The sequence below is a fragment of the Photobacterium lutimaris genome (assembly GCF_003025555.1).
Lineage (GTDB): Bacteria > Pseudomonadota > Gammaproteobacteria > Enterobacterales > Vibrionaceae > Photobacterium > Photobacterium lutimaris.
Window position 1 is genome coordinate 173015 of the sequence record NZ_PYMH01000004.1, and the last position, 115343, is coordinate 288357.

Below are 115343 nucleotides of genomic sequence, written 5' to 3' on the forward strand. Positions count from 1 at the left end.
AACTGATAACTGCTCATCCTAACATCTTTTCATGCTTCCCTCGCGACAAAACCGTCAAGGCTTTACTGGTCGTATGATTTGCTCGAACAGGTTGGGTTGGTCGAAATGGCGGACACCGACAAAGGCAATAGCATGATGACCTAGCTGGCGCATCGCCCCCGCTGATGGAATGCCAAATGGCCATAGGTAAACGCTTTCCAAGCGTTCACTGCTTGGGAGTAAACCTCGTGGATTAAAGAGGCTAACCGTGTGGTGGTGGCCTGTGGGGAGCTGGCGCAATTGATCATAATCGAGGCGAGCAAGAGTTCGGGCTTGACGCTTGGCTTCTGCCTCAGCCTGCTTATTCCAGTCGATATGTCTAATCATATGCTCCCCCTGTGACAGGGTAACCGACCAGGATGATGCATGAGATGGGACGGCCCGCTTAAACAGCAAGGGCGTTTCGATATCGGGGTTTGCATTTTCGAAGCCAAAACGGTCAGTGAGGTTAAAAACCATGTGGTAACACCCGCAGTGATGAATGGAATCGAGCAGTAGCGGGCGGCCTTGATGATCGAGCGTTAGCCTCAGTAATACCCCGTCAAATTTTCCTGCGTAGGGATCGAATGATGATGTCGGCGTACGGTTAGCAAACCAAAGACTGTAGTTCAGTTGCAAATAGGTCTCACCATATAGTTGGGTATAGCTGTGATGCACGTAGAGTGCAGGCTTTGAGGGATCAACTGCGGGTTGTTGTTCATTCGCTAAATAATGCACAGTGCCAGGGATATCATCATCAGAGCCATGTTCTACATTTATCAACGGAGAATAATAGTGATAGAGCTGCGATATCTGGGCGTCGGTTAGCATGGGCCAGCCCAAGGTTGAGTGCTGTAGGGCATCATTGAACCATGTTTCAATATCTTGCGCGGGAAGTGATGTTTTTGGCAAGCGATAGCTGGTTGTGTGGATGGAGGTGTCACTAAATCCCAGCAATATTCGTTTTTTTTCTTTATCAATGGAGGACTGGGCAACTTGACGGCTTATCGGGTAAAGACCAAAAACACGTAGCCAAGGCTCGTAGCTATCAGGGATAGAGATTTTTTGCTCAATGAGACTTTCCCATACAAGATCATTGTGTTTTGCTTCAGCCGTGAGTTTATCTGCGCAATTATCCAGTACCTGCAGGTCGAATCGGTTAACAAGCAGATTATTGAATTCCGCTTGACGCTGGCGAGTGGCGAGTTGTGATGTGTAATCAAGCCACTGGCTGCGATCCCTGTCGGTGGTCACTTGCTCAAGTTGTGATTGGCTGAAACGGTCAAAGGCCAAGTAGGGGAATGCTTTGTGATTGAGTACCTGCCCATCATTGACCTGCTGTCGATTCACTTCTTTTTTGAACGCGCTTAGGTGGCTCAAGCAGCTTTGCAAGCTTTGAGAATACAGACTTGAGTTGAAAGAGGTACACGCACTCAACAATACGACCCATGTGACGACGAATAAGCGCATAACCACCTGAACAACATATTGAAAGTATTAAATTATAGATGCTTTATTGGCTTAGTGATGAGATAAAGCGAGAGGGGGAGCGGAACTTGTGAGGTGGGTTGAAGGTATTGTCAGTTTTTGCTGGAAATGGGGCTTGGTAATCGGCAATAAGAAAGCTGGAGTATTTGGCTCCAGCTTTTGGGGAGCTTTTCAGGTGCTACCGACTTAGCGACTTATTTCAGCTTGGCTATTAGCCTAATTGTTTGATGACATAATCCAGTGCGCCGGTAATTGCGGCGACCTGAGCATCATTGCACTGTTCTGGGGTTGCTCGCTCACTGTCTGGGTAGACTTCAGTGGTCGTTCCGTAAGTACAAGCAGTAATGCCGTTACACAGACTAAGTGCCTTAAGCGGGTAGTTGATCACACCTTCTTGCTGTACTGGGCTACCGATGATATTGCCATCGGCATCTGGTGGCGCAATATGAGTTACTTTGCGGACTGAATCGATGATCGCCTTCTGGAATTCTGGTTGTGGATTTTCGCTATCACCAACGGTGTAGAAGCCATCTGGTACACCGTCTTCAATGAAGAGTTTTCCGTCGCGGGCTTCACGAGCTGGGCGGAATTCCAATTCGTCAGTGTCTGTGGTTTCATGCAGATCGATATGGACCAGTACTTCGCCGCCAAGGCTGTCAACCATCGCCATTAAGCTAGCCGCTTCTTCGGATGGGCTGTCGGCATAGAAAGCACGGTTGGGGTCAACTGTATTAGGGTTCCAGCGGTTGATCACCTCATAACCCCAAGGGCTCACACAAGGTGCAACCACGATATTGAATTGTTCGCTGTATTGTGCGGCTTTGGCTTCAGCAAACGTGAGTGCACCATGTACACCACTGGTCTCGTAACCATGAACGCCACCAGTCACAAGCACAATCGGCTTATTGCTATCCCAGTGGCGAGTTTTGATGGCAAAGAGTGGATACTTTTCTTCATCGTAGCTAAGTGCACCGTATTGGGTGATGTCAAAATCGTTTTCAAGTGCGTTTATTTTTCTTACCACTTCTTCTTGATAAGAACGCTTAATGGTTGTTTGTGCCAGCCATTGTGCTTTTTCTTCATCACCCCAAGGTGTGCCCGGCGTGCCAATTGGGTAGTTATGTTCGCGTTTCATTCGATTGTCTTTTGTTGTGTGTGTTTGTCTTTATTCAAACAGAATAATTGACTGTGTAACCTGACGCAATCGTATTCAATTACCTGATATCTCCCTGTGATTGCGATTTTGTTAACGAATGTAATGCGGTGACAGGCAACTTCGTCATAAATTGTCATCAGTGTCTGAAAACACGATCAAGCTAACTTCATTATCATACGTTAAGTCTTTATGCTGTTTGGTAAATTGATGTCCTCGAGAGGAATAGTTCGTGAAGCTACATGATCCCCAATTATTGAAACAGGCCTGCTATGTGGCAGGTAACTGGGTGTCTGCAATTGATGATGCCTATACACCAGTGACAAACCCCTCTACAGGAGAACGGATTGCAACCGTTCCGAGCTTGGGCTGTGATGAGACGCTTGCAGCGATCCATGTTGCCGATAAGGTGCAGGGTGACTGGGCAGCACGAACAGCAAAAGAGCGCGCGACAGTTCTACGACGCTGGTATGACTTGATTGTCGAAAATACCCAAGATCTGGCGACGATCCTCACATTAGAACAGGGGAAACCGCTGGCTGAAGCAAAAGGCGAAATCACTTATGCCGCCAGTTTCGTTGAATGGTATGCAGAGGAAGCGAAGCGCTCATACGGCGAGTTAATTCCAAGCCATAAGCCGGACGCCAGGATATTGATATCCAAGCAACCTATCGGGGTGGTAGGGGCCATTACGCCTTGGAACTTCCCTGCGGCAATGATCACTCGCAAATGTGGGCCTGCCTTCGCAGCGGGATGTGCCGTGGTATTGAAACCGGCCCCGGATACCCCACTGACTGCACTGGCGTTGGCCGAGCTAGCAGAAAGGGCTGGGATCCCTGCCGGGTTGTTTAGTGTTATTACCGGAGATGCAGGCGCTATCGGTGGCGCATTGACCGAGAGTCCTATCGTCAAGAAAATCTCTTTCACTGGCTCTACCGGGGTTGGCAAGCTATTGATGGCGCAATCGGCTGATACAGTGAAAAAGTTGGCGCTGGAGCTGGGTGGTAATGCGCCGTTTATTGTTTGCGATGATGCTGATATTGATAAAGCCATTGCAGGGGTGATGGTCGCCAAATTCCGCAATGCCGGGCAAACCTGTATTTGCGCCAACCGTATCTATGTCCATGACAAGGTTTATGATGAATTTGCCGCGAAGCTGGTTGAGAAGGTCAAAGCGCTTAAAGTGGGAGATGGTTTTGAAGACGGTGCAAATCTTGGCCCGTTGATCAATGCTGCAGCGGTAGAAAAAGTACAAAGCCATATTGATGATGCGCTGGCGAAAGGTGCGACGCTTGCCTATGGTTTGCCTCAACCTGAAGGTACCCAATTCTTTCCGCCACAGGTATTGACTGAAATGGACGACTCCATGCTGATTGCTTCGGAAGAAACCTTTGGTCCTGTTGCGGCATTGTTCCGTTTCTCTGATGACGATGAAGTGATCCGCCGTGCTAATCATGTCAGCTCTGGGTTGGCATCATATGCCTATACTCGATCGCTGTCTCGAGCCTTTAAATTCAGTGAGTCACTGGAGTATGGCATGGTCGGGATCAACGAAGGATTGATCTCTACCGAAGTTGCACCTTTTGGAGGGGTAAAAGAGTCAGGGCTAGGCCGTGAAGGGGCAAGACAAGGGCTAGAGGATTTTCTAGAGATTAAATACACCTTAATGGGCGGCTTATAGTTGAGTTAACTCCGATTAGGTGTTTAACAATCCAAGAGAATTTCTTAAACTTGCATGCATGAAGAAACATTACTTTCCTGCTTGCATGAAAGTATGAATGGATAACAAGGCCCAGCCTGAGGAACAACCAATGACTAAAGCAAAAATCGGCATCGTGACCGTCAGTGACCGCGCTAGTGCAGGTATATACGAAGACATCTCTGGACAGGCGATTATCGATACACTGAACGACTACCTGACCTCGAAGTGGGAGCCAGTATACGAAGTCATTCCTGATGAGCAGGATGTGATTGAAGCGACGCTGATCAAGATGGCCGATGAGCAAGCCTGCAGCCTGATTGTAACCACAGGCGGTACCGGTCCAGCTAAGCGTGATGTGACTCCTGAAGCGACAGAAGCAGTATGTGATCGCATGATGCCGGGTTTTGGCGAGCTGATGCGCGCTGAGTCGTTGAAGTTCGTACCGACGGCTATCCTGTCACGCCAGACTGCCGGTCTGCGTGGTGATAGTCTGATTGTTAACCTGCCGGGTAAACCAAAATCGATTCGTGAATGTTTGGATGCCGTATTCCCAGCGATCCCTTACTGCATCGATTTGATGGAAGGCCCATACCTCGAGTGTAACGAAGCGGTGATGAAGCCTTTCCGACCAAAGAAAAAGTAATTAAAGCTGATTTCAACACTAGCCAATAAACTAAAACGTCGACGTAATGAGTCGGCGTTTTTGCATTGAATAATTTTCAGGGTATTAAACGATTACCCTCTCTATTCTTTTAGCCAAGCTATTAACTGGGGTTTTATTCGAAGGTTAATAGTGAGAACATTCGCGTTACTTCTCTTGCTTAAGTCTCAACACATGGCAAACAAGGGTGTTGAGGTGGTAACAATGCCTCTGGGGTGTATAACAAAAGCCGCCGTTGATGACTTTCCTTAATCCGATTTACGTAACTGGTAGTCCAATTTTTCGCATGAGTGATATTTTTTAATTCATTGTTTTTATTGGTTATAGCTCTTGTGTGTCACCCTGGGTGTTATACTCTGCCAGTTAAAAATTCAGCTATATATGCAACGTAAATGATTTGTGTGATAATTAACTGCAATGATAGTGATTTAGTTGGCGAGAGGGGGGGGACGTTTCGTGTTCTCTCCCAGTAACGCCTATTTCCTAGTCACTGACGTATACGGTAATTTATTTTTACTTTAGTTATTTTCCTTGATTTTGGAATTGTTTGTGAATATTGAAATCTGGGTCGCTTATTTCAGCGCGACGGTTATATACAGCCTAATACCTGGTTCAGGTACGATTAATTCAATCAACAATGGTATGGTATATGGTTTTCGAAAATCAGTGATATCGATTGTTGGCCTGCAACTTGGCCTTGCATTCTATATTATCCTCATCGGCATGGGGGTCGGTGTACTTGTTTCACAATCGGCTATCGCGTTTACGGTAATCAAGTGGGTTGGGGTCGCTTATCTGATCTGGCTTGGAATCCAAAAGTTCCGAGAAAATACGCCCACTAATCCAGTTGGTGTTCCATTAGAAATCTCTGAATGGAAATTGTTCAGCAAGGCAATTGTTGTGAATCTGAGTAATCCAAAAACAGTTATTTTCTTTGCCGCCCTGCTGCCGCAGTTTATTGATCCTGCAGGTTCACATAACCTTCAGATTATCCAGATGGGAGCAACGACTATCGCAGTCGATACTTGTGTGATGTTGCTCTATGTCATCTTAGCCGCCAAACTGTCCTACTACATCAGATCTCCAAGGATAGTAAAAAAGCTCAACCGCATTTTTGGCTCGATGTTTATCAGTTGCGGTGCTCTGTTGGCCGCAGCTAAGGCATAGATCAAAAAATTCCCTTAGCATGCCTAAGGGAATTTTGATTAAGGATAATTATCCACGTTTATTCTTTCGATTAAGCCTTGTTAGTAGCCAGCTTATCTTTGGAAGTGCCAATTCGTGAGAATAGGACGTATCCAAGTGATGCGACAAGGATTGAGTCTACAGAAGGGATACCGGTCAATGTGAACCAGCCATTGACGGTACAAAATCCTATAAATGACCCCGCGCCCCAAGCGACAAATGTGAGCGGCTTAATTGCAGGATCGTTTTCCAGACTTGCTTCGTCATAGCCTTTGCGGCGGTTGATAAAGTAGTCGGCAATATAGATCCCCGAAATTGGCGGGGTGGCAATACCCAGGAACAACAGGAATGGAATGAACCACGCCATGATATCCATGCTACCCACAACGGTAGCAAGAATACCGAGTGCCACTGTGATCTTCCATTTAGGGAATTGAGAGAACAGAGTCGAAACGACAAGCGTGCCTTGGAACATATTACCGGCATTACCTGTGATGCAGGCGAAAACCAACAAAATAGCAGCCGGCAGTGTTGTACCAATAACCGCCATTGCCGTTAGCAGTGAACCTTCGGAGGTTATGGACCCCGGTACCGCACCTACCAAGAACAATACTGGATAAGCTAAACCAAACGTCAGGATACCAGCGAGTATGGCGTGTTTACGGTTACGAACAAAGCTACCAAAATCTGGTGAGGTGGCGACCAGTACAATAATGGTACCCACTACAGAAGATACAGCTGCACCGAAACTCAAGTCGCTGAGTTTTTCTGCCACAGAGACTGAGCTGTTAAGTGCCAAGTACAAAATAACAAACATCAGCAGGGCAATGATAGGTACTGCAAACTTCGACACCTTACCCAGCGCCTCAAAACCAAAAGCAGTAGAGGCAACGAAAATGACACAACCAACTGCAACAATAACAGGAACTGGAAGATCAAGATTGAACTGGGTAGCAAGAAGATCGTGCACACTATGGCCAAACATATTGGCAGTAACGGCTATCCAGCCAAAGAGACTAATGGCCATGATTATATTGATGGCTGTAGCCCCTTTGCTGCCAAAGGAGTATTTCACGATACCATAGGTTGGCAAGCGTGCTTTCTCACCAATAGAGATGTTGATCACAGCGAGCACGGTCAAGATAATGCTACCCACTGCGATAACAGCTGCAGCAGTGCCTAATGTCATCTGGCTTCCAAGACTAGAGGAGGCCAGCAGTACCGGTGTAACAAGGATCCCGAGCAGGATCATTGCAATTTGGAAACCGGACGCAGTATTGGATAAATCCGTTTTATTTCTACTACTCATATGATTATGCCTTTCGTTCACGATTTAATTCGGTTTGAGATGTTCCATGGGCAATAACGTGATGGTTTGCAGCTGTTTTATTATTCTTCCAGCACGGTTTGGGTTTGAATATAGTTGCGCCAGCCACCGGTAGCTGTGATTTCACGTTGACCGTCAACCAGCCAAAGTTCGCCAAGAACACCTAATACTTCAGACCCATCGGCCAGTTTCACTTTGCCGATAGACAAACCAGCTGGTTCATTGCTAAGTACCGAAGCGAAGGCTTCCATTGGTAGCTCCCAAATTTCGAGGTCAACATTGTTGTTTGCTTCAATGGTGCGGATCATCGCAGGGTGGACATCATTGATCGACCACAGGCGATAGTGGCTGTCGGTTTGGTCTTCACGGATGAATTTACCGCCGACATTGGTGAGGTTTGGGTTAAGCTCAAGACCGCGCATTAACGTGCCGTTTACGGCTAAAAGGGTAGTGTTCGACATAAGGTGTACTCCGTTAAAAGTGGTCCGGTCATACCGGACCAAGTTGAATTAGTGGTTATTGCGAATCCAGGTGCCTGTCGTACCATCGATAGCTTGGATTAATGTACTGGCTTTGGTGATCACACCTGCACCTGCGGGGTTGCCGTCAAGAAAGTGCAGCAGGGCGTCGACTTTAGGCTTCATAGAGCCCTCTCCAAACTGCCCTTGTTCGCCAAGAGCTTTTGCATCGCTTGGCGTGAGCTTGTCCAGCCATTGCTGCTCGGGAGTGCCAAAGTTGATAGCGACTTTCTCGACGCCTGTCGGGATGATCAGCATGTCGGCCTGTAATTCTTTGGCAAGCAACGCGGAAGATACATCTTTGTCGATCACGGCTTCGACACCGATCAAGTCACCATTTTCATTGCGCTCAACCGGAATACCACCACCACCACCGGCAATGACCAATGAACCACAATCCAGTAAGGTTTTGATGCTATCGATTTCAATCACTTCTTGTGGGCTTGGGCTGGCAACACAGCGGCGCCAGCCACGGCCGGCATCTTCCATGATGTGCCAATTGAGCTCTGCTGCGTATTTTTCGGCAGTGGCTTTGTCCATAAATGAGCCAATGGGCTTGTTCGGTGTTTGGAACGCCGGATCTTGAGGATCAACCCGAGTTTGCGTCACAAGTGTTACCACTGGGCGAGTAAGCCCGCGGCGCTGTAATTCATTGTTTAATGCTTTCTGGAACATGTAGCCGATCGCGCCTTGGGTATCACCGACGGCATAGTCGACCGGTACCGGGTCAACTTCATGGGCAGCCAATTCTGAGCGACGAAGAATAAATCCGACTTGCGGGCCATTGCCGTGGGTTAGGACCAAATCCCAACCACGCTCGATTAAATCCACGAGGTAACCAACGTTATTGGTCACGGTTTGGTACTGAGCCTGAATAGAGCAATGTGCGTTATCGTCAATCAGGGCATTACCGCCAAAAGCGACAACGGCTAAGGGTTTCTTATTCATCTTGGGCTCCTAGCGGTAGTGTTGGGTAGCGAGTGAATGCAGTGCATCAACAAAGCATTGCATCGGTGCTGTGGTGATACCGGCACCAATCTGACCCACACCGGCTTGCTTGTGGGCGATACCGGTATTGATAATTGGCAGTACGGAATGATCAACCACCTTGCGGGCATCAATACCTGCAGCGGTTGGTGCAAAGTTAAGTGCAGGTAGGGTAAAGGCCGGATTGCCACCCAGCGTAATCGCTTGCATCGAGCGGCTGTTATTTGTTGCATCTGCTGGTGTACCACCGACAAATTTCACGATGGCTGGCGAGGACGCCATCGCAAAGCCACCCACACCGGCTGTCTCGGTAATAGCACTGTCGCCCAAATCAGCCGCTGCATCTTCAACGCCAAAACCTGGGAAGAAAAGCCCATTAACGGGGTTCGCCGGGGCTTGGAACCATGTGTTACCAGTGCCAGAAAGACGGATACCAAAATTGACACCGTTACGGGCCATAACGGTAACCATGGTGCTGCTCGGTACGTTTTCGGCGGCTTTAAGCATGCTCTTACAAGCAGCCATCGAGAGGTTCAGGAAGAAATGATCATTGGCAGTAATAAAGCCGACAGCACGCTGAATCTGTTCAGGGGGCTGTGAGGTTTTTAGTAGAGCCGGTACCAGTTGTTTTAGCAGTAAACCTGTTGCTGCCGCATTGCGGTTGTGGACTTCATCACCCATATGTAGCGCTTGGGCCATGATCGGCTTCAGTTCGATTGGACCTGACTGCGCCAGCATGGCTTTCATTGCCTGCGCAAGCTCAGTGCCCATCCATTCAAGGCGCTCAATAACGGCTTCGCTGTTGGCACCAAAACGTAATACTTTGCCAAGACCTTCGTTAAAGTTGCTATATACACGCTCATTATCATTCGCTGGATTTTCGACAACCCATAACGGCATAGAGCGGCTGATGATACCTGCCATTGGGCCAACGGCATCATAGTGGTGGCAAGGTTCAAATATAACTTCACCATCTAGGACTAATGCTTCAGCCTGCTCAAGGTTTTGTGCCCATTTCTCAAATAAAATGGCACCTAAAATCGCGCCCTGAACAGGACCGCACATGTCTTGCCAAGCAATCGGAGGACCTGCATGTAAAATCAGTTTCTTCTCTGAAAGTGCTGGTATTGCTTCACCTGCGAGCATGACATCAACGAGCAATGGCTGGGCGGCAAGATAACGCTGCATAGCTGTTTGGTTGGCCAGTTCAATTTCAGGTTGGTTCAGTAAATCAGCAAGGGCGAGGCCGCCATCACGATCGCCACCAGCTGGCGGTTGCCAGTTCATGGCAATGGCATCACCGCCGGCGCGCTCAATGTTAGTTGCAAAGCTCGCTAGACCGGCATTAAGGACTGTAAGCTTTTGAGAGAAAAGTGCTTTCATTGAAAATTACCTAGTTAGCCAAGTTGAGAGACAATATGAGCGGCGAGATGCGCAGCATCGGCATTACTGTCAGCCAGCAAGACACCGGCTTCTGCCAGTGAATGACGGATCAAGTCACGTGATTGAGGATCCTGTTCGGTGCCACAAACATGCGCAATAAAGACAGGAGGAGCGGCTTGCTCGCGGTGAACTTGGGCAATAATGGCAAGGAGTTCCGACAAAGGTTGTTCAGAGGCACCATAGCCTAAGACAACATCAAACAGCACCACAGCAGTATTCGGATCCTGGGCATCTTGAAGAATGCGCTGATTACGTAAACTTGGGTCGATCATTGGGTGAGGGCGACCTTGGGTAAAGTCGTCATCGCCAAGGTCAACAATAGTGTGCTGTTGACTGCTCCAGACATCATCAAGCAACTGATTACCCTTGCTTGGGGTATTTGAGTACGCGTTAAGTCCATACTGAGAAGCAATGATCTGGGCTTCAAAGCAGAAGGTACCGCCGGCAAACACCCCTCTTATATAACGTTGAGTGGCTGTGAGCTGGGTTTTGAATTTTTCGATCTGCTGTTCTGCTGCTTTTAGGCTGATTTGTGTCTGTGTTATAGCTTGTGGGATGTCTTGATTGCCTAGGATTGCAACTGCGACTTCAGCAGAGTGCGCTAATGAGTCAGCGAAATAAACACTCTCTACTGATGGCTCAGTGTGACTGGCACCGAGGAAATGCACGACAACGGGCTTATCGATTTTCGATGCGCTTGCAAGGATTGATTCAGCAATTGCTTCAGCTGGTGGCTTGGAGATCAATACGATAACTTGTGTTTCATCATCATCGGCAAGTGCCTGCAGGCCATGTAACATTGAAATGCCACCAACGTCCTGATGCAGATCATGGCCGCCCGTTCCCAAGGCTTGTGATACCCCTTCGCCAAGCTGATGAATGCGGCAGGTTGCTTCTTGCAAACCAGTACCAGAAGCCGCGACAACACCAATGGCACCACGGCGGACAACGTTGGCAAAACCAAGAGGAATACCATTAATAATGGCCGTACCACAGTCTGGACCCATGACCATTAATGCTTTTTGTTGCGCGAGTTGTTTGATACGTTTTTCATCATCGAGTGACACGTTGTCACTGAACATCATGACATTCAGGCCAAGTCTCAGCGCCTTCATCGCTTCTGCTGCCGCGTACTCTCCAGGCACGGAAATCAGGGCGAGGTTAGCGTCGGGGTGCTGTTCTAAACCAAGTGCAAAACTAGTGAGAGGTTGCGAGAACTGCTGGCCATCATTGTCTGTATCGGGCTTGGCTGTCAGCGCAGTTTGTGCGTGCTCAATGGCTTCATTACATGCATCTTCATCACCTCTAACCGCAATGACGAGATCGTTAGGCTTGGCCGTGATATTAGTACCAAAACCGGCATCAGCCATGCGGGATAAGTTTGCCTCTGTCCCCATAACAACCGAAGCTTCCTCGATGCCATCAATTTTATTAAGGCGGGCTGAAATCTGCATCAGGGAAACAGAATCCTGATAAAGATTTTCAAACGCTTTATATTTAATAACCATATAAATACCAGTCAGTTTAAACGTGTTAACTCAGTAATAATTTATTTATGCAGTACACAATGCCTGCAATCGTATCGGCACCGGAGCTTGAACCAATAAGTAGATTGGTTGTTATCGCGGTCTCAATTGTTAGCCTATCTGTCGCCGTAAATAAGTAATAAACCAGCCATTGCACTGGTTTTGAAAAATGCTGTGATAGTGCTAGCGTTAAATAATGTGCGCTGATATCCGTTGTCTTGCTAATATCTCTAGGCACTTGTATTTGAAAACGTTGATAGGTGGTGGCTGCATCAGGGTGTGCCTCTCTTACGTAAGATAATACGGCTAGTACTCCGAGCAGGAAATCATCACCTGATGGTGTTAGTCCTTTACCACGACCTATGTTTTCGACTAATTGTTCTGGTAAAGAGTAAATACAACGCGGTGTATTTAATCCTAGGTACTGTATATATTCAGAAATAGAGATAAATGGCTGTTTTTCTTTTTCAGAAATATATTCTGCGAATATTCTTTCTGCGATGAGAATGTTATGCCAAACTCTCTTTTTATTTATGAAAGGCAAAGGTGGTGCTTGCTGCCAATTGGTTGCAACGACAGTATTTATTGCCAATCTAGAAGGCGGCTTAAGGCGAATTATCTCCCCTCGCATAAATACGGTATCGCCCACGTTTACCATTGTGGTTAAGTCTTGTAGCGACCTAAAGTCACACTGATATGCAGTGGGGGTCGCTGGTAATGTGTCATCGAGTAGGGATACCCAAGGTGTCTCTTTTAGGTCTGTCTTTATATTCACTGACCGCCGAAAGACACTGTGTACCTTGCCATTGAATGGTTGAGTTGGGCAAAGGTATCCCTTAGTAAGCGCAAGGATCATTGCTGCAGCTTACTTTAGACCCTCGATAATATTTTCAGCGTTAGAGACCCAGCCGAAAATTGCACCCTGAGCTTTTATCATTTCAAGTGCATACTTCTGGAATTCTGGGAAATAAGAACCAACGCAGTCTTCTGGGATAATGCACTCATAACCACGGTCGTTTGCTTCACGTACTGTCGTGTTAACACAGACTTCAGTTGTCACGCCACAAACAATCAGGGTCTTGATATTGCGGTTTTGCAGAATCAGGTGAAGGTCGGTTTGATAGAAAGCCCCTTTACCGGGTTTATCGATAACAGGCTCGCCAGCGATAGGGTAGAGTTCTGGAATAATGTCATGGCCTTCTTCGCCACGAATAAGAATACGTCCTTTTGGACCCGTTTCACCAATAAACGTTTTGCCGCCACGAGTTAACTTCGCTGGTGGGCAATCACTAAGGTCGGCACGGTGACCTTCACGAGTATGAATAACCATCATTCCGGTATCGCGCGCTGCCTGAAGCACTTTTCCGCAAGGCTCAATGGCAGAGCGAACCAGAGAAACGTCATTACCTAGTGCTTCACCGAAACCACCAGGTTCAACAAAGTCACGTTGCATGTCAATGACGACTAAGGCTGTCGTTTCAGGTGTAAATTCTAGGGCAAAGGGTTCGGCATTAAATGTTCTAGTCATAGTTTAATAACCTTTAATTATTGGGTCAGGCTAACTCTTAGTGGTTAGCACAGAACTGATATTATCCAGCTGTGACTAATTAAAAAAGTGAGTAAATCAGACCTCTAAAATCAAAGATTTTGATGAGTCATGCATTGATGCGTGACTCATCACATTATTATGGTGTTCAATGGCTGTGACTGGGGACAAATCACAGTTTACTGGCTTACATCGAAAAAACTGATGTGTCGTTTCAGCTTTTTTACTGGGGTAAATGCTGGAAAATCAGAACTGGATCACGGGGAGTGAGCTCGCCGTTTTTAACGGCACCACAGACTGGTTTTTTCTGGCTGCATTAAATATTCGATACACCAGTTTAATACGGGGCTTTCACGGTTAGCATGCCAGGCATAAAATAGCTGTGTTGGCTGCTTATGTTCCACGATGGCTTTCTTAATGATCGTCCCTTGATCCAACAAGCTCTTAATGCGGTGGTGGGGGATATAGCCGATCCCGACACCACGCTCAACCATCTTTATCGCGGTTGTTAACTCTGGGGCGTAAATGATCTTCTGCCCTGTGAGTGACCAGGTATCTTGTGGTGAGATATGTTGTGATGTGTCTTTCACAACGATGGCAGGGTAATACCGTAACTGTTCTGCGGTTAATACTGTGATCTGGCTCGCCAGTGGATGCGATTGTGCAACGATGAAATCCCACTCAATGTCGCCAATGGAGTGGTAGACAATACCTTCCATCTTTGGTGCTGAGTGGGGGGCTCCAATGACAAGATCGGCTCGCCTATCATATAACGCATCCCAACAACCGTTATAAACTTCCGTTTTGATCGAAACTTGAGTCGAAGGAAATTGATGGTTTAGTTGTTCGATTAAATCAATGAGGCCATCACGATTAATAATATTATTAATTGCAATCGAAAATGATACATCAACCCCTGTGCTGATCATGGCTGTATTGCGAACCAATTCCTCGTAGGAGTCGAGCATCCACTGGCTTTGGTCGATAAAATATTGTCCCGCAGGTGTCAGCTTTACCTGCCGACCGGTTCGGTCAAATAATGAAAACCCAAGCTCCTCTTCCATTTTTTTTACGGTATAGCTAACGGCTGAAGGTACACGGTTGAGCCGCTCAGCGGCAACGGCAAAACTACCTGATTTAGCGATGACATGAATGGTTTTAAGCGCGTCTTTAGACAGAGGCATGCTGATTTCCGAAATAGCGAGGTTGATAAAATTATATGTTTTTGTCGATGACAATCAACATTTTGGAACCATTTACAAGCTCAGCTTCACAGCTTGATTTCAATGCCATTCAAAATAGTTTCGTCATTTCAACGTCTTCTTTAGACTGCTTTCCACACATATGTACCTCAATCATGCTGATAGCCTGTTGTTACAAATTGTAGAGGAGCTACTATTAACGTGAACATGCGAGGAGAAATCAAATGAAACTGAAAATAGCTCTTGCGGTATTGGCACTCGCGATCACTCCGGTTCATGCTGGCTGGGATGAAATTAAAGATGCCGCTTCAAAGCTTGGCGAAGAAGTCGGTAAAGGCTCTAAAGAAGCCTGGGATTCCGTGTCGGATTTCTCAAAGGAAACGTGGGATTCCATATCTGAATGGGGAGAGGATGCCTATAACACTGCCGGAGAGTGGACGGATGCTTCTGTCGAGAAAAGCAAAGAGTGGTTGGATGTCGCGGATGCCAAGCTGGATGAGATGCTAGAACCGGAAACCCCTGAGGAAGCCCGTCTCGCCTTGAATACCATGGCTGATACGGCCTTGGTGCGGTTATTCAACGAACAGCCTTCAGCCAAGCTTCTGTTCGATAGTGCTTATGGCTATGCCGTTTTCGATTCTCGCAAATTTTCTCTTATGCTTCATACCAACCAAGGCGCTGGTGTTGCCGTGAACCGCAAAACAGAAAAACATACTTATATGAAGATGTTTGGTGCAGGGCTTGCGGCTGGATTTGGCGGTAAGTTCTATCAGCAAGTTATCTTCTTTGAAGATCAACAAACCTTCGATGGATTTGTTACCGACGGTTGGGAAGCGACGTCAGAAGTGGGGGCTGTAGCCGGGACTGAGAGTGCCGAGTTGGCAGCCAAGTACAACGGCGGCATGGCCATTTATCAGATTGGTGAAAAAGGCCTGTTGCTCGATGCCAACATTTCCGGTTCAAAATACTGGATTGATACCGACCTGACCGAGTAGTGAGTGAAGACATTACCTATTTTAATGGGTCTGTGTGCAAAGGGTGAGGGGGCTTACCCTTTTACGGAGGTTAGTGATGAAAGGCTTTATTAGCGGGTTGCCAAAAGTTGAACTGCACCTGCACCTTGAAGGAACACTCGAGCCAGAGTTGATGTTCACTCTGGCCGAGCGAAATAACGTTATACTTCCCTATTCTTCTATTGAGTCTCTGAAAGCGGCTTATCAATTTCATGATCTCCAAGCTTTTCTTGATATCTATTATCAAGGTGCTTTAGTTCTCCAAACTGAGCAGGACTTCTATGATCTGACTTACGCCTACCTTAAACGTTGCAAGGAAGAGCACATTATTCACACCGAGGTATTTTTTGACCCGCAAATCCATACTCAAACAGGTACTCCGTTCGATACCGTCACTGGAGGGGTCACTCGTGCTTTGAAGGACGGAGAAGCCAATCTTGGCATCACTTCGGGTTTGATCATGTGTTTCCTGCGTGATTTATCCGAAGATGAGGCGATTGAAACGCTCAAGCAAGCAATTCTGTATAAAGACGACATTGTGGCGGTGGGGTTAGATTCGTCTGAGTCGGGTAATCCACCGGAAAAGTTTGAGCGTGTATTTGCGATGGCGAGGAATACGGGGTTTAAAACCGTTGCCCACGCTGGAGAGGAAGGATCCGCCGATTATATCTGGGGCGCGATCAATGCACTCAAGGTTGATCGTATCGACCATGGTGTGCGATGTAGCGATGATCCTAAGTTGGTTGACTACCTCGTTGAGCACCAACTTCCTTTAACCGTATGCCCACTGTCCAATGTGCAACTGAATGTGTTTGATGACATAGCGCATCACAACATTGTTGATTTGTTGAAGCAAGGTGTATTGGTAACGATTAATTCAGATGATCCCGCGTATTTTGGCGGTTATCTCAATGAGAATTACTTGGCGGTTGCTGAGGCTTTCGATTTGACTAAACAGGAAGTGGCAAGGTTCAGTGAAAATGCGATTAAGGCCAGCTTCTTGAGCGATGAGAAGAAACAGCTATTGCAGCAAAAATTGGAACATTACCTAGACATTCAGTTCCGTCCGATTATCTAAAAAAAACGCCTATCAAATCCATGATAGGCGAGCAATAAATCGTTTAAGGAACAACATATTTGAAGTGCAATAATCATACGTTCTGGGTAAAAACCGTGCAACGATCGATGGTGTAAAAGTTGTATGTTATTTTGTTAATTATCTTTTGGCTTAACTATTTACCGTTGGAAAATTTTTTAAATTTTTTATTCGTACACTAATTTTACTAATAACCATTGTTTTTCAATGGGTAAAGCCAATGAGATGTGAAAACGGAATCCGTTGTTATTGCCTTTCCTGGACAACCTCTTAATTAAAAAACGATTTTATGTTTTTTTGTAATGTTAATAACCAGCCTTTTCTGGGCTTGATTGTGTGAGCTTGGTCAACACCAATGTAATAGGATTGCATGAATTGCTGTCGAAGCGCTTCAGCTTGCTGGCTGCCGTTTGTCGTGAGTTGCTGGCTTATTTCAGTGGCTTGATCATTGGCATAGCTAAAATCAATGCCATTAAAGCCCTGACACAAAAACCAAGTCATACCTATGGCCTTCACTTCCATTTCATTCATGGTGTGGAACTTCTGGGCGTGCTCGTCTCCTACATGCTGCTGGAAGAGCGCATCCATTTCTGAGATTTTGCTCCGGGTCGCCTGAAACTCATCCAATATCTGCTGGAAAGATTGAGTGAATAAGCCAAGTGCGAGATCTTGCTGAAGCTTTTCTGCTTTTTGCTGGCAAACGCGAAGGAAAAAATCAGAGCGAAATTCAATGAACCCGTTGGCAAACGCTCGCTCGGCGTCACTAAATGGGAGTTGCTCAAAGCCAAACTCGTTTAATAGATGTTTTAATGGTTTCATACTGGGCTATCGGTAAACGTACGCTTTAAGCAGTATACGAAAATTAGAGCTCACTTTCTAAATCATTCACTTAGACTATAGAAATAAGATTCTAATCATAAGAGGGAAACGCTATGTCAGGCTTTTATGGGCTTTCTGCCAGTAAGATCAACGGTGATGTTGTTGATATGAGTGAGTTTGAAGGCAAGGTTGTACTGGTAGTGAATACGGCAAGCGAGTGTGGTTTTACGTCTCAGTACAAAGGGTTACAGATGTTGTTTGATAAGTATCAAGACCAAGGACTGATGATCCTCGGGTTTCCTTGTAATCAGTTTGGTGGTCAAGAACCGGGGGAGAATAACGAAATTGAACAAGTGTGCCAGCTAAACTATGGCGTCAGCTTTCCGATGTTTGAAAAAGTGGATGTGAATGGTCCAGATAGCCACGAAGTGTTCAAATACCTTACTAGCGCGCTGCCCGGGTTGATGGGTAAGAAAATCAAATGGAATTTTACCAAGTTCCTGGTGGGACGTGACGGCAAGCCGGTGAAGCGTTTTGCTCCAACCAAAACCCCTGAGGCGATAGAAAAAGATATTGTCCGCGCGCTTAATCGCTAGTCACTAAATAGTGTCAGCCCATATATGTGTATGGGTTAGCACTATTTGTAGGTTGCAACGACCATGCTAGAAGGTGCGGTACTACCAAGTTGACGGTTCTTGGTACAGGGTATAAAACAGGTCAATACTCTTGGGTTGCCTGAACTGGATCAGCTGATCGACTGTTAGCTGTTTTGCTTTTAAATGATAATCCCCATATATATCGATCAACTCCTCAATCGCTTTGTAGCGCCCACTTTGTTGTCCATGTTCAGTCAAGTAGTGCTTGAAAAATGCGAGTTGGACAGATGAATCATTAAAGCTACCTAAACTATCCTGCAGTACTTTAAGTTGGAGTACCTGCTGTTTGGTCTCTTTTAAGGATAAAATCGGCGTAAAATATTCAAGTAAATAACGAAATTTTTTACAGTCTATCCGTAACTGGTGGATGATAGCATCATCGCTATTGGCATCAATGTTGTGGCACTGGCTTTCTATCTGTTTGAAGTAATGCCATAAAAAACCATGCGCTGTGGTTTTGCATGCTAACTGTCCCTCGGCGGTGGGGTTGTCTCGCATGTTATCAAGCTGAGTAAGTACCTGCTTGCATGTAGACTTGTATTCTTCTGATTTCAGCCACTCTTTAAGGTATTTCAGAGACTTCCTGCGCTGGGATTGAATATCATCAAAGAAGCGGGTTAAGCCTTTGTGGTGTTGATGCTCCAGCAATGAAAAATACTGCTCCATATGTAGCAAGAAAACATCCAGATCACGCATCAAGTTGGTATGTTGCATGAGCTGTCTTAGGCTTTTTTTCAAAACCACTTTTTCCTGTCGATGGAATAGGGGGGTGAGTTGGTTGATAAGGGCACGAATTCTTCGCAGTGCCACTCGATATTGATGAATAAACTCTTCGTGATCATCTCGGATTATTCCCAGCTCGTGCCTTCTGGCATGTTCAAATTCGTTAACTAAAAAATGGTATGTAGGCAGGTAAATTTCTACTTCGGGTGAGAGTTGTACCACTGGGTTTTTCCGTTTTGGTAGCTTGAGCTGGTCCCGCTTTGTCACTGTCATATTATATTTACCCCCTCCATTAACTGTAGTGCGAAATTTTCCATTTTGGTGGTGAGACAAGGAAAATCTCACTGACAAATAACAAGAAAATGTCATTTATGATGCTTTGCTCATGCTCGGCAAAAAGTGAGTGCTTGAAACTGGCAATGAGAGTTTACGTCTGCGCTTTACATTTTCGCAACATTGTTTGCAGCACGAATTTCTCAACCTATAACCGAACTGCTAATTGTTTAGATAAGGTCTAGCGACCATGTTGATTTACGGCAGAAAGGATGATGAAGATGATTGAGAATCCACTCGGGACAGACGGCTTTGAGTTTGTGGAATATACCGCCCCAACGTCTGAAGGGATAGCAAACCTCAAACAACTCTTTCATGATATGGGGTTCGCTGAAGTCGCTAAGCATAAACACAAATCAGTATGGTTATACCGTCAAGGTGACGTCAATTTTATCATCAATGGAGAGCAGCACTCTCAGGCGGCGGGTTTTGCTGGTGTTCATGGTGCCAGTGTGAATGCAATGGCGTTCAGGGTCGCGGATTCCGCGCAAGCACTGAGGTATGCGGTTGATAAAGGCGCAACGGCTTGTCCGCCGCAGTCAGGGCCGATGGAGCTAAATATTCCAGCCATCTACGGAATTGGCGAGTCACTGATTTATTTGGTCGATCGATATGGCGATAGCAATATCTACGATATCGATTTTGATTTCTATCCCGACTACCAGGCTCGTATGCAAGATCGCGATGCGGGGTTGCTAGTGATTGATCACCTTACCCACAATGTGAAGCAGGGAAACATGGATTTATGGGCGAGTTTTTATGAGCGAATTGCCAATTTTAGGGAAATTAGACACTTTGATATCAAAGGTAAAATGACGGGATTACTATCGCGGGCGATGACGGCACCGTGTGGCAAGATCAGGATCCCGATCAACGAGTCTCGTGATGACAAGTCGCAAATTGCGGAGTACCTCAACCAATACAACGGGGAAGGGATCCAGCATATTGCCATGAGTACGGATGATATCTTCGGGACGGTATCCAAGCTGAAGTCGGGCGGTTTGATTTTCATGAATACTCCCGATACCTATTATGAAGGGATCAACAAGCGCGTACCGGGGCATCATGAAGATGTCGCCAAGCTCAGCGAATTGAAGATTCTGATTGATGGTGATGAGACAGGCATATTGCTACAGATCTTTACCGATACCGTTATAGGGCCTGTATTTTTTGAAATCATTCAGCGCAAAGGTAATGAAGGTTTTGGGGAAGGTAATTTTCAAGCGCTGTTTGAGTCTATCGAATTAGATCAGATCCGTCGTGGTGTGCTGACTCAAGATAATGAAAGCTAAATAGAAAACGCCCCTGATATGATTGAATCAGAGGCGTAGCCCGATTATTCAGGCAGCTTGTGGGCAATTCCAGCATGACAGTCAATGCATGTTAGGCCACGAGCTTCCATTGTCTGATGACGACGAGAGGCATTACGAGATTGATTCTCAAAATCCATTGTCGTTACGTCATGGCAATATCGACATTGCTTCGAGTCATTTTCTTTGAACTCATGGGTGACCCTCTCGGCTAAACGAGGGCGGTGTTCTGACTCAAAGTTTTCCAAGTTAATTTTCCCCGTTATCATGTGGATAATGTCCACACTGGCGCCAATTTTAAGGGCCATTTTAGGAAAAAACTCTTGTGGTACATGGCAGTCACTGCAAGTCGCGGCAACGACGCCCCTAGTATTGGTAAAGTGTGGTGAAGCTTCATACTCTTCCACAATCGTATCCATACCGACATGACAGCCATAACAAAAATCATTGTTATTGGTGTAAGTCATTCCATAATGAAAACCACCTAGTGCAATAGCTCCCAAGATAAAAGCCAGAAAGCCTCCGATTGGAATGCCTAGCAACCATTTCTTGCTTGGCTTACTCCATAAGGATTTCTTTTGTTGAGGGTTACTCAAGGTCATTCTCTCTATTATTGATAGCTAGCGTAGTATTCTACAACGGCTTTGATCTCGTCATCGCTCATGGCTTTTATTGCATCTACCATGCCCTTATCAGCGTCACGCTGGCCATTTTTGTATTCCATCATACTGGCTAGTAGGTAACCTTTTTTCTGTCCTGCAAGAATGGATGCTTCATCAAACGGGTCACTTCCACCGTCTGCGTGGCAGCGAGCACAACTCTTGTCGTGAAGCTCTTTACCCATGGCGGCTAGATCGGCATCGAATGGCTGCTGAGCACGGACAAAAGGTAGTTCAGCATAGTGAGCGGCTAGAGCTTCAATTTGATCTTCACTTAGTGACTCGACAATATTAGCCATGTCATCGGATTGGCTTGTATCGCCATGAACATAGTTCACGGTTTTGGCAGGTCTGCCATCTAAATACTGCAGCATTTGATCGCTGAGGTTCCACTCTGGAATACCAGAAATCGTAGGAATATCTGTTTGAGAACTGACCCCATCAGCACCGTGACAAGACTCACAGCTCTGGATCAGTTCATCTGAAAGAGCGTGGGCGTTAAATGTAATAAAACTAGAAGATAGAGCAATGAACAAAGCTGTTTTTTTTGTTTTAGTTAAAAAAGACATACAAGCAAACTCCGCAGCAACAATTATTTTCAAAATTATTATATTCTAATGGGAAAAGTGTGGTTATGATAAATTGTAAATAATCATTAAGGGTTAGTTCGATTTAAGTTGTTTATTTTGTAGTGACTTTATTTTGCTATTAATATATTGATTTTATATGTTTTAACTCATTATTAATATATGTGGTTATATTGCGGTGAAATACATAAATATAGCTATCTTATTGATTTTTAAGGTGTATTAAAAATACTGGTTAAGATGGTGATTATTTTAAGCTGTTGTTTTTATGATGTTTTAGTGGGTTTTTCGGTAAATCCTAATCTTTGGGGTAAAAGTCGCAAAATCCGTGCTTGACAGATTTTATTATAATTGTTAGAGAGGTGGTGGTTAGAGTAAATACTTGAACGAATAAACGTTTAGGGGTGTTGGTTTATATTTTAAAATTTGTGGTGGATGTAACTAAGATCAATTTTTCGAATTTGGCATTGTAATGTTTCATCTACAAGGTATGTCTTGGGGCGTAATGATACATTCTGCATATAGGTAATCGCTTATTAGTTGTTGTGATGATCCTTCTATGTGTGTTGTGTTGACTGTAAGCTTAACTTTGGCCTTGTTGTTGGATTGTTCGCCGTGTGTCGATATAGAGATCGGTATCATTGCTACTTGGATATGGATATCAGCACCCATTAGTCCAATAAGAATAAATCCTCATCAAGGATCAGAAGATGAAGATACTAAAAGCAGTGTGGGTTGTATTGCTATGTGGCTTGCTTGCAGCATGTAATACAGACAAAAAAGATCAAAATACGCCGCCACCGATACAAGGTGACTTTACGGTCAATGTCAGCACTCCAAAGCTGAAGACTCTAGAAACCGGTGAGACGAAACTGGTCGTCGACTTTACTGTCTATGACGGGTTTGGCCAGCCGTACCAGTTCGATTTGAATAAAGATTTCAGAATCGCAGTGCTAAAGGCAATGCCTCAGCGCAGTAGCAGTGGCCGCGATGGCAACAGCTACTGGAAAAGCTTCCATCACTCCAGTAGTTCAAATAGTAAAGCTGGCATGGAGAAGGTCACGGATGGGGTTCTGGAAGAGAAAGATGATGGATATTCATACACTTTCGCCATTCCGGATATTCTGAAAGTGGTTGAACCGCATCTTGATGACAGAGTTGAAGGAAGTGAATTTATTCCATGGGATGCCGACAAGCTGCACCGCATCGTGATGGCCTACGGCGAGCAGGGTGATGGCTTTACCCATGTCCATGAATGGGTGCCTGACCCATCCGCGGCAGTGGAGACGGTGTCGAGAAATATTATCGAGTATGAAAACTGTGAAAGTTGTCATATGGGTGAACCTCTCTATCACTCATCGGGCTATCGCGCGATTGATAACAATTTCGCGGTGTGTGCAGCCTGTCACAACGACAGTAACCCGGGTGCAGCACCTAGCCGCCGCCCGTTGTCGGCGATCGTGCACCAGAAACACGGAAACATCTTCGAAGTCGATCGCGATAAAGAGCCGGTTGTAGACGAAGAAGGCAACCCGGTTGTCGTTGGTAGCCCGTTCCCGCAGGATGCGCGTAACTGTACCACCTGTCACAACGAGGTGTCGGAGAAAACACCGGATGCCAACAACTGGTTCGAGCATCCGAGCCAGCAGACCTGTGAGACCTGCCACCTGTACCGTGACACCTCTTTGGAAGGAAGCCAATCTGGTAGTTCTGCCCACCCTGGTCGTCTAGGTACTGATTGGAGCAAATCAGGCTGTACCAGTTGCCACAAGCCGTATGAAAACGACGGTTCGGATGCTGCGCGCAGTGCACGCAGTGTTCACCTTGGACGTCTTGACAACCTAGAGATGGCGCGTGATTTAGTCGATGTTTCTATCGACGAAGCCAGCTTCTCTGCTTCGACTTACCATGTACGTGCTCGCGTCATGCTAGATGGTCGCGGTATCGAAGCGATGTCGGAACTGACGCCATTTATCAAGACTGGCAAGGCTTATTTGCTGATCAACTGGGATAATGGTCAGGGTGCGGAAATCGGTTATTCGTCACCACTGAACTTTGTTGCGCCTAATACCATTAACCTAGCTGGCAATGCATGTGAGGCTCAGGGTGATGGCTGGTTCAGTTGTAGCAAAACGTTCGGTGAAGACGACAAACAGCCTGAAGCCGGTTCTATCCTGACCGTTTCGGTAGCTGAGATGCCGCTGTGTGCCGATCGCCGTAGTGGTGAGCTGATGGAATGTGCTTCGTTTACTGATTTTGAAAACATCAATAACCGTGGCCTGATTGCAGCCAATACCACGACAGCTTCGTTTGACCAGAGTGGCTTTAACGATAATCACCAGTTTGTCTTTGGCGCTGAAAAGGAACTGTGTTCGACCTGTCACGAGGGCTTCACCATCCACCTTGAAAATCATGCTGCGACGGAGCTGTACCAATGTGCAAGCTGTCACAATGCTGAGCGTGTCTCTTGGTACGATGGGATCCCTGGCGATCTGAAATATCATGTTCACTCGTTCCATGCCTTTGGTTCGAAACGCGAAGGGGGTTCTGACTTCCCTGGGGCCCTGAACAACTGTGAGTCGTGCCACACCGCCGAGCAGTACCACCTGCCAAACCAGCAGAACGCCCGTCCGTCGGCGATCAATGCTGGCGGCGAAGCGAAGTACTTCAGCCCGGCGTTGGTGACTTGTGGTAGCTGTCACCTTGAGTCTGCCTTGGGCAAGGTAAACACCAGCACCCCGGCTCTCGGTGATAAAGCTATCAGCCACATGCTGCGTAATGGCGCCGTGTTTGCGGCAGATACGCCCGAAGAGGCAACCGGTACTGAGCAGTGTGCGTCGTGTCATGGCGTTGGTCAGGAAGCAGGTGTTGATCGTGTCCATAACATCTACGACTACCGTTAAGTGAGCTTATCCGGGGGCGTGCCCCCGGATAACTGTTCGAAAATAGGAAACTCTAATGAATACAACAATTCAGCGGTGGCTCGTAGCGGTGATGCTTGCGTTAGTGGGCATGGTTGCATCGGTGCATGCCGCAGATGTTGATCCTCGTGAAGAGATCGAGGCGGTGTTGGATAAGAAGTTCAGTGATGGCAAATATTCCCGCCAGGGGGCTGATGGCTGTATGCGTTGTCATGACGATCAGTCTGAAAAGCCTGCAACAGGGATTTTTGACAATATTCACGGAATGGCTGCCAACAAGCATGGGCCGATGAGCGACAGGCAATGTGAAGCTTGTCATGGTCCAGCAGACAACCACCCTCGAAACCCTCGCAGGGGTCAGATGCGCGAGCCGATGATCACATTCGGCCCGGATTCGCCAGTGTCATCGGAGAAGCAGAACAGTGTGTGTTTGTCTTGTCATACCGATTCAAGCCGATCGGCCTGGCACAGCAGCGAGCACGCGTTTGAAGATCTGTCTTGTTCGAGCTGTCACAAGGTTCACCAGAAGGATGATCCTATGATGACGCCGAAACTGCAGGTTGAGACCTGTACGTCGTGTCACTCGAAGACCAAATCGGATCTCCACAAGCGTACCAGCCACCCGATCCTAAACGGTGATATGCAGTGTTCGAGCTGTCACGATCCGCATCAGACGGTGAACGAGTACAGCCTGAACTTCTCGTCGATCAATGAAACCTGCTACGACTGCCATGCCGAAAAGCGTGGTCCGTTCTTGTGGGAGCATGAGCCGGTAACGGAAGACTGTACCTTGTGTCACAACCCGCATGGCTCGATCAACAGCGGGATGCTGGATAAGCGTCTTCCTCAGCTTTGTCAGGATTGTCACAAAGTGCCTCACGCCAATGTTGATATCCCTGAGAATGATTTGCGAGTGCGGGGCGGAAGCTGTATGAACTGTCATAACCAGGTTCACGGCTCCAACCACCCTCGCGGAAGCGCATTGAGATACTAAGGAGAGTGTCATGAAATTATCTCCATTATGGTTATCAATCACCGCGGCATTGGCTTTCCCTGCGCTGGCGCAGGGAGACTATGCCCTGCAGAATGCCGGTGAGGCCGATACCAGCCGTTGGCGTTGCAGCGATTGCAGTACTGATGGTCAGTGGACAGGAACCGTCGGTTTTGGCGCTGGTTACAGCGACAACGGCGGTTCAACCCGGTTTAACAATTGGGTACCGGCAAATACCGGTGAAGGCATGGTCGGCAGTTTCAATGCTGATCTCGAGCGGCATGATGATGATGGCTTCTACCAGAAGGTAAAAGTTGAGGACTTGGGGTTCGATCGCTTTCTTTTAGAGGGTGAAATTGGCCATTACGATGGACTTCGGGTACGCGGCAGTTACAGCGAAACACCGTATTACTGGAATAATTCAAGTCTTAGCGCTTACAGCGGAAGTAGTAATGTTCAGACTGCTGGTGACTTAAAGGTATTTGATAAGTCAATTACACGCAAGAAACTGGATATTGGGGTGAAATATACACCGCATACCCCATGGCGCCCTCATGCCGATATGATATTTGAGAAAAAAGAAGGAACGAAATCCTTCTATACCTCAACAATCCCTGGTGTGGGCAACGTACCGGGTTATGTACAAAAACCGATTGAGCATGAGACCTTGAATGCCAGTGCTGGACTGAGCTATTTGGAAGATCGCTGGATGGTGGATTTTGCTTACCGCACATCGATCTTTAGGAATGACTATACGGCTTTGTATTACGGGCCGAGTGGTGATCCTTACATGAACCAGTTCTCGCTTGAGCCGGATAATGAGTTCCATCAGCTTGCCCTGTCGGGCAATTATCGCTGGGACAGGCAGAGCCTAACCAGCCGTGTTATGTGGTCGCAAGCGACATCTGATGGTGGTCTGGATGCATTTCCTGATGCCCATAACAGAAAGAGCAAGTTCAAAGGACATGTCAACACGTGGCAGGCCGATGCTAATTATCTCAATCGCTTAAGCCGCAAAACAAGCTTGAAAGTGACGGCAGATTATCGTGAGCGTGATGATCGCTCTGATCTGGATGCGTTAGTTGGGGTGACTCGGAAAGAGTATGATCGTACCCAAAGCCGATTAGGTACCGCTGTCGATCACCGTTTCAGCCGATCATTGCGCATGAGTGCGGGTTATGACTACCGTTATGATAAGCGTGAATACGCCGATCGGGAAAGGACGGAAGATCACACGTTGTACCTGAGTGCTCGCTATCGTCCTGATGCTGATTGGAATGCGGGCGCTAAACTTTCCTATCAGACTCGGGATGGTTCAGATTGGCATAACTCCAACAGCAGCGATGTGAATCTTCGCCAGTATTACCTCGCTGATCGAGATCGTATCGAACTGCGCGGTAATGCCAATTACGATGTTACCGAGCATGTCCAGTTAACAGCCGAAGCATGGTATGGCGACGAGCAATACCCAGCACCGGATGTTGGGGTGAGTGAGGGGCAGGATTACGGCTATGATCTAGGCATCAATGTCTATCTTGAAAACGATACAACCGGCTATGCCTATTACAACCAGCAGTCGATCCGTTCAGAGCAGGAGCATGCCAATAGCAACGCACCTGACTGGGGGCGCTACTCAACCTCGATTGAGGATGATATTAAGACCGTTGGACTAGGCTTGAGTCGTGATAACTTGTTCTCTAAGAAGCTGGATATCGCTCTAGATTACAGTTACCACTATGGCAGGGGAAAAACGGATACGACAGGATCCGGTTACCGTTATCCGAATAACAGCTCTAAAGGCCACCGTGTTGAGCTGAAAGGTGACTATCGTCTTGATGAGAATCAGACCATTCGCGTAGATATGCGCTATGAGAATTTCTCTGAAGATGACTACTTGTTCAATGGTGAAACCGCTTATATGGGTGATGTTAATCAGAAATATGATGGTTATTTTGGGTTTGTAACCTGGGAATACCGTTACTGACAGGCACTCAAGCATGAAAAAAGACCGGCATAAGCCGGTCTTTTTTTTGTTAAAGGCCTATGTCCATCGATAGAAAATGCTGGGTACAACTGAAAGTGAGTTACAAAATGTAATCGTGGAATGAATTGAAGTCCGGAGATGCCCTTTATTCGGCTAAGGAATGTGATCTGGGTCGCTATAGGGTTCTGTCTAGTAGAGCTTAATTGCCGTTAGTGTGATCTATCTCACTAACTGATTGATATCTGCTCGTCTGGGTTTTGTGATCTAGGTGGTGAAATTTATATTGACAAATCTTTAGCTGCTGAATTGTAGCAAAGTTACATTGACGTTCTGCAATGTGGATCACGGAGAAAATCGTTTGAAGGGATGTTTCGGGGATATAGCTCACAAAAAACCCGTCATCAGTTCGGCTTGAAAATTCTGTGTTAGATTAATTGGGTACTAAGCAATTGGACGGTTTTGGCGAACCGTACCTAACACAAAATTCATAACTGAACATCAGACGGGGAATCGATATGATATCACCAGATGCAAAGATCAAGATACAAAATTTTGGTCGCTTCTTATCAAACATGGTGATGCCTAATATTGGCGCGTTCATCGCGTGGGGCTTCATTACAGCACTTTTCATTCCAACAGGTTGGTTTCCAAATGAAGAACTGGCTAAGTTGGTAGGTCCAATGATCACTTACTTATTGCCGTTGTTGATTGGTTATACCGGCGGTAAATTGGTTGGTGGTGAACGCGGTGCCGTAGTCGGTACCATCACAACAATCGGTGTGATTGTCGGTACCGATATCCCGATGTTCATGGGTGCCATGATGGTGGGTCCATTGGGGGGCTGGGCTATCAAGCGTTTTGATCGCTGGGTAGACGGCAAAGTGAAGAGTGGCTTCGAGATGTTGGTCAACAACTTCTCGGCCGGTATCGTTGGGATGCTATGTGCCATCCTTGCCTTCTACATGATTGGTCCATTCGTGAAGGTGCTGTCATCAGCATTGGCTGGTGGGGTTAACATGCTGGTGAGCGCAGGCCTGCTTCCTCTGACGTCTATTTTTGTCGAGCCAGCGAAAATCCTGTTCCTCAACAATGCGATTAACCACGGCATTTTCTCTCCTCTGGGTATCCAGCAGGCGAATGAAGTTGGCCAGTCAATCTTCTTCCTGATTGAAGCAAACCCAGGCCCAGGCCTTGGTATCCTGTTGGCATACATGGTATTTGGTCGCGGCACGGCAAAACAAACCGCAGGTGGTGCATCTATCATTCATTTCTTCGGTGGTATCCACGAGATTTACTTCCCATATATCCTGATGAATCCTCGTCTTATCCTTGCGGTAATTGCTGGCGGTATGGCGGGTGTATTTACCCTGACAGTATTTGATGCAGGTATTGTCTCTCCGGCTTCACCTGGTTCGATTTTCGCTATCTTGCTGATGACTCCTAAAGCATCATTTGTCGGTGTCATCCTTTCTGTTATCGCTGCCACATCTGTGTCTTTCTGTGTTGCTGCGCTACTGATGAAAACACAGAAAGTGACCGATGAAGAAGGTGACGAACTCGCGGAAGCAACCAGCAAGATGAAAGGTATGAAAGCCTCACCTAAAGGCTCTCCGGCAACCGTCCTAGCTGAATCGAGTTTTAACTTAGCCAATGTGCGCAACATCATCGTCGCTTGTGATGCCGGTATGGGATCCAGTGCGATGGGGGCCAGTCTTCTTCGCAAGAAAGTTCAGGAAGCGGGCCTAAATATCAGTGTAACCAACTGTGCTATCAACAGTTTGCCGCAAGAGGTGGATATCGTGATTACTCATAAAGATTTGACTGACCGTGCTCGTAAGCACGCCGCTAATGCCCAGCACCTTTCGCTAACTAACTTCCTTGATAGCCAGGTGTACAACGACCTAGTCACCAGTATTGTGGCTGCAAGTAGCCCTGAAGCTGCCAACGATGGCGAGTTAATCAACGTTTCTGTGCTAGCCGCTAACGATGATAGCTATGCTGAGCAACCTACTGAGATATTCCAGATTCAGGCTGAAAATATCCACCTTGGTTTGAAGGCGAACAGCAAAGAAGAGGCGATTCGCTACGCCGGTGAGCAATTAGTCAAACTGGGTTACGCACAAGAAGAATATGTTGATGCCATGTTCGAGCGAGAAAAACTGGTTCCGACTTATCTTGGCGAGTCCATTGCGGTACCTCACGGTACCGTTGAAGCCAAAGATAAGGTGATGAAGACAGGCATCATTATCTGCCAATACCAGGAAGGTGTGCAGTTTACAGAAGATGAGGGCGACGTAGCGAAATTGGTTATCGGCATTGCAGCCAAGAATGATGAACATATTCAGGTAATTACTACCATCACCAATGCACTTGATGATCCAGACGCGATTGAGCGCTTGACCACGACCTGTGATGTCAGCGAAGTGTTAGAAATACTCGCCGGCGAGAAAGCCGCTTAATCCACACAATCATTGAGTCACACCGAGGCCGGTGTTCCCCCTCCGGCCTCTCCCCCCCCCTTGTTGATACGTTAAAGGTGTTCAAGGTCAAAGGGGCATTTGGTAACAGTTAATTTGGTAGGAAATATTATGAAAGCAGTACATTTTGGTGCAGGTAATATCGGTCGTGGTTTCATTGGTAAATTACTGGCAGACGCCAATGTTGCCGTTACTTTCGCTGACGTTGATGAGCCGTTAGTCGACCAGCTAAGCCATGACCAGTCTTACAAAGTAAAAGTGGTCGGCAGTGAGTGTAAAATTGATACCGTTACACATGTTACAGCCGTTAATTCAACAAGCCAGGATGTGATTGACCAAATCATCAACACCGACATGGTTACCACCGCTGTTGGGCCTAACGTACTGGATATTATCGCAAAAACCATTGCCACTGGTCTGACGCAACGCTTCGATTCGGGTAATCGCAACTCGCTAAACGTCATTGCTTGTGAAAACATGGTTCGTGGTACGACTCATCTCAAAGAAGAGGTATACAAGCATCTAAACAGCCGTTACCACGCCCAAGCAGATGAACTGGTGGGCTTTGTTGACTCTGCGGTTGACCGCATTGTGCCGCCATCAGAAGCGGCGAATGATGACCCATTAGAAGTGACCGTCGAAAGCTTCAGCGAGTGGATTGTCGATAAGCAGCAGTTTAAAGGGGATATCCCGGCTATCGAAGGGATGGAAACCACTGATAACCTGATGGCGTTTGTTGAACGTAAGTTATTTACCTTGAACACAGGCCACATTGTGACGGCTTACCTTGGTGCGCTGAAAGGCCACGAGACTATTCGTGATGCGATTGAAGACAAGGAAGTGTATGACCAGGTGAAAGCAGCAATGCAGGAAAGTGGAGAAGTGCTGATCCGCCGTTACGGTTTCGACCGTGAACTGCACAACGCCTATATTGATAAGATTCTTAGCCGTTTTGCCAACCCATACCTGCGTGATGAAATTGATCGTGTTGGCCGTCAGCCAATCCGTAAGTTGGGGGCAAATGACCGTCTTATCAAGCCTCTTCTGGGTACCATGGAGTACGGTGTTGAAAATGGTACGCTGTTAAAAGGCATTGCCGCTGCATTTAAGTACACCAACGATACTGACCCACAGGCAATCGAACTGCAGACTTCGTTTAAACAAATTGGCTTGCGTCCGACACTGGCCAGATATACGGGCTTGGATGCCGAAGGCGAAGAAGCCAAACAGATTGAAGCACTTTACAACACGTTTTAAGTTATACAAATTCAAGGAGGTACAATCGTACCTCCTTCTCGCGTTACTGTTGTTATTAAATGAACAAGCTTGGGCGAGGAAATGGGGGAGAGGTCATGCATCTGGTGAAGCACAAATTTAGTATTGCTGATACGGTTATCGTTAATCACGGGATGATTGACCCTGATTTTGGTCAAGATATCTCTGGGTGGGTGGGTGCTGTCGAGGGCTGCTGTTTTGTCGAAGGCACTGGTTATATCTATAAAGTGCGTTGGAGCAAGGAAACGCTTAATGAAAGCCGTGTGTTAAGGGTTTCTTGCGAGGAACGAGGCATCGACTTTGAGACCATGCAACTATTCGAGAGCGAGCTATCCCTCCACTCTTCTGTTCGGGGCCAACGCTTTATCGATCAATGCTTGCATTTACCAAGGCGAAAGCGGGCTTGTTCATATGGGGACTTTTTGATTGGATGAGAATGAAGGGCTTGGACGTAGGTATGTGAACTTGAATATTGGTAATTGAAGCTAACGAAATCAATACTGTGATATATACCCAAGTGACTTTACATTATTGAACTCAGTCTATTGAAGTTACTTGGGTATAAGCAATTGTGTGGTGTCTCTCGACTTGGGTATAGTGGTTCAAGAAAGAAAAATGATGGGATGATTTATGCTTTCACCAACAACAAAAATAAAAATACATAGCTTCGGCCGCTTTCTTACCAATATGGTGCTGCCAAATATTGGAGCATTTATCGCTTGGGGCTTTTTAACGGCACTGTTTATACCAACGGGCTGGTGGCCTAACGAAACATTAGCCCAACTTGTTGAACCGATGATCATCTATTTACTCCCATTACTGATTGGTTATTCAGGGGGGAAGTTGATCGGTGGGGAGCGCGGCGCTGTTGTGGGGGCCGTGACAACAATGGGTGCCATTGTTGGTACTGATATTCCTATGTTTATGGGAGCGATGATCCTTGGGCCGATGGGCGGTTGGCTCATTAAAAAGTTTGATCAAGCGGTAGAAGGCAAGATCAAGAGTGGTTTTGAGATGCTGGTGAATAACTTTTCCTCCGGCATCATAGGAATGATGTGTGCCATCATTGCGTTCTTTATGATTGGCCCAGCAGTCAAAATTATTTCAGTCGCTTTGGCAACAGGCGTGAATGTCATGATCGATGCCGGCCTGTTACCTTTGACGTCTATCTTTGTCGAACCGGCCAAGGTCCTGTTTTTGAATAATGCTGTCAACCACGGCATTTTGTCACCACTGGGTGTACAGCAGGTACGCGAAGCTGGCGAGTCAATCTTCTTCTTGATTGAGGCCAACCCCGGACCTGGACTTGGTATCTTGTTGGCTTATATGGTGTTTGGCCAAGGAATGGCTAAACAAACGGCCGGTGGCGCAACCATTATTCACTTTCTCGGCGGGATCCATGAGATTTATTTTCCGTATATTCTGATGAAGCCTCGCCTTATTATTGCGGCGATCGCTGGTGGGATGACAGGGGTGTTTGTGCTGTCGTTCTTTGAAGCAGGGATGGTGTCTCCAGCTTCTCCCGGCTCAATTTTTGCCATTTTGTTGTTAACACCCAAGTCATCACTACTTGGTGTGGTACTGTCGATTGTTTCGGCTACGGTTGTTTCTTTCGTTGTTGCCGGGGTTTTATTGAAAATAGAACCGAATACGGAAGAGAAAAGTGAAAATACGCAAGAAAAGGCATCTTAATGTGAAATAGTGCCAATCGAGGTGATACAATCACTTTTATAACAACAGGTTAAGGAAGCTACGTGCTATCCTTTTGTTACAGAGATACATAATTTATGGCACATAGTGACCAAGAATCTGACATTTTAGAGCGTCTCAATGATGCCCCAACCGTACGAGGTTTTTTCATCACTTCAGTCGATGTGTTTGATGAAGCGGTTGAAAGCTTGATCCAACGGGTTTTCCGCAAAGATGACTTTGCGGTGAAATCTGTTGTTGAGCCGTTACTAAGCCAATCTGGCCCTTTAGGCGAACTTACTGTTCGGTTAAAGCTGCTATTTGGGTTAGGCGTGGTTGAAGACAATGTGTACCACGATATTGAAGCAATCATTAAACTGCGTGATTTTTTGAATAAAGAAGGTAAAGAGTATAGCTTCACAGAGCCAGCTATTCTCGAGTCCGTCAAGCAATTACATATGGTGAAAACCATGGGGGTTGTATTATTGGACGTAGCACCACCTGATGATGATACCGATATTGCTTTTTATCAGATGCAGCTTGCTCGCCAGGAGCAAGTGATTAAATCGGCAATGGCATTAGCCGTATCTGGCATTTGCGGTGAACTCGACAAAGATAGTCCTTTCTAATCTTCTGACGTTTTCCTTTTCATTTTGTACGCTATCAACATAGTGAAAGCCAAGATAAAGCTAAAGCGGGTTAGTTGTGGAAAAAGAAAACGTATAACCATCGCCGATATTGCCAAACTGGCAGGGGTTTCCAAAACAACCGCAAGTATGGTGCTTAATGGTCGGGCATCAACTTTTCGGATCAAAGACGAAACTCGCAAAGGGTCCTTGTTTCAATATCTCGAGAGTTGGAGCGTTTATGCCGAGGGGCTGATCAAGCGGCAAGTTGATGGGTTGGTAATTACTTCAAGCCACACCAATGACGCGTATTACCAAAATCTGAGTAAACAAATTCCGGTACTGCAACTTGACCGCCATATTGGCCAGTCCTCCCTTCCTATGGTGATCACCGACGCTGCAAAAGTGACTGCCAACATTAAGCTCTGACTCCAATCTTGAGGCGATATTGTTTTACTGCGAACGTGATAAAATTTCTTTTATATCAGTGATGTGAGAGGCGTTCGGTTCGTTGAGGTGATAAATGCCAACGATACCTGTTTGTGGCGCGGAGGTGCTGGGGAGTGGGACAATATCAAATTGCTCGAAGTAGTTCGCCATGCTTTTTGTATACGGCATGACGGCTTTGGAGGTTGTAAGTAAATCGAGACTGGCGCTGAGTGAATTGATTTCATATGTAATACGCTCACTGAGTTTTTTCCGCTCTTTTTCTTGTTGCTTGGGTTGCGGGTTTTCAATCAAGTGCTGATAGCTGTCTTGATCTGGCGTGACTTGCAATAGTGGGTACATATGACTGTTATCGCCTGGATTACCGCTAAGCAATAAGGGGTGAGAACGATGTACAAACTGCGCTTCTTGATCTTGCAGTATGGGGGTGAATTGTACGTTGCAGCGGCGGGAAAGGCCGTGAATTTCGTGCCCGATGAACAAGTCGATATGACCGTGTACCAACATGTCCATTAACTTGAGGTGATTACCAAACTCCAGTTGAATGGAAATACCAGGATGTTGCTCGCAATAGCGTTGTAATGCGGATTTGACAAAGACTTCCCACCAGGCGTCACCGGTACCCATTTTGATCTTTTCTGTTTTCCTTGCTTTCAGATCGGCGAGCTTATCCAGCATGGTATCGTGACGGCGACTCAATTCCTGTAATTGCTCATGGAGCAACTTACCGTACTCGGTGAGATCAACGCCTTTCGAACGGCGGGTGAAGAGGATGACATCTAAGTTTTTTTCCAGCTTTTTCATGTTGTTGGTGAGCGTCGGCTGGCTCAGGTTCAACTGTTCAGCAGCTGAACTGATGCTGCCATGTTCAGCAATGACGAGAAACTGGCGGTAGTGCTTGTCCATCGATAGAAACCTGTGAAAAATCTTTGCAAGCAGTCTCACACTTTTTGAAATCTATCACAAAGCGAAAGGGGACTAACTTGTGATCTCGGTCGTTAATTATCTTTGTGATATAGACAAAATCTATATCATTGAGGGGGGAGTGTATTTTCCATAACAAGGGGGGCGTCATAAAATATGGCCAAATACGTTACCATGACTTCTTATTGAGGGTTTGCCATGAATATTACGCCTAAGTGGTGGCACGATGCCGTTGTATACCAGATTTACCCACGCAGCTTCTGCGATAGCAACAATGACGGTATGGGAGATCTTCAGGGTATTATAAGCAAGCTGGATTACCTGAAAACCCTGGGTGTTAATGTCCTGTGGTTGTCGCCGGTGTACAAATCACCGATGGATGACAATGGCTATGATATTTCTGATTACCAAGATATCGCACCAGAATTTGGCACCATGGCCGATATGGATGAACTGCTTACTGAAGCGAAAAGACGCGACATCCGTATCATTATGGATTTGGTGGTCAACCATACTTCCGATGAACACCCTTGGTTTATCGAAGCGCGTAAATCAAAAGATAACCCTTACCGCGATTATTACGTTTGGCGCCAACCTGCAGAAGGGGGTGGGGTGCCGGATGAAATGGGCTCTGTATTTGGCGGAAGCGGCTGGGAGTTCGATGAGCAAACCGGCGAATACTTCCTACACATTTTCTCTAAGCGCCAGCCTGACTTGAACTGGGAAAACCCCAAGGTTCAAGAGGAAGTGCACAAGATGATGAATTGGTGGATTGATAAGGGGATCGGTGGTTTCCGCTTGGACGTTATTGATCTTATTGGTAAGGAAATTGATAAGAAAATAACGGGTAATGGCCCGCGCCTGCACCCGCTTATCCAGCAGATGAACCGAGCGACCTTCGGTGATAAGGATTTGCTGACCGTGGGTGAAACGTGGGATGCCACACCGGAGATTGCCAAACTGTATAGCGATCCTGCCCGTGAAGAGTTTTCGATGGTCTTCCAGTTTGAGCATATCAGCCTGACCTGGAAGCATGGTGATAAGTGGCAGCCGATTCCGCTTGATTTACCGACATTTAAGAAAGTGTTAACTAAGTGGCAGGTTGAACTGGCCGATGGAGGCTGGAACTCATTGTTCTGGAACAACCATGATCTTCCCCGTGTAGTGTCGAAATATGGCTGTGATGGACAGTACCGCGTGGAGTCGGCAAAAATGCTCGCAACGACTTTGCATATGATGAAAGGTACGCCTTACATTTACCAAGGTGAAGAGATCGGCATGACCAATGTCGCCTTTGATAGCATTGATGAATACCGTGATATCGAGACGCTGAATTTCTACAAAGAGCGAACGGAGAATGGGGTCGCACCGGAAACAATGCTGGCAGCGGTGCATGAAAACAGCCGTGATAACGGACGTACGCCAATGCAATGGAGCGACAGCGATAACGGCGGTTTCTCATCTGTCGAGCCGTGGATCAAGGCCAACCCAAACTTCCCAGAAGTGAATGTCAACGCTGCGCTAGACGACCAAAACTCAGTGTTCTACCACTACCAAAAACTGATTGAACTGCGTAAGTCCTTACCGGTTATTGTCTACGGCGAGTTTGAGCCAGTATTTGAAGATCACGACAAAGTCTTTGGCTATGTGCGTTCTGATGCAAACCAGCGCTTGTTTGTGCTCAATAACTTTACGGCAGAAGAAGTCACCTTGGCGTTGCCTGAGTATTTACAGGCAGAGCGAGTCGAGTGTGTCATTGCAAACTATGCACACCATCAAGTGTTATCAGCCACGATTACGCTCAAGCCGTATGAATCTTTTGCTGTACTGCTACCTGAAGGTCGCTAAATCCAGTTAACTGCGGTTAATTGTCTTACTACTGCTAGGCTTGGCTCTATTTCATTACTGAAATAGAGCCCTTTTTTTAGGGAGAAAATGCAAAATTATGCATTATCAAATTCAAGGTGATCAGGTTCTATTCACTCTCTCGAGCACTTATGGGAAATTATATTTAAAAGGCACGTTTACTAACTGGAAGCTCGATGAAGGTTTTCGTTTTGAACGGTGTGGCAATGAATATCAATTGAAAAAAAACGTAAATGAAGTGAATAAAATCGGCAACTCAGGTTTTATTGAATACGTTATTTGGAGCGAGGAAGCACAGGCTGCTGTTGAAATAGATAACGTTCAGGATGGTTACTGCTTTAATAACCAAAGCAATGGTGGGCTTAACCATTTATTGTTTCTTGAAAAGCCTTCTGAGTGTCAATTAAAAGAGATATCGGAGGCATCCAAGCATTCTTTTTTTATAAAAAACCAAAAAACACATTTTTCATCAGACTATCAACTCGCTAACTTTCGTTCGGTTGATGGTGGTGATTTAAAACCTGGCTGGCTTTACCGGTCTTATCACCCTGTGACCCCGTCTAGGGCTAATCATTCAGTATTAAAAGTGATTGAGCCTGTCAGACAGGCAACAGCGATGGCACTCACCGAGCAACACCGGATTAGCAGTGTTATCAATTTATCAGACAGTGAAGAAGTGCTAGCTCGGTCTATGCCTTCGGCCCCTGAAAGCTATTATCAACGCTGCTGGCAAAAGGGTAACGTACACAGCGTCCCTATGGCCTACGAGACCGTATATTTCATGTCAGACAGAAATGAGGCGCTAAACGATGATGAGCTGGGTTTTGAAGATGGTATTCGGCGTCTGATAGCGGTTGTTGCCAGACACTCGGGGCCATATTTAGTCCACTGCCGGCTGGGATCAGACAGAACGGGCGTCACTTGTGCGTTTCTTCAGCTATTGATGGGGGCCTCGAAACAGGAAATTGCCGACAACTATCTCAAAACTAATCAGCTTGGCATTGGTGAGTACCGAAGCTTTAGGTTGCTGGAGAGGGCGTTACAAGCTGCGATTGGTAAGGATTGTTTTTCTAATGGGGATGAGAAAGTGAAAGCCTATTTGAAGCGCCTGAATATACCTGAAGAGTTAATGACGCAAGCAAAAGCAAACCTGTCTGGGAAAATGTGTTAATCAATCAGCCCGAACTAATATTTATTAGAGCGGGCTGGTTGGTGTTGCTACAGCGCTCTAGTCGCGATTCAAAATCGTCAGTGACTGTGCGCCTTGCATATACGTTGTTTGCACTTGGTGAGATCCAAGTGTTGCCTCAGACGTATCGCAAATCACGTGCCATTTGCTGCCTTCCGGTAGACGGTAGCGGGTAGGGACTGTAGAACTGTTGATCAAGAACAATAGCTCTTTGCCGGAATCAAACAAGCCAAGATAGAGCGAGAAGGCTTCAAGACCTTGCCAGTCTTCAGCGTTCATGGGTTGCCCGTTAGAACGATTCCAATGGATACGGTGATGGCCCCTGTTATCGCCGCTGAAAGCACGAATGAACGGTGCCATATACGTCTTTCGTCGTTCCAACATGATAGCCAGCCACTGGCTGAACTCATCTTTGTCCTTGCTGGGTGTCCAATCTGCCCAACTGATCTCATTGTCCTGGCAATATGCATTGTTATTCCCCCCTTGAGTATGGGAGAGGGCATCGACCGCGAGGATATGAGGAATACCAAAGCTGAATAGCAAGGTTGTCATGAGGTTGCGCTTTTGACGTTCTCTGAGGCTTCGTACCGCGTAGTTAGCGGTTTCTCCTTCAACGCCTTGGTTGTTTGATCGGTTGTCACCATGCCCGTCTCGGTTGTTTTCACCGTTGGCATGATTATGCTTGTGGTTGTAGGACACCAGATCTTGAAGGGTAAAGCCGTCATGGTAGGAAACAAAGTTAACAGGGAGTTTGTCGGGCCATCTGCCGGCGCTGAATAGGTCTCGAGAGCCCATAATGCGGGTCGCAAACTCTTTGACGTTGTTTTCTTGGCATAGCCAATAACTTTTTACGGTGTCTCGGAATTTATCGTTACACTCGTTCCAGCCGCGTGGAAAGTACCCAAGCTGGTAGCCATCAGGTCCAATATCCCAGGGTTCGGCGATTAATTTCACGCGCTGTAGGACTGGGTCTTGCGCGATAGCCTTGAAGAAGGCGCTTTGCGTGTTAAAGCGATCGCCGTGCCGGCCCAAAGTGGTGGCTAAATCAAAACGGAAGCCATCAATCTGATAATGGGTCACCCAGTGGCGCAGTGTGTCCAGTACGATAGTTAAGCTTGGCTGGTAAGTCAGGTCAAAAGTGTTACCACAACCGGTGTGGTTCTTGTAGTTTTTGTGTGTGTCCAGCTGGTAATAGTTTTTATCTAGGCACTTGAAGTGGAACTTGGGGCCGCCTTCACCACCTTCGGCGGTATGGTTGAACACGATATCCATAATCACTTCAATACCGTGTCGGTGGAGCTCCCTGACCATGGTTTTCATTTCACTGACCGGATCGGCAGTCGCATAGCGTGGTTCAGGAGCCATAAAGCATAAACTGTTGTACCCCCAGTAGTTGACCTTGTCCATTTTTAGTAGGTGAGGTTCAGACATACAGGACGTGACCGGCAAGAGCTGAAGGCTTGTAACCCCTTGCTCTTTGAAGTAGCGAATCATCTCTGGCTGGCACAAGCCAAGGTAGGTGCCTTGGTACTTTTCTTCAATATTCGGGTGCTGCTGAGTAAATCCTTTAACGTGTGTTTCGAAAAGGATGGTTTCTTCAAAAGGTATTTTGGGGGGGCAAGTGTCATCCCAGTCAAAACTGTGATCGACGACAACCGACTTGGCAAAGTGCCAACTCCTATCGGCCGTAAAGGGTTCAATATAATAGGGGACTTTATTTAGCGCTTGGGAATAAGGGTCTAATATTAGGCGAGATTCATTTTTATCCTTAATTTGGTAACCGTATACCTGTCCCTTTTTAATTCCTTTTACAAAAACATAATGTATATCTAAGTGCTGGTTTTCTAAATCAATAGTGGTTTTTTTGTTGTTGTAATCAAATAAAACCAATTGGATCTCTTTGTTATCCGGGCAATGAATAGAAAAATTACAACCTTGATCACATAATGTAGCCCCTAGCGGAAATGGTTGAGCCAATTTAGCGAACATCCTGTACATCTCTTTGCTAATTTTACATATCTATAGTGCTATTTAAGCGAGAAAATTCTGTCAGTCAAGGAAAGTTTTTTTTTCAAAAAAAATTAAATAAATTTGAGTTACCAATAATTTCAATAATAGTAATTAAAAGTGACTGGCTTCGTGTTTTTATGGCTTGAACTGTAATTTTCTTTCAGTTTTACGCCTAACCTTCGTGAGGCTTATCACGGAAAGCCTCTCACCCCCACTTCCTACGCCCCTCTCCTCCTCCCTCCTCCTCCCTGTTTCGGGAGGATGTCGAAAACTGTATCAAGACTGAATATGAGTCCCGAAAGATTGCTAGATAGCCATCACAATAAAAATATAAGTAAGGGACACTCCTATGAAACACAAGTTAGTACCTGTAGCAGCGGCATTACTTACCGCGCTAGCTTCACACAACGTAGCCGCTGAATCTGCCACTGATATCATCTCTGATGGTTGGGAAGTACATGGATACGCATCTATGAACTACCGCATGGTTGAAGGTGAAACAGTCGATACAGAGTATGGTAAGCCAGATTACAAAACTGCTGGTACACACGGACAGAGTACAAACCAAGTTGAATTTGTAATCAAGAAGCGTACAGAACACCAAAACGGTGTTTGGTCTGATTTCGTAGTACGTTCAGAGTACGGTAACGGTAACTCATATGCTTACTCATCTCCTGGTAGCCAAAAGCAAGAACACCATGACGGTCAGTTTGAAATTAAAGAAACCTTTGTTGAAATTGGTGGTATTTCTTTCTTGGGTGAAGACACATCAGTATGGGGTGGTCAGCGCTTCCTAAACCGTTCTGCGGGTATTCTTTCTGGTGAGTTCTGGAAGCAGTCTTCAGGTGTTGGTGCCGGTGTGCAAACTAAGCTTGGCGGCAATACGGCGGGTCTCGCAGTCGTTTCAGCCGATGCTGATGGTACGATCAACGATGTTGAAAAAGATGAAGATGGCAATCGAATTGATCGCAATACACTAACTTCTGTAGATTTGTACTACTACGGTGTTCAGGCACTTGGCGGTAGCTTTGACTTTGACTTGAAGTTTATGTCACAAGCTAACAGTGATGATGACGGTATCGGCGCGTCTATTACCTATAACCGTGACTACTACGGCCTAGACGGTTGGACACAAACGGCTGTTGCTTACGGTACAGGTATTGCGCAAAACCGTGGTGTGAACTTTGGTAGCTGGTCAGGCGGTAATGATAATGCAGAGTCAATTTTCTTTACATCTTACGGCGTACTAAACATTTCTGATAATTGGCAGATGGGCTCGGAAGTAACCTATATCGCTGCGCTGGATGAATTGTGGGGTGCTGAAGATCTTGAGCGCATGTTAATTGCTGTTCGTCCGTCTTACAAAGTTAACGACAACCTACGTCTTGAAATGACTGCTTCATACGGTTATGAAAACGGTAAAGATGGTTACTGGGGACGTAGTGGTGATGATGTTAAGAGCGAAATCTATAACGTTGAGCTAGCTGCTCCAATCACAGTTAACGCTGATTACTTTGGCCGCCCACAGATCAAACCATACGTAAGCCACATCATGGCTGATGATCGTGCGAGTGCGAAACAGATTGGTATCCGTAATGGTGACAGTGAAACGGTTATCGGTGTTCACACTGAAATCTGGTTCTAAATCACGTTTTTATCAAGGCAGCCCTCGGGCTGCCTTTTTAAGTTACATTGGCTATATACCTATTGGCTTTTTAAAGTAGATTAGTGAAAGCAAATAGATATATACCCACCCTGCTGTATGGGTGTAGGAGATAGAATGAAAATAATGAAACTAACATTAGCGGCACTGCTGACGGCTTCACTGGTTGGTTGTGCAAGCACCCCAACGACAGAAAATGTGAAAGACGTTACGATTTCTCAACCTGCTTGTTGTAATGCTTACAGTGAATTTTCGTGGGTCCCAATGAGTGGAAATAGCATTGATTTTGCTGTTGATGAGCATTCACAAATAGGTGATTTTCCCGAAGGAAAAAGCTACTTTGCGGGTTTTGTACTGCCAGAAAATATTGAACGTTTGCGTATCGACCTAAAAAGTTGGATGCGCACATCTGGTGTGTTTGCACCAAAAGTACTTTTGCTCAGTCCGACTTTCCAAGTCGTTGAGTCTTATGAGTTGACCGATTTTGCATTTAAACCGTCGTCATTATTCCAGTTTAATAGTTACCACAAGCGCTTTGAGATGAGCCAAACGGCAACGCCATATATGGTGGTGTATTCTCCGCTTGAATACCGCGAAGGACAAATTGAAGTGCCACACCCTGAGCGCATCCGTGCTGAAGAACTTGGCCTGGCTCGCCCGATGGTGACTGATCCGGTTATCCAACATCAGAAATTCGGCTCACTTGAGCTAGATCTTAAACCTGTCGCGCTACGTTCATACCGAGCAACGGCAGCCCCTAAATCAGCGGTGGCACCGACGACGACAACTGCGGCACCTGTAGTGGCAACAACAGTCGCTGCAGCGAGTATTGCGGCTCCGTCTGCGCCGAAGATGCTACCGGAGAGTGAGGCTTTCTATAACAGCCAGATCAAAGCGGCTGTAGAGAGCAATGATATGCAAAAAGCCCTGACCTTGATGGAAGAAGCCAAACGAGCAGGTTCAAGCACGGCGGAAGCGACGTTCCTCGAGTTGATTAAAAAGTAAGGGGATAAAATTTAAACAATACCTACTAGAACAAGGTGTTTTTCGAATCCTCGCCTTGCAGAAAATTGGGTATGTCGGGTAGGCGATCGTCTGCCCGTTCTTCTATTTGCTTATATTGAGTTATTTTCATGACAGATTCTACGCATTCATTCGTTGCTAAAAAGCGCGCGACTAAGCAAAACAAAGAAGTGGTATATCAGGTGTTCACCCGTTTGTTCGGCAATACCAATACCACCAACAAACCTTGGGGTACGCTAGAGGAAAACGGTGTTGGCAAGTTTGCCGATTTTACCGATAAGGCACTCAGTGAAGTTAAAGCGCTGGGTGTGACCCACATTTGGTATACCGGGGTACCGCATCATGCTTTGGTGCGAGATTACACTGAGTATGGTATCGAAAACGATCATCCAAGTGTGGTAAAAGGCCGGGCAGGCTCACCTTATGCCGTCAAGGATTACTACAATGTCAATCCCGATTTAGCCATTGACCCGGCCAACCGACTTGATGAATTCAAGGCGTTAATTGAGCGTTCGCATAAACATGGCCTGAAAGTCATTATTGATATCGTTCCTAATCATGTAGCAAGGCGCTATCAAAGCCTGACTAATCCGGAAGGCGTTGAAGATTTCGGTGCATCTGATGACACCAGTGTGGCTTATCACAAAGATAATAACTTCTACTATATTCCGGGAGAGGCATTCTCGGTTCCAGACGCACAGGATGGTTACTTACCTCTTGGTGGTGAACCCCATTCATTGATGACTAAGCCGTTTGAAGAAGTACCCGCCAAATGGACCGGTAATGGGTCAAGGTTGGCGAAGCCTGAGTTCGATGACTGGTATGAAACCGTTAAGGTGAATTACGGTATCCGTCCTGATGGCAGCAAAGATTTTAATGAACTGCCTGCAGGCTATGATCAGCAAGACCACGCCGCGCATTTTGCCTTTTGGCAAGATAAAGAGGTGCCAAATTCATGGATCAAGTTCCGTGATATCGCGTTGTATTGGCTGGCGATGGGGGTCGATGGTTTCCGCTATGACATGGCGGAAATGGTACCGGTTGAGTTCTGGAGTTTTATGAACTCCTCAATCAAACAAGTTAACCCTGATGCTTTCTTGATGGCTGAAGTGTACCAGCCGGATTTGTACCGTGATTACATCCATCTAGGCAAAATGGATTACCTCTATGACAAGGTTGATCTGTACGATGCGTTGAAATTAATCATGCAGGGCAAGGGCTCTACCGATGCGATTGTTGAGGTTCAAGAGCAACTGATGGATATTGAACATCATATGCTTCACTTCTTGGATAATCATGATGAGCAGCGTGTTGCCAGTCCGGAATTTGCAAGTGATGCTAACAAGGGTAAACCTGCCATGTTGGTATCAACGTTACTGAGCACATCACCGACCATGCTTTATTTTGGTCAGGAAGTTGGTGAAGCTGGGGTTGAAGATGCAGGCTTTGGCTTAGCATCTCGTACTACCATTTTTGATTATTTCGGTGTACCTACCCACCAACGCTGGATGAATTGCGGCGAATTTGACGGCGGGCTGCTAACGGAAGAGGAGCGCGGGCTGCGTGATTTCTACCAGCGCTTGATGAACTTTTCTTTGACTAGTTCTGCATTGATGGAGGAGTACCAGGAACTCCATTCTCATAACCGTCAGCATGGCGTAGGGTATGATGACCAGCTGTTTGCTTTCAGTCGTTTTGATGACAGCGAGAAGTTAGTGATACTGGCCAATTTTGCGGAAAAGGCAAAAGGTAGAGTGACGTTGTCACTGCCGGTGGCATTAATTGATCAATGGCAGCTTACAGATGGTGAGTATGCTTTGGTTGAACAGCTCTATGCTAAGACTGATGCCGTGCTGGTGGTAGAAAATGGGCTGGGGAGTCTCCAACTTGATGTGCGAGCGCTTGACTGCTTGGTGTTGTCGTTAGTCGCGGAGTAATCACAACCCGTTGCTCGTTACACATCTCGGAAGAAGCCACAGCAATGTGGCTTTTTTATTGGAACGTTACTATGCGAAACAACTATAAATAGATGTAGATCACAAAAATAGTTAATATTTGGTAACATCAATTTTTATAATAATTTCAATTTGTCAGCAAACATTATCTTCTAAGCAATAGTGCGCATGGTACAATTTGAGTTACCAAGTTGTTATTCATCCGTGTTATTGGGAGAAGTCTATTGAGTACAGAATTAATCATGCTAGGGATGTCGGCCTTGATTGCTATCGGGATCCTTCTTCATCAACCATCAAAAACATTGGGCTTGCCTTCACTACTGATATTCATCGGTGTCGGCTTATTGTTTGGTAATGGTGAATTTAATTTTGTTTATGACGATTTGGCGTTAACCTCATTTATCGGCTCTTTGGCCCTGAATGTGATTGTTTTTGTCGGGGGCTTGAATACCTCAAAAAGCAGTATCAAGGTGGCCTACAAAGAAGGTGGGGTACTTTCTAGTGTCGGGGTGTTATTTACCACAGTCATTTTCGGTGGGTTGCTGTACTTCATCACTGATTTTAATATCATCACATGTTTGCTGTTCGCGGCGGTTGTCTCTTCAACTGATGCCGCTGCTGTATTCTCTATCCTTGAATCAAAGAAACTCAAACTTAAAGAATCAACCGATACCATTTTGGAGTTTGAATCGGCAACCAATGACCCCGTAGCCTTGCTACTGGTGGCTATTCTCACCGAAATGTTGGTGAATACTGACCAGCAGATAAGCGGTCTTAGCATAGGAATAGAGCTTGTACAGCAAATCATTGTTGGTTTAGGTGCGGGTTACCTTATTGGTTGGTGTTGCGTTTGGTTGCTTAACAAAATCAAGCTTGAGGAGTATGGTCTGATCCCTGTGTTTATCCTTGCCAGCTTCTTTATCGCGGCATACGGTAGCGATCTTCTGGGTGGGAATATTCTTGTATCTTCTTATGTGGCAGGTGTCTTTATTGGTAATGAACTTAAGCGAGGGCGAGAGGTTAGTAAGCACTTCTTTCACAGCTTATCGTGGCTTGCTCAGGCGTTAATGTTTATTATTCTCGGTTTACAATTTTTCCCGAAAGAGTTATTCGCCGATATGTGGGCAGCAATTATACCGGCGTTCGCGCTGATATTCATTGCTAGACCTCTGGCGGTTTTCCTGAGCTACCTGCCATTTAGAAGGGTGTCGTTTAAGAAGAGATTGTTTATCTCAGCAATTGGTCTTAAAGGTGCCACTCCGATTGTGTTCGCCCTGATCCCGGCCTCTGCTGGCGTTCCAGGTTCACAAGAGATGATCCATATGGTGTTCTTTATTGTGTTGATTTCTGTTGTGCTGCAGGGATGGGCTATCGATCCTCTATCGAACAAATTGGGGTTGGTGGATAAATAACCGGCACGCGCTTTTAACCCAGTACAGCTGCATGTTTGTTTTTCCTGTAGCTGTATTGGGTATATCGACAACATCGCCAATCGGCCAGCCTATTATTCTCATGCCATGAACTCCCCGTCCTTCCTTTATTTATCTTCATATCACTTCCAGAGCAAGGTGTACCGGTTTAGATCACGATAGTTGCCGGTGGTTCAGTACGATTTAGTCAACAAAGTCGTGGTGGGTCGGAAACTTGATTTATTTTTATGGTTTCTTCTGACAGCGCTGTTGCATAAACAGTAGCCTAGAGCTAATTGACTGCTGTTGAGAGTCACTGATGAAGACCCCGAATTCAAATAGAAGCACTTTGCCCTTGAACTGAACGCAATTCAGGATCAATACGATAAAGCCGCTGGAGTATTTTGATTTGAGAGAGCCACCAACAGGCCTGAAAATGTAAAGGATAAAGGGTCGCCGCCGTGCGGGATTGGTGCTGACAGGCAGTGAAAGCAAGGATGTTAACCTAAATAAGGAAAGTTGATGAGTATTAAAAAACCGTGGTTAGGGTTCGTGATTGCGTCAGTATTAGCAGGATGTAATTCGGGATCAGACTCGGACGCTGATCCGGCGGTATCTTTGGTATATCGTGCTGACAATGACACAATTATCGAGCAGGGCGAAGTGACGCTTACGTGGAAGGCGGAGAATGCCCGTGCTTGTGTGGCAAGCGGGGCTTGGGAGGGAGAGAAGCCTACTTCCGGTACCCAGACTATTTCTGTTATTGATAAAGGTACCCATAAATTTGAGCTGACTTGCCGGTCTAACAGTTCCGAAGCCAAGGAGAGCATTGAGGTTGGCGCTTACGCGTATGAAGATGTCGAAAGCTTGGTCATGGATAATGCCGCACCGCTTTCGCATATTGTCCAATCGCTATCAACCCCTCCACAATCTGAAACTGTCATCCAAGTTGATGGGTCGGCAGTGCAGTCGCTTGACTACAACAATGGAACGTTGAGTTTTATTTCGCCCAATGACAGCGGTGAGGACCAGACATTGCGCTTTCAGGTGGGCAGTGACAAAACCGCGATTTACCGCGTCGATGTTCGTTCTAGCATGGCACCACTTGTAGAAAAAGTGGCGGGTTACCTTGTTGATGATGATGGTAATGAGACCCCCATTGCGATAGCGCTTGATCTCATCCCGTCAGGCTTTGACAGCGGGTATATTTACCCTGTCAATTCGGCGACCAGCCTGTTTAGCTTTTCGGTAGTCAACGCTGTCGGGCAGTTGCAGACGGTTGATCCCAAATACCTGCATATGATGTTGGATAGCGGAAGCGATGTGTACAATGTGACAGAGTACTTTGCTATCGACGGCGGTACGATTACTTTGCTGGCCAGCAAGAAACCAGATTTTGATGCGCTGCTCGGAGATGGTCAGCAGATATTATCGATAAGTGGCTTCAATGATAACGATGAGTCTTTCGATAGCTTGGTTAAATTTTATCCCGGTACCAATTCACTAAAAGGCGAGGTAACCCTCAACGGCCAAGCAGTCGCTTTACCTTCGACGGCAAGGCTGGTGCTGAGCTCCTTCACCCATAATATCAACATGGAAACCACTGTCAGCGATTCGGGTACGTATGAGTTTCCGTCAATCCCTACTGATTCCTACCAGTTACGTATTGTTGATACCGGCGAGCCGCCGCTTAAGGGGATTGCGTTATTTGCCGTAGATGTTGCGGGAAGTATTGTCGAGGTCGAGCTAGTGGCTAATAACGGCGGTATAGCGTCGAAGGCGGCTTTAGTTAGTGGGGAGCAAGCATATTCCCGAGTTACCGCTACGAACCAGCCATATATCCCTCATCCACGCTCAGCAGTACCGCACCAGCAAACGGTCAAGCCTCGTTCAGTTGAAGCGGAAGATTCAAGTCAAATACTGATTGACGATCAGGTGGTAGCGGGTACGCAGAATGTTACTGTCAGCAGAACACATAGTTTCAATGTCCCGGCTGAGATCACCGCGTTCAATGTTGTTGTCGATGTCTCCACTAACGAGTATCCGGTTTACACAACGAATCCTGATAATATTTATAACGACACTTGGGCATTCACCTGGTCTTGCGGCAATAACAATCAGTCAATGAGCGGGAAAGTGAATAATACGCACTCGACCCGGGGGACGATGATCAAGACCTCGACCATTGAAAAATCGGGGGCAATGGAGTGTGACTATACGATTGCGACCGCAAATATCGGAGACAGCCAAGTTCCGACTTACGTGACCATTATGTTTGTCGCCGAATCGTCCGAAATTGCGGTAAAAACCTTTCGCCATGTGAAAGGCCTGACGCGCAGCGGCAATCGCCATGTGCTAAGTGTGCCGACGGCAACGGATAGTTATGAGGATGTGCCAATCGCAGCCAGAATCGAGTATACCCCAGCCGATGCGGTGATCGACAAAGCATCGTCGAAACTGACGGTCGGCAATCAAACCGTTGTGCTGTTCGATAACCATGATTTCAAGCAAGTCTCGCCAGGCGTACTTGAAACCGTCTTCGAGATGCCGATTGTTGATGGCGCACTGGTCAGCGATGCTAATACCAGTATTTCGATTGCGTTGACCACCAGTTCTGGTCTGTCATCGGTACCTGTTGACCTTTCTTTTGCTAACAACTCTTCATTGATTACGCCTATTTTTGAAACGACACATGTTCATGATACGCCGCTTTCACGTCGCTATGGCTACCGTGATGCGAGTAAAGGTGGGGATGGTTGGGGACAGGCTGCTGTTCTGACACACCTCAATGCTAATTCGGTGCTCGGCGAGACGATGTTTAATGATATTTCTGGCCAGCATGGACGCAATATCGGTCATAAATCGCACAAGCACGGCACAGATGTGGACGCTTACTATCTTGATGAAAACGGTGCGTTTGTAACCGCCATGCGTGGTAATAACTACGGAAAATACATCAAAGCAGCCTTTGATTCTGCGGCCAGTGAAGTCAGTAAAGGGGAGTTGGATGGCCCTAATGTCGTGAAAGTGCGTGATTGGGTTACAATTAACCGAACTTATGCTGAGGACTTGGTTAATACCTTGGCAGTAAAAGGGGTGTACGTTGGCAACAAAAAATGGTTTCAGGATGCGCTGCTGTATTCCAAGTTGCCGGGTGGCCAAAGCATTCCGTCCGGCAGTCATGACGCTAATGGCTCCATTCCATTGGCACCGTGGAGCAAGCCATCAACAATCATACCGATGGCTGGAGGCCATGAAGGGCACCTTCATTTGATATTCTAACGACGAAACGCAATGTACATATACAGGCAGCCAATATCCGATTGGTTGCCTGTTTTTTTTTAGAATTAATGCTATTCAAGGGGGGATATGTATCCGTATCCGTTTGGGTGTGTCTGCGACGTATCCCCTGATGTGTTATTGGTCACTTCGCAATATCTACAAAATGTGTTCAATTTCACAGACTTGAATTAGGGTTTGGGGGGCGTAGGCCGGGGGAGGATGCTCATCTCGTGTGGGAGGAGGAAAATGCTCGGGTCGAATAAAAATAATTTGGAAATATCTATGAAACGTGTGATGAAATCCTTCGCTCTGTGCTCTCTGACTGCTGCGCTTGCTTTTCCTATGGCTGCCTCTGCGATGCAGGAAGGTGAAATTCTTATTTGGATTAATGGCGACAAAGGCTATGAAGGTTTAGCTGAAGTCGGTCGCCAATTTGAAGAAGATACCGGGGTAAAAGTAAATGTTCAGTACCCGGACTCACTGGAAGCTAAATTCCAGCAAGTTGCGCCTACAGGTGGCGGTCCTGACATTATCTTCTGGGCCCATGACCGTTTCGGTGGCTATGCAAAATCGGGCCTTCTGACAGAAATTAAGCCATCTGCTGAATTTAAAAACAAGCTAGTTGATTTCAGCTGGGATGCCGTAACTTATGACGGCAAGCTGGTGGGTTACCCTGTCGCACTAGAATCACCTTCGCTTATTTACAACAAAGATTTACTGCCTGAGCCACCAACAACGTGGGAAGAGCTGTACGATATCGAAAAACAAATGGCGGCTAAAGGCAAGAAAGCCATTATGTGGGACGTGAAGAACGCATACTTTACTTGGCCGATGATCTCAGCGAACGGTGGTTACGCGTTCAAGAAAACAGAAACGGGCTTTGATGGTAAGCAAATTGGTCTAAACAACGAAGCGGGTGTTGCTGGCCTGAGCTTCTTGGTTGACCTATCGAATAAAGGGGTTGTCTCGGCAGATATGGATTATGCCGTTTCTGAGTCTGAATTTAACAAGGGCAATGTGGCGATGACCATCAATGGCCCATGGTCTTGGGCTAACCTTGAGAAATCCAATATCAACTATGGCGTTGCGGTATTCCCAACACTGAATGGTGGTAAATCAAACCCATTCGTTGGTGTGCTCAGTGCGGGTATCAACGCGGCAAGCCCTAACACTGACCTAGCGGTTGAGTTCCTAGAAAATTACCTGATCACAGATGAAGGCTTGGCGAAGGTTAACAATGACAAGCCGTTGGGTGCTGTGACGTTGAAATCTTTCCAGCAAGCACTGTCTAAAGATAGCCGCATTGCGGCGACAATGACTAATGCGGAAAACGGCGAAATCATGCCAAATATCCCTGAAATGACCGCTTACTGGTTTGCTGAAGGTGCCGCTATCGAGAACGCCCTTCTTGGTCGCCAAACTGTCCAAGAAGCATTAGATACTGCGGCTTCGCAGATCCGCTAACACGCCTTAGATATGTCTAGATAAACAATAGGCATCAATATTATGCGCAGCTCTTGTTGGAGAGTCTGCGCATTTTTGTAATGAACGATTACCCAAGGATTACACGTGAGCACAATTGAACAAGCACCTTTTCACGAGCCGTTATATGTCAAAGGGACGTTTAATGGGTGGGGTGACGACACGCCAATGACGTATATTGGTGACGGCTGTTATCAGGCTGTCGTTTGTTTTTCTGCTGATCTTCATAATTTTAAGATTTCTGATCAGCAGGGGAGCGAAGTACTTAGTTTTGCTGCCGATAAATATAAAGCGGTTGCCTGCGAGTTAGAACAGTTTCTGCCGCTGATCCCGGCCAAAGGGATTGGTAATGATCTTACCTTCATGGCGCCAGAGACTGGCTTATACACAATTTCAGTAAACGTGTCAGATGAAAGCGTGGAAATGGTGATTGAAGCCGGTGGCGAAAATCTTGATAGCGAGCCAAATCGCGAACTGTTCAGTGCCTCGTTTGCAGTGATGGCAGGTCAGGGGCAAGTGGCTGGTAAGGGAAATAAAGTCCTGGATCCAGAACCGTTGTTCAATGAACTGGCGATCAGGGTTGAGCAAAGTGCTCCTTTTGTGTTTGGCGATAATATTGATGGCTATTTCGATGGTGTCACCCATGGGTATGTGGCCGCCGGTAAGTACCGCCATAAACAAGGTTGGTACCTAGGCGCGACGGCATCCTTTGTCGATGGTGTACTCAATGATAAAACCTCGGCGACTGAAGCGCGTATCTATCCGTACGGTGTTACTCATGCCTTCAGCAATGACTCTGGTAACAATATTGAAGAAACTTTCATGCTGTTTTCGGGGCAGCAAAGCCGCCAGCGCAGTGCCGCAATAACGGTACGCGCGGATAAGCCCGCTACGCTGACAATAGCCCCTCAGCTAAATTTGGCGATGGATAGTTCTTCAGTGACGGCATTTGAGGGTGGGGTGGTGTACTCACTCGCGCAAGAGTTGCGCCAGCCGGGCACGCCATCGTTTATAGCCCTTTGTGCTAATCAGGCGTTCAGTTTTAAAGAAACCACATTTGGCGAAACGCCAGATCTGAAAGACAAACTTCACCTGAGTGGTCACCATGTTAAACCATTATTGACCTCGACTGAGCTACACACAGAGATGACTGTGTACTTGGCTTTTGCCGAAAGTGAAGATGAGGCAATATCACAGGCAAAAGCGCTAGTTGATAATGATGGAGTGAGCATTCACCTGCAGCAGGTGTATGACATGCTGACCCATTCTTATGTTTGGACATCTGATAGGGAATACAACCGTGCCTTGATGTGGGCGAAAGCGTCGGGGAAAGTGTTCGTCTCAACGGAATTTGGTAAAGGAATATGGGCTGGTCTGCCTTGGTTTAAAGACTGTTGGGGGCGAGACTCTTTTATTGCGGCGCCGGGGATCACCTTGGTCAATGGCGACTTTGAAGATGCCAAGACCATCATTGATAATTTCGCCTCAATGCAATTGAATAATGAAAGCAGCGTTAATTTTGGCCGTATCCCTAACCGTGTTACCAGCTTAACCAATATAATTTATAACACCACAGACGGCACGCCGTGGATGGTACGGGAAATCTGGGATTATCTGCGCTATAGCGGCGACAGAGACTACGCCGCGGCGATCTACCCTGTGGTTCAAACCTATATTGCGGGTATTGAAAAGCACTATCTTGATGAGCATGGGCTCATGACTCACCGCGATCCTGATACCTGGATGGATGCCAAACTGGAAGGTAAACTGCCTTGGTCTGCCCGTGGTACTCGCGCCAATGATATCCAGGCTTTGTGGTATACCAGCTTATTGGTGGCAGTAGAGTTGGCGAAGCTAACCGGTGATGAGCAGGGTCGTGGGCATTACAATCAAATGGCCGAGCAGGTAAGGGAGAGCTTCCAAAGACTATTCTGGGATCATAAACAGCAAAAGTTAGCGGATCGCCTTTATAGTGATGATCAGCGTGATTTGCAGGTTCGATCTAACCAGTTGATGACAGTAACGGTACCGTTTGATAATGGTTTGCTGGAAAAAGGTATTGGTGCCAAGGTGGTGAAAAATGCCGTGAGCGAATTGCTGTTCCCGTGGGGGATCACGTCATTGTCGCAGTATGATCCTATTTTCCATCCATACCATGCCAACCGTGACGAATACCACAAAGATGCAGCCTATCATAACGGTACCATTTGGGGGTGGAATGCGGGTTTTACTGTTTCAAGCCTGATCGCATACGGCTATGCCGATTTTGCTTATCAGCTAACCAAGAACCTGTCTGAGCAGATTTTGTATTTGGGCCACCGTGGCGCAATGAGTGAAAACCTTGATGCGTTTTTGAATGTTCAAGGCGGCCTGACCACGACGGGAACCTATGCTCAGGCATGGTCGGTGTCAGAGTTTACGCGTAATGGTTACCAGGACTACATCGGTTTTAAGCCTGAATTACTATCAGGCAAGATCGTGTTGGCACCTTGTTTACCGTCTGCATGGCAGCAGTTCGATGCCGAGCTTCGTTTTGGCGAGTCTAATGCGCTGCTAGTTAGTTACCAGCAAAATGAACACGGTCAGCAATGTTTTGAATTGCAGTATCAGGCACATTGTCCTGTGCAACTTGAGCTGCATTTGATGTCAGAAGACCAAGCGAAGTATCAACTCTTGATTAATGCTGATGAGTTACCCGCTCAGATCAACTTTGATCCGGTTAGCACAGAGGTTACCGTGAATGGTCAGCGTCGTGATCTTGAGCCTTTCCAGCCGAGCTTTGCGTCAGTCATGGGTGATCTTCGTTTTACCAAGCCGGATCTTTCATTGGTCTTTCCCGTATTGCAAGGTCAGCATGTGCTGCAGCAGCAAGTTGAGCATGCCGATCTAGCGCTGGCAACAGATTAACAGTATTGGGCTATCGGGTATTTAGTTAGTCCGTGCTCAAAAGGCTAAAATGAAAAGCGCTGCGTTTGCAGCGCTTTTTGTTTGGTCGTCGGTTAGTTCGGTGGCTAAAGGAGCAGCACGATTTTCAGTCGGATTCCATATAGGTACGCCCTTCAAGGGAGTAGGGCTCATTGTCATCGTATAGGTTTCGCTGCCCTCTAAGCTTTTGCATCTTGGCCTCAAGTGCTTTTGCTTCTTGATAATTGCCCTCTTGATAAGCTAAGTGAAGGCGTTGCTCGATATCTTCGATCCTATCATGGCTGCTCATGTTATGATCCTCCATTTGAAGCTATACCCACTCAGGTAAGTGGTACAACCAACTTGCCGTTTCATTTTCAGTGTAGGAGCGGATCCTCTCCCGTTCCACCCAATACTGAGCTTGAAGGCTTTTGGATCAATGAATGTGCAATTTTTCTATCATTGCGCTAAAGCGACGTGCCCAAGCGGTTTCACTGTGGATACCCCCGTTATCGACCACAAAATGACACTGCAGCTGTGCGGATTTGTGGTTAAGCCTATTGGCAAACTCAACCGCTAAATCGTGGTATAGGGCAGGGAAGGAACTTATCGAATGGTCACTGGTTTCATTGGTTCCGATGTCCATATAAATCGCTATAGGCTGATTAATATAGGTTTCTTCAATGAACGATTTCATTTCATTTGGGGCAAACCAGAAGGCCGGTGAGAAAACGCCGGCTTTGGAGAAGGCATCTGGGTATTTCAATGCTGTATAGAGGCTGATAAAGCCGCCCATCGAGCTACCGGCAACAGTCGTGGACTCTCGCTCAGGCTGAGTTCGGTAATGGGTATCAATATAAGGCTTGAGGGTCTGGATGATAAAATCACAATAGGCGTCCCCTTCGCCGCCTTGCGGCTCTTTGCCTTGCTCCCAATCAGCAAGTGCAGCCGGAGGGTTGAAAGACCAAGGTGAATACTCATCGCGGCGTCCTAGATGGTCTCTTTGCTGGCTACAATCTACAGCGACAACGATGTGGCCGCTGGTTCTTCCTTGGCGCTGTAGCGCGTCCAGCTGTTCTGCTGCCTGCCAACTGGCGCCAGAAATACACAATTCGGGTTCAAACACATTCTGGCCATCATGCATGTAAATGACAGGGTAGTGCTGAGCGCTGGTATCGTAATCGAATGGCAGGTAAACACGTACGTTGCGGTGACGGTTTAGTTGAGGCATCCGCATATTTTTATGGACTATCATCCGATCTGGGTCATAGTTTTTCTTGAGTGGGTCAAGAGGCATAGTCATAGCTACTCCATCGGCAAGCCATAAAAAAAGCGCTGTTGGTTTAATCAACAGCGCTTGTTTTGTTAAAAAAGAAAACGGGTTTTTTTATTCGCAAGGTTCTTTGTATAGGCGCTGACATGCTCTGCCATCGCTATGGAATAGGTGACAGCGGTGCGCTGGAATATCGACTTTGAATGAATCGCCAGCATCAACGTTGATGGTATCAGGGCGGCGATAGATGAAGTCTGCATCCATGTGCTCAAGGTGTAGGTAAGCTTGGGTCTCATAGCCAAGTTTTTCTACGACCTGTACTTTACCTTCAATCGTTGCGTCGCCTTCGCCTGCGGGTACTAAGTGCTCAGGGCGAACACCCAATGACATGCGCTCGCCTTTGGTCACGGTTGTACCATCAACAGGGATCCAGAATGCATTGCCGTCAGCCATTTGAACCATAACACGCTCAGCTTCGACTTGTTCGATGAATACACTCATGAAGTTCATCTTTGGTGAGCCGATGAAACCGGCAACAAAGCGGTTTTGCGGGTAGTGGTAAAGCTCTAGAGGCTTGCCAACCTGGGAGACATATCCACCATCAAGGACCACGATTTTCTGTGCCATGGTCATCGCTTCAACCTGATCGTGGGTGACGTAGATCATGGTACAACCGAGCTGCTTGTGCAGTTTGGCAATTTCGATACGCATTTGTACACGTAGCGCGGCATCAAGGTTAGAAAGCGGTTCATCCAGTAGGAAAACATTTGGCTGGGAAACTAAGGTACGACCGATTGCAACACGCTGGCGCTGACCACCAGAAAGGGCCTTTGGTTTTCGCTCAAGAAGATGGCCAAGCTGAAGGATATCTGCTGCGTGGTCAACACGGCGTTTGGTTTCGTCTTTGTCGGCTTTAGCTAGCTTCATGCCGAAAGACATGTTGTCGAACAGATTAAGGTGAGGGTAAAGTGCATAAGACTGGAAGACCATGCCCACGCCACGTTCTGACGGAGGTACGTCATTCATGTGCTCTTCGCCGATGTACAAATCACCAGAAGTAATGTCTTCTAGGCCAGCGATACAACGTAGAAGTGTTGACTTACCACAGCCTGATGGACCTACGAAGACAACGAATTCACCCTCTGCAATATCGAGATCAACGTTCTTGGAAATCAGGTTATCTCCATATGCTTTACATACATTTCGTAAAGTAACACTCGTCATCGAGCCTATTCCTCTAAGTTGTTGTTGCCAGCAAGGCCTCATCTTATTCGCGCGTGACCTTGCGGGTAAAGAATTTTTCAGCGTAATTGAAGAAAAACTGGGTAGAACGCCATTCATTAAGGGAATAGGCGTCTACCCTGACCAAATCCAAATTATCTACTTCCCCAAGAAATAAAATGGTGCTGTCGTCTTTAAAAAGAGTGGTTAGTGCAAAAGTGCATTACCTAACAAAAAGAACAGTGTCTTCAACTACCCAGTGGGTATGGTTGTATTCTTGCTGAGGATAAGCGTGAAAACATCCTCCTTATCAATAAATAAAAAGGGGGATGAGGGGGGGAGGAGTGTTTGGATCACACTTTGTCATTGTAAGGGCTGAAGGTATCTTTTATTCCCAGTAGTATGTGCGCTGTATCACAATCAAACGTCGTTATTAGATCTGCATCACTAAGCGAAACGACGGAGATCACGCTTTTCACACTTAGGGGGTGGGGGCGTAGGACACAGGATGATGCCGAGTGCTTGATACTGTTGGAAGATACAGACTGAAATTTGTATTGCAGAGTTGCTTGTGCAATACAGCCAATAACAATCATGAAGGATGTTAATAATGAAGAAAGTCCTCAGCACAGTCGCATTATGTACCCTTGCTGCTCTTGGTTCTGTCTCTGCACATGCAGCGATTGAAGAAGGTCAACTTACCATTTGGATTAATGGTGACAAAGGTTACAACGGCTTGGCAGAAGTAGGTAAACAGTTCGAAGAAGACACTGGCGTAAAAGTTACTGTCGCTTTCCCTGATAACCTTGCAGAGCGTTTCCCGCAGGTAGCTGCAGCTGGCGATGGCCCTGATATCGTATTCTGGGCTCACGACCGCTTTGGTGGCTATGCAAAAGCTGGCCTACTTGCAGACATTAATCCCTCTCAAGCGATGAAAGATAAAATCATCGATTTTACTTGGGATGCGGTATCTTACGATGGTAAGTATGTCGGTTACCCTGTTGCTGTAGAAGCACTTTCTCTGATTTATAACAAGGATCTTGTGCCAAACCCACCTAAAAACTGGGAAGACATCGAAGCACTGGACAAGACGCTTCAGAAAGATGGTAAGAAAGCGATCATGTGGAACTTGAAAGAACCGTTCTTCACATGGCCAATCCTAACTGCTGACGGTGGTTATGCCTTCAAATTTACTGCGAACGGCTACGACGTGAAAGACGTAGGTGTAAATAACGCGGGTGCGAAATACGGCATGAACTTCATCAAGTCTTTGGTTGATAAGAAAGTTATCTCTCCAGATATGGACTACAGCATCTCTGAAGCCGAGTTTAACAAAGGCACTGTTGCGATGACAATCAATGGCCCATGGTCTTGGGGCAACATTGAGAAGTCTGGTATCAACTATGGTGTCACTCTACTACCTAAGCTAAATGGCAATCCGTCTAAACCTTTTGTAGGCGTTCTTACAGCAGGTATCAGCGCCGTTTCCCCTAACAAAGACTTAGCCGTTGAATTCATCGAAAACTACTTACTGACTAACGAAGGTCTGGCGAAAGTTGACGCTGATAAACCACTCGGTGCTGTTGCACTGAAATCTTTCCAGCAGAAGCTTGATAAAGATGCCCGTATTGCCGCGACAATGGACAACGCAATGAACGGTGAAATCATGCCAAACGTTCCACAAATGACTGCTTTCTGGTACGCACAAGGTAACGCCATTCAGAACGTTGTTGACGGTCGCCAGGGGGTTGATGATGCCCTAGACGCCGCTGCAGGTCACATTCTTAAGTAATACCTTTTACGGGGAGGGGTAACTCTCCCTATTTTTATTTGTCATTTTGTTAGCAAGGAGCTGAGATGCAGTCAGTTCAAGGTGCAGAACTTCTGGATTCACCTCAAGAAAGTTCGAAATTTAATTATCGTAAGTGGCTGAAATGGTCACTGCTAGGCATGATCGGTACGGTTAACGGTTATGCTACTGTCTTAATGTATGCTCAGGGTGAAATTCCCTTCGCACTTCTTACCGTTGTTCTCACAGCTCTTGCTCTTTATATTTTTGGTAGTAAGAAAACCTACGCACACCGTTATATCTACCCGGGTATTGCGGGGATGATTATTTTCGTTATCTTCCCATTGATTTATACGATTGGCTTAGCATTTACTAACTACAGTGCTTCCAACCAGTTATCTCTTGAGCGTGCTCAAACTGTGCTTCAGCAGCGTTCCTTCTTATCAGGTGAAAGCTACGGCTTTGACTTGTATAAGGTTGATAATGGTCATCAGCTCATCATTAAAGCCGATGGTGAACTACTAGCCTCTGATGTTTTTGATATTACGAATCCACCAGCAGAAGAGTTCATGCATCTGCGTCAGGTAGACGTGGTACAGGGTGAGAAAGAAATCATTCGTACTATCGTGCAAAACCGCTCAAACCTTAACAAGGTAGAGTTGGAGATGCCTAGCGGTGAACATATTCGCATGAGTGGCCTGCGTAAGTTTGCTGCTGAAATGGCCTTGTTCACCATGCAGGAAGACGGTGAATCGCTGTTCAATAACCAAACGAACCAGCTATTCAAGCCAAATTACGAGATTGGTTTCTACCAGCCGGTCGATGCCAATGGCGAGTTTGTAGAAAAGCCTATTTCTCCGGGATTCGTGGTTGGCGTTGGTGGTGCAAACTTCAAACGCGTGATGACCGATGATGGTATCAAAGAACCGTTCCTTGGCATCTTCGTCTGGACTGTTGTTTTTGCCTTTCTTGCTGTTGCTCTGACGCTGGCGTTGGGTATGATTCTGGCTGTTATCGTACAGTGGGAACCGTTGAAAGGGAGTGGCATCTACCGCGTACTGCTTATTCTTCCTTATGCAGTGCCATCGTTTATTTCGATTCTTATCTTCAAGGGTTTATTTAACCAGAGCTTTGGTGAGATAAACATGCTGCTTGAAGCCATGTTCGGCATCAAACCATCGTGGTTCTCTGACCCTGTTATGGCCCGAGTGATGGTTGTACTGGTTAACACCTGGCTTGGCTTCCCTTACATGATGATCCTATGTATGGGCCTGTTGAAGTCGATTCCTGAAGATTTGTATGAAGCATCGGCCATTGATGGTGCCGGTCCTATCCAGAACTTCTTCAATATTACTTTGCCAATGTTGATTAAACCGCTGACGCCGCTACTGATTGCCAGCTTCGCGTTTAACTTCAACAACTTTGTAATGATTCAGCTATTGACCTCAGGCGGTCCGAACATGGTCGGTACGTCAGAGCCTGCAGGTTACACGGATTTGCTAGTAAGTTATACCTACCGAATTGCATTCGAAGGTGGCGGTGGTCAAGACTTCGGTCTAGCCGGTGCAATCGCAACCATTATCTTCATCTTGGTAGGTGGTATGGCACTACTTAACCTGAAATTTACCAACACTAAGCTTGAGCAGGACTAAGGAGAGACGTCATGCCAATGGTTCAACCTAAGTCATTAAAATACCGGGTATGGGCAACACACATTGGATTGTGCTTGTTCCTGGCGGCAACGATTTTCCCGCTGCTGATGATTGTTGCAATCTCCCTGCGTGAAGGTAACTTCGCTGGTGGTGAGCTAATTCCAAGCAACCCAACGCTCGATCACTGGCGATTAGCCTTGGGCTTCTCGGTAACAAACAGCGATGGCAGCGTAACACCACCGCCATTCCCTGTACTACTATGGCTGTGGAACACGGTGAAAGTGGCAGGCATTACCTCGGTAATCATTGTTGCTCTGTCGACAACCAGTGCTTATGCGTTCGCCCGTATGCGCTTCAAAGGCAAGAGCACCATCTTGAAAGGGATGATGATCTTCCAGATGTTCCCTGCGGTACTTGCTCTGGTTGCTCTATACGCGTTGTTTGACCGTCTAGGCCAGTACATTCCATTCTTGGGTCTTAATACCCACGGTGGCCTGATTTTCTCTTACCTTGGCGGTATTGCACTACACGTATGGACAATTAAAGGTTACTTCGAAACGATTGATGGCTCGCTGGAAGAGGCGGCAGCACTGGATGGTGCCACACCGTGGCAGGCATTCCGTTTGGTATTGTTGCCACTATCTGTGCCGATCCTTGCTGTGGTATTTATCCTGTCATTCATCGGTGTAGTTACTGAAGTACCGGTAGCTTCACTGCTACTGACTGATGTCAACAACTATACACTGGCCGTTGGTATGCAGCAGTACCTGTACCCTCAGAACTATCTATGGGGTGACTTTGCGGCGGCGGCAGTGCTATCGGCCATTCCGATTACTACCGTGTTCCTGCTAGCCCAGAAGTTTTTGGTCGGCGGTTTGACTTCAGGCGGTGTGAAAGGGTAAGCCGTATACAGTTAAACGTGTTAATAATGAAAACCGGATGCCTTGGCATCCGGTTTTTTTGTGGGGGGATATCTGAATAATATACTTAGTCTCTATTGCCCTTGCGCTTCTCACCATTAAAAAACATGAAACCCAGTATTGGAAACGCCACGAAACTTTTACTTCAGGCAATACCTGCTACGCTTTTAAAGTTGGTTCACGTTGTAAATAAACCCTAACTCGTAGAGGCTTCTAATGAAAAGATTACTTGTTCTGATGATGCTTGTTTTCTCTAGCTTTGCTTTTGCCAACTCTTCCTCTGGTCACGGTGGTGGTAGTACGGTCTCAACGCCACAAATCATATGTATGTATGAAGGGAAGATACTGGGTGTAACCGCTATTCCTGCCTATGAGTGCACGAAGTTGAAAAAAGAAATGAAAGAAGGCTCGAATAAGTAAATATGCCTCATTTTTATAAAAGTGATCATCATGATGGTCACTTTTTTTGTCTATAAAGTAGAATAAACGAGTATTGTATCTGTATGTTTTAAGTTGTCTTTTAAGGCTTACGTTAACATAGTGATTATCAATCCACTCGAATAATTAAAATTTGAGCAAATGCTGATCTTTGAGCATGTCTACCATCTTTTGTGTTTTACATTTGAGTTTGGGCTGATAGAATCATTCTATTGGGGTATAAGAAATTACCCCGCGCAATAATAACAATATGCTTGTTTTCACTTAGCAAGCAGCTCCCGGGCTTAGTGCCTAACAATGGTTTGGCCGCCGATCTGTTAGGGGAAGCTAAGTTCCACTTTATATTGGCGTTGCTGCATAGCTGGACTTACCTTTGTTAAAGAGTAAGTTTGTTTGGTAACCAAAACCCGACAGTTCTGTTCGGGTTTTTTTTATATTTAGCTTTAGAGTTCTTTGAGGGAGACTAGCGTTGAACAACCTGATTTCTACCATTGGACTTGGCGCGGTATAAGGCCTTATCGGCTGCTTTCAAGACTGAGTGCGGATTATCAATATTGTGGTTACCTGACAGGCCGATACTCACTGTTATATTGGTGGAAATTGTTTGCGCGTCTTTTGTGGTTTCATTGTTCTGGTGGGCGAGAATTTTCAGAGGATAGGCAGAGATACCTTTTCTTATCTGTTCTAAAAGTCTCATGCAATCTGCCTGGGCCTTACCTTTAAAAATAATAGTGAATTCTTCACCGCCATATCGGTATACCTTAGCAAGGTTAGCCTCTTTGGCAATAATACTGGCGACTAGGCGTAAAACATCATCGCCTGTTTTATGACCATATGTATCATTAAATTTCTTAAAGTGGTCAATGTCGATCATTGCTATAGAGTATGTACCGCCAAGATACTTCATTTCGGTGTCTAATGAACGTCGTCCAGGAATCCCCGTTAATTGATCAATATACGCTAACTCGTGGCTACAGTTGATCAGATTAGTCAGCAATAAAAGAGAACAAACCGTGTAAGCAACACTTGATATCATAGGAAACTGAAAAAAGGTAAGTGTTATTGCTGAGAATAGGGTACTGATAAATAATGCATGATCATGAGGCTGGTTGCGTTTGAAAATTAACATAGCATGTAATGTTATCGAGGCGATAAACAGTAAAATGATAGCCACAGGTAGCCGTGATATTAAAGGAAATCCGATTAAGTATTTTTGCCAAACCATTGATAAGTCGAAAGCTGATAAATAGCTTATTGCAACAGACGAACAGATAAACTGAGCAAATATGATGAATAGAAACAATATACCCGATCGAGTCAGTAAGCGCCGTTCGGGAAGACGGTGAATGATTAACAAGTTCAACGGTAGCAGTAGTGATAACAGTGTATAAGTCAGTTTAGTGGATTGGATGGACAGCGGTGACTGAAGCCATGTTTGTATGATGTAGTAACTGAGCAGTAATATGATTGCAGCTAATGAAGTGCGCGATTGATTAAACAGTTCCCCTAAAAAAACGGCGACAGGGAAAAGGATGTAAGGGAGCGAGATGAGCAAAACTTCGCTTGTTGAAGACAACTGGGGTACGCGGTGTAATCCAGCAAGTAGAGCTAATGCTAATAGGATTGGCGATCCAAAACGGAAAAAAGCACTTCTGCTAAGGGGAATAGAAAATGGCTGCATTACTTAGTTTAGTTACCTTTACTCATGTTGTTATCAAAAATCACTGAACGAGAACAGCACTCATCTCTATATTGATAATTATATACTGCACTACATCAGTATGCATAAAAAGTCTATTATCAGTTAAGTTTATAGCACTGGTTTGTTAATGGTTTTTGATATTAGGTTGAAATTGAGAGGTTGGTATACTGTCTAAATTTTGACACTAGGCTTGGAGCAAGCCTAGTGTTTGTTCGATAAAAAGAAGGTCACTTAATGAAAGGAAAGAGTTTTCTTACTTCTTGTGGTGAGAGATTCTCCACTCGTTCGATATTACGCTCTGGAATTCCTTCAGGATCAGGGTAGTGCTTCAACACCTTTTCCATACTGGCTTCGCGGATAAGGTGAAAAACCGGGTAAGGCGAACGGTTGGTTAAGTTCTCTGCATCATTAGGTTCGGTACCGTGAAAGTAGTAATCAGGATGGAAACTAGCGACTTGGTAAGTGCCTTGATAGCCCATTTGGAATAGCAGCGCATCGAGAAGATCAAGGTATTGGTTATAATCTGCAAAGTCACGGAAAAGATTTGGCGTGACGACGAGGGTGGTCTCCAATTCTTCTACTGGCGTATTATCTAGCTTCTGCAGCTGCTGGTAGATCTCTTCAAGGAGCACCTCTTCATTTGATGCCTCAGATATGAAGATTTGAATTTGTTTATTGCGATTCGGCTTGGCGGCAAACGGGCACAGGTTAAGACCGATGACGACGTCTTCCAACCATTGTTTGACCTGCTGATGTACTTCTTCGTTTTTGTAATTTGGCATAGCTGACTTTTCATTGAGCCACTGAGCATGTGACTGGTGTAGTTAATGTAGTTATAAAGTGGAAATGGAAAAAAGGCCAGCAAGCGCTGGCCCTTTTATTTTGTCAAGATGGCTGATTAAGCTTCAGCAGACTCCGCAGGTGCTTTCTCAGCTTCTGGTGCCGGGAACTGTTTAACAGGCTTAGCAACAAGTTGGCGAGTCGAAGAGCGCACTTCTGCAATGTTTACTTCGAGCTGATCACCAAGTTGGTATTCTTTTACCTTGTCGATGTTCACGATACCGAGTTCACCGTTACACTCGATGCGTTCTTTGTTATCAAGGATCAATGGCGCAGGGATGAAAGCTGCAGCACCATTCTCCAGTAGACGAACACGCATACCTGCACGGTTGATGTCGAAAATCTCAGCAGTAAATACGGTTGCTTCTTTAACGGCATCTTTAAGCAGGCGAACATATAGCCAATCGGCAACATCACGCTCAGCCATGCGGTGGCTGCGGCGGTGAATCGCAATCTCTTCACCAACGCTGTCATCGGGTGTCTGGCTTGGCTCTTGACCTGAGATAACCGCTTTAAGCAGGCGGTGGTTGATCATGTCACCGTACTTACGGATTGGTGATGTCCACGTAGCGTAGACATCCAAGCCCATGGCATAGTGAGGAGCAGGCTTGTTGCCGACTTCACTGTATGCTTGGAACTTACGCAGGCGGTTGTCAAGATACGTACTCTCTTGATCATTTAGCCAGCGACGAAGTGCACTGAAGCCTTCTAATGTCAGTAGTTGTTCTTTTTCAAACGGAGCTTCGGCTTTGGTTAGAAAGTCCATCGCCGTATCAAGCTTCTCTGGATTGAAACCGTTGTGGTAGTTATAAACACCCATGCTGAATTTTTCTTTCAGCACACGACCCGCACAGATATTTGCAGTGATCATCGCTTCTTCGATCATGCGATTGGCTGTACGTCGAGGGTCGGTGTGAATCGCAACAACATCGTTATCTTCACTCAGCTCGAAACGGTAGTCCGGACGATCTGGGAATACAACAGCATTTGCCGCACGCCATTCACTGCGAGCAAGAGCAAAACCATGAAGCGCTTTAATTTGCTCTAGGATGGTTTCGGTTGGGTTCCAATTCTCACTGGTGCCGTTTTCAAGCAGATCCGAGACATTATCATAAGCCAAGCGGGCTTGAGACTTAATCCAAGCGGCGAAGAAGTGAATGTCGTCTTGGATAACACCGTCGTTATTAATGCTAACACGGCAGCAAAGCGTTGGACGTTTCTCATTTTCAAGCAAAGAGCAGAGCTCATCACTCAGTTCACGAGGAAGCATCGGGATATTTCTGCCTGGTAGGTAGATGGTGAAACCACGTTCACGGGCTTCTTTATCCATCTTATCACCAACATCTATATAAGAGGTTGGATCGGCAATGGCGATGGTGATTTCAAAACTGCCATCATCTTTGGCAACGGTGTAAATTGCATCGTCCATATCTTTGGTCGATTCACCGTCAATAGTAATGAAAGGAAGTCCGGTCAGATCTTCGCGCTCAAGGCCTTCTTCAAGCATTGACCAGCTATCTTGAGGTGCAGGTTCTGCTTTTGGAAGATCGTGACGAGCCAGTGTTACCCACCATGGCGCAATCTTATCATTGCTGTCGGTGATCTTTTCTTTGATTTCGCAGAAGAAAGTCTTGTTGTCACCAACCAGCGGGTGGCGTGTCATGTTGGCAACAACCCAGTCACCTTCTTTCAGTAACTCTGGGTTAAGGCCTTTAACAGGGCGAGCTTTAATGGCATCTTTCAGCTGCGGGTGATCGGGAATAACATGCAGGCGGTCGCGAATAAGCTTTACTCGTCCAATGAAGCGAGTAACGAATTGCTCAATCAGTTCCTGCGGTTCGGCAACTTCACGTTCCTTTTCCGTACGAATAACGGCCATAACACGATCACCGTGCATCACGTTTTTCATATAGTTAGGTGGAATGAAGTAGCTTTCCTTGTTGTCGACTTCAAGAAAACCAAAGCCACGGTCGGTTGCTTTGATGCTGCCTTCTTTCTTAGGAAGCGTTTCCTGAATTTGTTTTTTAAGCTGTGCTAGTAAAGGATTATCTTGAAACATTATGCCCGGTCTCAGGTTATTAACACGGACACTATAAAGTTTTCAGCCCATAAAACCAAGCTTCAACCCCGTACTGACACCGGATTATCATGTTTGTTTAAAGAGGTATATAAAGGAGGGGGAGGGTTTTGGGCTCCTTGCTGATCACGCTGAGGGGGTGTTGAAGGGTAATAAAGGAAGGATTGATAACAAAAGTGGGTTAATAATTAGCAATTTGAAGGTGTTTTAAATGAGGTGAGTATCTAATTTTCCTCGAAAATGGCTGACCTGTTGCACTTATTGTATAAATAATAGGTGCTTGAAGGTTAATTTGTGACAGTGCTCAATTTTTTCTGGCTTTTTATCTTGTAATGGCGCACAATGCGCGCCTCTAGTCGAGGCCCAAGCTTGTGGTTGCTGTTGCAGAACCGTTTATTAGCATTAGGGGCCCCGTTTTACGTTAGATCATTTATTGGGATCCCAATGCAAGAATCTGTTACAGAATTTCGTCAGTTAGAACTGGCCGACACACTACTATCCGCACTAGACTCAATGGGCTTCGTTGCGCCAACACCTATCCAGGCGGCGTCTATTCCTCTTCTACTTACTGGTGCTGATGCACTAGGTAAAGCACAAACTGGTACAGGTAAAACAGCGGCATTCTCTTTGCCTCTACTAAACAAGTTGGATCTTGGTCAGCATAAGCCTCAGGCTATTGTTATGGCTCCAACTCGTGAATTGGCAATTCAGGTTGCTGCTGAAATTAAAGTTCTAGGTCAAAACATCAAGGGCCTTAAAGTTCTTGAGATTTACGGTGGTGCATCTATCGTTGATCAAATGCGTGCACTGAAAAATGGTGCCCACATTGTTGTTGGTACTCCAGGTCGTGTTAAAGATCTTATCTCTCGTGACCGCCTGCACCTTGATGAAGTAAGTACGTTTGTACTTGATGAAGCCGATGAAATGCTAAAAATGGGCTTTGTTGATGACGTAACGTGGATCATGGAACAAGCTCCAGAGTCAGCTCAGCGCGTATTGTTCTCGGCAACTATGCCTCCAATCGTTAAGCAAATTGTTGACCGCTTCCTACGTAACCCAGAGCGTATTGACGTTGCTGGTGAAAACCGTACTGTTTCTCAGGTTGAGCAGCAGTTCTGGGTAGTTAAAGGCGTAGAGAAAGACGAAGCAATGATGCGTCTTCTTGAAACTGAAGAAACGGATGCATCTATCGTATTCGTTCGTACCCGTCAGGATACCGAGCGTCTAGCTGATTGGTTGTCTGCTCGTGGTTTCAAAGCTGCAGCACTGCACGGTGATATTCCTCAGTCACTGCGTGAGCGTACTGTTGATCACATCAAAAAAGGTGTTATCGATATCCTAGTTGCGACTGACGTTGTCGCTCGTGGTCTTGATGTTCCGCGTATCACTCACGTGTTTAACTACGACATCCCATTCGATGTTGAGTCATACATCCACCGTATTGGCCGTACTGGCCGTGCTGGACGTGAAGGTAAAGCGATCTTGTTGGTTCGTACCAACCAGATCCGCATGCTGCGTACAATCGAGCGTGTAACTAAGTCTCGTATGGAAGAAATCCAACTTCCAAACCGCGATCTTGTTGCTGCGTCTCGTCTGAACCGCCTAGGTCAGGAGCTAGAAGCTCAGAAAGAAGAATCTAGCCTAGAAGCGTTTGTTGAGCTTGTAGAGAAGCTACAAGAAACCATCGAGGTTGATGCTGCTACTCTAGCTGCGATGCTACTTAAGCGTCAGCAAGGTAACCGTCCTTTGTTCTACAAAGGCCCAGACCCGATGATCGCTGCTATCGAGCGTGAGAAGCAACGTCGTGAGCGTCGTGGTGGTGAGCGTGGTGAGCGTGGTGAACGTGGTGAGCGTGGCGAACGTCGAGAGCGTCGTACTTACAACAACGCTGACTGGGATACTTACCAGCTACAAGTTGGCCGTGAGCAAGGTGTTCAGGTTAAAGATATCGTTGGCGCTATCGCAAACGAACTAGGTCTGAGCAAAGAGTTCATTGGTGCGATTAAACTAGCTCCAGGTCACACTTATGTTCAGCTTCCTAAGAAAATGACAAGCGAAGTGGCTTCTCAGCTTAAGAAACTGCGCATTCGTCAGAATGAAGTAAAAGCTGTTGTTGTTGCTGACGATGTGCTACGTGAGCACCGTCGTGACGGTAACCGTGACGGCAACCGTGGTGGCTACCGTGGCAACCGTGATGGTAACCGCGATGGCAATCGTCCACGTCGTGACGGCGAGCGTCGTTTCGACCGCAACCGTGGTGGTGATAACCGTGGTAGTTACCGTGGTGAGCGTAACCATGGCGCACCTCAGCGTGACCGTAAGCCTCGCTTCGAAGATTAATCAACTCAGATTTAACCATCGAGTGTGATAAATGATAAATCCAGCCCTAAAGGGCTGGATTTTTTTATGTCTGCAATAAAATCCACGGCTTCTAATGACTTAGTTTTCAGTTTGTTAAGTCTGATTTTTAAGACAAATATAATTGTCCCTTGTGGCACACGCTCTATACTTTTCCAAATGGTTACTTATAGGGAATGTCGACATGTCACCAGAAGTCTCAACATGGTTAGCTCGGGATCCAGATCCTGGTACACGAGAAGAGTTGCAACAATTAGTCGATGCTAATTGCCAATCCGAACTGGCAGAGCGGTTTTCTTCTCGTCTCGCCTTCGGTACAGCCGGGCTGCGCGGTATTGTGGGTGCCGGGCCAAACCGGATGAATCGGTTGGTCATTCAAGAAACGGCTTTAGGGCTGGGAAAATATCTGCTTCAGGAAAATACCCAGTCAGCTTCAAAGGGGGTGGTGATTGGTTACGATGGCCGCCCTGATTCCCGTCAGTTCGCCCATGATGCAGCCTCAATGCTAGCGTCTTTGGGGATAAGGGTCTACCTGACTGAAAAAGAGGCTCCTACGCCTGTAGTTGCTTTTGGTGTGCGTCATCTCAATGCTGCTGCAGGTGTGGTTGTTACTGCTAGCCACAACCCACCAGCATACAATGGGTTCAAGGTGTACTGGGGCAATGGTGCGCAAATCATTCCCCCTCATGACTCGGGTATCGCCCAGCAGATAGATATTGCGGCGACTGACCCCTTGCCTGTGTACGCTATTGGTGATGCCGAACGGGCAGGTTTGTTGGTGTGGCTAAATGACGATTTCTACATGGCGTACCGAAAAGCACTTAATACTAGCGTGTTGCTTTCCAACCATAATGAACCTGAGGCGTTGAGTTTGGCCTATACGGCAATGCATGGTGTTGGGGCAGAGTTGGCCGAATTACTGTTGGCTGATGCAGGCTTCAGCAAGGTTTATAGTGTTGCTGCTCAACGTGAACCAGATGGCCGGTTTCCGACTGTGAATTTTCCCAACCCTGAAGAGCCGGGGGCGATGGACTTGGTGATCGCCGAAGCTGATAAACATCAAGCCATGTTGGCTTGCGCCAATGATCCCGATGCGGACCGGTTTGCTGTCGCCGTGCGGACAGAGGAGGGGGCATACCAAATGCTGACTGGCGATCAGGTCGGTGTGCTGTTAGGTCATTACTTATTGACCCATGCCGTGCCGACACAGAACTTGGTGGGTACAACCATTGTTTCTTCCACTTTGCTGGAGAAAATTGCTGAGTCGGTTGAAGCTTCATACTTTCAGACGCTAACTGGGTTTAAGTGGCTGACCAATGTTGCAATGGAGAAACAGACCGATGACAGTCAGTTCTTATTTGCCTATGAAGAAGCACTCGGTTACACCGTGGGTAATGTCGTATGGGATAAAGACGGATTGTCTGCGCTCGTTGCTTTTGCACAGTTAACAGCGGAACTTATCGCGAAAGGAAAAACGGTATGGGATCAGCTTGAATCAATTTATCGCGAGCATGGATTGTATATCAACGCTCAGCGCAGCATTGCCTTGCAGCAGGGTTCACCACCGATTGGTGACACACTCCGTGCAACGCCACCAACGCAAATTGCAGGGCGAGGTATTGCCATCACCGATGACCTGAAAGTATCTCAACGTTTCCATGCCGACGGAATGGTAGAGCCGATAGATTTGCCACCCAGTGATGTGTTGATTTATCACCTCGATGACGGTTCTCGGGTCGTGGTTAGGCCATCAGGGACCGAGCCTAAGCTCAAATGTTATTACGAGGTCGTTGAAGCAATGAGCCACGAAGATTGTTTCAACCATGTACAGGTGCGGGCCGAAGAGGCGATGAATGACTTGATCAGTAAGCATCAGGCATCGTTAGCGTAATACCAATCGACCCCAGCCAGAGAGCTGCTCTGGCTGGGGAAGAGTGTATATGGTGGGGCGTCGCGCTTACTTGGTACGCTTTTCGTTGAGCTCTGCATAGGTATGAAGCAAATCAGTCAGTGCTTTCATCCAGCCAAATGCGTCTTTTGGTGCGTTAACTAATACTTTTTCCACTTCTTCACAGTGCTGCTCAAGAGTAACCGCTTCTTCCAAGTTGAACGACATGGCGTAGAAGTGCCAAAGTACAAGGCGAGTCATACGTACCGTATTTTGTTTGGCATTGTCTGACTCTTCGAAAGCGGTGCTGACTTCGCCAAGAGCAATAGCCGTCATACGCAGCATGGCATCAAACTGAGCAGATTTCATGCGATCTTCGCTGTCAATCTCTTCCTGCTCAAAGGTAAAGATTTCTTGCATCGTCTCTTCAGGTACCATACGACCAAGTACACGCAAGCTGAATTCTTCTAATTCATGGCGTGGCATTGTCATCAGGCACTCTAGTTTATAATCGCGTTCCATTTTATCTCTGCTTGGCTATCAGTTGTGGGGCGCGTATTTTGCGTGATTTTGTCCGTAATTTCCAGCCAATAGGTGGGGTTAGGCTGTTTATGACGGTTCAGCTCGCTTCAAGGAGTAATGTGCTTTGACAAAGTACTGACAAAATAAAGTGAACCTTGCGGTATGGTCGGCGCGAATTTGCCACGAAAGCGACGTTATGACCAAGCACCAGAAGTCCAATGATCCTCAAATCAATGATCCTAAAGTCAATGAACTGAACAAGCCATCATCAGCATTTTCAGCGCCTGAAAACGTAAGCAAATCACGTCGCTCATACCGTAAATTGAAATTTTCCGTATTCGGCGTCTGTCTGCTTACCGCTGCTGGACTGGTAAAGATGGGGGTTGATATCAATGATGAAGTCACCGCAAAGTTCGAGGGGCAGCTGTGGCAATTACCTTCTGTTGTATATGCGCGTGAATTGGCGCTACAGCCTGGGGCTGTGATCCGCTATGACGATTTGATTAACGAACTGGAAGCGCTTAAATACCGCAAAGTCAGCAATCCCTCTCGCCCTGGGGACTATTCGACCAGCCGATTGAAGGTTGAGTTTATCCGCCGTCCTTTTGAATTTCGTGATGGTCAGCAAGATGCGCGGCATGTTGTTGTCAAATTTGACTATTCCAAAGTGAAATCGATCACCGAGGTTGATTCCAATCGAGAGCTTGGATATATCCGGGTCGAGCCTAAGTTGCTGGGTATGCTAGAAGCGAAGACAGATGAACAGCGCCTCTACCGCCCGAAAGATGAAATGCCAGAAGCCTTGATAGATGCTTTGATTGCTACAGAAGACCGTGATTTTTATCAACATGACGGCGTTTCTCCGACAGCGATTGCAAGGGCATTCATTGCTAACCTTAAGGCCGGACGGACCGTACAGGGTGGCAGTACCCTGACTCAGCAATTGGCCAAGAACATGTTTTTGACTAGTGAACGCAGTCTGTGGCGAAAAGCGCGTGAAGCCTATATGGCGCTGATCATTGACTATCGTTACAGCAAAGATCAAATTCTGGATGCCTATCTAAATCAAGTGTATTTGGCCCAAAGTGGCCGCGATGCGGTGCATGGCTTCGAGCTAGGCTCGCGCTTTTACTTTGGCTTGCCATTGTCAGAATTGCGGGTCGATCAGCAAGCGCTATTGGTCGGTTTGGTGAAAGGCCCATCATATTACAACCCATGGCGTTACCCTGATCGTACAAAGCGTCGCCGAGACTTGGTGTTGCAACTTATGTTCGAAAGCGGAGTTCTGGAACAAGAGGATTATCTTGTTGCAGTAGATAAGCCACTTGATATTCAAGAAAAAGGAACGATATCAAACCGCCAGCCTGCGTACTTTGGTCAGTTACAGCGCGAGTTGGCGGCAAAAGTAAAAAACTATCAGGCAGGACAGGGACTGAGGTTATTTACGACATTAGATCCTCGTTCTCAGGAGATGGCCGAGCAGTCTGTGCGTAAAGTGATCCCTCAGCTTGAGTCTAAAGCCGGCGATCAACTTGAAACGGCAGTAGTGATCGCTGACCGAGAGAGTGGGGAAATCCGTGCAATGGTGGGTGGATCCCGGCCTGGATACGATGGCTTCAACCGTGCCGTTGATGCCAAACGTCAGATTGGTTCTGTGGTAAAACCGGCGATATATTTGGCGGCGTTGGAGCGACCTAAACGCTTCTCTCTTTCAACAAGTCTTCAAGATCGGCCATTGACCCTAAAAGGTCAGAATGGGGAAAATTGGTCGCCACGAAATTATGATCGTCAGTATCGTGGTGAGGTGCCGCTCTATACTGCGTTGGCAAAGTCATACAACATCCCGACGGTGAATTTAGGAATGGCAGTAGGCTTGGATGAAGTGATAAATACGATGGAAAAACTCGGTATCGATAAAAATGAGGTACCAGCGTTACCGTCAATACTGCTTGGGGCGTTTACCTTGACACCAGTAGAAGTCACTCAAATGTACCAGACTATTGCCAGTGGTGGTCATCGGACAGAGTTATCTGCACTGGGTGCGGTGGTCGATAGTAAAGGTAATATACTTTATCAGTCGTTACCGATTTCGACTCAAACCGTTTCGCCACAAGCCTCGTGGTTAACGATGTATGGTTTGCAACGGGTGGTAAGTGAAGGTACCGGGCGGTATCTCAATCAAATTTTACCGTCTTCTCGTCTCGCAGGGAAAACCGGTACATCCGACAAAGGCCGTGACAGTTGGTATGTCGGTGTTGATGGGCGCGAGGTGGTGACCATCTGGATGGGAAGAGATGATAACAAGGCGGTAAAACTGACTGGCTCTTCGGGGCCGCTGCGTTTGTATGCGGATTATATCCAAAATCGTGACCCTGAACCTTTCGTTATGCGAGCGCCTGAGCAAATCACCGAGTTTGATTATTACCGTGATCAACGCGGCGTATTATCACAAAGCTGTGTGGGACAAACCCATCTTCCCGCTTGGGATCCTCAAGGGACACTTAAGCAAGGCTGTGTGAAAAAAGTTGAAAGCTTCTTAAAGCGTCTTTTTCAATTTAACTGATATGCTGGATTAAGAGCCTGTCACAATAAGATATTAACTCTAAGTATTATTAATAGCTTGGAGTTAATTGTCATTTCATTATTGCTTTGCAATAAGCAAAAAAGGCTGTGTTAATAAAACACCAATAATTAATATCTTTATTTTCAACCCACTAGCCGTTAATCACATTGGCTCATAAATTGTATTACTCATTGTTGAGATAATAAGGAGTAGGCAATGAGTATCATCGCAGGCATTTTTACTACCCGCTGGACACCAGAGCTCACAGCGGTAAAGCATAATATAGACAGACATATATCACGTGATCAGGGTGACGATCGCCATAGCTATTCCGACTCCCACCTATTTTTGAGCCAGATTGATTATCAGTGTTATGGCGAAGCAGCCAAGGCTGATGATGAAAAGGGGTTTGTCGTTGGGACTGGACACCCATTGTTATCTTCATCGATTAAAAGCGATATGGCGTCATTGCTCGAAAGCCCCAATATCGAGCAATCCTTGCTTGAGGCCGAGGGGACTTTCTGTGTATTTCTGTATCAGAAAAATAGTCCAAAGTTATCGATATATACCGATAGCCTAGCGATTCGGCCTTACTACTTTATGCAGTATCAGGGAGCGGTGATATTCAGTACCTGCTTGCGCTTGTTCCCTGAACTTGGCATTCCGCTCGAGAACAACCTAGAAGCGCTGACAGAAATAGCCACCTTGGGTTACCCATTAGCAAGCAAGACACCTTACAGTCAGGTGTTTGCCTCTCGACCTGGCGAATTGCTAGAAATTTCTGACTTGAATATGCTGGAAACGTCGTCTGTCGGTATTCAACGTAGACGTTATTTTAAATGGTCTGATGCCGATATCCCCTCCTGTTCACTTGAAGAAGGCATAGCGCGTTTAGATGCTGGTTTTAAACAGGCCACTGAGCGTTACCTTGGCTCGGATCATTCGACCGTCAGTACATTATCCGGAGGATTGGACTCACGGGTTATTGCTTCGGAGTTGCAGCGGCGGGGCGTCGAATTAGAATGCTTGAATTTTTCGCGCAGCAAGTCGCAAGACGCGAGTTATGGACAGCAGTTTGCAGCCTATCATCATATCCCGCTTCATAGTGTGCGGGTGACCGATACCCAAGAATTAACGGTTGAACAACGACTTGGTCAACACTGGCAGCCGGATAGCTTTGAATACTACGATAAATTAGCACGGCCACGCCTTTTCTGGTCAGGTAATGGTGGGAGTGTATGCGTCGGGCAAATATACACGGGTGAAGCCGTGATTGAAGCATGCCAGCAAGAGAACCTAGAATTGTTGGTTGACTGCTACCTAGAACAGCAGATGGCCTATATACCAAACCGTTTAATCAAGCAGGGAGCAATCCTTCAAGAGCGCCTCAGGGAAAATATCATTGATAGCTTCAAGGAGTATGCGCATTTGCCTTTAATAAAAGCCTATCAGTTATTTTTGTGGGAGAACGATCAACATCATCACTTAGCCCTGCCGTACGAAGAAATGGATCGTTTCCAGTTGGACTTTTGTTTGCCTTTTTACAGTAAATCCGTGCTCAAGGCGATGTTCGCGATGGAAACCCAATGGGCATTAAAGCACGGGGTATATATGGCGTGGTTGCAGCAGTGTTACCCCCAAGCCTTGATGACCCCCTGGCAAACCTATCCCGGTCATATTCCCTGTCCAATCGATGTTGAAAAACCCAAAGCCACACAATGGCAATTTTCTTTGCCAACAAAGACAAAAAACCAATTACTCCGAGAGGCCATAGCCACAGTGTTTAGCGAAAATGGAAATATATACAATCGCTCTGTGCTGGGCTTACAATTTACGCTGACGGCACTGCGGCTCTATGATTGCACCGCTGGACTGACAATGGTCAAACGAATGAACACCTATGTACTTAAGTAATTTGTGTATGCCCAAGTATTTGGGTCCGTAGGCTTTGACTTGGGTAATGAAGGGTTATCAGCTAGAATGCACCGCTTGTTGAAACGTTCGGAAAATATACATGCGACTACTGAAATCAACCGTGCATCCTGATTTACAACACCTGGAACCGTCTGAGCTCCAGCAACAGACGTTTCACCGTAAGGCGGCACGAGGTATCATTCTTAACGGTGAAAATATCTTAATGTTGTATACCGAACGTTACCATGACTATACCTTGCCCGGTGGCGGTATAGATGACGGCGAAGATGCCATTGAAGGTTTGATCCGTGAGCTGGAGGAAGAAACGGGAGCCCAGAACATACGGGATATCCGAGACTTTGGCATCTACGAAGAATACCGCCCTTGGCATAAACCAGACTTTGATATCATGCATATGCTCTCATACTGCTACGTTTGCACAATCGACGAGCAGCTTGGGGATACCAGGCTGGAAGATTATGAAGTGAAGAATGGCATGAAGCCGGTTTGGCTTAATATTTTTGATGCGATTGCCCATAATGAGCACACTATTGCTAACAGTGATAAAAAAGGCATGTCGATTGAGCGTGAAACCTTCTTGCTGAAAACGATTGCTAGTGAATTGCTGGGCAGGCAGGAAACCGGGATGTTACCACTAAAAGCGGCGAGCTAATCTGAGTCAAAACCCAAAATTAGGCAGTTAGGTGCCTCTGCAAATAGAACGGCCTTAACGGCCGTTTTTTTACGTCCAGAATTCGAGTTATCAATATTATTGAGCTTGCTATAACGGTAGTGTGTCTATTTGCGGCTAGACGTTAAAGTATATGATTGGTATCACAGTTATTCCTTTATGGAGAATAGTTTTCTATAGAGAAGTGTTTAGGGAGGATAAATGAGAAACTTTTTTTCTCTAGATAGCGGTACATTAACCTTATAAAGACAAGGGCTTATATATCCTCATTTTGCATTTAAATAAGCCTGATACCCTACAAGAGTCATGAAGGTGATGAACATGAAAAAGCATCTATGGAATGGTTTCATTGAGACTGTAAAACGTGAAGTTGTGCCAGCTCTTGGCTGTACCGAGCCCGTCTCTGTCGCATTGGCCGCTGCGATGGCAACACGTGAACTCAATAGTAATCCAACCCAAATAGAGGCCTTTGTTTCACCTAATTTGATGAAAAATGGTATGGGGGTCGCTGTACCGGGCACCGGAATGGTCGGTTTGCCAATTGCTGCTGCGGTGGGGGCATTGGCCGGCGATGCTGATGCCGGCCTAGAAGTATTGAAAAATATCACTCCGAAAGACGTAGCTTTAGCCAAAGTGATGCTCGAAAACAACGCGGTATCAGTAGGTGTTGCTGATGTCAGCAATATTTTGTTTGCCAAGGTGATTGTGAGTAATGGTACGGATACCGTAACGGTGATCATTGCCGATAGTCATACGCGGGTGATATCTATCGAGAAAAATGGTCACGCGGTGTTTATTGCGGATCCCCAAAATACCACTCAACCAATGGCTGGCAATAATATTTTCGAACAAGTTAAGGCCGAAGATATTTTTGAGTTTGCTCTTAACGCGCCGCTAGCTGATATTGATTTTATTTCGCAGGCATACTCGCTAAATGACGAGCTATCAAAAGAAGGTCTGACCGGTAAATACGGTTTACAAATTGGAGCGATCTTCCAGCGTAATGTCGATCGCGGCTTGTTGTCTGGTGGTTTGTTGACTGATATTTTGCGTCGCACATCAGCGGCTTCAGATGCCCGAATGGATGGCGCGATGAAACCGGCGATGAGTAACTCAGGCTCGGGGAATCAGGGGATTGCCGCAACTATGCCTGTTTTGGTAGTGGCGGAGCATATCAACGCCGATCATGAAACGGCAGTTCGTGCTCTAATGATGTCGCACCTGATGGCTATTTATATCAAGAGTTACCAGAACAAGTTATCGGCACTGTGTGGCGCAACAACAGCTTCGATGGGAGCAGTGGCCGGCATGACCTGGCTGCTTGGCGGTCAGTTCAGCCATATCACTAGTGCTATTTGCAGCATGATTGGCGATATCACGGGTATCATTTGTGATGGTGCCAAGGCCAGTTGTGCAATGAAGGTATCATCGTCTGCCAGTGCGGCTATCAAAGCGGCATTGATGGCACTGGATGGCATTCGCGTAACGGGCAATGAAGGTATTGTTGCGGATGATGTTGATGCCTCAATCCGCAATATGTCAACGTTGGCCAATGGCGCGATGACCCAAACGGATGTCCAGATTTTGGACATCATGGTACATAAATCATCGGCACATAAATAATTCTATTGAATTAATGGCTATGTACATCACCTGCATAGGAAAAGGGCACTTCGGTGCTCTTTTTTGTCACAATAATAGACTAGCTTTTGAAGATAGCCTGCGCTGCCGGAATGACTTCGGAAAAACTCGCCCCAGGCGTTAATGACTTCATTCGTGTGATGAAGTCTAAGCGTATCTTGGTGTATTGGTAGCGCGTTTTACAAACGAGCCATTCAGAGCGATCTGGGTGTACCTCAGTATTGATACATTGCCCTTCCACACGACTATCATCCCTGAGCTCAAGTAATACATCATAATGGGCATCACATGCTTGTTCGAGATAATTGTGCAGTGTGAAATCTATCGGTTGGTAACGATTTGTCATAACGCAGTCTCGGTATTAGGGGGAGCGTTTTTGCTTTGTCCCCTGTTGGGTGAAAGCTGAGTAAAGATTTCTTGGCCACCACATAAAAGCGTAGTCAAAAATGAGAATCTCGCTCAATACTGAAACAACCTGAAATAGTTTCGGTTCTTTGTGGATGGCGTGGGATAGGGAGAGAGGCCACAATGTCGTTGGCTGTGACCTCAGGGGGAAGAGTTATACTGCGATACTTACTGGCTGTAGGTACTGCTGCCATGCATCATGGTACAGCGATTTCGATGTCGCTCTTAGCTTTTTGATTTGAGCCATCTCAAATTCATTCTGAGGGCGGTTCTGGCTTAGTGCCGTTCGCTCGATATGCTGAATTTGTTCGTAAATTTTATGCTCTTCACCATTCTTAACGTCAGAAATAGCATCTAGGTGCAACTGAACTTCGGCAATTAGCTCGGAATCAGGCAGTTGAACCAGCAATTTCAAATCACGGTAACCAGAATCCGTTGGGGTCTTAAACCGATTTTTAACTGACACAATGGTTGCTTCTTTGCTAATGAGTTCAAAAGCATTAACCAGACCATGGATATCATCTGCAACCAGTGATGCTCGGGCCAAGTCGGTTATTTTGCTGGCATCTCCGTTGAGCTCAGTGGCAATTTTCTTTTCGGCCCGCTCTCTTGATTTCACATCAGGTAGCACGATATCAGTATTGGTCATCAAGCCGACTTCGTTCATCAGGTTGGCCAGCTCTTGCTGGGCTGAAGGAGCGATGTTGTATAAATCTTCGAAATGAGTATATGGCTGTTGAATATCAATCGCGCGCCAGCTCTCAATGCTATAAAGTCCGCTCAGGCTTTTTTGGAACGACTTTTTGCTGGCTTCAGAATGCTTTGGTGATATCTCATAATCATTTCCAGAGTAGTCTGCCATCAATGGTGCTGCCATCGCTGACCCACGGGTCAGAAAAAACAGAACAAAACACGTTCGAAGTACAGATTTAAAATGCATCAAACAACTCCTTTGCTGCCTGAACAATTCAGGCATCATACGTAAAAAGGTGTGTCTTCGCGGACAGGGCCTGCTAAGAAAAAGTGACGTATTTTTTGAGTTGCTAGCTACTCTATGCTTGCTAGGTTATCAAAGTTATCTGAACGCTGGATGAACTTGGAAAATACATTGGTAGGAGTTAACAGAAGCCTGACAAAATTACCGGTAATTGACTGAAATAAAAAGGGAAGCAAATTGCTTCCCTTAATATGAATATCTGCTAGCTTGCTATTGCTAGGGGGTCAGGTTGTAAGTATTGATGCCAGGCTTGTTGGTACAATTGCTGGGACTGTTGTCTTAACACTTTGATTCTTGCCACTTCAATGTCATTCAGCTGACGCAACTGTTGGCTAGCTTGGCGCTCAATGTGCTGAATAGTTTCATAGATGTCGTGCTCCGGGCCACTTTTGATTTCTGCAATGGTATCCAAGTGAAGCTGTACTTCGGCAATCAGGCCTGTTTGAGGAAGCTGTACCAGTAGTTTCAGATCGCGGTAACCAGAAGAGGCGGGTTGCTTGAATCGATTCTTGGTTTCGACAATGGTGCTTTCACGATTCAAATGGTTAAAGGCATCGACTAGCGAGGAAATGCTATTGGCGACCAGCGTACCACGGGCAAGGTCTGTCAGCATTTCTGGCCGGCCTTTGAGTTCGGTAGCAATCTTCTTCTCTGCGCGTTCGCGGGATTTTACACCAGGAATGATAGGCTTTGCTTCAGTGTGAAGGCTAACTTGAGTCAGCATCTGCTCGAGCTCTTTCTGGGCAGCATGAGCGTGCAGGTATAGTGTATCGAATTGGCTGTAAGGCTGGCTTAATGCTTCTTGTCGGAAGCTCGGTATTGAAAATAAACCGCTAAGGGAACGTTGGAAGTTATCCTTGGTGTCTTGTGTTGGGGATGGAAGTTTAAATTCCGAATCAGCTAATTGTGGTACAGCTGCATTGGCCACAGGGCCTCGTCCGAAAACACATAACAGAACGAAACACGTTCTGAATAAAGACTTCGCGATCATTGGATCTCCTTAGTATCACCGCTTCAACGTCAAGCGGTACATATAAGATATCTGGGCGAAGGCTGGGTTTTCAATATGAACGTAGTAGAAAGTCTGGGGGCAAAGTATCATCCTGTGACGTGCTTCCCAATCAGCATATTTACAGTGTGAGCTGGCCCATAAATAGGAATATCTCCTTTTATGTGTCTTATAAATTCAAAATGGTAGAATACGGCAGTGATGTTAATTAAGAGATAAATGATGCAACAAAATTTATTGATTATCTTTGCGGCAATTTGGCTCGCAATGGCTGCGGGTAGCTATATGTTGTTCCAAAAAGGTACGGATGTCGTAAGAAAACGCAAGCTGTGGCCGATATTCACCATTGTAAATAATGTAGTGATCGGTGCTGTGATTGTCTATGCGCAACCGCCATTACCTATGATGGTCGGGTTGTTGGTATTTATGGTGCCGTTAACATGGCTGACAATACGTTCAACCAAGTTTTGTGATGAATGTGGTAGCCCATCACGGTCGCCATTTTTTATGAAGCCACCCGAGAAGTGCTCTCATTGCCAAAAAAAACTGTAAGCTAAGCCCTGAAGGAGAACCGTCTTACGCACAAGCCTTTTCAGCCAAAGGTGCGGCGTCGAACTGAATACCTTGCCAGCCATATTTCATGAAGTGGCGGATGTTTTGGTGATCGGTCGCATCTGGGTGTTGCAGAACATCAATGCGGTAATAATCACCAAAGCAGGCAAGGGTTTCTGCTTCAGATAGTTGGTGGAGCTTGGCAAAGGCAAAAATGCGGCAGGATCCTTCATTGGTGGCAGCTTTATTGCAGAGGGTCTCGTTGCCTAAACCGTTGGTAAAAGCGGTAGGCTGATAGGTGTAATAATGCTCGATGATTGTCATTACTTCGGCAAAAGAAACGTTGTCAGGCTGGGATTTCAGTTTCTCTAATAGTGCTTCCATGGCAAATATCCTTTAAAGAAGGGGCGAAAGATATTGACCTCGCCCCAGAGTAACTGTTTGTAATCGCGCTGCTAGTTGTTACCGGACTTTTTTTGCTTGCTGCTTCAGTTCAAAGTCCAGCTCATCAGGGAACACCACTAGGCCATCTTCATCTTGATTTGGAAAAATAACGACAGCAAGTTCATCGTCTTCCAGTCCATGCGTCCAGCGGCTGTGCCATTTATTCAGGGAAATGGCTTCAGCTTTGCATTCTTCCCACTCACCGGTCGCCCAAGATTCGGCAAATTCTTTGTTTGGCCATACAGGTACACAGTCCTCATCATCGGTATTGAGCATGACGCAGCCGTGTTCATCCGTCAGAATCCAGATTTCGCGGTTGCTAACCGTTTCTTTCACCAAATACTTATAACGCTTCTCGGCATCATAACCTTGAATCTGTTGAATTTGGCTTGGTTCTAATGGCGTGGACATTCTTATTTTCCTGTTACACATAGTAGTAGCGTCATAGCATAGAGGAAAATTAGACTTTAGTCATGAAAATAGCCTTACCCGCAATGGGAAAGGCTATTAAATTCCGGCATTTCTAGGGGCGAGGGTTAGCGTAGGGTATATGGAACACGGACAGTCAGTTGGAAGTCTGGGGCATCCGCGGTCAAGCCAGCACTAACACCAACGTTCAAGGTCGTTTCGGGATTGATTGCGTAGTTGGCACCCATGGATATGGAGTCAAGTTGTAATAGTTTGGCATCAGAGGGGGTTGAACCATCGACTTTGGACTTCAAAATGGTTTTGTGGCTCAGTCCCAAGCTGAAAGAGAATTTAGGGTTAACAGCGAAGCCCATACCAGCGCTGAATCCAATGGTATCACCGAGGTCGATTTTATTACTGATAGACTCACCATCAATTTCTGAAGTGACATCATCTTCAATGTTCCAAATGTAACTGAGGTTGGCGTAGATGACAGCTGGGTCCATTGGCATGATCATGGTGACACTCGGCTCAATACTCGGAAAGCCTGAGCCTGTTGGGAGCTCTTCAAATCCAAATTGCGTATCAACTGGGACATCATAGGGCGACGTACCTGTCGTGGTTTTAAACCTGAGCCCTGCAATCCAGTACGGTGCGGTTTCCATATTAATTTGGTATTTAAAAGCAGCCTCTATATCGCCGATGTCATTGCTGCTAAAAGTGCGAGTTTCGGCAGAGTCACTGCCTGAGTTAACACTTCTTCGTGAGATGGAGTCATAACGATAAACCCACGGGATCCGGGCCTCTACCTCAAGACGGTTGGTGATGCCGTACCGTCCAGTAACACCAAAGGTCAGTGTTGTGCGATCGGTATCGTTAGCTTCTATTAATCCTACGATAAGAGAAGGAAGGACGGTATAGCCCACGACCGAGACTGTATTTGAAGAATTTTGTGTAAAAGACAAGCTGGTATCGAGCACGAATGACCCTTTAGGCGTCAATACACCGGGTAAGTCGGGATCAAGGAGATCACCAAAGGTCTGTACTCGCTTCGGCTTTGCTTTGGGTTCTGTAGAATTTGTAGCTTGCTCTGTTTCTGCTGCGACTGTTCCTGAAATCAAAGCAAGAAGCGCGATACAGCTTTTGTTATTGAAAATACTCACGAATTCCTCACTTAATACTCTTAGCTTACCCAAAAAATATGTTGTGGTTTCTGCTTATATATATGCAATAAAAAAAGCATATTGCTAGATAAGAAAATAATAGTAGACATGAGAATTTTATGGTAATTAAGAATCTTATTATTAGTATTATTTATGAGAATTTTTCGAAATTATCTCTTATCTAAGATAGTGGGTAAATGTAAATTATATGAGAAATAATTCCAATGTATAAGAAATAATAACAGTGTTTATTATTTGATTATCTATTCTAAGAGTTGAAAATGTGAGATTTGTTTTCATATTTTATACGTTATAAACGTTAGGAATTAAAAGGAAAAGTTCATAATAAAAAGCACAAAAAATTATTAAAAATAATACAGGAACTTCTTTGGCCAGCACTATAGTTAAGTTATCTCGCAAACACGGCGAGTGATTATAAGAAAATAACTACTAAATATATTTGGAGTATGACCATGCGTAAAACACATATCGCACTTTTAGTAGCAGTTGTTAGTTCACCACTTGCGCTAGCGAACGATTACCAGCAACCTTATAACCCTTATTACCCATCATATGATGACGGTAATGATAAAACAATTACTGATTCATTTAATCAAGACGTTGATAAAACTCTCACCCTAAGTACTGATAAAGATTATTCAATTACTGATTCATACAATGAAGATAACGACACTCTTAAAATGAAAGATGTTAATAACACTTACAGTAAAGAGTGGACTGATAACAGCATGAATGATTACAGTCAAGATATCGATATCAAGGAGTTGCAAACTTTCCATGTCGCTAAGTCAGAACTGCATGGCTACGTAACATATTCTGAAGTTGAGTATGGTGGTGCATGCTGTGAGAGCAGCTATGACCCATACGGTGGCTACGGTTACGGTTCACCATCCTCTTCTTCATTGAATGTGACTCATAGTAATGATATGTCGGGTGCATTCTCTGGAGCTTCAGGTATCAATATTGCGGGTCAAAATGCGGGTAATAACTCTTTGGTACAACAAAGTGCTAGCACTAATGCTGTATTGGCGGGTAATTAATACATACAAAACTGAGAGCTGCATTGCAGCTCTCAGGAGGATGTCATGAAATATTTAACACTGATAGTGGCTACACTTATAACCTTTAATGCAGCAGCTACTGATGAGTTGGATATTCTAGCAAGCTCTGAAATTTTGACTGAAGACTTCATGACCCACTCTCGTGGTGGTGAATATGAATTAGAAAGTGAAAGTCTCCAGGCTAGTTCAGAAATGTATGGCGATGTTACAGGTAATAGTGCGTATAATAATACTTCTGGTGACAATATACTCAACGGTGGTGCGTTAAGTAATTCATCTGGAGTTTATAATATCGTGCAAAACACCGGTAGTAATGTATTGATTCAAAATGCAACCGTGATAAACCTTACATTGAAGTAATTGTTAGTCTATCTTTGCTGATATTTATTTAGCAATAAAACCAAATTATATACCTTTGGTTTCGCAGGGCGTAACAAAAATGCTTCTGGTTTATAAAATAATTATGTGAGATTAGTCTTGACCAAACGGACTTGTAAAACTATTAAAAATACAAATTTGGAGTAAAATCATGCGTAAAAATAAAATTATGCTTTTAGCAGCACTAGTCGCATCACCTTTCGCGATGGCAAATGATTATGGTTATGGTGGCTATGACGATTTCGATGATGTCACTATCGAAGGAAGCTTCAACGAAACACTGACGTTGAATGCCGATGCAACAATCGAAAAAACCTACACAGAAGACTACGTTGGTAACGAAGACAACGATAAGTTAATCATGAAAAACGTGGGTAATTCTTATTATGCTGACCTAGAAGATAACTCAAAAAATGATTGGTCAGTAATTGAAAACGGTCATCATGAGTGGGAAGAGTTGATGGCAGAATCGATGATTGACGGTGCTGTAATGGGTAACACCGTGGCTTACGGAGGTGCATGTTGTCAAGGCAAAGGCACTGATGTGATTGTTGATCATTCGAACACAATGTATAACGGCTATACTGCGGCTTCTGGTATCAATATTGCTGGTCAGAACGTCGGTAACAACTCAATGGTACAACAAACTACAAGCACAAATGCAGCGCTTGTTGGCTCAGGTGGAGCTAGCCTACCGGGTGGTGGTGGCTCATACTAAAAATACGAGGGCCGAAAGGCCCTTTCTTGTTTTATTTTAGTTTAGGTAAAAGTATCGTTCATTGTATTGTTTGATAGGCGTTTGTGTATGAAAAAGTCAATTATCATGCTTATCAGCGTAATAGCATCAGCAAGCTCTTACGCACTTGACTATTTCCCCAGTAGGGGGGGATATAATGTGCAAGTTAAAAGTTACCAAGAGCAATTATTTGGGGATGTTTTTAGGCAGCAATATGACTTTAGCTGTGGGTCTGCGGCTGTAGCGTCACTGCTTACCTATCATTACGATATTGAATCACAGGAAAATACCATCTTCGAATTTATGTTCGAGCATGGAGATAAAGATCAGATCGAGAAGCAAGGGTTTTCAATGTTAGATATGAAAAATTACCTTGAATCTGTTGGTCTTGAAGCAAATGGCTATAATATACCTCTAGAAAAATTCCATGATTTACGTATCCCGGCAATTACTATCGTTAACTTTGATGGATATATGCACTTTGTTGTGATCAAAGGAATGAATGAAAAAAATGTAATTTTAGGCGACCCATCTAGAGGAACTTTACTTATTCCTATTGCTGATTTTAAACAAGTCTACAAGGGAACAGTTTTGTTGGTGAAAAATCGAGTCGAGTTGGGCCGGGGTAGTTTTATCACCGCAGATAATTATAATATATATAACTCATCTCCCTTGTCAGAGGCTGTTGTAAGAGACTCACTATCAACGTTTAGTATTACTCTGCCTGGTAGTAATGATTATTAGAGGCTAGTATGAAAAGGTTAACAAAGTTAATTGTTGCGTCGGCAATAGGGGGTTCGGCTCTTATTACCCATGCATCTATTGGTTTCCTTACTATTGATGATTTGGGTTTGACCACATTATCTAATGAAGAAATGTCTTCATTAAGGGGTGGTTTTGTCTCGGTCAACGATAATATTATTAATATTGGTCTGTCTGTTACGACAGAAATTAATGGTGAAACAGTATTGAATACCCATGTCGCTGACTTCACGATCAGTAATGGTATCCTGACGAGTCATGATAGTACTCGAACTTATGATTTCGATGACCCTCTAAAGGTTATTAGTGTGGGTGAAAATAATATTTTCAACATAGGTTCGACGCAAGATGCCATTGGCACTGTTGTTCAAAATTCTGTCGATAATACAGCAATTAAAGTTGAAACAGTGCTGGATATTGAGGCTGATATTGAGGGCTTCAATCGGCATAACTTATTCAACAACCGATTAGAGCATGCCATTTTACATAATGGATACTAAATCATTTGCATTAAAAAATTGACGTTTAGTACTTTTTTATCTTTAAAAGCATTGTTTTCTTAACAATGCTTTTTTTTATGCCTTGTGAAACTGTTGCTATCAAGGAAAAGTTCAATTTTAATTGTGTTTTTTTTTGGTAAATAACTTACTGATATTTATAACAATTAATGTGATTTTCTAATGGATGCTACTAGGTGGCGGCAATATCTTACATTTGACACTTATCAAAACACAAAAATATCTTCTATATTTTAATCACAAACACAATAAATATAAGTTGATAGAAGGTGACTTCGATGGTGACTCAAAGTCAAAATAAATCAATAGATGGTCGTTTAGTAGCTCTAGGATGTAACTACGAACCTTGGATTGCGCTTTTAGAACAATCTGGATGGAAAACCCACTGTTGTTATGATCTACGCACGGTTGATTCAATTTTGGAAGAATACAGCCCGTGTATATGTGTTGTTGATTTAAGTAATAATGATTTTAGCTTAAACAGCATTTCATTGAGGGCAAATAAAACCAAGCAAGTTAAATGGATAGCAATCATCAAGAAGGAACAGCTGAAAACAGATGCTATCTGCCAGTTTATAAATAACTTCTGTGTTGACTACTTTACAGTACCAATTCCAAGTAGCCATCTGCTGAGCACGATTGGACACCAGCTGGGTATGCTTGAGATTGAGTCAAGCTCATGGGTAGAGATCACTACCCAGCATGACATGGGCTTGTATGGTGAATCTAAATCCATCAAACAGCTACGTGATATGGTACGTCGTGTTGCAATGACCGAAGTGAACGTTTTCCTCACGGGGGAGAACGGAACGGGCAAAGAGCTGATTGCCAAGTCTATCCATAACCTCTCCAAGCGAAAGAACACTCCTTTTATTGCGTTAAACTGTGCGGCCTTGAGTCAGGATGACGATAACATGGCACTCCTTGATGGTAGTTATCGACAAGAAGACGGTACCCCATTTAATGGAACACTGATGTTGGATAATGTTGACGAATTGTCCAAAGAGCTACAAGAGTCCCTTTTAACGTATCTGCAGGCGCCTAGCTGCGACAGCTTAGAAGGGGAAGCGTCGGGGGATGTACGTATCATCGCCTCCACCAGTGCCGATTTAGAAGCTGCAGTGACCAATGGACAATTTAGCAAAGAACTCTTTTATCGTCTGAATGTGTTCCATATTAAAGTCCCAACATTGCGTGAGCGCGGTTCTGATATCTTCTTACTTGCCGAAACCTTTTTGACCAAATTCGCAAGAGAATACAGTACGATGGCTTCATCGTTCTCTGAAGATTCTAAGCAACTACTTTTGCGTTACAGCTGGCCAGGCAATGTACGTGAGCTCATTAATCAGGTGAAACGTGCGGCTTTGCTTGCTGAGGGAAATGAAGTGAAAGCTGAACACTTTGACTTACCAAGCAAATCCAACCTCAAACAAAGCCTGCGCAATATCAAAGACGAAGCCGAAAAAGATGTGTTGGTGGCAGTGCTAGAGACCCATCGAGGACAAGTGGCTTCGGCAGCAAAAGATCTTGGTGTTTCAAGAGCGACCATGTACCGATTGCTTAATAAGCATAATATTGTGCCCGACGTTCGCCATTATAATAATGGATATGCAAGAGAGTGAATTTAGAATGCTTATTGCAAAAGGTCCCGAAAGGGGCCTTTTTTTATGGGTATTCAAGGTGTGAGGTTGGTTCCATTAAGGAATACTTTGTACTCATTTACTATCAACTATGACACATGACAGAGATCAAAATACGCTACAGCTTTGAATGTTGCCGTTAAAAAATGCTATTAAGTGATACTCTCAGCAAGGTAAAAATGCAATAATTCGAAGCGTGAATTAAATAATGCATGGTAGTTAATAATAAAAGGGAAATGATGCTACGTTTATCTTTGCGGCAGAAGCTTGCGGTATCCGCAAGTATTGCCATAATCCTTGGTGGCACTTTGGTCACTGTTCTCTCCTTTGTCTCTTCACTTAACCGTTTGGATGAAGATCTTAATACCCGTCTACGTGGTGTTGCTTCGGCCTATAATGACTATGTTACTGATTGGATAGATTCGAAAGCTATGGCGCTCTCGGCGTTTCCGCAAGATATCGAGGCAAAAGATATCCCAACTCACCTACAGCAAGTTAAATACTCTGCAGGGTTCGACAATGTCTTTTTGGCCTTTTCCGACGGTACTCAAGTTAATGCCAACCAGGTGTTATTACCACTAGGCAATAATGATCCTCGCCAATGGCACTGGTATCAAAATGCCATTGGACAAAATGGCAAGGTAACGATTGAAAACCCAACAGTTGCTGCCGCGACAGGGGCGAGCGTGGTGTCTATGGGTAAGGCGGTTAATGTCCTAGGTAACCAAGCAGTATTGGGTGCGGATGTAGAAATACTAAATATTATTAAGCAGCTCAATAATGTTGTATTGCCGGGGTCGGGTTATATGTTTCTTGCCGATAAGCAAGGTACTATTTTTGCTCATGCGGATATTTCACTGCTGAGTAAACCGACCAACTTCAAAGATAGTGATTTAACTAGCCAGTTGCTGTCTCGTTTGGCAAATGGTCGCCATGTTGAGCGCGTCGTGGTCAATGGGACTGACAGTTACTTATATGTTGCCCCTATTGCAGGTAAGTCGCTTCAATCCGTCATTGTCATTGATGCTCAATCAGTATTGGAGCCGCTATACAGTACCTTATATGAACAATTGTTCATGACTTTACTCGTGGTTGTCGTCTGTGCCTTCTTGTTTAACTTACTGTGTATGTATTTGTTCAAGCCATTACAGCAAGTCTCTTCAGCGTTGGAGGTGATTGCGCAAGGTGGCGGCGATCTGACCCAGCGAATTAATATCGATACTGAAGATGAGGTCGGTGAACTGGCAAGAAGCTTCAACCAATTTGTTGCTAGCCTTCAGATGCTTATTGGCCATGTTCGTAAACAGGGTGCAGAACTGGGAGAAAGCGCATCACAAAGCGAGTTTCTTGCCGATAAACAAGCATCTGAGTTACAGCGTCAGCAAGACGAGATCACCATGGTTGCTACGGCCGTTACGGAGATGGCCTCAGCGACACAAGAGATTGCATCTCATGCTGAGCAAACCGCACGAGCGGCACAAGATTCAACCTCTCATACTAACAGCGGGCGTGAACTGGTTATCCAAAGTCGTCATTCGATTTCTAATCTCGCTAATGAGGTCACTGAAGCATCGTCGGTAATTGGCCAGTTGAATGAGCATGCCCAAGGGATTAACAGCATTTTGTCTACCATTCAGGGGATTGCTGAGCAGACAAATCTACTGGCGTTGAATGCTGCAATTGAAGCGGCCCGTGCCGGTGAGCAAGGCCGAGGGTTCGCGGTTGTGGCCGATGAAGTACGTGTATTGTCTCAGCGCACCCATACCTCTACAGAAGAAATCCAAAGCATGATCGCTACCTTGCAGCAGATCACCACCAAAGCTGTAGAGTTGATGCAAACTAGCTCTAAGCTGGCCCAATGTACGGTGAACGACGCCGATGAAGCGACTGTGGCGTTAGAGCAAATCAACACCTCAGTTGCGATGATCAGTGATATGGCGACCCAAATTGCAACAGCGGCGGAAGAGCAGACCCACGTGACGGATGAGATCACTCAAAATACTACCATCATCAAAGATGTCAGTGATCAGTTAACCGATGATGCCCACCAAGCTCGTCAACAAGCTGAGAGCCTAAGCCAGCAGGCGACAAGTTTGAACGATAAGGTATCCACTTTCATTGTGTAGTGGTTAACTTATTTCAGCCCTAGTCGCTTTGCCAAGCGGTGAAGGTTACCTGAGTCTAGCCCCAGCTCTCTGGCTGTTGCAGCCCAGTTTTGATTGTTTCGTTGATAACAATGGTCAATAAACTGGTATTGAAAGTGGTTTATTGCTTCTTTAAGCCCAATATTGGTTTCGACTGATATTGGGCTTTTATCATTCTCATGATGTGAAGGAGAGGCTTCTGGAAGTGCTCCTTTCGAAAGGGTCTCTTTAAATCGTGCCTGGGGGGGACTCATGAGCTCAAAGTGGTGCGGTTGCAGTTCGATGAACGCTAAGTTCATCGATTCAGCACGGGCAACAACAGATGCACGGTTGATAGCATGCTCCAACTCGCGGACATTACCCGGCCACGTATAAGCAGAGAGTTGCGCCACCGCCGTACTACTCAGCCGCATTGACTTGATTCCCAGCTTGCCTTTGCTGCGCTCAATAAAAAAACCAGCCAGCAAAATGATATCGTTGCCCCGCTCCCTTAGTGGCGGGGCCATGATAGGAAAGACACTCAAACGATGGTAAAGATCGGCTCTAAACTTACCTTCTTTGACTTCTTCATGAAGTTGACGGTTCGTCGCAGCGATAATGCGGGTGTTGACTTTCAATACACTATCGTCACCGACCCGTTGTAAATCGCCATATTGCAATACCCTTAGCAGCTTCGCCTGCAGGGATAGGGGTAACTCACCGACTTCGTCAAGAAACAGTGTGCCGCCATCCGCCATTTCGAATTTACCTTTACGATCACTGATTGCGCCAGTAAAAGCCCCTTTCACATGGCCGAACAGCTCACTCTCGGCGACGGATTCTGGCAGCGCAGCGCAGTTGAGGTAGACCAATGCTTGCTGGCTTCTATGGGACGATTGATGTATGGAGGCGGCTATGAGCTCCTTGCCGACGCCAGTTTCGCCTGTGACCAATACCGATAGATCCGTTGCGGCTACGGCTTGAATGTGGCTTCTCAGATCATCCATCACTTTCGATTTACCAATCATCTCAACCTTTCCAGACTGGGCTGATTTGTTTGCTTGGATAGCGGCTTGCCCATGGGGCTCAGGCATGTTTACCGCTTGGCTTTCTAGCTGCTCCATCAGCAAGGCTGTATGTAAGCTCGCAGCAGCAAGGGCACTGATAATGCGTAGCTCTTCGTCGCTAAACCTGTCGAACTGGTGGGGGTTAAACCCATCTATGGTCAGGGCACCGATCAACGTTTCATCGGCAATCAGAGGCAAGCCAATACAGGCATGAACATGGAGGTTACCTTGGTGGCTGGGAATAAGCCCGTCATACGGATCGGGCAGATCACTGTCGTGCGGGAAGCGGACGATATCTCCAGCTCTGGCAATCGCTTCAAGACGGGGATGTTCGTTGATATTAAATTGCCGCCCCAGTACATCTTCATATAGTCCATTGATCGCAAGCGGGGAGAAATGCTGGTCACGAAAAGCAAGCAGGGCCGACGAATCACAACCAAAAAGCGATTTGATGACAGAGAGCAGGCGTTCGAATCGGTCTTGGCTGGAAATCCCCTGGGTAAGATCCAAAGCGAGTTGAGTGAGTTCTTTAGGCGTATTTTTCATCATCATGTTTTTGGTTGATTTAGAGGGTGTCATTATGACACTTTACTGTGCTTATGACAGTGTTGTTTTATTGTCAAATTGACAGTTTTTATTTGATCTTTAGCATAAGTCCATATATTTCAACTAGATGAAAAGTTGGCACGGTCAGTGCAATATCTTGATCAGATTTCGGGTGGCATGTAGCACCCACAATAAAAAGATAAGGTATCAAGATGACAATTCATGTTAAAAACAACATTCACTGGGTAGGCCAACGCGACTGGGAAGTTCAAGACTTCCACGGTACAGAATATAAAATGACCAAAGGAACAAGTTATAACAGCTATCTTATCCGTGAAGAAAAAACAGTACTGATTGATACCGTTGACCATCGCTTCAGCCAGCAGTTTATCCAAAACCTAGAGATGGAAATTGATCTCGAATCAATCGATTTTATTGTGATCAACCATGCCGAAGAAGATCATTCCGGTGCTCTTTCTGATTTGATGGCGCGTATTCCTAATACACCGATCTACTGTACCGAAAATGCCGTTGATTCCATTGTCGGTCACCATCATCACCCAGAGTGGAATTTCCAAATAGTAAAGACCGGCGAGACATTGGATATTGGTAATGGTAAGCAACTTATCTTTATTGAAGCGCCAATGCTGCATTGGCCAGATAGTATGATGACCTATCTGACCGGTGATGCGGTGCTGTTCAGTAACGATGCATTCGGTCAGCATTACTGTGATGAGCGCCTGTTCAATGATGACGTTGATCAAAATGAATTGATGGAGCAGTGCCTGCGTTATTACTCCAACATACTTACCCCGTTTAGCAACCTAGTAACGGCAAAAATTCATGAAGTACTGAGCTTCAATGTACCGGTCGATATGATTGCGACCTCACACGGTATTGTTTGGCGAGATAATCCCACTCAAATTATCCACCAATACCTGGAGTGGGCGGATAACTATCAGGAAGATCGCATCACTATTTTTTACGACACTATGTCGAACAATACGCGAATGATGGCTGATGCGATTGCACAAGGGATTCACGATGTTGATCCGGGCGTAGCGGTGAAAGTCTTTAACGTTTCCCGTCAGGACAAAAATGAAATTTTAGCCAACGTGTTCCGTTCAAAAGGGGTGCTGGTTGGCTCATCAACGATGAATAACGTAATGATGCCAAAAGTCGCAGGCATGCTGGAAGAAATCACAGGGCTTCGCTTTAAAAACAAAAAAGCGGGGGCCTTTGGCAGCTATGGCTGGAATGGCGGTGCGGTTGACCGAATTCACTCACGCCTGACCGATGCCGGCTTTGAAACAACATTAGGTCTCAAAACCAAATGGAAGCCAGACGGCAAAGCGATGCGTGAATGTCGTGAGCATGGTCGTATGATTGCGAAGCAATGGGCACTGAAGACCTTGCCCGCAACAGACACTCCTGCCCCCGTTGAGATGTCAGAGTCCGACAGTACAAGGCCAGCGACGGTAGAGTCAGTCGTAATCCGTGAGGCTCAACCGCTAAACGATAGCCAAAGAATGGTGTGTACGGTGTGTAACTGGGTATACGACCCAGCCATCGGCGAAGCGAACCAAGGGATCGAGGTCGGTACGTGTTGGTCTGATGTACCAGAGAGCTTTTTATGTCCTGAGTGCGGGCTTGGTAAAGATGTATTTGAACCAGTGAAAGGGGCGTAGATGATGGCACAGCCACTTGTGATTATTGGTAGCGGATTTGCTGCATACCAATTGGTAAAAGCTATCCGCCGTCAGGATAAGACGATTCCTATCCATGTATTTACGTCAGACGCAGGGCATGATTATAACAAGCCGGATCTCAGTCATGCCTGTTCGAAAAAGCAGACGGCAAGTGATCTGATCCGTATGAACAGCACCGATTTTACGGCGGAATACCAAGTGGATCTGCATGCCTACTGCCATGTTGAAGCCATTAATACCGCGCAAAAGCGCATAGTGGTAGATGGACAGCAATACGCATATGGAAAGCTGGTTCTAGCAACAGGAGCCAGTGCGTTTATTCCCCCTATGAGGGGGGATGGTGTAGACAGAGTACTGACACTCAATAGCCTATCTGAATATACCGATGCCCAAAATATATTGCAGCAAGCCAAACATATTGCGGTGATCGGAGGTGGCTTGATTGGTACTGAGCTGGCGATGGACTTTGCTAGCAGCGGTAAAACCGTGTCGGTGATTGACCCTTGCCAGACGTTGATGGCTAATCAGCTACCGGAGTACATTGCGTTAAAACTTGAACGGGTAATGGCCTTACAAAAAGCCAATTTCTACCTCTCTGACAAGGTCGACCAACTGGCGAAACTGCCACATGGTGCTATTGATGTCGAGCTGGCTTCTGGCCAGCGCATAGAGGTTGATGCGGTAGTCTCAGCGGCAGGTTTGAAACCTAATACCCAACTGGCAGTAAACGCGGGTATTCGGGTTGGAAAAGGGATTGTCGTTAATGACCAGCTAGCAACTTCTGCGGCTGATGTGTATGCGCTAGGGGATTGCGCAGAGATCAACGGAAAGGTGCTTGCGTATCTGCAACCGGCGTTATTAAGTGCTAATGCACTTGCCAAAACAATACTGGGGCAACCAACAGCATTGGTATTACCGGCAATGATGGTGAAAGTTAAAACCCCTGACTTCCCTATTCAGCTTGCGGGGCAGACCGTGCTTGCTGGTGGCAATGAAGAGCTAAGCTGGCAAATTGATGCGAATAAGCTGGGAAGCACGGTGCGGACCCGTAATGAACAAGGGCAGTTGACTGGCTATGTGGTTACTCAGCAGCACTTGCCTAATGCATTTGCGTTGTTGAAAGAATTAAACCATTAATAAATTCAGAATTGAATTGGAGGTCATCATGAGCCATCAACGTATTCCTGCACATTGGACAGTACAGCGTTCAACGCCTTTCTTTACCAAGGAAACGGTACCAGCGGCATTGCTCAGTCACCATAATACTGCTGCCGGGGTATTTGGTCAGCTGTGTGTCATGGAAGGGACGGTCACTTATTTTGGCTTTGCTGACAGTGAAGCGACAGAGCCAGAGGTTAAGGTCGTCATTAATGCCGGGCAATTTGCGACGAGTCCGCCTCAATATTGGCATCGCATTGAAATGAGTGATGACGCTCAGTTCAATATTAATTTCTGGTCGGATGCGGACAAGAAAGGGCAGGCCCTGTTCCATACTAAAGATCCAGAGTAACAGTAACCATCAGGTCAACATGCCCTAAACACAACAGCCCGGTCATTGCCGGGCTGTTTTTTGGTCAACGTTTGGACAGTTAGATCCTATCAGCCCTCTAAGCTATTTATATATTGTTGCACCTTCCGTGACATCGTCACTTTTTGTGCCTGTTCGATGAAACTCGCTTCGATAGCGTTTAGGCTAAATTGGGCGATCTGTTGTTGAGTTAGTTGATGGGCATCGGCAACCGCAACAAAGTTATCGGTCATATAGCCGCCGAAGTATGCGGGATCGTCAGAGTTGATAGTCACGCACAACCCCGTCTCAAGCAGATCGACAATGTTGTGCTGTCCCATGTGCTCAAAGACTTTTAGTTTGGTATTGGAGAGTGGGCAAACGGTCAGTGGCATCCTACTTTCGGCCAGTTGTTTGACTAATTCTGCGTTTTCTACACAGCGTACCCCATGATCAATTCGGCTGACTCCGAGTAGGTCAATAGCATCGAGTATATTTTGTGCTGGTCCTTCCTCGCCAGCATGGGCAACAGTGAGGAATCCTGCCTTTTTCGCAGCCTGGAACACCCGGGCAAATTTTTCGGGCGGGTGACCTAACTCAGATGAGTCTAGCCCTACCGCGACGATTCGGTCTCTATAGGGCATTGCTTGCGCTAAGGTTTCAAAAGCGGCGTCTTCATCCAAGTGGCGAAGGAAGCACATTATCACCTGGCTGGAGATATCAAGTTGGGTGCGAGCTTGCTCTAGTGCCCGTGTAATACCGTCAATCACCGTTTTGAAGGCAATGCCACGCTCGGTATGGGTTTGAGGGTCAAAGAAGATTTCCGTATGAATGACATTATCTGCCTTGCAGCGAAGCAGGTAGGCCCAGGTTAGGTCGAAAAAATCCTGTTCGGTGATAAGGACGTTGGCACCTTGATAATAGATGTCTAAAAAGGATTGCAAATTATGGAATTGATAGGCATCCCGTACTGCTTGAGGCGAAGAATACGGAATGGCAACTTTGTTGCGTTGTGCTAACTCGAACATTAATTCAGGCTCTAGGGTGCCTTCAATGTGCAAGTGCAGCTCTACTTTTGGAAGTCCTTTAATAAAATTTTTCATATCAAGCCCTTATTATAATTCTATACAAGCTTTACAGATGTAGGCGTATTGATTGTGTGTCTAAAGGTGCTTAACTCTTCGTAATCAGAATTTTACGGATTCTGGTAGAAACCCCATACCGTATTTATGGGGTTATACGAAGCCGCTTGCTTATGACTTTCAGTGTAGTAACGAAAATCAGTGGAGTGCAAGCAAACGTTTTGATGATCACTGTATAGCGACGTCAGTGACGCAACGGTTAGTGATCCAAGACAGTGACCTTGCTGTCTTTCTCTGCGCTTCTTCCTGGTAAATCATCACTAACCTTTTCGAACACGTTTGTTTAACTGAGCGTTATCGCGTTAACCAACCTTCAATGTTTTCTCGCTTCGGCACGCTGCCTTTATGTACCACAACATCGTCAATAACAACGGCAGGGGTAGACATTACCCCGAAGGCCATGATGACGGCCATATCTTCAATTTTTTCTAATTCGAAGGCAATGCCATGCTGTTGAAAGATATCTTGAATGAGCTCGGCAGTTACTTTGCAGTTCTTGCAACCAGAGCCGAGTACTTTTACGTTTTTCATGGTTTGATCCTTTAGTTTGATTGAATGGGTTACATGACAGGAAAGGTGGCATTCAATACCCAGCCAACGAGGGTAAATGCGACCAACAAAACGGCAAATAATGTGGCGAGCAAACGCCATTGCATCACTTGCTTAAGCAAGATGAATTCAGGGAAACTGGCTGCAACTGTACTCATGCAAAAAGCCAAAGCCGTACCGATGGGAAGTCCATTGGTGATCAGGCCTTCCATAACGGGAATCACCCCGGTCGCATTGGAATAGAGAGGAATACCAAGTAACACGGCTGCAGGCACAGACCACCATTGACCGGCTCCCAAATAAGACGCTATCCAACCTTCGGGGACAAAGCCGTGTAGGGCGGCACCTAAGCCAACACCGATGATGACCCACTTCCACACCCGACCGAAAATGGTGGCGACTTCTGCTTTGGCAAAAGTATGCCGTTCAGCCAAGCTCAGGGAAGCTGCAGTGGCTTGTGGGATGGGATTGTCATCTTGCTTAACCTGTACTTTTCCCTGTATTGCCTTTCCTTGTTGCTTCTTACCTTGAATTAAGGCATTGGCGGCAAAAGGCTGAAGCCAGCGTTCGGCCTTGATGGCATCAAGGAAGATCCCCCCTAGGATCCCGACAGATATCCCAAGTGCAATATAGAGCAGGGTGAATTTCCAGCCGAGAAGGCTGACCAGCAACAGAACTGCAACCTCATTGATTAAGGGAGAAGTGATGAGGAATGCCATGGTGATCCCCAGCGGGATCCCGGCGGAAGTGAATCCCAGGAAAACCGGGATGCTGGAGCACGAGCAGAATGGGGTGATAGCACCAAACAGAGAACCTAGCGAGTAGCCTAACGCTCGGTGTTTGCCTGCCAGATAGTCTCTCACCCGCTCGACATTGAGCGAGGCGCGGATTAAAGCAATGCCGTAAATCATCACAAGCAATAACGCGAATATCTTTAATGTGTCATCGATGAAGAAGTGCAGAGCGCCTGCTAATTGGGTTTCGGGGGATAACCCAAGTACAGAGTAAACCACCCAAGAGGCGATATCGGTGAAAACGTGGAACATACTTTGTCCTTATCAAAATGACTCACTGCATATAAAGACGAAGTAAGGCTGAAAAGGATTCGAAATAAGTTAGGAAATTGACAATAGAGGTGAGTGAGAAGAAGGGGGGGCCCCTAAAAATCGGCTTATTTACCACCGTACGTGGTTTTTTCACTAAGCTTTTAATTAATCTCTAGCGAGCCAGAGCCAATGATGAGAAATAAGCTGAAAGTGGTCGTCACCGGTGGTCCAGGAGGGGGCAAAACCACCGCCTTGGATCTTTTTCGTCGAGAGCTCGGTGATCAAATCGCCGTTGTCCCGGAGGCTGCTACCGTACTTTTTTCCGGCGGCGTTACGCGCTCAGACGACATAGCCGTCATAAAAACAATACAGAAAACGATTTTCCAGTTGCAGAAAAATCTGGAAGATATCAATAAAGCACATTTTCCAGATAGGTTGCTCGTGTGCGATCGGGGGTCACTTGATGGTTTAGCCTATTGGCCGGGGACGGAAAGTGATTTTTTCAACGAGGTTAACTCGACCTTCGAAGAGGAGATCGCCCGCTATGATGCTGTTATCTTTTTTGAATCAGCGGGGGCCAAAGGGCGTGATATCAGTAGCAATAATCCGGTGAGAAATGAATCCTCAGAACAAGCCGCTCAACTCGATATTGCCTTACAAAAAATTTGGTCCCAGCACCCCAATTTTTACTTTGTTGGCAGTTCCGAATCCTTTGTCAGAAAGATCATGTTTGGAATAATGACGATAGAGAATGTGATAAACCAATATCAAAGGGAATAGCGCCTCAATCCTAGATCTGCTCTACCTCTTGAGGTGATTTAACAGGTGCGGAAAAAGCCAGCCCTGTAGCGTCCTACAAGGCTGGCTTATTGTGCTTACTTGACCTCTGTCATATCACTCGGCTTCCAGCTGCCGTCATACCATGGTTCAAGCGGACCGTACATACGTAAGATGGCAAACCAACCTTTTTCTGGTACGGTTTGAATCCAGTTTGCTTCTTTATCTTTTGGTGCCGTAGGGCCGAAGTACAGCTCAACGGAACCATCTGGGTTTTCAATCATTTCGTCACGCTTGTCGTTCTTGCTTGGGAACGGCTGGCTGGTTTGCAATTGTGAACGGGTTTGCGTGTCGTAAATAACCATGGACCAAAAATCTTTGGCAGGTACATTTGCAGGGATGGTCAACATGTAGTTCTTCCCGCCATCGAAGAATTGCCCTTGTTCGGTTTTATCGATCATCGCGTATTGTGAGCCTTTACCAATCATCTTCAATGCCATTGCCGGTGTATTTACTGTGGCCATATAGAAGAAGTAAGTTCTAGCATCAAGGTTGCGTCCTCCATTGCCTTCATTAATCAACCATTGGTAATCGTTACCGATAAACGCTGTTTTCCACTGGCGGTCGTCCCAGATATACGCGTTTTCGGTACGAGGATTGAACATTAACGCTCGAGCAGTGGCATTGCCTAGCGCTGCACCGTCCTTAAGGATTTTTTGCATTCGTTCATCCGGTGCGAATGGCTTATCTTTTTGGATACCCATGGTTGCTATCAAGCCCCGTAATTCTGGATCGATAAACTCAATCGGTTCCTTATCGATAACCATTTTAATTTCATCGTAGAAATGCTCATTGTTGGCATGAATGGTATTGAACGATTTTCCGCTGCCTGAGATAAATGTCATTTTGGGTTGATCATCTTTCTTTGATAACGGATAAATTTTCAATCCAGAGTGGTATGCGTTCACTGCAGCATCCGTTTTGCCATCTTTCAAAAAACCACGGGCGATGAACCAATTCACGTAGCTGGTTGATGACGAGACATGATAGCCCTCAGGTACTTCGCCGTCGTAATGCGGAGGAAGGATCAAGTATGTACCACCTTCACCCTTGTCAGGCCCCACCACCCCCATATCGGTTACAAAGCGAAAGAAGGCATCGTTAACCGTTGTTGGCCCCATGCCCGGTGGAATTTCGACTACCGTTGGGCCATCTCGCTCAAGATCCAAAAAGGCAGACGCGTAAACCGTATCAGTATTGCCAGTGAGGAACAGCGGGTTAGAGTCCATCAAGTTATCAAAGAGCATGACTTGATTCGATTGAGTTATTCCCATCTTCTCATGGCCAATCCTTAGTGCTTCTAGCGATGCCATCGGAATCGCATTCAAAAACACCTCTGTAGCGCGCATGGTGTCAAGGTTGTTGTAGAGGAGATTCATGGTGTCCTCACTGGGCACTCCATCTTTGAAGCTCAGTGTACCAATGCTGGTTTCCACTTTATCTGGCGTCATAATGCCGGATGGAATGTCAGTGTTATAAGCGCCGTTTGTTGCAAGGACTGATGATGAAACAAGTAAACCAGTTAGCAAAGAGACACGTTTAAGTTGAGCCTTTAACATAAGAATTTCCTGCGTTATTAGTTGCGACACATTCACTTTATATTAAGTTAGATATCAATTTTGATTTCTGCGAGACTCAAAAATGCAATTGCGTTTTTAATGCAATAAAACTTACACGGACTTCATTGCGCGACTATAATGTCCATTCTGCTACTTCGTAGGGCTTAAATACGCTAAGATGCACGCCAATATTTTTGCTAGAGCCTTTATTACCCAATGACTACTGCCAAAACGCCAGCCAGCTTTTCGGAACTTGCCCTCATTCAACCTTTGTTAGCTCGACTAACAGAGCTGGAGTATCACCAGCCGACACCTATTCAAGCGCAAGTTATCCCAAGTGTGTTAGCTGGGCGTGACCTAATTGCAGGCGCAAATACGGGGTCGGGCAAAACGGCGGCGTTTGCACTGCCAATGTTGCAGGATCTCTTTACGCAAAAAAACAAAGAGAACCCTAAGGGTAGCCAAGGTAACTATGTCACTGGACTTATCTTAGTACCAACGCGTGAACTGGCTAAACAGGTTGCTGACAGTGTTAAGTCATACGCTGTGCACTTTAACGGTGCTATTAAAACAGTGGCTGTTTTTGGTGGCGTATCTGCGAATACTCAAATGCTGGCACTACGTGGTGGCACCGATATTTTGGTTGCCACGCCAGGTCGATTACTCGATTTAATGTCAAGTAATGCGATTAAGCTCGATAAGGTCAAGACCTTAGTGCTTGATGAAGCTGATCGAATGCTGAGCCTTGGCTTTACTGAAGAGCTATCTGAATTGTTGGGTCAATTACCAAAACAAAAGCAGACGCTATTGTTCTCAGCGACATTTCCTGAGCAAGTACAAACGTTAACACAGGAACTGCTTAATGACCCTGTTGAAATTCAGCTACAAAGTGATGATGCCAGCACCGTTGTACAGCGTGTTTTTAACGTCAATAAAGGCGAAAAAACAGCGGTACTAGCGCATTTGATCAAGCAGCATCAATGGCGACAAGCGCTTGTTTTCGTCAATGCCAAGAACAGCTGTGAGCACCTAGCCGATAAACTGTATAAACGTGGTATTGAAGCCGAAGTTTTTCACGGTGATAAAGGGCAGGGCTACCGTACCCGAATTCTGGAAGCATTTAAGTCAGGTGAGATTGATGTGTTGATTGCAACGGATATCGCGGCCCGAGGTTTAGATATCGAAAAGTTGCCGGTAGTGATTAACTTTGATCTACCAAGAAGCCCATCAGACTACATGCACCGTATTGGCCGAAGTGGCCGTGCTGGTGAAGTTGGTCTCGCTCTGTCATTGATTGATTATGAAGATTTTCATCATTTCAAAGTTATCGAGAAGAAGAATAAGATCCGCCTTGAACGTGAACAGGTGGAAGGGTTTGAACTTGATGAAACCATTACCCAAGAGATGTTAGAGGCCAATAAGCCGATGGCAAAACCGGAAGGTACGGGTAAGAAAAAGCGTAAGAAGAAAGGTCTTGGCAACGCTGATGTTTGGTTGAGAAATTCATAACCAAACAAGCAACCGATGGTATACCCAAGCACCTAAAAGTGGCTTGGGTTGTCATTGGCAGACAACACTTATCGATGATAAGCGTTTAATCAGAAATTTTCTGAGCACGAAGGAAGAGAGAATGAGTGGAACCAATCGAGCCGATATTCACCCTGGGTTAGCAGTAAAAATTGTTCTTAAAAAAGATCAGCGTAGCGGAACATTAACCTCTGGTATTGTAAAAGATCTTTTAACTAAATCGCCAAATCACCCTCACGGAATTAAAGTGCGTTTAGAAAGTGGTGATGTTGGCCGGGTGAAAGTGATCGGCTAATTACAGTCAATAAAAACGGGCTACCGATGTTGCCCGCTTTGCCATTCATAACCGCCGTAATACAGCCTGAGCCATTTTGATAAAACGAGATAGGTGAAGCCATTGAATGAATATATCAGCATCTGGTGAAGGCTCACTATCGGGCGTTAACAAGCGCCATAAGTTTCAGTTTCTCCACTAAGAAATCAAGAAACACTCGAATATGGGGCTTGGGGTACTGAGTGCTTTTATATATAGCAAAAATCTCACCACTTCCTTGCTCACTGTGTGTCGCAGTCCAATGAGGTAACAATTTAACTAACTGTTGATTCTCGAGGTAGGGATTCAACATCCAATCTGATAACAAGAGCACGCCACTTCCTTGCAATGCTGCATATAGCAAAGGGGAGCCGCCTTTCGAGATCAAATTTCCCGTTACCGATACCTTTTTATTCACTTGCTTCTTGCTGAAATACCAATAGTTTCTTTGGCGTTCATGGCTGATTAGCAAACAATTGTGATGTTGCAAATCTTCTGGTTTTTTAATGGGGCTATGCTGTTGTATGTAGGACGGAGTGGCAACCAGTGACGTGTAATTGGTGAGCAAGTGACGCGCTTTAAGTCGGCTGTCTTGCGGTGTGCCAATACGGATAGCAATGTCAATGTTTTCACTATTTAAATCAACCACATTGTTGTCCAGCTCTAGCTCAATTTGTATCTTGGGATATAGTTCAAGAAACGCCGGAATTAATGATGTGAGGTACAAATTACCAAAGCTTTCGAAAACAGAAATACGCAAAACACCTTCAGGAATACCATGATTCCCTCGCATTTCAGCTAACAATTTATTGGTATCTTGCAAGATCTTGGCGGACTCTTGGTGAAAATATTGACCTTCTTCAGTCAGGATCAGCTGCCGAGTACTGCGTTTAAAAAGCGTCGTTTTGAGTCTGTTTTCAAGGCTATCCACATTTCTCGCCACGGAAGAGGGAGCCATATTGAGTGCTTTGCCCGCTTGAGAGAAACTTCCGGATTCCACCACTTGCTCAAATACTTTAATTAACTCTAACATGCTCTACCTTTGCACTATATGCAAAACTGATTCAGGTTTGTCATATATTCTGCTCCTCAATCGAATGATGCACAATGCCCCCATCGCAATAAGGCGGTGTTCATTAATTAGATTGAGGATACAAAAATGGCAAAACGTATAGATATTGCTCAAGTCCAACCGGCAGCTTTAACTGCAATGCTATCTATTGAGGGCTACCTATCTAAAGTTGAATTGTCTGGCGAGTTAAAAGAAATCATGAAGATACGAGCATCTATAGTCAATAAGTGTGCTTACTGTATCCAAATGCATACTGCCGAAGCATTGAAGATTGGTATCGATCAGCAAAAACTGTTTGCTCTCTCTGCATGGGAAGAGTCTCCGTTGTTTGATCAGACTGAAAGAGCACTGCTAAAACTAACGGACGAAATGACGCTGATCGCAAATGCTGGAGTCTCTGACATGACTTATCAGCAATGCCTTGAGTTACTCGGAGAAGAGTTGCTTGCACAAGCGATGATGCAGGTGATTATGATTAATGCGTGGAATCGATTTGCGCTTGCAACTAAAATGACTCATGAATAAAAGTTAGGCTTAGAAAGAATCAATCTTTCGCTAACTCCCTTCTCTCGGTGTAAAACAACACACATGCTGGTCCGCATCCAACATCACTTTGCAGGAGGAAACCAGTTGTTGCCTGAGTTTTCCACGAGCACGTAATAGGCGGGATTTTACGGCGGGGAGGGTCAAGCCGTTTTGGTTTGCGTACTCTTGTTGTGGCATCTTTTGGATGTCACAAGCTCTCAATACGTGGCTATCTTGCTCTGGCAGCTCTGATAAGACGCGGGTGAGGCATTGGGTGAGGGTGTCGATAACTGCCTCGGAATCGTTTTCCTGCTCGATATCTTGCTCTAACTGGACTGGATGCCTTTTTCGGCTGTGGTCGATAAGCAGATTGTTTGCGACACGGTATAGCCAAGCGCGGGGATTTTCAATGTAGCAAAACGCATGATCTTTGATCATTGCCCGGATAAACACTTCCTGAAGCAGATCTTCTGCCAAGGGTTCATCCTTCGCTTTGGCTTTTAGCCAGTGACCAAGAGCCTGGGCATGTTCCGACCAGGCTGACATCAAGCAAGGTCGAGCTGTGTGAGTACTTGTGTTTATCGTCATCGTTTTTCCGGTGGTGCACGTTGGCTTAACGAGTGTATCTTAATCTTATCGGTATTGCCGGTAACTCATGTTGCAGAAAATGCACGCTTGAACTTGGTTTTTACCGAGCGCCAATGTGTGGTTGGTGTCGTGGGCGATTTATCAAGCAGATACTGGTAATCTTCCGGTGTTGGGACGATTTCGCCACCGTGAGCAAGCAATAAGCTTTTGGGTGATAACGCGATGATCTTATTGATTGATTGCCGATATCGCTTGGGGTAAAAGACGGGGAAGGGGGGAATATAGCGTCCTTTCACTCGTACCATCAAATCTGCGATATAAACTTGACCAGAGTTTGGGTGGTAGAGCGATAAGTCACGGTCAGTATGCCCTTGTGTTGATAAGGCATGCCATTCGGGAAAGCCGGGTAAACGTTCTTGGTCATCCAACAAGTAATCGGGTTTTAACTTTGCGTCATACCATAAATTCTGGCGTGTTTTTTTCATTCTTCTAGCAACCCAATTGGCGAGCAGCAAATCCGTCCAGTGCATGAGCGCGCCATCAAGGCCCTGATACCATTGCCCTTTTACATTGGCTGCAGCGATGTAGCACCCTGTCAGTTTACGTAGTCGATGGGCGGCACCGGCATGATCAGGGTGCATGTGGGTGACGACGACCAGCTTGAGATCTTTCACTGGTCGATTAAGCTTGTCTGAAATGAAATTGAGCAGGATAGGGATGTCAGCGCGGCAGCAACCATCAAGTAACAGCAGGCCATAGCGGTATTCGACCAGATATATCGATTGGATGTAGCCATCTATTTGGTGCAGTTTCATCTTGATATCCCTATATGGATGAAAAGCGAGACTATCTTTCTGTTATCAAATCATTATTTAACAACTCATCAGACCAATCAAGCAGGAAATGACTTACCCTGCTCATAGGGCTGAAGCAAGGGGGGGGGAGGGCATCATGCGAAAAGGATATACCGTGTAGAAGAAAAAGGCCCAGCAGGCCTGTTATGAGTGGTCGAGCAATTAACCTGCTGGGCAAAAATTACATTTCCCAATCACCTCCAAGCGCTTTATTCAAGCCAACGACCATATTCGCGGTTTGCAGGCGAGCGGCGACTTCTCGGTCACGCATCGCATGCTGTTGCCGCTGGGCGTCAAGTACGGTGAGGTAATCTATCAAGCCTGCTCTATAGAGCGAGATAGCTTTACCAACCGCAGTGTCTGTTTCCGATTTTGCCTCGGAAATAAGGGCTTGATACTGCTGGCTGTTACCATAGCCATTGAGTAAAGTTTCCACTTCTCCAATAGCACTGTTCACTGCATGTTGGTATGACAGAGCGCTGGCTTCAAAGCGTGATTCCTGAAGCTTGATCATGGCGTCGGTACGGCCGCCGTCGAAGATGTTCCAACTGACGCCAATACTGGCTAACCATGTTGATGAGTTACTGTTGAACAAGTCATCAAAATCGTTCGCCAATACACCCGGCGAACCCGTTAGGTAAAATTTCGGATATTGATTGGCGACGGCAGCGGCTAATTCAGCGTTCTGGGCCGCCATTTCCCGCTCTGCGATTTGCAGATCAGGTCTTCTTTGCAGAAGATCTGAGGGGAGACCCGTAGGTATCACCCCGTTAAACGCAGGTAATGGTGAGATCGCATTGAGTCTGCTCTGCATTGCACTTGGTGACTCGCCCAGTAGGATCGCCAAGCGCTGTTGGTGGGCATTTTCAGCCGTTTCCAATTGGGGGATCACCGCTTTTGTCGCGGCAAGCATGGCCTTTGCCCTTGCAACATCCAGTTGTGACCCATACCCGCTGCGATGGACTTTTTCGACCAATTCCAGTGTCTGTTGCTGATCGTTAACCAGATCGAGTGCGATTGCTTTGCGTTCTTGCGCTCCCCGGTATTGGAGGTAGTTGTGGATCACATCACTGGTGATCAAGGTTGTTAGTCCCTGTCGCATGATTTCTGCTTGCTCGGCACGAATAGAGGCTGCCTTGGCCTGGTTGTCGATTCGGCCAAATAAATCCAGCTCCCAAGCTATGGTCATTCCAGCATGAAAGGCACTCTGATCACTGTCGATAAGTGCAGTGCCCAATGGGTTATTGGATGAGACTGCAGCACCAAGCAAAGGGTCATTGTCACTGATGCCATACGAGGTGTAGCCTGCTCCCAAGTTAACGGTTGGTACTTTGAAAGACTCGACAATCCGGTTGAAAGCTTGTGCCGATTTAATCCGCTCAGAAGCCACTTTCAGAGGAATACTCTGATTTTGGGCGTCCTCAATCAATTGGTTTAGCATCGGGTCATCAAACTGAGACCACCAATGAGCATTAGTTAGTTGACCTTCTAGGTTATGCCCTGAATGAACCCCCTCAACCGATTGATTCAAGAAGGTTTCCGTTAGCGCATTACTCGGCTGCTTGTAGTCAGGTGCAGACGCACAGCCGGTTAATATCAGGGCGACGGCTAATGCAGATAGTTTAGGCATTTTCATTAGGCAGCTCCTTGGTAACCGTGGCATCGTTGGCGTGTTGTTTTAAATCGGCTCGATAAAATAGGCGATATAGCGCTGGCATCACAAACAGAGACAACACGGTTGCTGCCGCCAAACCACCGATAATAGTTGCTGCCATTTGGTCGAACAACCGATCTGACATCAGAGGGATCATGCCAAGGGCAGTTGTTAGTGCGCCCATGGAAATAGCCATGGTGCGGTTTAACGTCGCCTCCTCAATCGCTTCTTCCAAGCCTTTGCCATTTTTTCTTTCCAGCTCGATTTGATCCATCAGGACGATACCGTTTTTAATGATCATCCCCGATAGGGCTATCGCACCTATCAACGCCATAAAGCCGAAGGGCTTGTCAGCCATTACCAAGAACCAGCTTGCACCTGTCGCAGCAAGTGGCACCGTGGTCAGAATGATGATGGGTTGCTTAAAGCCGTTGAACAGCGCAACGAGGATGATCACCATGATAAGTAGGGCTTTGGGTAACTGTTTTAAGGTATCGGTAATCGCTCGCTCTTCATCGTAATATTCACCGCCCCACTCAAAGTGGTAGCCATACGGCAGTTCGATAGCCTCAATCTCAGCCGCCAGTTGTTTACGTACACCCGAGGTTGTCATCCCGTCAACAGCGGCCTGTACGGTGATCGCCGGAACACGGTTTCGACGCCAAATCATGCTTTCTTCATCCTTGAGTTCGAAGGTGTCGACCACTTGTCCTAGCGGGACAGAATGCATGCCCATCAGCGAGCGTACCGGCAGTGTTTCTAGCGAGTTGATGTCAGCATCTGCGCTACGTATCTTGATCGGGATCAGTTCATCACCCTGGTGTAGCTGAGCTAACGTTACCCCCTCAGTAGCACGCTGGATAGCCAGGGCAACATCAGTGCGATTGATCCCTGCACGACGTGCTTGCTCTTGATTAAGTTGCGGCACAATCACTTTGCTTTTTTGACGCCAATCGTCACGTACATACTTGGTATTCGGGTGGGCCTGCATAATGGCTTGGGCTTGTTGTGAAAGAGCATGCAGTACGTCAGGATCAGGACCGATAAACCTAGCTTCTATGCTGAATTTGTCCTTGGTGGCAAGTTTGAGTGCTCGGAAGCGAGGTTCAGCATGCGGAAACTGCTGGTTCAACCATTGATCGCCACGGCGTTCTAGCGTCGCAATGCTGTCATAATCATGGGTATTGATCAGGATTTGGCCATAGCTCGAATCGTACGGCTCTGGCTCGACAGTGACAGAGAATCTTGGCGCACTGGCACCGACAAAGGTGGTAAAGTCTTTCACTTCTGGTTGATCGCGTAGCCAATCTTCAATTCGCTCCATATCTGCAGATGTCTGTTCGATCTGTGCGCCGTTAGGCAGCCAGTAATCGAGGAACACGATAGGGCGGTCAGAGGTCGGCATGAAATTGACCGCGATATGGGGCACAACAAAGGCAGTGATACCGAGTAGTGGCACCAATAGGCTTAGCCCTTTAAGTGGGTGGCGCACCGTGTAGTGAACCGCTTTTCGGTACAGCGAAGGCTTAGTATTTTGCTGCAGCTCTTTATCTTGCTGGGCTAGCCCTTCTTTCGGTTTGATCCACGCCCAGCACATCAAGGGGGTTATCGTCATTGCGATGAGCCAAGATAGCAACAGCGATGCACACATAACCCAGAATACCGAACTGGCAAACTCAGCCGAGTCGGTTGTGGAAAACATCACGGGACTTGCGCCCATCACTGCGATAAATGTGGCGGCAAGTAACGGAACGGCGGTTTCCTGGACGGTTTGTTTGGCCGCTTTAAGGCGATCCATGCCTTTGTTCATCTTGGCGATGATCATGTCGGTCACGACAATAGCATTATCAACTAGCATACCCAGTGCAAGAATAAAGGTACCTAACGAAACCCGTTGAAGATCGATGGCGTCTATTTTCATGTAGATCAGGGTCAGCAGGATAGTCAGCATTAAACTGCTGCCAACGATGACGGCACTTTTCAGTCCCATAAACAGCCATAAGATTGCCACCACGATCAGTACACTTTCGATAAGGTTGGATACGAAGTTATTGATCGATTTCTGTACTTCTTCCGGTTGGAAGGCGACGGTGTTTATCTCAATGCCGATTGGCAGGGTTTGCTGGAATTCATCGATAACCTGATTGAGCTGATCACCGAGTGATACCACATTAATGCCGGAGTTCGGGCTGACTGCCAGTGTGATGGCATCAATGCCATTAAAGCGGCTTTCTGATAACGCCGGAGTTTGGTAGCCCATTGAAACAGTTGCAATATCACCAAGGCGGATCAAACCGGTTCCCAAATCGCCTAAACCGCCTTTGAGCATCAAGTTTCTAATATCATCCAGATTGGTAAATTCACTGCCTTGGTCAATACGAATACGCTCGATCCCGGCTTTGAATTTGCCGGCATCGTAAATCATGTTCTGGCTAGCAAGTTGGTTGATCACTTGCGCGGAAGAGAGACCATAATCGGCCAGGCGCTCATCAGGTAAGTCGATATTCACCACTTGGTTACGGACACCGTGCAGCTCAATCTTCTTAATGCCATCAACCGCTTTCAGGCGACGTTGAAGCTCTTTTGCATACAGACGAAGCTCACTGGGCTCGACTCCCTCGCCGGTTATCGCAAACAGCATGCCGTAAACTTCGGAGAACTCATCTTGCACGATACTGATTTGGGCTGTGGGCGGTAAGCTGAGTTTTACATCATTCACCTTACGGCGAAGTAAGTCCCATTGCTGCGGGAGATCTTTGGAGTTGGTTGCCTCCTGAAGATCAACAAAAATCATCGAGCTTCCTGGGCGGGACAAGGAGCGAAGCTTCCAAAGGCTTTCCATTTCTTGAAGCTTGGTTTCGACCTTATCTGTGACTTGTTGTTCAACCTCCTGCGCGGATGCACCGGGATAAAGAGTGACAACAACGGCGCTTTTGACCGTGAATGTAGGGTCTTCAAGCTTACCCAGCTTGAAATAGGAAGTGATACCGGCAATGACACACAACACACTAAAGAATACGATAAATGTGCGTTGTCGAATTGCAAATTCTGCAAGGTTCATCATTGTCACCTATCGCGTTTCGTGCTTTGACAGCATGGATTTTGACTGGCCTGGCGTTGAAGCGAGCAGTACATCTTGGTGGATGTGCTGCGGGGTGACGAGTGTTGTCGTAAGCAGCTTACCGACAGGTTGATCCGGTCGAAGGTAATGTACGCCAGCGGTAATAATTTTGTCACCGGCTCCAAGATCGCCGGTCACGCAGGCTTGGTCTGTTTGGAGGGATTCAATATTCACCGCTTTCGGGAATGTTCTTCCGTCCTCGATAGTAAATACAGTATGCGTTGCACCGATTTGAATAATGGCTGAGTAAGGGATGCAATACTGGCCTTCACCTTGTTCAAACGCGACATTTAACTGGATGGCTTTCCCTGGCAGAGCATCAGTTATCATCGTTAATGCACTTTGATCCAGCTGATAGGTGATCTGATAGGTTTGCTTAATCGGATCGGGCAGGGTGTTAACCTCTTTTAGCGTGGCTGGGATAATGTCGGTATTGCCATACCATGAAACAGTACCAGAAGGTTGCTCTCTGAATTGGTTGATCAGGCTTTCCGGTATATCAACAACGGCTTGTAGATGACTTGGCTGGTGGAGGGTCAATACCGGTAACCCCGGTGCTGCCTGCTCAAATTGTTCACTGAAACGCTTACCGACAACGCCATCAAACGGGGCGGTTAATTGGGTATAGGCGAGCGCATCGTTGGCTTTCTGGAGGTTTTGCTCTACCACCTTGACCATCGCTTGGCTTCGCTTGTAACCAGATACAGCCCGGTCAAGATTGACGGCTGCGATGGCATTGTCGTTGGTCGCTTGTTTTACCCGTTTTAGTTCAATATCGGCGAGGGTGTTGGCTGCTTTTGCTTCATCTAACCGAGCTTCCAGTTCGAGTACTGCAACTTGGTAATCGTGAGGATCAAGCCTGGCGATAACTTGACCTTGTTTTACTTGCTCTCCGGTTTTTACCATTACCTCTGTAATAGTGCCCGGCACCTTAAAGGCTAGGTTAGCGGTATCAATTGCTTCTAATACCCCTGAAAACTGTCGGGTATTGAATTGATGTTGGCTACCGAGTTCTATGACCTGTACCGGGCGCGGCGGCTTATCATTTGCATAGGTTGTCGTGTCACTACAGCCGTTCAGCATAAGCATGGCAACTGGTGCCAACACAAGGGGAGTTATTTTTTTCATATTCCAATCCACTCAAAAATAGCTGTTTTGTTTAAAGCGGTGCTATTTTAAGTTTTAAGTGGGGAGGAATAATCAGGCTATGCTGTGAAACACTGTCATAAAATACGTGACAATATAGACTGTTACGCCCTTGCTAATTTGAATTGTCACGGAATTTTTATACAAAAAGTGCGACAATCAAAAGACTTTGGGCAAGTGTTCGAGTAGGTGATCAATCAGAACCCGTGTTGCTCGGCTGACCCCCATTCGGTCGGGGTAAACGAGCCAAACATCTTCGGATTGTGACTGGCAGTCAGGTAAAATCCGTATTAATTCCCCAGACTCCATCGCATTCAACGCGAGTAGCAAGGGCAAAAAGCTGATCCCTTGGCCTGCAATCATTGAGCGCCGAATATAACCGGTGTTATTGCTGGTGAGGATAGGTTTAACGTTGAGGGTTGAGTCTGTAAACTGCCAAGTGTTCTCGATTCTCCCATCGGGTCTGCGATAACAAATACAACGGTGCTCGGCGAGTTCATCAATACTTTTGGGTTCACCGTGTTGCTTGATGTATTCAGGACTAGCCAATAAAAAACGGTGAATAGAAGTAATATGCCTTGCGACTAGGCTGGAATCTTGTAACTGTCCAACATGAAAGCTGAGATCAAGACCTTGCTCATAGAGGTCTTGGTAGCCATTGGTGCTGAAGCGGACATCCAGTTCGATGTCTGGATATTGCAGTTGAAACTGATTGAGAATGGGTTGAAGCACTTCTTCACTGTCGGGGAGCGCACCGATTTTTACTTTCCCGGTGGGTTTATTGTCGAGTTGGTACATGGCCTCCTGTGCTTTTTCTAAGCCCTGAACCACTTTTAACAACTCATGATAGAGTACTTCACCATGTTGGGTAAGGCGTATTTTGCGGGTGGTACGGAAAAATAGCTGAGCATTGAGGTGTTTTTCCAACTCACCGATCCGGCGACTAACGTTTGCACGGGGTAAATCGAGAGCATTGGCTGCAGCAGAGAAGCTACCGAGCTCTACCACAGTGGTAAAGAGTTTTAGGTCGTCCAAACGCATACATATCACTTATAGAGATTATTCACTGTTTACAGTGTAAATGGTGAACGAATGCGAATAAATGATTTATGTCATAGCAAAAGAGCCAAGTGAAGTCGTGGCAAGGCTGATTGTACGTGGCTTAATCAATGCCTTGCCATGTGTGAGGTATGCCCGAGGGTGATTACTGGAATGAGCTGGCGAGATACCACAGATAAGTACTGAAGATGAGCAAGAGTATCCCCCCGCCCACACGGCTGACTTGATAGCTAGCTGTAGTAGTAGCGCAGCGCTTATTTGTTAGTGCAAACATGAATATCCCACCCAGCACGGCTGTAAGGAGTGCCATCGCAGGCAAGTCTCTGGTCAAAATTTGCCGAGGCAGTGTCAAACCCTCGCCCATAAGGGCAGGGAAGGCGATGACACCTAACAGGTTAAAAATATTTGAGCCAATAACGGTTGCAAAAGCGATGTCATGCATCCCCCGCTTCACTGCAGCAAGAGCGGCCGCCAGCTCAGGTAAGCTAGTGCCAAATGCAATGACGGTTAAGCCAATCGTTAGTTCGCTAATACCCGCGATGACTGCCAATTTAACAGCGCCCCAGACCATGAGTTTGGATGACGCGAGTAGGATAATAAGCATGACAAGAGATTCAAAAGCCGCACGGGATTTTGAAATGTTGAGGAAATCGAGCTCTTCAGGCTCTGATTGCTCATGCCTTGCAGAATAGGCGAGATACAGGCAATACGCCAGCAGGCCAGAAAGGAGGATAACACCTTCGAGAGTGGCTAGCTTTCCATTTACCATGAGCAGGCATGACAGCACCATTGCAATTGCCAGAATGGGGAACTCGCGCCGGATAAAACGTGAATGGACAATTAATGGCTTAAAAAGAATGCATACCGATAGCACTAGGCCAATATTGATAATATTTGAGCCTAGTCCATTGCCTACTGCTAGCTCGCCTGCGCCATTGAGAGCGGCGGTCGCTGAGACTAATAGCTCCGGAGCGGAAGTGCCAAAGGCGACAACGGTCATACCGATAAAAACGATAGAAATATTACAGTGCTTGGCATAGGTAGCGGATGATGCAATAAGCCTATCGGCACTAAAGGACAAGAGTGCAAAGCCGATAGTTAATGCAGAAAGTGCAATAAGAAAAGTGTTCATTGGTCTTACTAAAGGCGAGGGCTATAAAAAACACGAACAACCCCACACCTAGCCCTCGCATTTGGTGCGTGATTGTCCGAGTCTCGCTGGGCTACCTGAAATATCGGTAACTGGTTATGCCATGGCATGTGGCCAAATATGTTGACATAACCTTTTGCATCGAATGCAAAATAGCTACTCCCTCAAACAGGGGCGTATTATACGTAACGCTTTCAGTCTGGCTATAGGTTGCCGTTAAAAGAACTGTAAGTATTCGTAACGGCAGCAAGGGGGCAAGCTTGCACCGATTGAGATCGAATTAGTGCTTGTTGTGATTCATTTCCACTTCTTTCATACCCTCTGGTATATACGTTGCCTCTTCGACTTTTACATCGATTTCAACCGAACCTGCATTTTTGAAGGTAAGGGTCAGCGAGAAGCTTTCACCCAGTTGCGGTACTTCTTTTAGGTTAAAGAACATAATGTGATAACCACCTGGTTTAAGAGCTTGTAAATCATGGGCAGGGATATCGATTATTTCTACTTCACGCATTTTCATCATGCCGTCTTCATGCATATGGGCGTGGAGCTCGGTTTTCTCTGCAATAGGTGAAGAAGCACTGAGTAGTTCATCATTATTATTGCTGTGATTCATCACATTGAAAAAAGCCGCTGCAACTTGTGAGGTTGGTGGGACTTGCTTTGACCATGGTTGGTCAATCTGTAAATCACCAACGTTGTATTCATGGGCATAGGCTGAACTGGTCAGAGCGAATAGGCTGCCGAGTAAAATGCTTTTTATTGTTTTCATTACGTTCTCCATGTGGCTTCATGCCTGTAAAAATACTATTCAATATGGATTATTTAAGTCATCGTTATTTCATAAATAGAATGGCATAGAGTGCTTAGGCGCGATGAGGTATAGCCTGTTATTACCTGATTGATGCCGAGGTTGATAAATGAAGGTGGAATCGTGGTCGGCATGAATCGACAATTAGTCTTGTTATGATGCAAGAATAGTAGCAGGCAAGAACAAGCATGTAATTGAGTTTGTTGATTTTATGTGTTTTTTTTGATCTCAATGTGCCAGCTCGATAGTGGCGGCGTTGATTTTGATTCAGTGATTAGCGGGGCGGTCGGGTTTTCGCTTGATACTTTCTCATAATGGCTTTTTCGACTTCGACGAGGATAAAAACACTGGAGGCAACGACGATAATTTGTGGCCAGGCACTCATCTCGATTGCATAGGTGCCGAACAGTGTTTGCATTACAGGAAGGTAGGTAAAGCCAAGCTGGAAAACGCTGAGAGCAGCGATAGCCAGAAGAACATAGCGGTTTCCCACAATGTCTTGACGGCGGCAAATAGGGGCCAGAATAAAGCGGGAATTAAAGAGGTAGAATACTTCAAACATGACAAGGGTATTCACTGCAATAGTTCGAGCGCGTTCAATATCAGAATGATGGGTCAGTTCCCATTGGAAAAGTCCCAGTGTGCCGCCCATGATTATCACGGATACAAAGGCCACTCGCCAAATAAGGTGGTTATTGAGCAGGGGTTGGCTAGGAGGGTGGGGAAGGCGTTGCATAAGACTCGGCTCCTTGGGCTCAAAAGCGAGTGACAGTGCCAATGTCACGGCAGTGATCATATTTACCCATAGGATTTGTACTGGAGTTAAGGGTAACTGCGGAAAGCCAAGTAAGACAGCGGTGAGAATGATGAGGGCTTCACCGCCATTGGTCGGCAGGATGAATAGGATTGCTTTTCGTAAATTGTCGTAAACAGCCCGTCCCTCTTCGACTGCGGCGGTGATAGTAGCAAAGTTGTCGTCGGCCAATACCATCTCAGACGCTTCTTTTGCTGCCTCTGTACCATTTTTACCCATAGCGGTGCCAATATCAGACCGCTTTAGTGCTGGTGCATCATTAACGCCATCTCCGGTCATGGCGACGATGTGGTTATGTTGTTGTAGTATTTTGATTAGACGCATTTTGTGTTTGGGGTTAACCCGGGCATAAATATCGATTCGGTTGACAAGCTCGAACAGTTCTTCATTACTGAGTTGGTCCATTTGATGGCCGGTAAGGGTTTCTTGGGCATTTGAGAGCCCTATCTGGCGGGCAACGGCTCGAGCCGTTAGTGCATGATCACCTGTGATCATTTTAACTCGAATGCCGGCTTCATTGCAGATATGTACGGATTCAATCGCTTCTTCGCGCGGTGGGTCAATCAACCCAAACAACCCCAACATGATGAATTGATCACCTATATCACCGAAAGTCAGTTCAACTTGATCTTTTTGCGCTGTACGGTAAGCGATCGCTAATAGTCGTTGGCCATTTTGTGCCTGTTGCTCGATCATCGCGAGCCAATAGTCCGGTTGTAGCGATGCAGGACCGGAAGTGGTGAGTTGCTGGTGACACATCTCCAGAATACGCTCTGGTGCTCCTTTGAGGAAAATAAAGGCCTGTCCATCATGGCTATGATGTAACGTTGCCATAAAGCGGTGCTCAGATTCGAAGGGGATCAAATCAGTGCGTGGATATTGATTTTTTACACCGGCTGCATCAAGTCCGATCTTAGTACCTGCGACTAATAAGGCACCTTCCAAAGGGTCCCCATGGATGTGCCATTCGTG

The 115343-nt window shown here is 46.0% G+C and carries 93 protein-coding genes, 1 pseudogene and 2 riboswitches (1 of these 96 cut by a window edge); of the genes and pseudogenes, 50 read left to right on the forward strand and 44 right to left on the reverse strand.

Annotated features, from left to right (window positions below; genetic code table 11):
• Nucleotides 1-54: 54 nt before the first annotated feature.
• Entirely contained in the window at nucleotides 55-1488 is a 1434-nt protein-coding gene (locus C9I99_RS11245) for a hypothetical protein (protein WP_107348978.1), read from the reverse strand.
• 229 nt (nucleotides 1489-1717) lie between these two features.
• On the reverse strand, nucleotides 1718-2641 hold the full coding sequence (locus C9I99_RS11250) for a M14 family metallopeptidase (protein WP_107348979.1): 924 nt from the start codon (nucleotides 2639-2641) through the stop codon (nucleotides 1718-1720).
• A 250-nt stretch (nucleotides 2642-2891) separates the two neighbouring features.
• Here C9I99_RS11250 and C9I99_RS11255 point away from each other — a divergent pair, with 250 nt between their 5' ends.
• From C9I99_RS11255 to rhtB, 3 genes are all read left to right on the forward strand, one after another.
• Nucleotides 2892-4340, forward strand: a complete 1449-nt coding sequence (locus C9I99_RS11255; protein WP_107348980.1) for an NAD-dependent succinate-semialdehyde dehydrogenase — start codon at nucleotides 2892-2894, stop codon at nucleotides 4338-4340.
• Between the two features lie 130 nt (nucleotides 4341-4470).
• Nucleotides 4471-5004 (forward strand): molybdopterin adenylyltransferase, encoded by a 534-nt coding sequence (gene mog, locus C9I99_RS11260; protein WP_107349120.1) that lies wholly within the window; start codon nucleotides 4471-4473, stop codon nucleotides 5002-5004.
• 567 nt (nucleotides 5005-5571) lie between these two features.
• Entirely contained in the window at nucleotides 5572-6189 is a 618-nt protein-coding gene (gene rhtB / locus C9I99_RS11265; RefSeq protein ID WP_107348981.1) for a homoserine/homoserine lactone efflux protein, read from the forward strand.
• 70 nt (nucleotides 6190-6259) lie between these two features.
• Here rhtB and C9I99_RS11270 read toward each other — a convergent pair whose 3' ends face one another.
• The 8 genes from C9I99_RS11270 to C9I99_RS11305 all read right to left on the reverse strand — a co-directional run bounded on the left by C9I99_RS11270 (nucleotide 6260) and on the right by C9I99_RS11305 (nucleotide 14738).
• Complete coding sequence (locus tag C9I99_RS11270; protein WP_107348982.1) at nucleotides 6260-7516, reverse strand: cytosine permease; 1257 nt, start codon at nucleotides 7514-7516, stop codon at nucleotides 6260-6262.
• An 80-nt stretch (nucleotides 7517-7596) separates the two neighbouring features.
• The gene (locus C9I99_RS11275; RefSeq protein ID WP_107348983.1) at nucleotides 7597-7995 is read right to left on the reverse strand and encodes an allophanate hydrolase-related protein; all 399 of its coding nucleotides are present in this window, start codon (nucleotides 7993-7995) and stop codon (nucleotides 7597-7599) included.
• Between the two features lie 48 nt (nucleotides 7996-8043).
• Nucleotides 8044-9000, reverse strand: coding sequence for a carbamate kinase (locus C9I99_RS11280; RefSeq protein ID WP_107348984.1), 957 nt, complete (start codon nucleotides 8998-9000; stop codon nucleotides 8044-8046).
• Nucleotides 9001-9009: 9 nt separating this feature from the next.
• Nucleotides 9010-10422, reverse strand: coding sequence for a YlbE family protein (locus C9I99_RS11285; protein ID WP_107348985.1), 1413 nt, complete (start codon nucleotides 10420-10422; stop codon nucleotides 9010-9012).
• Between the two features lie 14 nt (nucleotides 10423-10436).
• Nucleotides 10437-11990, reverse strand: a complete 1554-nt coding sequence (fdrA, locus tag C9I99_RS11290; protein ID WP_107348986.1) for an acyl-CoA synthetase FdrA — start codon at nucleotides 11988-11990, stop codon at nucleotides 10437-10439.
• 25 nt (nucleotides 11991-12015) lie between these two features.
• Nucleotides 12016-12657, reverse strand: a complete 642-nt coding sequence (locus C9I99_RS11295; protein WP_166645409.1) for an oxamate carbamoyltransferase subunit AllH family protein — start codon at nucleotides 12655-12657, stop codon at nucleotides 12016-12018.
• 216 nt (nucleotides 12658-12873) lie between these two features.
• Nucleotides 12874-13536 (reverse strand): cysteine hydrolase family protein, encoded by a 663-nt coding sequence (locus C9I99_RS11300; RefSeq protein WP_107348988.1) that lies wholly within the window; start codon nucleotides 13534-13536, stop codon nucleotides 12874-12876.
• Between the two features lie 299 nt (nucleotides 13537-13835).
• Nucleotides 13836-14738, reverse strand: a complete 903-nt coding sequence (locus tag C9I99_RS11305; protein WP_107348989.1) for a LysR substrate-binding domain-containing protein — start codon at nucleotides 14736-14738, stop codon at nucleotides 13836-13838.
• 242 nt (nucleotides 14739-14980) lie between these two features.
• On the opposite strand from C9I99_RS11305, the gene befA reads away from it, so the two are divergent.
• The gene (befA, locus tag C9I99_RS11310; RefSeq protein ID WP_107348990.1) at nucleotides 14981-15751 is read left to right on the forward strand and encodes a beta cell expansion factor BefA; all 771 of its coding nucleotides are present in this window, start codon (nucleotides 14981-14983) and stop codon (nucleotides 15749-15751) included.
• A gap of 76 nt (nucleotides 15752-15827) precedes the next feature.
• On the forward strand, nucleotides 15828-16847 hold the full coding sequence (locus C9I99_RS11315) for an adenosine deaminase (RefSeq protein WP_107348991.1): 1020 nt from the start codon (nucleotides 15828-15830) through the stop codon (nucleotides 16845-16847).
• A gap of 288 nt (nucleotides 16848-17135) precedes the next feature.
• On the opposite strand, the gene C9I99_RS11320 is transcribed toward C9I99_RS11315, so the two are convergent.
• A complete protein-coding gene (locus C9I99_RS11320) occupies nucleotides 17136-17684 on the reverse strand; it encodes a hypothetical protein (protein WP_107348992.1) in 549 nt (182 codons plus the stop codon).
• Between the two features lie 113 nt (nucleotides 17685-17797).
• Between C9I99_RS11320 and C9I99_RS11325 the strand changes: the two genes are divergently transcribed.
• The gene (locus C9I99_RS11325) at nucleotides 17798-18280 is read left to right on the forward strand and encodes a glutathione peroxidase (protein ID WP_107348993.1); all 483 of its coding nucleotides are present in this window, start codon (nucleotides 17798-17800) and stop codon (nucleotides 18278-18280) included.
• Between the two features lie 81 nt (nucleotides 18281-18361).
• Here the strand turns inward: C9I99_RS11325 and C9I99_RS11330 are convergent, their stop codons facing one another.
• Nucleotides 18362-19336 (reverse strand): CHAD domain-containing protein, encoded by a 975-nt coding sequence (locus tag C9I99_RS11330; RefSeq protein ID WP_166645410.1) that lies wholly within the window; start codon nucleotides 19334-19336, stop codon nucleotides 18362-18364.
• A 275-nt stretch (nucleotides 19337-19611) separates the two neighbouring features.
• Here C9I99_RS11330 and hppD point away from each other — a divergent pair, with 275 nt between their 5' ends.
• Nucleotides 19612-20688, forward strand: a complete 1077-nt coding sequence (hppD, locus tag C9I99_RS11335; protein WP_420849229.1) for a 4-hydroxyphenylpyruvate dioxygenase — start codon at nucleotides 19612-19614, stop codon at nucleotides 20686-20688.
• A gap of 44 nt (nucleotides 20689-20732) precedes the next feature.
• Here the strand turns inward: hppD and C9I99_RS11340 are convergent, their stop codons facing one another.
• Together C9I99_RS11340 and C9I99_RS11345 are read right to left on the reverse strand one after the other, a co-directional pair.
• Entirely contained in the window at nucleotides 20733-21302 is a 570-nt protein-coding gene (locus C9I99_RS11340) for a NapC/NirT family cytochrome c (protein ID WP_243734424.1), read from the reverse strand.
• 14 nt (nucleotides 21303-21316) lie between these two features.
• Nucleotides 21317-21934, reverse strand: coding sequence for a c-type cytochrome (locus C9I99_RS11345; protein ID WP_107348997.1), 618 nt, complete (start codon nucleotides 21932-21934; stop codon nucleotides 21317-21319).
• Nucleotides 21935-22662: 728 nt separating this feature from the next.
• On the opposite strand from C9I99_RS11345, the gene C9I99_RS11350 reads away from it, so the two are divergent.
• From C9I99_RS11350 to C9I99_RS11390, 9 genes and pseudogenes are all read left to right on the forward strand, one after another.
• The gene (locus tag C9I99_RS11350; protein WP_107348998.1) at nucleotides 22663-24855 is read left to right on the forward strand and encodes an OmcA/MtrC family decaheme c-type cytochrome; all 2193 of its coding nucleotides are present in this window, start codon (nucleotides 22663-22665) and stop codon (nucleotides 24853-24855) included.
• A 55-nt stretch (nucleotides 24856-24910) separates the two neighbouring features.
• Nucleotides 24911-25867, forward strand: a complete 957-nt coding sequence (locus C9I99_RS11355; RefSeq protein ID WP_107348999.1) for a DmsE family decaheme c-type cytochrome — start codon at nucleotides 24911-24913, stop codon at nucleotides 25865-25867.
• A 10-nt stretch (nucleotides 25868-25877) separates the two neighbouring features.
• Nucleotides 25878-27848, forward strand: a complete 1971-nt coding sequence (locus C9I99_RS11360; RefSeq protein ID WP_107349000.1) for an MtrB/PioB family decaheme-associated outer membrane protein — start codon at nucleotides 25878-25880, stop codon at nucleotides 27846-27848.
• Nucleotides 27849-28363: 515 nt separating this feature from the next.
• A complete protein-coding gene (locus C9I99_RS11365; protein ID WP_107349001.1) occupies nucleotides 28364-30307 on the forward strand; it encodes a PTS mannitol transporter subunit IICBA in 1944 nt (647 codons plus the stop codon).
• 129 nt (nucleotides 30308-30436) lie between these two features.
• Nucleotides 30437-31582, forward strand: a complete 1146-nt coding sequence (locus C9I99_RS11370) for a mannitol-1-phosphate 5-dehydrogenase (RefSeq protein ID WP_166645411.1) — start codon at nucleotides 30437-30439, stop codon at nucleotides 31580-31582.
• A gap of 95 nt (nucleotides 31583-31677) precedes the next feature.
• On the forward strand, nucleotides 31678-32034 hold the full coding sequence (locus C9I99_RS11375; protein ID WP_107349002.1) for a hypothetical protein: 357 nt from the start codon (nucleotides 31678-31680) through the stop codon (nucleotides 32032-32034).
• Between the two features lie 196 nt (nucleotides 32035-32230).
• Nucleotides 32231-33289: pseudogene (locus C9I99_RS11380) on the forward strand (PTS mannitol transporter subunit IICBA); the annotation flags it as partial.
• Nucleotides 33290-33387: 98 nt separating this feature from the next.
• Complete coding sequence (locus C9I99_RS11385; protein WP_107349004.1) at nucleotides 33388-33918, forward strand: MltR family transcriptional regulator; 531 nt, start codon at nucleotides 33388-33390, stop codon at nucleotides 33916-33918.
• A gap of 42 nt (nucleotides 33919-33960) precedes the next feature.
• A complete protein-coding gene (locus C9I99_RS11390) occupies nucleotides 33961-34344 on the forward strand; it encodes a LacI family DNA-binding transcriptional regulator (RefSeq protein WP_166645412.1) in 384 nt (127 codons plus the stop codon).
• Between the two features lie 24 nt (nucleotides 34345-34368).
• Here the strand turns inward: C9I99_RS11390 and C9I99_RS11395 are convergent, their stop codons facing one another.
• Entirely contained in the window at nucleotides 34369-35268 is a 900-nt protein-coding gene (locus C9I99_RS11395) for a LysR family transcriptional regulator (RefSeq protein WP_107349006.1), read from the reverse strand.
• 216 nt (nucleotides 35269-35484) lie between these two features.
• Between C9I99_RS11395 and C9I99_RS11400 the strand changes: the two genes are divergently transcribed.
• Complete coding sequence (locus C9I99_RS11400) at nucleotides 35485-37134, forward strand: glycoside hydrolase family 13 protein (protein WP_208113379.1); 1650 nt, start codon at nucleotides 35485-35487, stop codon at nucleotides 37132-37134.
• A 97-nt stretch (nucleotides 37135-37231) separates the two neighbouring features.
• Nucleotides 37232-38323, forward strand: a complete 1092-nt coding sequence (locus C9I99_RS11405) for a tyrosine-protein phosphatase (RefSeq protein ID WP_243734426.1) — start codon at nucleotides 37232-37234, stop codon at nucleotides 38321-38323.
• 57 nt (nucleotides 38324-38380) lie between these two features.
• On the opposite strand, the gene glgX is transcribed toward C9I99_RS11405, so the two are convergent.
• Nucleotides 38381-40330: a glycogen debranching protein GlgX gene (gene glgX, locus C9I99_RS11410; protein WP_107349008.1), complete on the reverse strand. Its 1950-nt coding sequence runs from the start codon at nucleotides 40328-40330 to the stop codon at nucleotides 38381-38383.
• 370 nt (nucleotides 40331-40700) lie between these two features.
• On the opposite strand from glgX, the gene C9I99_RS11415 reads away from it, so the two are divergent.
• From C9I99_RS11415 to C9I99_RS11445, 7 genes are all read left to right on the forward strand, one after another.
• Nucleotides 40701-41996: a carbohydrate porin gene (locus C9I99_RS11415; protein WP_107349009.1), complete on the forward strand. Its 1296-nt coding sequence runs from the start codon at nucleotides 40701-40703 to the stop codon at nucleotides 41994-41996.
• 135 nt (nucleotides 41997-42131) lie between these two features.
• Entirely contained in the window at nucleotides 42132-43019 is an 888-nt protein-coding gene (locus C9I99_RS11420; RefSeq protein WP_107349010.1) for a MalM family protein, read from the forward strand.
• A 128-nt stretch (nucleotides 43020-43147) separates the two neighbouring features.
• Nucleotides 43148-44974 (forward strand): alpha-amylase family protein, encoded by a 1827-nt coding sequence (locus C9I99_RS11425; protein WP_107349011.1) that lies wholly within the window; start codon nucleotides 43148-43150, stop codon nucleotides 44972-44974.
• 242 nt (nucleotides 44975-45216) lie between these two features.
• Nucleotides 45217-46404 (forward strand): potassium/proton antiporter, encoded by a 1188-nt coding sequence (locus C9I99_RS11430; RefSeq protein WP_107349012.1) that lies wholly within the window; start codon nucleotides 45217-45219, stop codon nucleotides 46402-46404.
• A 519-nt stretch (nucleotides 46405-46923) separates the two neighbouring features.
• Nucleotides 46924-49683 (forward strand): hypothetical protein, encoded by a 2760-nt coding sequence (locus C9I99_RS11435; RefSeq protein ID WP_107349013.1) that lies wholly within the window; start codon nucleotides 46924-46926, stop codon nucleotides 49681-49683.
• A gap of 282 nt (nucleotides 49684-49965) precedes the next feature.
• On the forward strand, nucleotides 49966-51147 hold the full coding sequence (gene malE / locus C9I99_RS11440) for a maltose/maltodextrin ABC transporter substrate-binding protein MalE (RefSeq protein WP_107349014.1): 1182 nt from the start codon (nucleotides 49966-49968) through the stop codon (nucleotides 51145-51147).
• 105 nt (nucleotides 51148-51252) lie between these two features.
• Nucleotides 51253-54072: an amylo-alpha-1,6-glucosidase gene (locus C9I99_RS11445; protein WP_107349015.1), complete on the forward strand. Its 2820-nt coding sequence runs from the start codon at nucleotides 51253-51255 to the stop codon at nucleotides 54070-54072.
• A gap of 124 nt (nucleotides 54073-54196) precedes the next feature.
• On the opposite strand, the gene C9I99_RS11450 is transcribed toward C9I99_RS11445, so the two are convergent.
• The 3 genes from C9I99_RS11450 to malK form a co-directional block, all read right to left on the reverse strand.
• On the reverse strand, nucleotides 54197-54379 hold the full coding sequence (locus C9I99_RS11450; RefSeq protein ID WP_107349016.1) for a hypothetical protein: 183 nt from the start codon (nucleotides 54377-54379) through the stop codon (nucleotides 54197-54199).
• A gap of 126 nt (nucleotides 54380-54505) precedes the next feature.
• Nucleotides 54506-55372 (reverse strand): alpha/beta hydrolase, encoded by an 867-nt coding sequence (locus tag C9I99_RS11455; protein WP_107349017.1) that lies wholly within the window; start codon nucleotides 55370-55372, stop codon nucleotides 54506-54508.
• Nucleotides 55373-55456: 84 nt separating this feature from the next.
• Entirely contained in the window at nucleotides 55457-56566 is a 1110-nt protein-coding gene (malK, locus tag C9I99_RS11460) for a maltose/maltodextrin ABC transporter ATP-binding protein MalK (protein ID WP_107349018.1), read from the reverse strand.
• A gap of 607 nt (nucleotides 56567-57173) precedes the next feature.
• Here malK and malE (C9I99_RS11465) point away from each other — a divergent pair.
• The 4 genes from malE (C9I99_RS11465) (at nucleotide 57174) to C9I99_RS11480 (ending at nucleotide 61344) form a co-directional block, all read left to right on the forward strand.
• On the forward strand, nucleotides 57174-58355 hold the full coding sequence (gene malE, locus C9I99_RS11465) for a maltose/maltodextrin ABC transporter substrate-binding protein MalE (RefSeq protein WP_107349019.1): 1182 nt from the start codon (nucleotides 57174-57176) through the stop codon (nucleotides 58353-58355).
• 65 nt (nucleotides 58356-58420) lie between these two features.
• Nucleotides 58421-60004, forward strand: coding sequence for a maltose ABC transporter permease MalF (gene malF / locus C9I99_RS11470; protein WP_107349020.1), 1584 nt, complete (start codon nucleotides 58421-58423; stop codon nucleotides 60002-60004).
• A gap of 11 nt (nucleotides 60005-60015) precedes the next feature.
• Nucleotides 60016-60906: a maltose ABC transporter permease MalG gene (gene malG / locus C9I99_RS11475; RefSeq protein WP_107349021.1), complete on the forward strand. Its 891-nt coding sequence runs from the start codon at nucleotides 60016-60018 to the stop codon at nucleotides 60904-60906.
• Nucleotides 60907-61140: 234 nt separating this feature from the next.
• Nucleotides 61141-61344, forward strand: a complete 204-nt coding sequence (locus C9I99_RS11480; RefSeq protein ID WP_107349022.1) for a hypothetical protein — start codon at nucleotides 61141-61143, stop codon at nucleotides 61342-61344.
• 481 nt (nucleotides 61345-61825) lie between these two features.
• Here the strand turns inward: C9I99_RS11480 and C9I99_RS11485 are convergent, their stop codons facing one another.
• The 3 genes from C9I99_RS11485 to C9I99_RS11495 all read right to left on the reverse strand — a co-directional run bounded on the left by C9I99_RS11485 (nucleotide 61826) and on the right by C9I99_RS11495 (nucleotide 65963).
• Nucleotides 61826-63043, reverse strand: a complete 1218-nt coding sequence (locus C9I99_RS11485; protein ID WP_107349023.1) for a GGDEF domain-containing protein — start codon at nucleotides 63041-63043, stop codon at nucleotides 61826-61828.
• A gap of 248 nt (nucleotides 63044-63291) precedes the next feature.
• Entirely contained in the window at nucleotides 63292-63846 is a 555-nt protein-coding gene (locus tag C9I99_RS11490) for a DUF1415 domain-containing protein (RefSeq protein WP_107349024.1), read from the reverse strand.
• A 116-nt stretch (nucleotides 63847-63962) separates the two neighbouring features.
• On the reverse strand, nucleotides 63963-65963 hold the full coding sequence (locus tag C9I99_RS11495) for an exoribonuclease II (RefSeq protein WP_107349025.1): 2001 nt from the start codon (nucleotides 65961-65963) through the stop codon (nucleotides 63963-63965).
• A gap of 462 nt (nucleotides 65964-66425) precedes the next feature.
• Here C9I99_RS11495 and C9I99_RS11500 point away from each other — a divergent pair, with 462 nt between their 5' ends.
• Together C9I99_RS11500 and C9I99_RS11505 are read left to right on the forward strand one after the other, a co-directional pair.
• Entirely contained in the window at nucleotides 66426-68321 is a 1896-nt protein-coding gene (locus tag C9I99_RS11500) for a DEAD/DEAH box helicase (protein ID WP_107349123.1), read from the forward strand.
• Nucleotides 68322-68523: 202 nt separating this feature from the next.
• Nucleotides 68524-70230, forward strand: coding sequence for a phospho-sugar mutase (locus tag C9I99_RS11505; RefSeq protein ID WP_107349026.1), 1707 nt, complete (start codon nucleotides 68524-68526; stop codon nucleotides 70228-70230).
• Between the two features lie 66 nt (nucleotides 70231-70296).
• On the opposite strand, the gene C9I99_RS11510 is transcribed toward C9I99_RS11505, so the two are convergent.
• Nucleotides 70297-70749 carry an exoribonuclease R gene (locus C9I99_RS11510; protein ID WP_107349027.1) on the reverse strand — a complete coding sequence of 151 codons (453 nt, stop codon included), beginning with the start codon at nucleotides 70747-70749 and terminating at the stop codon, nucleotides 70297-70299.
• A 196-nt stretch (nucleotides 70750-70945) separates the two neighbouring features.
• Between C9I99_RS11510 and mrcB the strand changes: the two genes are divergently transcribed.
• The 4 genes from mrcB (at nucleotide 70946) to C9I99_RS11530 (ending at nucleotide 77540) form a co-directional block, all read left to right on the forward strand.
• Entirely contained in the window at nucleotides 70946-73312 is a 2367-nt protein-coding gene (mrcB, locus tag C9I99_RS11515; protein ID WP_107349124.1) for a penicillin-binding protein 1B, read from the forward strand.
• Between the two features lie 216 nt (nucleotides 73313-73528).
• Nucleotides 73529-75226 carry an asparagine synthase-related protein gene (locus C9I99_RS11520; RefSeq protein WP_107349028.1) on the forward strand — a complete coding sequence of 566 codons (1698 nt, stop codon included), beginning with the start codon at nucleotides 73529-73531 and terminating at the stop codon, nucleotides 75224-75226.
• 100 nt (nucleotides 75227-75326) lie between these two features.
• The gene (locus tag C9I99_RS11525) at nucleotides 75327-75899 is read left to right on the forward strand and encodes an NUDIX hydrolase (RefSeq protein ID WP_107349029.1); all 573 of its coding nucleotides are present in this window, start codon (nucleotides 75327-75329) and stop codon (nucleotides 75897-75899) included.
• 339 nt (nucleotides 75900-76238) lie between these two features.
• Nucleotides 76239-77540 (forward strand): L-cysteine desulfidase family protein, encoded by a 1302-nt coding sequence (locus C9I99_RS11530; protein ID WP_107349030.1) that lies wholly within the window; start codon nucleotides 76239-76241, stop codon nucleotides 77538-77540.
• A 79-nt stretch (nucleotides 77541-77619) separates the two neighbouring features.
• Here the strand turns inward: C9I99_RS11530 and C9I99_RS11535 are convergent, their stop codons facing one another.
• The 3 genes from C9I99_RS11535 to C9I99_RS11545 all read right to left on the reverse strand — a co-directional run bounded on the left by C9I99_RS11535 (nucleotide 77620) and on the right by C9I99_RS11545 (nucleotide 79951).
• Nucleotides 77620-77904, reverse strand: coding sequence for a Rho-binding antiterminator (locus C9I99_RS11535; protein WP_107349031.1), 285 nt, complete (start codon nucleotides 77902-77904; stop codon nucleotides 77620-77622).
• Between the two features lie 213 nt (nucleotides 77905-78117).
• On the reverse strand, nucleotides 78118-78903 hold the full coding sequence (locus C9I99_RS11540; protein WP_107349032.1) for a RelA/SpoT domain-containing protein: 786 nt from the start codon (nucleotides 78901-78903) through the stop codon (nucleotides 78118-78120).
• A gap of 259 nt (nucleotides 78904-79162) precedes the next feature.
• Nucleotides 79163-79951, reverse strand: coding sequence for a nucleotidyltransferase family protein (locus C9I99_RS11545; RefSeq protein ID WP_107349033.1), 789 nt, complete (start codon nucleotides 79949-79951; stop codon nucleotides 79163-79165).
• A 237-nt stretch (nucleotides 79952-80188) separates the two neighbouring features.
• Here C9I99_RS11545 and C9I99_RS11550 point away from each other — a divergent pair, with 237 nt between their 5' ends.
• A complete protein-coding gene (locus C9I99_RS11550; protein ID WP_243734428.1) occupies nucleotides 80189-80521 on the forward strand; it encodes a hypothetical protein in 333 nt (110 codons plus the stop codon).
• A 24-nt stretch (nucleotides 80522-80545) separates the two neighbouring features.
• On the opposite strand, the gene C9I99_RS11555 is transcribed toward C9I99_RS11550, so the two are convergent.
• The 3 genes from C9I99_RS11555 to C9I99_RS11565 all read right to left on the reverse strand — a co-directional run bounded on the left by C9I99_RS11555 (nucleotide 80546) and on the right by C9I99_RS11565 (nucleotide 82536).
• Nucleotides 80546-80905, reverse strand: a complete 360-nt coding sequence (locus C9I99_RS11555) for a HopJ type III effector protein (protein WP_107349035.1) — start codon at nucleotides 80903-80905, stop codon at nucleotides 80546-80548.
• Nucleotides 80906-80983: 78 nt separating this feature from the next.
• Nucleotides 80984-81376, reverse strand: a complete 393-nt coding sequence (locus tag C9I99_RS11560) for a DUF2750 domain-containing protein (protein WP_107349036.1) — start codon at nucleotides 81374-81376, stop codon at nucleotides 80984-80986.
• 125 nt (nucleotides 81377-81501) lie between these two features.
• Nucleotides 81502-82536, reverse strand: a complete 1035-nt coding sequence (locus C9I99_RS11565) for a transporter (RefSeq protein ID WP_107349037.1) — start codon at nucleotides 82534-82536, stop codon at nucleotides 81502-81504.
• 473 nt (nucleotides 82537-83009) lie between these two features.
• Here C9I99_RS11565 and C9I99_RS11570 point away from each other — a divergent pair, with 473 nt between their 5' ends.
• From C9I99_RS11570 to C9I99_RS11600, 7 genes are all read left to right on the forward strand, one after another.
• Complete coding sequence (locus tag C9I99_RS11570; protein ID WP_107349038.1) at nucleotides 83010-83597, forward strand: hypothetical protein; 588 nt, start codon at nucleotides 83010-83012, stop codon at nucleotides 83595-83597.
• A 45-nt stretch (nucleotides 83598-83642) separates the two neighbouring features.
• Nucleotides 83643-83978 carry a carbon storage regulator gene (locus C9I99_RS11575; protein WP_107349039.1) on the forward strand — a complete coding sequence of 112 codons (336 nt, stop codon included), beginning with the start codon at nucleotides 83643-83645 and terminating at the stop codon, nucleotides 83976-83978.
• A 169-nt stretch (nucleotides 83979-84147) separates the two neighbouring features.
• Nucleotides 84148-84714 (forward strand): hypothetical protein, encoded by a 567-nt coding sequence (locus C9I99_RS11580; protein ID WP_107349040.1) that lies wholly within the window; start codon nucleotides 84148-84150, stop codon nucleotides 84712-84714.
• Between the two features lie 87 nt (nucleotides 84715-84801).
• Complete coding sequence (locus C9I99_RS11585; protein ID WP_107349041.1) at nucleotides 84802-85476, forward strand: C39 family peptidase; 675 nt, start codon at nucleotides 84802-84804, stop codon at nucleotides 85474-85476.
• An 8-nt stretch (nucleotides 85477-85484) separates the two neighbouring features.
• Nucleotides 85485-85994 (forward strand): hypothetical protein, encoded by a 510-nt coding sequence (locus tag C9I99_RS11590; RefSeq protein WP_107349042.1) that lies wholly within the window; start codon nucleotides 85485-85487, stop codon nucleotides 85992-85994.
• Nucleotides 85995-86290: 296 nt separating this feature from the next.
• Nucleotides 86291-87634 carry a sigma-54-dependent transcriptional regulator gene (locus C9I99_RS11595; protein ID WP_107349043.1) on the forward strand — a complete coding sequence of 448 codons (1344 nt, stop codon included), beginning with the start codon at nucleotides 86291-86293 and terminating at the stop codon, nucleotides 87632-87634.
• 254 nt (nucleotides 87635-87888) lie between these two features.
• The gene (locus tag C9I99_RS11600) at nucleotides 87889-89778 is read left to right on the forward strand and encodes a methyl-accepting chemotaxis protein (RefSeq protein WP_208113380.1); all 1890 of its coding nucleotides are present in this window, start codon (nucleotides 87889-87891) and stop codon (nucleotides 89776-89778) included.
• Between the two features lie 8 nt (nucleotides 89779-89786).
• On the opposite strand, the gene norR is transcribed toward C9I99_RS11600, so the two are convergent.
• The gene (norR, locus tag C9I99_RS11605; protein WP_107349125.1) at nucleotides 89787-91388 is read right to left on the reverse strand and encodes a nitric oxide reductase transcriptional regulator NorR; all 1602 of its coding nucleotides are present in this window, start codon (nucleotides 91386-91388) and stop codon (nucleotides 89787-89789) included.
• Between the two features lie 212 nt (nucleotides 91389-91600).
• Between norR and norV the strand changes: the two genes are divergently transcribed.
• Genes norV through C9I99_RS11620 form a run of 3 tightly spaced genes read left to right on the forward strand, consistent with a single transcriptional unit; the run spans nucleotide 91601 to nucleotide 94607 of the window.
• Entirely contained in the window at nucleotides 91601-93076 is a 1476-nt protein-coding gene (norV, locus tag C9I99_RS11610; protein WP_107349045.1) for an anaerobic nitric oxide reductase flavorubredoxin, read from the forward strand.
• A 3-nt stretch (nucleotides 93077-93079) separates the two neighbouring features.
• Nucleotides 93080-94234, forward strand: a complete 1155-nt coding sequence (gene norW, locus C9I99_RS11615; protein ID WP_107349126.1) for an NADH:flavorubredoxin reductase NorW — start codon at nucleotides 93080-93082, stop codon at nucleotides 94232-94234.
• Between the two features lie 28 nt (nucleotides 94235-94262).
• Entirely contained in the window at nucleotides 94263-94607 is a 345-nt protein-coding gene (locus C9I99_RS11620; protein ID WP_107349046.1) for a TehB family protein, read from the forward strand.
• A gap of 89 nt (nucleotides 94608-94696) precedes the next feature.
• On the opposite strand, the gene C9I99_RS11625 is transcribed toward C9I99_RS11620, so the two are convergent.
• The 3 genes from C9I99_RS11625 to C9I99_RS11635 all read right to left on the reverse strand — a co-directional run bounded on the left by C9I99_RS11625 (nucleotide 94697) and on the right by C9I99_RS11635 (nucleotide 97341).
• Nucleotides 94697-95707: an adenosine deaminase gene (locus C9I99_RS11625; RefSeq protein ID WP_107349047.1), complete on the reverse strand. Its 1011-nt coding sequence runs from the start codon at nucleotides 95705-95707 to the stop codon at nucleotides 94697-94699.
• 61 nt (nucleotides 95708-95768) lie between these two features.
• A riboswitch (purine riboswitch) is annotated at nucleotides 95769-95867 on the reverse strand.
• A 173-nt stretch (nucleotides 95868-96040) separates the two neighbouring features.
• On the reverse strand, nucleotides 96041-96277 hold the full coding sequence (locus C9I99_RS11630) for a thioredoxin family protein (protein ID WP_107349048.1): 237 nt from the start codon (nucleotides 96275-96277) through the stop codon (nucleotides 96041-96043).
• A 29-nt stretch (nucleotides 96278-96306) separates the two neighbouring features.
• Complete coding sequence (locus C9I99_RS11635; protein WP_107349049.1) at nucleotides 96307-97341, reverse strand: permease; 1035 nt, start codon at nucleotides 97339-97341, stop codon at nucleotides 96307-96309.
• A gap of 189 nt (nucleotides 97342-97530) precedes the next feature.
• Between C9I99_RS11635 and C9I99_RS11640 the strand changes: the two genes are divergently transcribed.
• The gene (locus C9I99_RS11640) at nucleotides 97531-98121 is read left to right on the forward strand and encodes an AAA family ATPase (protein WP_243734430.1); all 591 of its coding nucleotides are present in this window, start codon (nucleotides 97531-97533) and stop codon (nucleotides 98119-98121) included.
• Between the two features lie 95 nt (nucleotides 98122-98216).
• On the opposite strand, the gene C9I99_RS11645 is transcribed toward C9I99_RS11640, so the two are convergent.
• Nucleotides 98217-99737: a DUF1254 domain-containing protein gene (locus C9I99_RS11645; RefSeq protein WP_107349051.1), complete on the reverse strand. Its 1521-nt coding sequence runs from the start codon at nucleotides 99735-99737 to the stop codon at nucleotides 98217-98219.
• 216 nt (nucleotides 99738-99953) lie between these two features.
• On the opposite strand from C9I99_RS11645, the gene C9I99_RS11650 reads away from it, so the two are divergent.
• Nucleotides 99954-101246 carry a DEAD/DEAH box helicase gene (locus tag C9I99_RS11650; protein WP_107349052.1) on the forward strand — a complete coding sequence of 431 codons (1293 nt, stop codon included), beginning with the start codon at nucleotides 99954-99956 and terminating at the stop codon, nucleotides 101244-101246.
• 121 nt (nucleotides 101247-101367) lie between these two features.
• The gene (locus tag C9I99_RS11655; protein ID WP_107349053.1) at nucleotides 101368-101559 is read left to right on the forward strand and encodes a YwbE family protein; all 192 of its coding nucleotides are present in this window, start codon (nucleotides 101368-101370) and stop codon (nucleotides 101557-101559) included.
• 136 nt (nucleotides 101560-101695) lie between these two features.
• Here C9I99_RS11655 and C9I99_RS11660 read toward each other — a convergent pair whose 3' ends face one another.
• A complete protein-coding gene (locus C9I99_RS11660) occupies nucleotides 101696-102610 on the reverse strand; it encodes a LysR family transcriptional regulator (protein WP_107349054.1) in 915 nt (304 codons plus the stop codon).
• Between the two features lie 126 nt (nucleotides 102611-102736).
• On the opposite strand from C9I99_RS11660, the gene C9I99_RS11665 reads away from it, so the two are divergent.
• A complete protein-coding gene (locus tag C9I99_RS11665) occupies nucleotides 102737-103174 on the forward strand; it encodes a carboxymuconolactone decarboxylase family protein (protein WP_107349055.1) in 438 nt (145 codons plus the stop codon).
• A gap of 30 nt (nucleotides 103175-103204) precedes the next feature.
• Here the strand turns inward: C9I99_RS11665 and C9I99_RS11670 are convergent, their stop codons facing one another.
• From C9I99_RS11670 to C9I99_RS11710, 9 genes are all read right to left on the reverse strand, one after another.
• A complete protein-coding gene (locus C9I99_RS11670; RefSeq protein WP_107349056.1) occupies nucleotides 103205-103762 on the reverse strand; it encodes a sigma-70 family RNA polymerase sigma factor in 558 nt (185 codons plus the stop codon).
• A gap of 65 nt (nucleotides 103763-103827) precedes the next feature.
• Entirely contained in the window at nucleotides 103828-104577 is a 750-nt protein-coding gene (locus tag C9I99_RS11675; protein WP_107349057.1) for an MBL fold metallo-hydrolase, read from the reverse strand.
• 220 nt (nucleotides 104578-104797) lie between these two features.
• Complete coding sequence (locus C9I99_RS11680) at nucleotides 104798-106252, reverse strand: efflux transporter outer membrane subunit (protein WP_107349058.1); 1455 nt, start codon at nucleotides 106250-106252, stop codon at nucleotides 104798-104800.
• A complete protein-coding gene (locus C9I99_RS11685) occupies nucleotides 106239-109334 on the reverse strand; it encodes an efflux RND transporter permease subunit (RefSeq protein WP_107349059.1) in 3096 nt (1031 codons plus the stop codon). Before C9I99_RS11685 ends, C9I99_RS11680 begins: the two co-directional genes overlap by 14 nt.
• 6 nt (nucleotides 109335-109340) lie before the next feature.
• The gene (locus C9I99_RS11690; RefSeq protein WP_107349060.1) at nucleotides 109341-110519 is read right to left on the reverse strand and encodes an efflux RND transporter periplasmic adaptor subunit; all 1179 of its coding nucleotides are present in this window, start codon (nucleotides 110517-110519) and stop codon (nucleotides 109341-109343) included.
• Between the two features lie 177 nt (nucleotides 110520-110696).
• The gene (locus C9I99_RS11695; RefSeq protein WP_107349061.1) at nucleotides 110697-111578 is read right to left on the reverse strand and encodes a LysR family transcriptional regulator; all 882 of its coding nucleotides are present in this window, start codon (nucleotides 111576-111578) and stop codon (nucleotides 110697-110699) included.
• A 163-nt stretch (nucleotides 111579-111741) separates the two neighbouring features.
• Nucleotides 111742-112728 (reverse strand): calcium/sodium antiporter, encoded by a 987-nt coding sequence (locus tag C9I99_RS11700; protein WP_107349062.1) that lies wholly within the window; start codon nucleotides 112726-112728, stop codon nucleotides 111742-111744.
• Between the two features lie 5 nt (nucleotides 112729-112733).
• Nucleotides 112734-112910: riboswitch (yybP-ykoY riboswitch) on the reverse strand.
• Between the two features lie 116 nt (nucleotides 112911-113026).
• A complete protein-coding gene (locus tag C9I99_RS11705; RefSeq protein WP_107349063.1) occupies nucleotides 113027-113518 on the reverse strand; it encodes a copper chaperone PCu(A)C in 492 nt (163 codons plus the stop codon).
• 313 nt (nucleotides 113519-113831) lie between these two features.
• Nucleotides 113832-115343, reverse strand: the 3' portion of a protein-coding gene (locus C9I99_RS11710) for a cation-transporting P-type ATPase (protein WP_107349064.1). It continues 1197 nt past the right edge of the window; only the last 1512 of its 2709 coding nucleotides appear in the window; its start codon lies beyond the right edge, outside the window — the gene reads right to left on this strand; the stop codon is at nucleotides 113832-113834.

What these genes read in the sequence shown, in the direction of transcription:
- C9I99_RS11575 (WP_107349039.1), top strand. Translation starts at nt 83,643, where the DNA reads ATGAAATATTTAACACTGATAGTGGCTACACTTATAACCTTTAATGCA.
- C9I99_RS11370 (WP_166645411.1), top strand. Translation starts at nt 30,437, where the DNA reads ATGAAAGCAGTACATTTTGGTGCAGGTAATATCGGTCGTGGTTTCATT.
- C9I99_RS11535 (WP_107349031.1), bottom strand. Translation starts at nt 77,904, where the DNA reads ATGACAAATCGTTACCAACCGATAGATTTCACACTGCACAATTATCTC.
- C9I99_RS11550 (WP_243734428.1), top strand. Translation starts at nt 80,189, where the DNA reads ATGATGCAACAAAATTTATTGATTATCTTTGCGGCAATTTGGCTCGCA.
- C9I99_RS11270 (WP_107348982.1), bottom strand. Translation starts at nt 7,516, where the DNA reads ATGAGTAGTAGAAATAAAACGGATTTATCCAATACTGCGTCCGGTTTC.
- C9I99_RS11625 (WP_107349047.1), bottom strand. Translation starts at nt 95,707, where the DNA reads ATGAAAAATTTTATTAAAGGACTTCCAAAAGTAGAGCTGCACTTGCAC.
- C9I99_RS11505 (WP_107349026.1), top strand. Translation starts at nt 68,524, where the DNA reads ATGTCACCAGAAGTCTCAACATGGTTAGCTCGGGATCCAGATCCTGGT.
- malK (WP_107349018.1), bottom strand. Translation starts at nt 56,566, where the DNA reads ATGACGAGTGTTACTTTACGAAATGTATGTAAAGCATATGGAGATAAC.
- C9I99_RS11325 (WP_107348993.1), top strand. Translation starts at nt 17,798, where the DNA reads ATGTCAGGCTTTTATGGGCTTTCTGCCAGTAAGATCAACGGTGATGTT.
- C9I99_RS11420 (WP_107349010.1), top strand. Translation starts at nt 42,132, where the DNA reads ATGAAAATAATGAAACTAACATTAGCGGCACTGCTGACGGCTTCACTG.
- C9I99_RS11400 (WP_208113379.1), top strand. Translation starts at nt 35,485, where the DNA reads ATGAATATTACGCCTAAGTGGTGGCACGATGCCGTTGTATACCAGATT.
- C9I99_RS11320 (WP_107348992.1), bottom strand. Translation starts at nt 17,684, where the DNA reads ATGAAACCATTAAAACATCTATTAAACGAGTTTGGCTTTGAGCAACTC.
- C9I99_RS11675 (WP_107349057.1), bottom strand. Translation starts at nt 104,577, where the DNA reads ATGAAACTGCACCAAATAGATGGCTACATCCAATCGATATATCTGGTC.
- C9I99_RS11705 (WP_107349063.1), bottom strand. Translation starts at nt 113,518, where the DNA reads ATGAAAACAATAAAAAGCATTTTACTCGGCAGCCTATTCGCTCTGACC.
- C9I99_RS11645 (WP_107349051.1), bottom strand. Translation starts at nt 99,737, where the DNA reads ATGTTAAAGGCTCAACTTAAACGTGTCTCTTTGCTAACTGGTTTACTT.
- C9I99_RS11650 (WP_107349052.1), top strand. Translation starts at nt 99,954, where the DNA reads ATGACTACTGCCAAAACGCCAGCCAGCTTTTCGGAACTTGCCCTCATT.
- C9I99_RS11530 (WP_107349030.1), top strand. Translation starts at nt 76,239, where the DNA reads ATGAAAAAGCATCTATGGAATGGTTTCATTGAGACTGTAAAACGTGAA.
- C9I99_RS11495 (WP_107349025.1), bottom strand. Translation starts at nt 65,963, where the DNA reads ATGTTTCAAGATAATCCTTTACTAGCACAGCTTAAAAAACAAATTCAG.
- C9I99_RS11435 (WP_107349013.1), top strand. Translation starts at nt 46,924, where the DNA reads ATGAGTATTAAAAAACCGTGGTTAGGGTTCGTGATTGCGTCAGTATTA.
- C9I99_RS11635 (WP_107349049.1), bottom strand. Translation starts at nt 97,341, where the DNA reads ATGTTCCACGTTTTCACCGATATCGCCTCTTGGGTGGTTTACTCTGTA.
- C9I99_RS11685 (WP_107349059.1), bottom strand. Translation starts at nt 109,334, where the DNA reads ATGATGAACCTTGCAGAATTTGCAATTCGACAACGCACATTTATCGTA.
- C9I99_RS11700 (WP_107349062.1), bottom strand. Translation starts at nt 112,728, where the DNA reads ATGAACACTTTTCTTATTGCACTTTCTGCATTAACTATCGGCTTTGCA.
- C9I99_RS11665 (WP_107349055.1), top strand. Translation starts at nt 102,737, where the DNA reads ATGGCAAAACGTATAGATATTGCTCAAGTCCAACCGGCAGCTTTAACT.
- C9I99_RS11620 (WP_107349046.1), top strand. Translation starts at nt 94,263, where the DNA reads ATGAGCCATCAACGTATTCCTGCACATTGGACAGTACAGCGTTCAACG.
- C9I99_RS11450 (WP_107349016.1), bottom strand. Translation starts at nt 54,379, where the DNA reads ATGAGCAGCCATGATAGGATCGAAGATATCGAGCAACGCCTTCACTTA.
- C9I99_RS11545 (WP_107349033.1), bottom strand. Translation starts at nt 79,951, where the DNA reads ATGATCGCGAAGTCTTTATTCAGAACGTGTTTCGTTCTGTTATGTGTT.
- C9I99_RS11305 (WP_107348989.1), bottom strand. Translation starts at nt 14,738, where the DNA reads ATGCCTCTGTCTAAAGACGCGCTTAAAACCATTCATGTCATCGCTAAA.
- befA (WP_107348990.1), top strand. Translation starts at nt 14,981, where the DNA reads ATGAAACTGAAAATAGCTCTTGCGGTATTGGCACTCGCGATCACTCCG.
- C9I99_RS11640 (WP_243734430.1), top strand. Translation starts at nt 97,531, where the DNA reads ATGATGAGAAATAAGCTGAAAGTGGTCGTCACCGGTGGTCCAGGAGGG.
- C9I99_RS11595 (WP_107349043.1), top strand. Translation starts at nt 86,291, where the DNA reads ATGGTGACTCAAAGTCAAAATAAATCAATAGATGGTCGTTTAGTAGCT.
- C9I99_RS11345 (WP_107348997.1), bottom strand. Translation starts at nt 21,934, where the DNA reads ATGTCTTTTTTAACTAAAACAAAAAAAACAGCTTTGTTCATTGCTCTA.
- malG (WP_107349021.1), top strand. Translation starts at nt 60,016, where the DNA reads ATGCCAATGGTTCAACCTAAGTCATTAAAATACCGGGTATGGGCAACA.
- malE (WP_107349019.1), top strand. Translation starts at nt 57,174, where the DNA reads ATGAAGAAAGTCCTCAGCACAGTCGCATTATGTACCCTTGCTGCTCTT.
- C9I99_RS11585 (WP_107349041.1), top strand. Translation starts at nt 84,802, where the DNA reads ATGAAAAAGTCAATTATCATGCTTATCAGCGTAATAGCATCAGCAAGC.
- C9I99_RS11570 (WP_107349038.1), top strand. Translation starts at nt 83,010, where the DNA reads ATGCGTAAAACACATATCGCACTTTTAGTAGCAGTTGTTAGTTCACCA.
- C9I99_RS11375 (WP_107349002.1), top strand. Translation starts at nt 31,678, where the DNA reads ATGCATCTGGTGAAGCACAAATTTAGTATTGCTGATACGGTTATCGTT.
- norV (WP_107349045.1), top strand. Translation starts at nt 91,601, where the DNA reads ATGACAATTCATGTTAAAAACAACATTCACTGGGTAGGCCAACGCGAC.
- C9I99_RS11395 (WP_107349006.1), bottom strand. Translation starts at nt 35,268, where the DNA reads ATGGACAAGCACTACCGCCAGTTTCTCGTCATTGCTGAACATGGCAGC.
- C9I99_RS11280 (WP_107348984.1), bottom strand. Translation starts at nt 9,000, where the DNA reads ATGAATAAGAAACCCTTAGCCGTTGTCGCTTTTGGCGGTAATGCCCTG.
- C9I99_RS11670 (WP_107349056.1), bottom strand. Translation starts at nt 103,762, where the DNA reads ATGACGATAAACACAAGTACTCACACAGCTCGACCTTGCTTGATGTCA.
- C9I99_RS11360 (WP_107349000.1), top strand. Translation starts at nt 25,878, where the DNA reads ATGAAATTATCTCCATTATGGTTATCAATCACCGCGGCATTGGCTTTC.
- C9I99_RS11485 (WP_107349023.1), bottom strand. Translation starts at nt 63,043, where the DNA reads ATGCAGCCATTTTCTATTCCCCTTAGCAGAAGTGCTTTTTTCCGTTTT.
- malF (WP_107349020.1), top strand. Translation starts at nt 58,421, where the DNA reads ATGCAGTCAGTTCAAGGTGCAGAACTTCTGGATTCACCTCAAGAAAGT.
- mog (WP_107349120.1), top strand. Translation starts at nt 4,471, where the DNA reads ATGACTAAAGCAAAAATCGGCATCGTGACCGTCAGTGACCGCGCTAGT.
- C9I99_RS11330 (WP_166645410.1), bottom strand. Translation starts at nt 19,336, where the DNA reads ATGACAGTGACAAAGCGGGACCAGCTCAAGCTACCAAAACGGAAAAAC.
- C9I99_RS11695 (WP_107349061.1), bottom strand. Translation starts at nt 111,578, where the DNA reads ATGCGTTTGGACGACCTAAAACTCTTTACCACTGTGGTAGAGCTCGGT.
- C9I99_RS11365 (WP_107349001.1), top strand. Translation starts at nt 28,364, where the DNA reads ATGATATCACCAGATGCAAAGATCAAGATACAAAATTTTGGTCGCTTC.
- norW (WP_107349126.1), top strand. Translation starts at nt 93,080, where the DNA reads ATGGCACAGCCACTTGTGATTATTGGTAGCGGATTTGCTGCATACCAA.
- C9I99_RS11520 (WP_107349028.1), top strand. Translation starts at nt 73,529, where the DNA reads ATGAGTATCATCGCAGGCATTTTTACTACCCGCTGGACACCAGAGCTC.
- C9I99_RS11540 (WP_107349032.1), bottom strand. Translation starts at nt 78,903, where the DNA reads ATGCATTTTAAATCTGTACTTCGAACGTGTTTTGTTCTGTTTTTTCTG.
- C9I99_RS11655 (WP_107349053.1), top strand. Translation starts at nt 101,368, where the DNA reads ATGAGTGGAACCAATCGAGCCGATATTCACCCTGGGTTAGCAGTAAAA.
- hppD (WP_420849229.1), top strand. Translation starts at nt 19,612, where the DNA reads ATGAAGATGATTGAGAATCCACTCGGGACAGACGGCTTTGAGTTTGTG.
- C9I99_RS11275 (WP_107348983.1), bottom strand. Translation starts at nt 7,995, where the DNA reads ATGTCGAACACTACCCTTTTAGCCGTAAACGGCACGTTAATGCGCGGT.
- C9I99_RS11415 (WP_107349009.1), top strand. Translation starts at nt 40,701, where the DNA reads ATGAAACACAAGTTAGTACCTGTAGCAGCGGCATTACTTACCGCGCTA.
- C9I99_RS11680 (WP_107349058.1), bottom strand. Translation starts at nt 106,252, where the DNA reads ATGAAAATGCCTAAACTATCTGCATTAGCCGTCGCCCTGATATTAACC.
- fdrA (WP_107348986.1), bottom strand. Translation starts at nt 11,990, where the DNA reads ATGGTTATTAAATATAAAGCGTTTGAAAATCTTTATCAGGATTCTGTT.
- C9I99_RS11560 (WP_107349036.1), bottom strand. Translation starts at nt 81,376, where the DNA reads ATGTCCACGCCATTAGAACCAAGCCAAATTCAACAGATTCAAGGTTAT.
- norR (WP_107349125.1), bottom strand. Translation starts at nt 91,388, where the DNA reads ATGAAAAATACGCCTAAAGAACTCACTCAACTCGCTTTGGATCTTACC.
- glgX (WP_107349008.1), bottom strand. Translation starts at nt 40,330, where the DNA reads ATGTTCGCTAAATTGGCTCAACCATTTCCGCTAGGGGCTACATTATGT.
- C9I99_RS11250 (WP_107348979.1), bottom strand. Translation starts at nt 2,641, where the DNA reads ATGAAACGCGAACATAACTACCCAATTGGCACGCCGGGCACACCTTGG.
- C9I99_RS11555 (WP_107349035.1), bottom strand. Translation starts at nt 80,905, where the DNA reads ATGGAAGCACTATTAGAGAAACTGAAATCCCAGCCTGACAACGTTTCT.
- C9I99_RS11245 (WP_107348978.1), bottom strand. Translation starts at nt 1,488, where the DNA reads ATGCGCTTATTCGTCGTCACATGGGTCGTATTGTTGAGTGCGTGTACC.
- C9I99_RS11590 (WP_107349042.1), top strand. Translation starts at nt 85,485, where the DNA reads ATGAAAAGGTTAACAAAGTTAATTGTTGCGTCGGCAATAGGGGGTTCG.
- C9I99_RS11455 (WP_107349017.1), bottom strand. Translation starts at nt 55,372, where the DNA reads ATGACTATGCCTCTTGACCCACTCAAGAAAAACTATGACCCAGATCGG.
- C9I99_RS11350 (WP_107348998.1), top strand. Translation starts at nt 22,663, where the DNA reads ATGAAGATACTAAAAGCAGTGTGGGTTGTATTGCTATGTGGCTTGCTT.
- C9I99_RS11600 (WP_208113380.1), top strand. Translation starts at nt 87,889, where the DNA reads ATGATGCTACGTTTATCTTTGCGGCAGAAGCTTGCGGTATCCGCAAGT.
- C9I99_RS11510 (WP_107349027.1), bottom strand. Translation starts at nt 70,749, where the DNA reads ATGGAACGCGATTATAAACTAGAGTGCCTGATGACAATGCCACGCCAT.
- C9I99_RS11300 (WP_107348988.1), bottom strand. Translation starts at nt 13,536, where the DNA reads ATGACTAGAACATTTAATGCCGAACCCTTTGCCCTAGAATTTACACCT.
- C9I99_RS11405 (WP_243734426.1), top strand. Translation starts at nt 37,232, where the DNA reads ATGCATTATCAAATTCAAGGTGATCAGGTTCTATTCACTCTCTCGAGC.
- C9I99_RS11500 (WP_107349123.1), top strand. Translation starts at nt 66,426, where the DNA reads ATGCAAGAATCTGTTACAGAATTTCGTCAGTTAGAACTGGCCGACACA.
- C9I99_RS11285 (WP_107348985.1), bottom strand. Translation starts at nt 10,422, where the DNA reads ATGAAAGCACTTTTCTCTCAAAAGCTTACAGTCCTTAATGCCGGTCTA.
- C9I99_RS11525 (WP_107349029.1), top strand. Translation starts at nt 75,327, where the DNA reads ATGCGACTACTGAAATCAACCGTGCATCCTGATTTACAACACCTGGAA.
- C9I99_RS11355 (WP_107348999.1), top strand. Translation starts at nt 24,911, where the DNA reads ATGAATACAACAATTCAGCGGTGGCTCGTAGCGGTGATGCTTGCGTTA.
- C9I99_RS11690 (WP_107349060.1), bottom strand. Translation starts at nt 110,519, where the DNA reads ATGAAAAAAATAACTCCCCTTGTGTTGGCACCAGTTGCCATGCTTATG.
- C9I99_RS11385 (WP_107349004.1), top strand. Translation starts at nt 33,388, where the DNA reads ATGGCACATAGTGACCAAGAATCTGACATTTTAGAGCGTCTCAATGAT.
- C9I99_RS11315 (WP_107348991.1), top strand. Translation starts at nt 15,828, where the DNA reads ATGAAAGGCTTTATTAGCGGGTTGCCAAAAGTTGAACTGCACCTGCAC.
- C9I99_RS11490 (WP_107349024.1), bottom strand. Translation starts at nt 63,846, where the DNA reads ATGCCAAATTACAAAAACGAAGAAGTACATCAGCAGGTCAAACAATGG.
- C9I99_RS11580 (WP_107349040.1), top strand. Translation starts at nt 84,148, where the DNA reads ATGCGTAAAAATAAAATTATGCTTTTAGCAGCACTAGTCGCATCACCT.
- C9I99_RS11425 (WP_107349011.1), top strand. Translation starts at nt 43,148, where the DNA reads ATGACAGATTCTACGCATTCATTCGTTGCTAAAAAGCGCGCGACTAAG.
- mrcB (WP_107349124.1), top strand. Translation starts at nt 70,946, where the DNA reads ATGACCAAGCACCAGAAGTCCAATGATCCTCAAATCAATGATCCTAAA.
- malE (WP_107349014.1), top strand. Translation starts at nt 49,966, where the DNA reads ATGAAACGTGTGATGAAATCCTTCGCTCTGTGCTCTCTGACTGCTGCG.
- C9I99_RS11660 (WP_107349054.1), bottom strand. Translation starts at nt 102,610, where the DNA reads ATGTTAGAGTTAATTAAAGTATTTGAGCAAGTGGTGGAATCCGGAAGT.
- C9I99_RS11630 (WP_107349048.1), bottom strand. Translation starts at nt 96,277, where the DNA reads ATGAAAAACGTAAAAGTACTCGGCTCTGGTTGCAAGAACTGCAAAGTA.
- C9I99_RS11480 (WP_107349022.1), top strand. Translation starts at nt 61,141, where the DNA reads ATGAAAAGATTACTTGTTCTGATGATGCTTGTTTTCTCTAGCTTTGCT.